Origin of the sequence: Pseudoalteromonas sp. SG43-3, assembly GCF_014164385.1 — a bacterium.
Lineage (GTDB): Bacteria > Pseudomonadota > Gammaproteobacteria > Enterobacterales > Alteromonadaceae > Pseudoalteromonas > Pseudoalteromonas distincta.
In genome coordinates, this window is the sequence record NZ_JACJFC010000001.1 from 57672 (window position 1) to 173014 (window position 115343).

At 39.4% G+C, this 115343-nt stretch carries 116 protein-coding genes, 1 other RNA gene and 1 pseudogene (2 of these 118 cut by a window edge); 67 read left to right on the forward strand and 51 right to left on the reverse strand.

The window, feature by feature from the left end:
- Together H5157_RS00295 and H5157_RS00300 are read left to right on the forward strand one after the other, a co-directional pair.
- Positions 1 to 891: the 3' portion of a DUF2333 family protein gene (locus H5157_RS00295; RefSeq protein WP_024603343.1), read on the forward strand. The gene continues 96 nt to the left of window position 1, outside the view; only the last 891 of its 987 coding nucleotides appear in the window; its start codon lies off the left edge, out of view; the stop codon is at positions 889 to 891.
- Positions 892 to 894: 3 nt separating this feature from the next.
- Positions 895 to 1665, forward strand: coding sequence for a TIGR04219 family outer membrane beta-barrel protein (locus H5157_RS00300; protein WP_002957929.1), 771 nt, complete (start codon positions 895 to 897; stop codon positions 1663 to 1665).
- Positions 1666 to 1698: 33 nt separating this feature from the next.
- Here H5157_RS00300 and H5157_RS00305 read toward each other — a convergent pair whose 3' ends face one another.
- Both H5157_RS00305 and H5157_RS00310 read right to left on the reverse strand, forming a co-directional pair.
- Positions 1699 to 2586 (reverse strand): TIGR03899 family protein, encoded by an 888-nt coding sequence (locus tag H5157_RS00305; RefSeq protein WP_182723909.1) that lies wholly within the window; start codon positions 2584 to 2586, stop codon positions 1699 to 1701.
- Positions 2555 to 3136 (reverse strand): SRPBCC family protein, encoded by a 582-nt coding sequence (locus H5157_RS00310; protein ID WP_182715711.1) that lies wholly within the window; start codon positions 3134 to 3136, stop codon positions 2555 to 2557. Before H5157_RS00310 ends, H5157_RS00305 begins: the two co-directional genes overlap by 32 nt.
- A 111-nt stretch (positions 3137 to 3247) precedes the next feature.
- Here H5157_RS00310 and H5157_RS00315 point away from each other — a divergent pair, with 111 nt between their 5' ends.
- Both H5157_RS00315 and H5157_RS00320 read left to right on the forward strand, forming a co-directional pair.
- On the forward strand, positions 3248 to 5437 hold the full coding sequence (locus H5157_RS00315) for an EAL domain-containing protein (RefSeq protein WP_182723910.1): 2190 nt from the start codon (positions 3248 to 3250) through the stop codon (positions 5435 to 5437).
- 131 nt (positions 5438 to 5568) lie between these two features.
- Positions 5569 to 7746 carry a YgiQ family radical SAM protein gene (locus tag H5157_RS00320; RefSeq protein ID WP_182694728.1) on the forward strand — a complete coding sequence of 726 codons (2178 nt, stop codon included), beginning with the start codon at positions 5569 to 5571 and terminating at the stop codon, positions 7744 to 7746.
- A 170-nt stretch (positions 7747 to 7916) separates the two neighbouring features.
- On the opposite strand, the gene H5157_RS00325 is transcribed toward H5157_RS00320, so the two are convergent.
- The 13 genes from H5157_RS00325 to H5157_RS00385 form a co-directional block, all read right to left on the reverse strand.
- Entirely contained in the window at positions 7917 to 8324 is a 408-nt protein-coding gene (locus H5157_RS00325; RefSeq protein ID WP_220488593.1) for a protein disulfide oxidoreductase, read from the reverse strand.
- 202 nt (positions 8325 to 8526) lie between these two features.
- Positions 8527 to 9885 (reverse strand): magnesium transporter, encoded by a 1359-nt coding sequence (gene mgtE, locus H5157_RS00330; protein ID WP_002957935.1) that lies wholly within the window; start codon positions 9883 to 9885, stop codon positions 8527 to 8529.
- A 131-nt stretch (positions 9886 to 10016) separates the two neighbouring features.
- Complete coding sequence (locus H5157_RS00335) at positions 10017 to 10289, reverse strand: HPr family phosphocarrier protein (RefSeq protein ID WP_002957937.1); 273 nt, start codon at positions 10287 to 10289, stop codon at positions 10017 to 10019.
- Positions 10290 to 10331: 42 nt separating this feature from the next.
- The gene (gene rapZ / locus H5157_RS00340) at positions 10332 to 11177 is read right to left on the reverse strand and encodes an RNase adapter RapZ (protein ID WP_002957938.1); all 846 of its coding nucleotides are present in this window, start codon (positions 11175 to 11177) and stop codon (positions 10332 to 10334) included.
- Positions 11178 to 11195: 18 nt separating this feature from the next.
- Entirely contained in the window at positions 11196 to 11648 is a 453-nt protein-coding gene (ptsN, locus tag H5157_RS00345) for a PTS IIA-like nitrogen regulatory protein PtsN (RefSeq protein ID WP_024595797.1), read from the reverse strand.
- Positions 11649 to 11652: 4 nt separating this feature from the next.
- Complete coding sequence (hpf, locus tag H5157_RS00350) at positions 11653 to 11940, reverse strand: ribosome hibernation promoting factor (RefSeq protein WP_007580301.1); 288 nt, start codon at positions 11938 to 11940, stop codon at positions 11653 to 11655.
- Between the two features lie 26 nt (positions 11941 to 11966).
- Positions 11967 to 13466 (reverse strand): RNA polymerase factor sigma-54, encoded by a 1500-nt coding sequence (locus tag H5157_RS00355; protein ID WP_002957941.1) that lies wholly within the window; start codon positions 13464 to 13466, stop codon positions 11967 to 11969.
- Between the two features lie 69 nt (positions 13467 to 13535).
- Complete coding sequence (lptB, locus tag H5157_RS00360; protein WP_002957942.1) at positions 13536 to 14261, reverse strand: LPS export ABC transporter ATP-binding protein; 726 nt, start codon at positions 14259 to 14261, stop codon at positions 13536 to 13538.
- On the reverse strand, positions 14258 to 14803 hold the full coding sequence (gene lptA / locus H5157_RS00365) for a lipopolysaccharide transport periplasmic protein LptA (RefSeq protein ID WP_002957943.1): 546 nt from the start codon (positions 14801 to 14803) through the stop codon (positions 14258 to 14260). The genes lptB and lptA overlap by 4 nt, the downstream gene beginning before the upstream one ends.
- On the reverse strand, positions 14793 to 15347 hold the full coding sequence (gene lptC, locus H5157_RS00370) for an LPS export ABC transporter periplasmic protein LptC (RefSeq protein WP_002957944.1): 555 nt from the start codon (positions 15345 to 15347) through the stop codon (positions 14793 to 14795). Before lptC ends, lptA begins: the two co-directional genes overlap by 11 nt.
- On the reverse strand, positions 15344 to 15895 hold the full coding sequence (kdsC, locus tag H5157_RS00375; protein WP_007580311.1) for a 3-deoxy-manno-octulosonate-8-phosphatase KdsC: 552 nt from the start codon (positions 15893 to 15895) through the stop codon (positions 15344 to 15346). The genes lptC and kdsC overlap by 4 nt, the downstream gene beginning before the upstream one ends.
- On the reverse strand, positions 15896 to 16867 hold the full coding sequence (locus H5157_RS00380) for a KpsF/GutQ family sugar-phosphate isomerase (protein ID WP_182724002.1): 972 nt from the start codon (positions 16865 to 16867) through the stop codon (positions 15896 to 15898). It lies immediately after the preceding gene.
- 3 nt (positions 16868 to 16870) lie between these two features.
- On the reverse strand, positions 16871 to 17839 hold the full coding sequence (locus H5157_RS00385) for a calcium/sodium antiporter (RefSeq protein ID WP_002957947.1): 969 nt from the start codon (positions 17837 to 17839) through the stop codon (positions 16871 to 16873).
- A 255-nt stretch (positions 17840 to 18094) separates the two neighbouring features.
- Between H5157_RS00385 and H5157_RS00390 the strand changes: the two genes are divergently transcribed.
- Genes H5157_RS00390 through murA form a run of 7 tightly spaced genes read left to right on the forward strand, consistent with a single transcriptional unit; the run spans position 18095 to position 22759 of the window.
- Positions 18095 to 18910, forward strand: a complete 816-nt coding sequence (locus tag H5157_RS00390; RefSeq protein WP_080945050.1) for an ATP-binding cassette domain-containing protein — start codon at positions 18095 to 18097, stop codon at positions 18908 to 18910.
- On the forward strand, positions 18910 to 19689 hold the full coding sequence (gene mlaE / locus H5157_RS00395) for a lipid asymmetry maintenance ABC transporter permease subunit MlaE (protein ID WP_002957949.1): 780 nt from the start codon (positions 18910 to 18912) through the stop codon (positions 19687 to 19689). The genes H5157_RS00390 and mlaE overlap by 1 nt, the downstream gene beginning before the upstream one ends.
- A gap of 13 nt (positions 19690 to 19702) precedes the next feature.
- Positions 19703 to 20251 (forward strand): outer membrane lipid asymmetry maintenance protein MlaD, encoded by a 549-nt coding sequence (gene mlaD, locus H5157_RS00400; RefSeq protein ID WP_002957950.1) that lies wholly within the window; start codon positions 19703 to 19705, stop codon positions 20249 to 20251.
- A gap of 5 nt (positions 20252 to 20256) precedes the next feature.
- Entirely contained in the window at positions 20257 to 20937 is a 681-nt protein-coding gene (locus H5157_RS00405; protein ID WP_039485391.1) for a phospholipid-binding protein MlaC, read from the forward strand.
- Positions 20930 to 21223: a lipid asymmetry maintenance protein MlaB gene (locus H5157_RS00410; protein WP_002957952.1), complete on the forward strand. Its 294-nt coding sequence runs from the start codon at positions 20930 to 20932 to the stop codon at positions 21221 to 21223. The genes H5157_RS00405 and H5157_RS00410 overlap by 8 nt, the downstream gene beginning before the upstream one ends.
- Positions 21224 to 21228: 5 nt before the next feature.
- Positions 21229 to 21486 carry a BolA family protein gene (locus H5157_RS00415; protein WP_002957953.1) on the forward strand — a complete coding sequence of 86 codons (258 nt, stop codon included), beginning with the start codon at positions 21229 to 21231 and terminating at the stop codon, positions 21484 to 21486.
- 13 nt (positions 21487 to 21499) lie between these two features.
- Positions 21500 to 22759, forward strand: a complete 1260-nt coding sequence (gene murA / locus H5157_RS00420) for a UDP-N-acetylglucosamine 1-carboxyvinyltransferase (RefSeq protein WP_002957954.1) — start codon at positions 21500 to 21502, stop codon at positions 22757 to 22759.
- A gap of 86 nt (positions 22760 to 22845) precedes the next feature.
- Here murA and H5157_RS00425 read toward each other — a convergent pair whose 3' ends face one another.
- The 3 genes from H5157_RS00425 to H5157_RS00435 all read right to left on the reverse strand — a co-directional run bounded on the left by H5157_RS00425 (position 22846) and on the right by H5157_RS00435 (position 25956).
- On the reverse strand, positions 22846 to 23928 hold the full coding sequence (locus H5157_RS00425) for a trypsin-like peptidase domain-containing protein (protein ID WP_024595792.1): 1083 nt from the start codon (positions 23926 to 23928) through the stop codon (positions 22846 to 22848).
- 102 nt (positions 23929 to 24030) lie between these two features.
- Complete coding sequence (locus H5157_RS00430; RefSeq protein WP_024606350.1) at positions 24031 to 25383, reverse strand: Do family serine endopeptidase; 1353 nt, start codon at positions 25381 to 25383, stop codon at positions 24031 to 24033.
- A 129-nt stretch (positions 25384 to 25512) separates the two neighbouring features.
- A complete protein-coding gene (locus H5157_RS00435) occupies positions 25513 to 25956 on the reverse strand; it encodes a YhcB family protein (RefSeq protein ID WP_076923715.1) in 444 nt (147 codons plus the stop codon).
- Between the two features lie 135 nt (positions 25957 to 26091).
- On the opposite strand from H5157_RS00435, the gene zapE reads away from it, so the two are divergent.
- The 8 genes from zapE to H5157_RS00475 all read left to right on the forward strand — a co-directional run bounded on the left by zapE (position 26092) and on the right by H5157_RS00475 (position 32620).
- Complete coding sequence (gene zapE / locus H5157_RS00440) at positions 26092 to 27180, forward strand: cell division protein ZapE (protein ID WP_002957958.1); 1089 nt, start codon at positions 26092 to 26094, stop codon at positions 27178 to 27180.
- A 283-nt stretch (positions 27181 to 27463) separates the two neighbouring features.
- On the forward strand, positions 27464 to 27892 hold the full coding sequence (gene rplM, locus H5157_RS00445) for a 50S ribosomal protein L13 (protein WP_002957960.1): 429 nt from the start codon (positions 27464 to 27466) through the stop codon (positions 27890 to 27892).
- An 8-nt stretch (positions 27893 to 27900) separates the two neighbouring features.
- Positions 27901 to 28293: a 30S ribosomal protein S9 gene (gene rpsI / locus H5157_RS00450; protein WP_024595789.1), complete on the forward strand. Its 393-nt coding sequence runs from the start codon at positions 27901 to 27903 to the stop codon at positions 28291 to 28293.
- A gap of 581 nt (positions 28294 to 28874) precedes the next feature.
- Entirely contained in the window at positions 28875 to 29465 is a 591-nt protein-coding gene (gene petA, locus H5157_RS00455) for a ubiquinol-cytochrome c reductase iron-sulfur subunit (RefSeq protein ID WP_002957962.1), read from the forward strand.
- Complete coding sequence (locus tag H5157_RS00460; RefSeq protein ID WP_002957963.1) at positions 29465 to 30730, forward strand: cytochrome b N-terminal domain-containing protein; 1266 nt, start codon at positions 29465 to 29467, stop codon at positions 30728 to 30730. The genes petA and H5157_RS00460 overlap by 1 nt, the downstream gene beginning before the upstream one ends.
- Positions 30727 to 31476, forward strand: coding sequence for a cytochrome c1 (locus tag H5157_RS00465; RefSeq protein WP_002957964.1), 750 nt, complete (start codon positions 30727 to 30729; stop codon positions 31474 to 31476). The genes H5157_RS00460 and H5157_RS00465 overlap by 4 nt, the downstream gene beginning before the upstream one ends.
- 80 nt (positions 31477 to 31556) lie before the next feature.
- Positions 31557 to 32183, forward strand: coding sequence for a stringent starvation protein SspA (gene sspA, locus H5157_RS00470; protein WP_002957965.1), 627 nt, complete (start codon positions 31557 to 31559; stop codon positions 32181 to 32183).
- Positions 32183 to 32620: a ClpXP protease specificity-enhancing factor gene (locus H5157_RS00475; protein ID WP_002957966.1), complete on the forward strand. Its 438-nt coding sequence runs from the start codon at positions 32183 to 32185 to the stop codon at positions 32618 to 32620. The genes sspA and H5157_RS00475 overlap by 1 nt, the downstream gene beginning before the upstream one ends.
- A 57-nt stretch (positions 32621 to 32677) precedes the next feature.
- Here the strand turns inward: H5157_RS00475 and dolP are convergent, their stop codons facing one another.
- From dolP to H5157_RS00495, 4 genes are read right to left on the reverse strand one after another with little or no spacing between them, the layout of a single operon-like run.
- Complete coding sequence (gene dolP / locus H5157_RS00480) at positions 32678 to 33244, reverse strand: division/outer membrane stress-associated lipid-binding lipoprotein (RefSeq protein ID WP_039485369.1); 567 nt, start codon at positions 33242 to 33244, stop codon at positions 32678 to 32680.
- The gene (locus H5157_RS00485) at positions 33237 to 33830 is read right to left on the reverse strand and encodes an SIS domain-containing protein (protein WP_002957968.1); all 594 of its coding nucleotides are present in this window, start codon (positions 33828 to 33830) and stop codon (positions 33237 to 33239) included. The genes dolP and H5157_RS00485 overlap by 8 nt, the downstream gene beginning before the upstream one ends.
- Positions 33831 to 33862: 32 nt before the next feature.
- The gene (locus H5157_RS00490) at positions 33863 to 34234 is read right to left on the reverse strand and encodes a YraN family protein (RefSeq protein WP_182694726.1); all 372 of its coding nucleotides are present in this window, start codon (positions 34232 to 34234) and stop codon (positions 33863 to 33865) included.
- Between the two features lie 24 nt (positions 34235 to 34258).
- On the reverse strand, positions 34259 to 36136 hold the full coding sequence (locus H5157_RS00495) for a penicillin-binding protein activator (protein WP_002957971.1): 1878 nt from the start codon (positions 36134 to 36136) through the stop codon (positions 34259 to 34261).
- Between the two features lie 61 nt (positions 36137 to 36197).
- Between H5157_RS00495 and rsmI the strand changes: the two genes are divergently transcribed.
- Positions 36198 to 37055: a 16S rRNA (cytidine(1402)-2'-O)-methyltransferase gene (gene rsmI / locus H5157_RS00500; protein WP_024595588.1), complete on the forward strand. Its 858-nt coding sequence runs from the start codon at positions 36198 to 36200 to the stop codon at positions 37053 to 37055.
- A gap of 41 nt (positions 37056 to 37096) precedes the next feature.
- An RNA gene (gene rnpB, locus H5157_RS00505) (RNase P RNA component class A) lies at positions 37097 to 37474 on the forward strand.
- Positions 37475 to 37741: 267 nt separating this feature from the next.
- On the opposite strand, the gene H5157_RS00510 is transcribed toward rnpB, so the two are convergent.
- Together H5157_RS00510 and H5157_RS00515 are read right to left on the reverse strand one after the other, a co-directional pair.
- Positions 37742 to 38890: a lipase family protein gene (locus tag H5157_RS00510; protein WP_154903852.1), complete on the reverse strand. Its 1149-nt coding sequence runs from the start codon at positions 38888 to 38890 to the stop codon at positions 37742 to 37744.
- Between the two features lie 32 nt (positions 38891 to 38922).
- A complete protein-coding gene (locus tag H5157_RS00515; protein WP_154903853.1) occupies positions 38923 to 39453 on the reverse strand; it encodes a DUF6795 domain-containing protein in 531 nt (176 codons plus the stop codon).
- A gap of 320 nt (positions 39454 to 39773) precedes the next feature.
- Between H5157_RS00515 and H5157_RS00520 the strand changes: the two genes are divergently transcribed.
- Positions 39774 to 40001, forward strand: coding sequence for a transposase (locus tag H5157_RS00520; RefSeq protein WP_259399333.1), 228 nt, complete (start codon positions 39774 to 39776; stop codon positions 39999 to 40001).
- A 390-nt stretch (positions 40002 to 40391) separates the two neighbouring features.
- Here H5157_RS00520 and H5157_RS00525 read toward each other — a convergent pair whose 3' ends face one another.
- A complete protein-coding gene (locus tag H5157_RS00525; protein ID WP_182723912.1) occupies positions 40392 to 41471 on the reverse strand; it encodes a mechanosensitive ion channel family protein in 1080 nt (359 codons plus the stop codon).
- 127 nt (positions 41472 to 41598) lie between these two features.
- On the opposite strand from H5157_RS00525, the gene H5157_RS00530 reads away from it, so the two are divergent.
- Positions 41599 to 42552, forward strand: a complete 954-nt coding sequence (locus H5157_RS00530; RefSeq protein ID WP_182670939.1) for a YihY/virulence factor BrkB family protein — start codon at positions 41599 to 41601, stop codon at positions 42550 to 42552.
- Between the two features lie 3 nt (positions 42553 to 42555).
- On the opposite strand, the gene H5157_RS00535 is transcribed toward H5157_RS00530, so the two are convergent.
- Complete coding sequence (locus H5157_RS00535; RefSeq protein WP_182723913.1) at positions 42556 to 43443, reverse strand: LysR family transcriptional regulator; 888 nt, start codon at positions 43441 to 43443, stop codon at positions 42556 to 42558.
- An 88-nt stretch (positions 43444 to 43531) separates the two neighbouring features.
- Positions 43532 to 46636 carry an EAL domain-containing protein gene (locus tag H5157_RS00540; protein ID WP_182715716.1) on the reverse strand — a complete coding sequence of 1035 codons (3105 nt, stop codon included), beginning with the start codon at positions 46634 to 46636 and terminating at the stop codon, positions 43532 to 43534.
- 201 nt (positions 46637 to 46837) lie between these two features.
- Between H5157_RS00540 and H5157_RS00545 the strand changes: the two genes are divergently transcribed.
- Both H5157_RS00545 and H5157_RS00550 read left to right on the forward strand, forming a co-directional pair.
- Positions 46838 to 47680 (forward strand): pirin family protein, encoded by an 843-nt coding sequence (locus H5157_RS00545; RefSeq protein ID WP_182723914.1) that lies wholly within the window; start codon positions 46838 to 46840, stop codon positions 47678 to 47680.
- 21 nt (positions 47681 to 47701) lie between these two features.
- On the forward strand, positions 47702 to 48676 hold the full coding sequence (locus H5157_RS00550) for a glutathione S-transferase family protein (RefSeq protein ID WP_182723915.1): 975 nt from the start codon (positions 47702 to 47704) through the stop codon (positions 48674 to 48676).
- Between the two features lie 3 nt (positions 48677 to 48679).
- Here the strand turns inward: H5157_RS00550 and H5157_RS00555 are convergent, their stop codons facing one another.
- The 3 genes from H5157_RS00555 to H5157_RS00565 are packed head-to-tail and all read right to left on the reverse strand — an operon-like array spanning position 48680 to position 49724.
- A complete protein-coding gene (locus H5157_RS00555) occupies positions 48680 to 48922 on the reverse strand; it encodes a hypothetical protein (protein ID WP_024596383.1) in 243 nt (80 codons plus the stop codon).
- Between the two features lies 1 nt (position 48923).
- Positions 48924 to 49379: a hypothetical protein gene (locus H5157_RS00560; protein WP_182711433.1), complete on the reverse strand. Its 456-nt coding sequence runs from the start codon at positions 49377 to 49379 to the stop codon at positions 48924 to 48926.
- 6 nt (positions 49380 to 49385) lie between these two features.
- Positions 49386 to 49724, reverse strand: a complete 339-nt coding sequence (locus tag H5157_RS00565) for a hypothetical protein (RefSeq protein WP_002957982.1) — start codon at positions 49722 to 49724, stop codon at positions 49386 to 49388.
- A gap of 496 nt (positions 49725 to 50220) precedes the next feature.
- Here H5157_RS00565 and mraZ point away from each other — a divergent pair, with 496 nt between their 5' ends.
- The 16 genes from mraZ (at position 50221) to lpxC (ending at position 67955) form a co-directional block, all read left to right on the forward strand.
- Positions 50221 to 50679 carry a division/cell wall cluster transcriptional repressor MraZ gene (mraZ, locus tag H5157_RS00570; protein WP_007582904.1) on the forward strand — a complete coding sequence of 153 codons (459 nt, stop codon included), beginning with the start codon at positions 50221 to 50223 and terminating at the stop codon, positions 50677 to 50679.
- A 28-nt stretch (positions 50680 to 50707) separates the two neighbouring features.
- The gene (gene rsmH / locus H5157_RS00575; RefSeq protein WP_024606338.1) at positions 50708 to 51646 is read left to right on the forward strand and encodes a 16S rRNA (cytosine(1402)-N(4))-methyltransferase RsmH; all 939 of its coding nucleotides are present in this window, start codon (positions 50708 to 50710) and stop codon (positions 51644 to 51646) included.
- On the forward strand, positions 51643 to 51969 hold the full coding sequence (ftsL, locus tag H5157_RS00580) for a cell division protein FtsL (protein ID WP_002957986.1): 327 nt from the start codon (positions 51643 to 51645) through the stop codon (positions 51967 to 51969). The genes rsmH and ftsL overlap by 4 nt, the downstream gene beginning before the upstream one ends.
- Positions 51966 to 53783 carry a penicillin-binding transpeptidase domain-containing protein gene (locus H5157_RS00585; protein ID WP_182723916.1) on the forward strand — a complete coding sequence of 606 codons (1818 nt, stop codon included), beginning with the start codon at positions 51966 to 51968 and terminating at the stop codon, positions 53781 to 53783. The genes ftsL and H5157_RS00585 overlap by 4 nt, the downstream gene beginning before the upstream one ends.
- Entirely contained in the window at positions 53776 to 55254 is a 1479-nt protein-coding gene (gene murE / locus H5157_RS00590; protein WP_182723917.1) for a UDP-N-acetylmuramoyl-L-alanyl-D-glutamate--2,6-diaminopimelate ligase, read from the forward strand. Before H5157_RS00585 ends, murE begins: the two co-directional genes overlap by 8 nt.
- On the forward strand, positions 55251 to 56633 hold the full coding sequence (murF, locus tag H5157_RS00595) for a UDP-N-acetylmuramoyl-tripeptide--D-alanyl-D-alanine ligase (protein ID WP_165743106.1): 1383 nt from the start codon (positions 55251 to 55253) through the stop codon (positions 56631 to 56633). Before murE ends, murF begins: the two co-directional genes overlap by 4 nt.
- A complete protein-coding gene (mraY, locus tag H5157_RS00600; protein ID WP_002957990.1) occupies positions 56633 to 57715 on the forward strand; it encodes a phospho-N-acetylmuramoyl-pentapeptide-transferase in 1083 nt (360 codons plus the stop codon). The genes murF and mraY overlap by 1 nt, the downstream gene beginning before the upstream one ends.
- Positions 57716 to 59050 carry a UDP-N-acetylmuramoyl-L-alanine--D-glutamate ligase gene (gene murD / locus H5157_RS00605; protein ID WP_154903863.1) on the forward strand — a complete coding sequence of 445 codons (1335 nt, stop codon included), beginning with the start codon at positions 57716 to 57718 and terminating at the stop codon, positions 59048 to 59050.
- The gene (ftsW, locus tag H5157_RS00610; protein WP_024606332.1) at positions 59047 to 60222 is read left to right on the forward strand and encodes a cell division protein FtsW; all 1176 of its coding nucleotides are present in this window, start codon (positions 59047 to 59049) and stop codon (positions 60220 to 60222) included. The genes murD and ftsW overlap by 4 nt, the downstream gene beginning before the upstream one ends.
- Complete coding sequence (murG, locus tag H5157_RS00615) at positions 60219 to 61295, forward strand: undecaprenyldiphospho-muramoylpentapeptide beta-N-acetylglucosaminyltransferase (RefSeq protein ID WP_182723918.1); 1077 nt, start codon at positions 60219 to 60221, stop codon at positions 61293 to 61295. The genes ftsW and murG overlap by 4 nt, the downstream gene beginning before the upstream one ends.
- Positions 61296 to 62747, forward strand: a complete 1452-nt coding sequence (gene murC / locus H5157_RS00620) for a UDP-N-acetylmuramate--L-alanine ligase (RefSeq protein ID WP_039485322.1) — start codon at positions 61296 to 61298, stop codon at positions 62745 to 62747.
- The gene (locus H5157_RS00625; protein ID WP_182723919.1) at positions 62744 to 63664 is read left to right on the forward strand and encodes a D-alanine--D-alanine ligase; all 921 of its coding nucleotides are present in this window, start codon (positions 62744 to 62746) and stop codon (positions 63662 to 63664) included. The genes murC and H5157_RS00625 overlap by 4 nt, the downstream gene beginning before the upstream one ends.
- Before the next feature lies 1 nt (position 63665).
- Positions 63666 to 64451: a cell division protein FtsQ/DivIB gene (locus H5157_RS00630; protein WP_182723920.1), complete on the forward strand. Its 786-nt coding sequence runs from the start codon at positions 63666 to 63668 to the stop codon at positions 64449 to 64451.
- Positions 64448 to 65680, forward strand: coding sequence for a cell division protein FtsA (gene ftsA / locus H5157_RS00635; protein WP_007582937.1), 1233 nt, complete (start codon positions 64448 to 64450; stop codon positions 65678 to 65680). Before H5157_RS00630 ends, ftsA begins: the two co-directional genes overlap by 4 nt.
- Before the next feature lie 21 nt (positions 65681 to 65701).
- On the forward strand, positions 65702 to 66937 hold the full coding sequence (gene ftsZ, locus H5157_RS00640) for a cell division protein FtsZ (protein WP_154903867.1): 1236 nt from the start codon (positions 65702 to 65704) through the stop codon (positions 66935 to 66937).
- Positions 66938 to 67043: 106 nt separating this feature from the next.
- On the forward strand, positions 67044 to 67955 hold the full coding sequence (gene lpxC, locus H5157_RS00645) for a UDP-3-O-acyl-N-acetylglucosamine deacetylase (protein WP_002957999.1): 912 nt from the start codon (positions 67044 to 67046) through the stop codon (positions 67953 to 67955).
- An 81-nt stretch (positions 67956 to 68036) separates the two neighbouring features.
- On the opposite strand, the gene yjjG is transcribed toward lpxC, so the two are convergent.
- The 3 genes from yjjG to H5157_RS00660 form a co-directional block, all read right to left on the reverse strand.
- Positions 68037 to 68711, reverse strand: coding sequence for a pyrimidine 5'-nucleotidase (yjjG, locus tag H5157_RS00650; RefSeq protein ID WP_182723921.1), 675 nt, complete (start codon positions 68709 to 68711; stop codon positions 68037 to 68039).
- 13 nt (positions 68712 to 68724) lie between these two features.
- Complete coding sequence (gene yjjX / locus H5157_RS00655; RefSeq protein WP_182723922.1) at positions 68725 to 69270, reverse strand: inosine/xanthosine triphosphatase; 546 nt, start codon at positions 69268 to 69270, stop codon at positions 68725 to 68727.
- A 63-nt stretch (positions 69271 to 69333) separates the two neighbouring features.
- Positions 69334 to 70233, reverse strand: coding sequence for a phosphoribulokinase (locus H5157_RS00660; protein WP_002958002.1), 900 nt, complete (start codon positions 70231 to 70233; stop codon positions 69334 to 69336).
- Positions 70234 to 70390: 157 nt separating this feature from the next.
- Here H5157_RS00660 and H5157_RS00665 point away from each other — a divergent pair, with 157 nt between their 5' ends.
- Together H5157_RS00665 and H5157_RS00670 are read left to right on the forward strand one after the other, a co-directional pair.
- Positions 70391 to 71266 (forward strand): hypothetical protein, encoded by an 876-nt coding sequence (locus H5157_RS00665; RefSeq protein ID WP_182719879.1) that lies wholly within the window; start codon positions 70391 to 70393, stop codon positions 71264 to 71266.
- A gap of 75 nt (positions 71267 to 71341) precedes the next feature.
- A complete protein-coding gene (locus H5157_RS00670) occupies positions 71342 to 71707 on the forward strand; it encodes a hypothetical protein (protein WP_182723923.1) in 366 nt (121 codons plus the stop codon).
- 82 nt (positions 71708 to 71789) lie between these two features.
- Here H5157_RS00670 and H5157_RS00675 read toward each other — a convergent pair whose 3' ends face one another.
- The 6 genes from H5157_RS00675 to H5157_RS00700 form a co-directional block, all read right to left on the reverse strand.
- Positions 71790 to 74363 carry a M1 family metallopeptidase gene (locus H5157_RS00675; protein ID WP_182723924.1) on the reverse strand — a complete coding sequence of 858 codons (2574 nt, stop codon included), beginning with the start codon at positions 74361 to 74363 and terminating at the stop codon, positions 71790 to 71792.
- A gap of 148 nt (positions 74364 to 74511) precedes the next feature.
- The gene (locus tag H5157_RS00680) at positions 74512 to 75192 is read right to left on the reverse strand and encodes a hypothetical protein (protein WP_138488564.1); all 681 of its coding nucleotides are present in this window, start codon (positions 75190 to 75192) and stop codon (positions 74512 to 74514) included.
- Between the two features lie 99 nt (positions 75193 to 75291).
- Positions 75292 to 75642, reverse strand: coding sequence for a DUF2750 domain-containing protein (locus H5157_RS00685; protein ID WP_002958007.1), 351 nt, complete (start codon positions 75640 to 75642; stop codon positions 75292 to 75294).
- A 17-nt stretch (positions 75643 to 75659) separates the two neighbouring features.
- Positions 75660 to 76238, reverse strand: a complete 579-nt coding sequence (locus H5157_RS00690) for a glutathione S-transferase family protein (RefSeq protein WP_024605976.1) — start codon at positions 76236 to 76238, stop codon at positions 75660 to 75662.
- Positions 76239 to 76302: 64 nt separating this feature from the next.
- Positions 76303 to 76584, reverse strand: a complete 282-nt coding sequence (locus H5157_RS00695; protein WP_002958009.1) for a peptidylprolyl isomerase — start codon at positions 76582 to 76584, stop codon at positions 76303 to 76305.
- An 86-nt stretch (positions 76585 to 76670) separates the two neighbouring features.
- On the reverse strand, positions 76671 to 77246 hold the full coding sequence (locus H5157_RS00700) for a glutathione peroxidase (RefSeq protein WP_182694709.1): 576 nt from the start codon (positions 77244 to 77246) through the stop codon (positions 76671 to 76673).
- 81 nt (positions 77247 to 77327) lie between these two features.
- Here H5157_RS00700 and H5157_RS00705 point away from each other — a divergent pair, with 81 nt between their 5' ends.
- From H5157_RS00705 to H5157_RS00715, 3 genes are all read left to right on the forward strand, one after another.
- Positions 77328 to 77816: a GNAT family N-acetyltransferase gene (locus H5157_RS00705; RefSeq protein WP_039485299.1), complete on the forward strand. Its 489-nt coding sequence runs from the start codon at positions 77328 to 77330 to the stop codon at positions 77814 to 77816.
- 119 nt (positions 77817 to 77935) lie between these two features.
- Positions 77936 to 79930: an ATP-binding protein gene (locus H5157_RS00710; protein ID WP_182711443.1), complete on the forward strand. Its 1995-nt coding sequence runs from the start codon at positions 77936 to 77938 to the stop codon at positions 79928 to 79930.
- Between the two features lie 54 nt (positions 79931 to 79984).
- The gene (locus H5157_RS00715; protein ID WP_182693580.1) at positions 79985 to 81112 is read left to right on the forward strand and encodes a PleD family two-component system response regulator; all 1128 of its coding nucleotides are present in this window, start codon (positions 79985 to 79987) and stop codon (positions 81110 to 81112) included.
- Positions 81113 to 81146: 34 nt separating this feature from the next.
- Here the strand turns inward: H5157_RS00715 and queG are convergent, their stop codons facing one another.
- The 4 genes from queG to H5157_RS00735 all read right to left on the reverse strand — a co-directional run bounded on the left by queG (position 81147) and on the right by H5157_RS00735 (position 85180).
- A complete protein-coding gene (queG, locus tag H5157_RS00720; RefSeq protein WP_058154164.1) occupies positions 81147 to 82280 on the reverse strand; it encodes a tRNA epoxyqueuosine(34) reductase QueG in 1134 nt (377 codons plus the stop codon).
- Positions 82281 to 82346: 66 nt separating this feature from the next.
- Positions 82347 to 83567: a methyl-accepting chemotaxis protein gene (locus tag H5157_RS00725; protein WP_182715725.1), complete on the reverse strand. Its 1221-nt coding sequence runs from the start codon at positions 83565 to 83567 to the stop codon at positions 82347 to 82349.
- A 45-nt stretch (positions 83568 to 83612) separates the two neighbouring features.
- Entirely contained in the window at positions 83613 to 84317 is a 705-nt protein-coding gene (locus H5157_RS00730) for a glycerophosphodiester phosphodiesterase family protein (RefSeq protein ID WP_024599309.1), read from the reverse strand.
- On the reverse strand, positions 84314 to 85180 hold the full coding sequence (locus H5157_RS00735; protein ID WP_024594632.1) for a DMT family transporter: 867 nt from the start codon (positions 85178 to 85180) through the stop codon (positions 84314 to 84316). Before H5157_RS00735 ends, H5157_RS00730 begins: the two co-directional genes overlap by 4 nt.
- A gap of 159 nt (positions 85181 to 85339) precedes the next feature.
- On the opposite strand from H5157_RS00735, the gene H5157_RS00740 reads away from it, so the two are divergent.
- From H5157_RS00740 to rlmB, 6 genes are all read left to right on the forward strand, one after another.
- Positions 85340 to 85510, forward strand: coding sequence for a hypothetical protein (locus H5157_RS00740; protein WP_164487629.1), 171 nt, complete (start codon positions 85340 to 85342; stop codon positions 85508 to 85510).
- Positions 85507 to 86607, forward strand: a complete 1101-nt coding sequence (locus H5157_RS00745) for a sensor histidine kinase (protein WP_182723925.1) — start codon at positions 85507 to 85509, stop codon at positions 86605 to 86607. The genes H5157_RS00740 and H5157_RS00745 overlap by 4 nt, the downstream gene beginning before the upstream one ends.
- On the forward strand, positions 86607 to 87221 hold the full coding sequence (locus H5157_RS00750; protein WP_138488568.1) for a DNA-binding response regulator: 615 nt from the start codon (positions 86607 to 86609) through the stop codon (positions 87219 to 87221). The genes H5157_RS00745 and H5157_RS00750 overlap by 1 nt, the downstream gene beginning before the upstream one ends.
- Positions 87222 to 87319: 98 nt before the next feature.
- Positions 87320 to 88054 carry an enoyl-CoA hydratase/isomerase family protein gene (locus H5157_RS00755; protein WP_002958021.1) on the forward strand — a complete coding sequence of 245 codons (735 nt, stop codon included), beginning with the start codon at positions 87320 to 87322 and terminating at the stop codon, positions 88052 to 88054.
- A gap of 189 nt (positions 88055 to 88243) precedes the next feature.
- On the forward strand, positions 88244 to 90739 hold the full coding sequence (gene rnr, locus H5157_RS00760) for a ribonuclease R (RefSeq protein WP_058154169.1): 2496 nt from the start codon (positions 88244 to 88246) through the stop codon (positions 90737 to 90739).
- The gene (gene rlmB, locus H5157_RS00765) at positions 90736 to 91479 is read left to right on the forward strand and encodes a 23S rRNA (guanosine(2251)-2'-O)-methyltransferase RlmB (protein ID WP_002958023.1); all 744 of its coding nucleotides are present in this window, start codon (positions 90736 to 90738) and stop codon (positions 91477 to 91479) included. Before rnr ends, rlmB begins: the two co-directional genes overlap by 4 nt.
- 249 nt (positions 91480 to 91728) lie before the next feature.
- On the opposite strand, the gene H5157_RS00770 is transcribed toward rlmB, so the two are convergent.
- Positions 91729 to 93885, reverse strand: coding sequence for a TonB-dependent receptor domain-containing protein (locus H5157_RS00770; RefSeq protein WP_182723926.1), 2157 nt, complete (start codon positions 93883 to 93885; stop codon positions 91729 to 91731).
- Between the two features lie 212 nt (positions 93886 to 94097).
- Positions 94098 to 94943 (reverse strand): LysR family transcriptional regulator, encoded by an 846-nt coding sequence (locus H5157_RS00775; RefSeq protein ID WP_002958025.1) that lies wholly within the window; start codon positions 94941 to 94943, stop codon positions 94098 to 94100.
- Positions 94944 to 95069: 126 nt separating this feature from the next.
- On the opposite strand from H5157_RS00775, the gene H5157_RS00780 reads away from it, so the two are divergent.
- From H5157_RS00780 to gcvP, 4 genes are all read left to right on the forward strand, one after another.
- Positions 95070 to 95669: a hypothetical protein gene (locus H5157_RS00780; RefSeq protein ID WP_182723927.1), complete on the forward strand. Its 600-nt coding sequence runs from the start codon at positions 95070 to 95072 to the stop codon at positions 95667 to 95669.
- Between the two features lie 98 nt (positions 95670 to 95767).
- Positions 95768 to 96850, forward strand: a complete 1083-nt coding sequence (gene gcvT, locus H5157_RS00785) for a glycine cleavage system aminomethyltransferase GcvT (protein ID WP_024590230.1) — start codon at positions 95768 to 95770, stop codon at positions 96848 to 96850.
- A gap of 73 nt (positions 96851 to 96923) precedes the next feature.
- Positions 96924 to 97313 (forward strand): glycine cleavage system protein GcvH, encoded by a 390-nt coding sequence (gene gcvH / locus H5157_RS00790; RefSeq protein WP_002958029.1) that lies wholly within the window; start codon positions 96924 to 96926, stop codon positions 97311 to 97313.
- 175 nt (positions 97314 to 97488) lie between these two features.
- Positions 97489 to 100380 carry an aminomethyl-transferring glycine dehydrogenase gene (gcvP, locus tag H5157_RS00795; protein ID WP_182719871.1) on the forward strand — a complete coding sequence of 964 codons (2892 nt, stop codon included), beginning with the start codon at positions 97489 to 97491 and terminating at the stop codon, positions 100378 to 100380.
- Between the two features lie 984 nt (positions 100381 to 101364).
- On the opposite strand, the pseudogene H5157_RS21035 reads toward gcvP, so the two are convergent.
- Positions 101365 to 101610, reverse strand: a pseudogene (locus H5157_RS21035) (hypothetical protein); the annotation flags it as partial.
- 305 nt (positions 101611 to 101915) lie between these two features.
- Here H5157_RS21035 and H5157_RS00800 point away from each other — a divergent pair.
- The 3 genes from H5157_RS00800 to H5157_RS00810 are packed head-to-tail and all read left to right on the forward strand — an operon-like array spanning position 101916 to position 103651.
- Entirely contained in the window at positions 101916 to 102938 is a 1023-nt protein-coding gene (locus H5157_RS00800) for a hypothetical protein (protein ID WP_182723928.1), read from the forward strand.
- Positions 102938 to 103297: a hypothetical protein gene (locus H5157_RS00805; RefSeq protein ID WP_182723929.1), complete on the forward strand. Its 360-nt coding sequence runs from the start codon at positions 102938 to 102940 to the stop codon at positions 103295 to 103297. Before H5157_RS00800 ends, H5157_RS00805 begins: the two co-directional genes overlap by 1 nt.
- A 27-nt stretch (positions 103298 to 103324) precedes the next feature.
- Complete coding sequence (locus H5157_RS00810; RefSeq protein WP_182723930.1) at positions 103325 to 103651, forward strand: hypothetical protein; 327 nt, start codon at positions 103325 to 103327, stop codon at positions 103649 to 103651.
- 408 nt (positions 103652 to 104059) lie between these two features.
- Here the strand turns inward: H5157_RS00810 and H5157_RS00815 are convergent, their stop codons facing one another.
- From H5157_RS00815 to H5157_RS00825, 3 genes are all read right to left on the reverse strand, one after another.
- On the reverse strand, positions 104060 to 105208 hold the full coding sequence (locus H5157_RS00815; protein ID WP_182723931.1) for a hypothetical protein: 1149 nt from the start codon (positions 105206 to 105208) through the stop codon (positions 104060 to 104062).
- 302 nt (positions 105209 to 105510) lie between these two features.
- Positions 105511 to 105819, reverse strand: coding sequence for a hypothetical protein (locus H5157_RS00820; protein WP_182711453.1), 309 nt, complete (start codon positions 105817 to 105819; stop codon positions 105511 to 105513).
- 384 nt (positions 105820 to 106203) lie between these two features.
- Positions 106204 to 106449 carry a DUF4235 domain-containing protein gene (locus H5157_RS00825; RefSeq protein ID WP_002958040.1) on the reverse strand — a complete coding sequence of 82 codons (246 nt, stop codon included), beginning with the start codon at positions 106447 to 106449 and terminating at the stop codon, positions 106204 to 106206.
- A gap of 339 nt (positions 106450 to 106788) precedes the next feature.
- On the opposite strand from H5157_RS00825, the gene H5157_RS00830 reads away from it, so the two are divergent.
- From H5157_RS00830 to H5157_RS00860, 7 genes are all read left to right on the forward strand, one after another.
- The gene (locus tag H5157_RS00830) at positions 106789 to 108021 is read left to right on the forward strand and encodes a cytochrome C (protein WP_182723932.1); all 1233 of its coding nucleotides are present in this window, start codon (positions 106789 to 106791) and stop codon (positions 108019 to 108021) included.
- 211 nt (positions 108022 to 108232) lie between these two features.
- Complete coding sequence (locus tag H5157_RS00835; RefSeq protein WP_002958042.1) at positions 108233 to 108727, forward strand: general stress protein; 495 nt, start codon at positions 108233 to 108235, stop codon at positions 108725 to 108727.
- 589 nt (positions 108728 to 109316) lie between these two features.
- Positions 109317 to 109886, forward strand: a complete 570-nt coding sequence (gene sodC, locus H5157_RS00840) for a superoxide dismutase family protein (RefSeq protein WP_182721471.1) — start codon at positions 109317 to 109319, stop codon at positions 109884 to 109886.
- 16 nt (positions 109887 to 109902) lie between these two features.
- Positions 109903 to 110136 (forward strand): ChaB family protein, encoded by a 234-nt coding sequence (locus H5157_RS00845; RefSeq protein ID WP_182723933.1) that lies wholly within the window; start codon positions 109903 to 109905, stop codon positions 110134 to 110136.
- A gap of 213 nt (positions 110137 to 110349) precedes the next feature.
- A complete protein-coding gene (locus tag H5157_RS00850) occupies positions 110350 to 110964 on the forward strand; it encodes an ACP phosphodiesterase (RefSeq protein WP_182723934.1) in 615 nt (204 codons plus the stop codon).
- Between the two features lie 85 nt (positions 110965 to 111049).
- A complete protein-coding gene (locus H5157_RS00855) occupies positions 111050 to 111985 on the forward strand; it encodes a hypothetical protein (RefSeq protein WP_182723935.1) in 936 nt (311 codons plus the stop codon).
- A 37-nt stretch (positions 111986 to 112022) separates the two neighbouring features.
- Complete coding sequence (locus H5157_RS00860; protein WP_024604747.1) at positions 112023 to 112364, forward strand: YajD family HNH nuclease; 342 nt, start codon at positions 112023 to 112025, stop codon at positions 112362 to 112364.
- Between the two features lie 58 nt (positions 112365 to 112422).
- On the opposite strand, the gene H5157_RS00865 is transcribed toward H5157_RS00860, so the two are convergent.
- Positions 112423 to 113781 carry a serine hydrolase gene (locus tag H5157_RS00865; RefSeq protein WP_182715735.1) on the reverse strand — a complete coding sequence of 453 codons (1359 nt, stop codon included), beginning with the start codon at positions 113779 to 113781 and terminating at the stop codon, positions 112423 to 112425.
- A 146-nt stretch (positions 113782 to 113927) separates the two neighbouring features.
- Between H5157_RS00865 and H5157_RS00870 the strand changes: the two genes are divergently transcribed.
- Positions 113928 to 114272: a hypothetical protein gene (locus H5157_RS00870; RefSeq protein ID WP_259398785.1), complete on the forward strand. Its 345-nt coding sequence runs from the start codon at positions 113928 to 113930 to the stop codon at positions 114270 to 114272.
- A 100-nt stretch (positions 114273 to 114372) separates the two neighbouring features.
- On the opposite strand, the gene H5157_RS00875 is transcribed toward H5157_RS00870, so the two are convergent.
- Positions 114373 to 115343 carry the end of a VCBS repeat-containing protein gene (locus H5157_RS00875; RefSeq protein ID WP_182723936.1) on the reverse strand. The gene runs 1732 nt beyond the window's last position, so only the last 971 of its 2703 coding nucleotides appear in the window; its start codon lies beyond the right edge, outside the window; the stop codon is at positions 114373 to 114375.

Sequence of the window (115343 nt, forward strand, 5' to 3'; positions counted from 1 at the left end):
TTTGACGTTGTTGCAAACGCGAAAGAGCAAGCGCAGCTTCGTAATGAAAAAATAGTAACGGGTTATGTAACTACTTCTACATTAATTACGGTAGCCAATACCTTACTAGATAAACCGGGTGGCTACTTATCAAATGATGTAATACCACCAAGTATTATTATGGATGATATGCCAGCGTGGGAATATGGCGCACTAGAAATGGTACGTGATTTATCGCTTTCTATGCGAAAAGATTTTAGCCGTTCTCAATCACAATCAACGGAACATGAAGCCCTTAAAAAGGCGCAGCCGCAGTTTAATATAAGCTCTGAGGCATGGGCATGGCCAAGTGCCGAAGGTGAGTACCAAAAAGGTATTGACTACTTAATGGTATATCGTGGACAAATTGCTAATGAGCATGAGCGCGATAGCCAATTTTACGCACGAGCAGATAACTTACGTAGTTGGCTTAAAGAAGCTGAGAAACGTTTAGGTAGCTTAAGCCAACGTTTAAGTGCCAGTGTAGGCCAAGAAAAAGTGAACACCGATTTAGCGGGTAATTCATCTAATAAACAAGCAACTCTTGCGCCACTGCAGCAGCAAGTAAGAACACCGTGGTTAGAAATTGACGATGTGTTTTACGAGTCGCGCGGTGCTACTTGGGCGTTACTGCATTTTTTACAAGCGATAGAGTATGACTTTAATGACGTACTTGAAAAGAAAAATGCACGTGTAAGCTTACAACAAATCATACGTGAACTTGAGGCGACTCAAGAAACAGTATGGAGCCCACTTATTTTAAACGGCAATGGTTTTGGCTATGTGGCAAACCATTCTTTAGTTATGGCAAATTATATTTCTAGAGCCAATGCGGCTTTAATCGAACTCAGCGAACTACTAGCTCAAGGATAAAAAATGAAAAAGTATTGTTTAGCAGCAGCCCTTTCAATGGCATGTTTAGCACCAGCAGCGCAAGCTGACACTCTACTAGGTTTATACGTAGGTGTTGATGGGTGGAAGTCAGATAACGATGGTCAATTTTCTTATAAAAATAATGCATCTCAAGATTTTAATTTTGAAGATGAGACTTTTGTAAGTTACTACGCGGCACTTGAGCACCCTGTACCATTAGTTCCAAATATTAAATTAAAGTATACCGAGCTTGAGTTAAATGGTTCTGCGCTACTTACAGATACATTTAGCTTTAATGGCTCTGATTATGTTGTAGGCTCTACGGTAAATACTGTAAGTGATTTAACACACATCGATTACATTTTTTATTATGAGATTTTTGATAACGATTTAATCTCAATTGACTTAGGTTTAAATGCTAAGCAGTTTGATGGTGATATTGTTGTAAATGGTACTACTCAAAATGGTGGTACTAACTTTACCGAAACAAAAGACTTCTCTGGTTTTGTTCCTCTTGCATATGGCCGTGCCGAAGCAGGCTTACCATTTACTGGTTTAAGTGTATTTTTTGAAGGTAGCTTTTTGGCTATTGACGATAGCAAAGTACAAGATTACCAAGTAGGCGTAGCGTGGGAACTTATTGATAACCTAGCAGTAGATGTTGCTGTTAAAGCAGGTTACCGCTCTATGGTATTAGAACTTGATGATGTAGATGATATTACTACTGATATTGATGCATCAGGCCCATTTGCGGGTATTCAGGTTCACTTTTAATTAGTATTTTCTAATTAAACAAAGCGTGGCATATTATTTTATTGCGTGCCACGCTAAATCAAACTCTCCCTCCAGCGCATTATTAATTAACTGCTTATAAATTTTATTTACAGGAAAATTAATGAGTTTAGATAACTCATCACCTGTTTGCGTGAATTTATAATAGCTCAATACCAAATCACTACTTTTTGCTTTTAACGTTACTTTTTGCGATAAAAATGAAAGGGTAAGTTCTTGTCCCGCTTTAAGCACTGCAGATTCAATTTCTTTTCTATACAGTAAATTAAGATCCATGAGCGTTAAAATATCAGGAAAACTAATACCTGTTTTTCCTAAATTTAGAGACACTTTATTGCCTTTTCGTAGCAAATCAAACAATGACGGTTTTTTGTAAAAGCCGAGTAAAATAAAGTGGCTGTCGTCTTTTTCGTTATAGCCTGAGAGCGATACACATTTTTGCAAAGAGTCAGCTTCTCGCTGTGTCATATGCTTTAACGTTTGCAGGCTTTTAATTGAAAACGTACCAGGGTTGAGTGTTTCTCCCGTTAAAATTTTGGCCCATAAAGTTTGCATTGACGCATTTGAAGTATCTTCGCACAGTGCGATAAAATGCTCTACCCAGTCAGCATCGGGTTGTTTAGTACTTGCTACATCGGGGCAAAACCCCATAGCCATTGCTAAAATTGACTCTATATTTTGTTGTTGTTTTATTAGTAGTAAATCTTGGCGCTTTTGGGCACGAGCTAAAACAGAGTTTTCACTGTTGATATGATAAAGCGGCTTAACTTGGCCTTTAGTATCGTAATTTTGTTCGGGGGTAGGCAGTATTCCGTTACTGCCTATTTTTGTTATAGGGTAACCAAGTAAGGATTCGATAATGTTAGCAAGGTTAATTCTCGCTTGTGCTGTCTTGACTGGCATGACTGTGCATTGTCCTTTGTGAATGACTAAGCTGAGCAACAGTTTTAAGGTTATTTAACCCCATTGAAACTGTATTACGGAGCACATATTCGCTCAAAATTGCGGTGTAACCCGATATTAAAGGGGCGGTTGTTTGTCCGTTAATCTTACATATTAAAGTGACGATACCGTTTTGCTCACTAAAATTAAAAGTCCCCCTAATAATATGCTCAGCATTTAAAAGTATATTAAAGCTGACCTTATTTTGATTCACCGAAGTTATGATCATTTCACCATACCCCCATTTTCCTTTCCAAGACTGATGAGCACCTAGGCCAGAGCTTGGTTCGCCCAAGGTAAAACGTATACTGGGGTCTACTTTTTCCCATGGAGACCATTTTTGCCATTGATTAAAGTCAGTAATTAGCGGTTTTACTGCGTCAATATTTGCATTGATTTCTATTGTTTTATTTACATTATAACTTTGGGGAAGTATCAGCCCTACCAGTACTAATACCAATAGCAATAACAGTACGCCTTTGATCAATATTTTTAATGGTTTAATAAGCACACCTTTTATTAGTTTTTTGAGTTGAAATACAACAACTTTTTATTAATCGACTATAGTATGAATTAGATTATAAACCAAAAATAATTTATAAATTGCTACCTAGGAGAGCGAATGTCGTCAGATCAAAACGATTTTTTATTTTTTGAACAAGACTATGAAGATGATGCAGTAATTGAGCCGACTAAGTTTTGGGATATTTTAATTGTTGATGACGAACCTGAGATCCACTCTGTGACAAAGTTAGCTTTGTCTGGGGTTGAGTTTTTGGGGGCAGGCTTGCGATTTCATGATGCCTATTCGGGAGCTGAAGCAATAGAGATTTTAGCTGAAAATAACGATATTTCAGTTGTTTTTTTAGACGTTATTATGGAAACTGACGATGCTGGCTTGCAGGTTGTAAAAAGGGTGCGTGACGAATTAAATAATCAACATGTGAGAATTATTTTAAGAACAGGGCAAGCTGGTAATATACCAGAAGAAAAAGTAATACGTGAGTACGATATAAATGATTATAAAACTAAAACAGAACTCACTCGCTCTAAATTAGTAACATCGCTCATAACCGCTATTCGCTCTTACGAGCAGGTATGCCAGCTTGAATATCAAAGTGATGCAATGAACACGATTGTTTCTGCATCAAAGTCTATTTTAGGGCTTACTGATATTAAGCAACTATGCAAAGAAATCATCAAGCACATGAGTATTATTTTAAAGTGTTCACCTCGAGGGCTTGTGTGCAGCAAATTAGACGGCGATGACTTTATTCAAGTATTAGGTGGTTGTGGGCATTACGAAGACTACTTTGGTGAAAAATTAATTAATGTTGATAGCAAAGTATTTAAACAAGTTGAGTTGTGTTTTGATTTATCAAAGCATCAACATACAGACTCAAGTGCAACATTTGTATTAAAAAGTAAGCATAGAAAAGCGGCTTTATATATAGAATGTGACCATGTTCCTTTGCAAGCACAATTGCAGTTTGCTGAAATCTTCTTAACAAATGTGAGTGTTGCCCTGGATAATATAAGGCTGTTTGTAAAGTTAAGAGATGCAGCTTATAAAGATGTGCTTACAGGTATTTCAAATCGTACCAATTTTATTGAACGGGTAGAGCGTTATCAAAAGCCGCACGTGAATGATTATGTATTTGTACTACTTGATATAGTTAATTTTGCAGATATTAATAATGGCTTAGGGCAAGAGGTCGGCAATAAAGTATTAATTGGCATTGTGCAAAGGTTAAAAGAAAACTACCCAACAGCTAAGTTACTATCTCGTATTGGTGCTGATGTTTTTGGTTTTATTATTCGCCGTGATGAACTCGACTTAAAAAAATTGAATGAGCAGTTAGGTGTTCCATTTTGCGCAGAAGAGCATACATTGCCTATCGATTTTAGATTGGGTTTATGCCAACAGCAAGACTTTCAAAGTAGCGGGATTGATACACTTAAAGTTGCTTATATTGCACTTGACCAAGCTAAAAAAGCAAAGCATAAAGAAGGCGTTTATTACAATATCGACATGCAAGATAAAATGGCTTGGCGCATAGGAATTATTAGACAATTACGCCATGATTTTGCTCGAAACAAGTTAGAGGTATGGTATCAACCTCAACTTTCATTAGGAGACTTGTCTTTAATTGGGTGTGAGGCATTACTTAGGTGGCCCACCGGTAATGGGTCGTATATATCGCCAGCGGTATTTGTTCCACTTGCAGAAGATGCGGGCTTGATTGTTGATATAGGGCAGTGGGTTTTAGAGCAAGCTTGCCAACAACAAAAGCGCCTAGAAAATATGGGTACCGAAATTTGTATTGCGGTTAATGTGTCTGTTCCGCAGTTTAAAGTAAAAGGTTATGCTCAAAACGTTAAAAATACATTATTAAAATATGGTGTTAAGCCAAAAAACATAGAGTTAGAAGTCACAGAAAGCGTAGTAATGGATGAACTCGAAACTGTTATTAATACACTTAGAGAGCTTCAAGAGTTAGGGATTGAGGTTGCTATTGATGACTTTGGGACTGGCTTTTCATCGCTTAGTTATATACAAAGTTTACCCTTGGATAGGTTGAAAATAGATCGTGCATTTATTAAGGATCTGCCAAATGATGACACTGGCGCTATTGCTGCCTTAGTTATTTCTCTTGGTGCTAAGTTGGGTTTAAAAACGATTGCTGAAGGCGTTGAAACACAAGAACAAGCTCAGTTCTTAAAAAACTTAGGCTGTGATGAGGTACAAGGTTTTATGTATGCTAAACCCATGCCTGAGCATGAATTGATAGAATTTATAAATAAACGCTAAAAAAGATTAACTTATTATTTAAGCTAATGAACGATTTAGAATTTAAAGCGCGATATGCTTTGACTACTTTGTATATATAAAGAATTTAGTAGGGTATAATTCGCGCCTTTTGTTATTCTACGGCCACAATTATGAGCACACTCAAAGCTAAGCGCGCCTTATTTTCATACCCGAAATACTGGGCTGAATGTTATGGCACCGCGCCATTTTTACCAACTACACGTGAAGAAATGGATGCACTTGGCTGGGATAGCTGCGACATAATAATAATTAGTGGCGATGCGTATGTTGACCATCCTAGTTTTGGTATGGCTGTAATTGGCCGTGTACTTGAAGCGCAAGGCTTTAGAGTGGGGATTATTGCCCAACCTGCATGGGACTCTAAAGATGCATTTATGGAGCTCGGCAGACCGAATTTATTTTTTGGTGTAACAGCCGGCAACATGGATTCGATGATCAACCGCTATACAGCGGAAAAACGCATGCGCCACGATGATGCTTACACGCCTAATAACGTTGGCGGTAAGCGCCCAGATCGCGCCGTGATGATTTACTCGCAAAAATGCCGTGAAGCATACAAAGGTATCCCAATTGTTATTGGCGGTATTGAAGCCAGCCTTCGCCGTATTGCTCATTACGACTATTGGCAGGAAAAAGTACGTCGTAGTATTTTATTTGATGCAAAAGCCGATATTTTAATTTACGGTAACGCAGAGCGCCCGCTAGTTGAAGTTGCACACCGTATTGCGGCGGGTGAAACGATGGATACGATTCAGGATATTCGCGGCACGGCTGTTATTCGAAAAGAGCCTCTACCTGGTTGGCGTGGCAGTGATTCTACCGCTATTGATAAAATTGGTAAAATCGACCCTATTCCAAACCCATATGGCGCGGATGATGTTGGCTGTAGTAAATCAGAATTTAAACAAGCGGGTATTGATTTAAAAGCAGAAGCGGCAAAACCAATCATGGTTCAGCCTGCACGTCCTAAGCCGTGGGAAAAAACCTATGTTAAGTTACCTGCTTATGAGCAAGTAAGTGTTAACAAACCTTTATACGCCCATGCCTCGCGAATTTTACATCAAGAAACAAACCCTGGTTGTGCAAGAGCGCTTTACCAACGACATGGCGATCGCTCTATTTGGGTAAACCCGCCAGCATATCCATTAGAAACACATGAAATGGATGCTGTATTTGGTTTGCCGTATCAGCGTATTCCTCACCCAAGTTATGGTGATGCTAAAATACCTGCTTACGATATGATTAAAACGTCAGTTAATATTATGCGTGGCTGTTTTGGTGGTTGTTCGTTTTGCTCAATTACAGAGCATGAAGGGCGCATTATTCAAAGTCGTTCGCAAGAATCTATTATTGAAGAAATTGAACAAATTAGAGATAAAGTTCCCGGCTTTACTGGTGTTATTTCTGATTTAGGTGGCCCAACGGCGAATATGTATAAGCTGCGTTGTACTAGTAAAAAAGCCGAGAGTACCTGTAGACGCTTATCATGTGTGTATCCAGATATTTGTAAACACATGGATACAGATCATACGCCAACAATAGATTTGTATAAAAAAGCACGTGAAGTTAAGGGTATTAAAAAGGTATTGATTGCTTCAGGTGTGCGTTACGATTTAGCCGTACGTGACCCGCGTTACGTTAAAGAATTAGTAACGCATCATGTAGGCGGTTACTTAAAAATAGCGCCAGAGCATACAGAGGATGGTCCATTATCAAAAATGATGAAACCAGGTATGGGCGCATATGATCAATTTAAAGAACTATTTGATAAATACTCTAAAGAAGCCGGTAAAAAACAGTACTTAATTCCTTACTTTATATCTGCTCACCCAGGTACAAAAGATGAAGACATGGTAAACATGGCTTTATGGCTTAAATCAAACGACTTTAAGCTTGATCAGGTACAAAATTTTTACCCATCACCTATGGCTAATGCGACGACTATTTACCATACAGAGATGAACTCTTTGCGTAATATAAAAAACAACTCAGAAGTTGTTCCAGTACCTAAAGGCGCACGCCAACGTAGATTACATAAAGCTATTTTACGCTACCACGATGCAGCTGGTTGGCCAATGATACGTGAAGCTCTACGTAAAATGGGTAAAGCTAATTTAATTGGTAAAGGGCCTAACTGTTTAGTGCCAGAAGAAGGGCGCGATGAAAAATCAGGTAAAGGTGGTAAAAAAGGTGGGCGTCCGGCACTAACGCGACATACTGGTTTTAGCCAATTTAAAAAGGCAAACACTAAGCCAAAAGTGGGCGGTAATCGTCAAAGCACACGTTAGTAATTTTATTCGCTAATAGATAAGGCTAATTGCGGTACGCGTTTTTTAGCTTTTGTATACGTAAATTAAGTCAGCTTTGCTCTTTATTATCTATATTATTGTAGGTGATAAAGAGTGAGGTTTTAGAGCCTCCCTCTCTTTAGATATCCTGTGCTAAGTTTAGCTTTTTTTTAAAGCATTGATGATAACCACAAACGCAATTTAAGTGACCATAACGGCTGAATGCCGGTGAGTCCTTGCGTCATTTTATTATCTTTTAAGATTATATAAGATGGCGTGACTTGTCCCTGCCAATCGGAAAATATCTCCCCGTGTTGATCGTTAACAGTACTGAAGCTGTAGCCTTGCTCATTTAAATAATCATGCAGCTCTTGATCAGAGCCTGATTTTATCGCGATGCTCACAACAGGGTATTTATTCTCGTTTGCGAGTTCGTTTATGGCAGGGGAGGTAATACTACAAATAGGACACCAAGTTCCCCAAAAATACACAAGCGTGGGTTTATCTTGGCTCATTGCTGCTAAATTAATGTTTTGCCCTTTATAGTCGATTAATTGTAATTGAGGATTTGCTGGCATGACAGGTTGCCGCCACCAATTGACGGCGGTATAAATGACGAAAAATATAGAGCCATATACCAGTACACTTTTTAATATGGATACGCTTTTTTGTTTTAGCGTTTTTTTAGGTATGTCATTTTTATGTTTGGTATCCGTTGCCATAGCTACTGATTTACCCTAAGTATTTTTGCTGTAGTTTTTTACATTTAAAGCGTTTAATTTATATCAGCAACCATGTAGCAGTACCTAAAAAGGCGAATATACCAACAATATCAGTCACCGTGGTTAGCACCACACTCCCTGCAAGAGCAGGGTCTATATTCATTCTTTTAAGAATTATTGGAATACTTGCACCAGCAACACCTGCCACCACTAAGTTCATAAACATAGCGAAGGCGAGTACGCCACCAAGCATAAAGTCCCACTGCCATAGCGCAATAACACCCGCAATTAATAGTGACCACAAAATACCGTTTAGCGCGCCAATGGCCAGTTCTTTCATCATCAAGAAACGTTGGTTTGTTTGGTTTATATGACCTACTGCAATACCACGGATAACAAGCGTTAATGATTGGCTACCAGCAACACCACCCATAGAAGGGACAATACCGTTAAGCACAGCCAAAATAGGGAGCACATCTAAAGTGCCTTCAAAAAAGCTAGCTACAAAAGCAGCTGCAAGTGCGGTTAGTAAGTTAACTCCTAGCCAAACTGAGCGTTTTTTAGAGCTTTTTAGTACTGGCGCGAATGTATCCTCTTCATCATCAAGACCGGCTAGGCTTAATAAGCTATGCTCGGCATCTTCTCGGATTACATCAACGATGTCATCGATAGTAACACGACCGAGGAGTTGGTCGTTATCGTCCACCACTGGGGCCGATATCCAATTATGACGCTCAAATAATTGCGCTACTTCACTTTCATCCATTGAGATTGGGATAGACTCACAATCTTCATCCATTAAATCGCGGACAATTTTTTCTGGCGGATTAGTTAATAATGTACTCAGCGATAAAGCGCCTATAAAGCAGTTATGTTTATCAACAACATATAAATCATCTGTACCCTCTGGTAACTCACCACGCAGTCTAATATAACGAAGTACAACATCGAGTGTTACATCAGGGCGAATGGTCACCGTATCGGTGTTCATTAGCGCACCTGCTGAACGCTCTTGATATGACAGTGCTTGCGTGGCACGTTCACGGTCTTGAATGTCCATCGCGCTAACAACGTCTTTATAGACGGTATCTGGCAGGCTACGTAATACTTCACCTAAGTCATCGTGGCCCATGTCTTCAGTTGCGGCGGCAATGTGCTTAGGTTCCATTTGGGCAATAATGCCTAAACGAACATCTTCAGATAATTCTTCAAGAACATCACCCTGCACATCAGGATCGACCAATTGCCAAAGCAGTCGGCGAATTTTATGCGGTGATGATTCTAATAATAATGCGGTATCACAAGGAGCCGTTTTTGCGAGCATGCGCCTAACTTGAACAAATTGACCACTATTGAGTGACTTCGTCACCTGCTTTAGTTGCTGTAGTGGATAATCTTGTTCAAAAGCTTCTGGCATTGGCGTCCTTTATAAATTGTTATATTACTTTATGGGGGGAGGTGAGTTAACTGGCGTTACTAACCTATTTATTTTATATATCTGTTTTAATTGAAGCACTAGTAATGCGAATATTGTTTTTATAAAACAGATTATTCTTGTTCATTAAAGCGTTGTGCTATTAATTCTCCAACAGCGTGTAAAGCTTGCTCAGAATCAGGGCCTTTACAAACAACTTTAACTTCTTTTCCTTGGCTACTTTCAAGTAACATTAATGCAAGTACGCTATCGCCTGCTGCTTCTTTGTCATCTTGGAATAATGTGATTGTAGCATCAAATTGTACTGCTAATTGCGCAAGCACAGTAGCTGCTCTGGCGTGTAAGCCTAATTTGTTTTTTATTAAAAAGGTATCTTCACAATGCATAACTTACTCTACCTAAGCTGAACAGGTGATTATTCAGCTATATTATTTTTCTTGTTCGCGATGGCGAATTTTTACATTGGGATGTGTCATTGCAAAACTTTCACCGATAGTTTGCGCTAAATACACAGAGCGATGTTGCCCACCTGTACAGCCAATAGCAATGGTTAAATAACTGCGGTTATTTCGTTCTAAATGCGGTAACCACGTTTGTACAAATGTTTGAATTTGCCATGTGAATTTTTGCACTATGCTGTGATTAGCTAAATAGTCTTTAACCGGTTGATCTAACCCATTTAAAGGCTTCAACTCTGGTTCCCAGTGTGGATTTGGTAAAAAGCGTGCATCAAATACGTAGTCTGCTTCTTTTGGTATACCGTGTTTAAAACCAAATGATTCAAATGTGACAATCAGTTGCTTATCTTTTTTACCTAAAATCTTTTCACGAATAGATTCAGCGAGTTGATGAACACTTAAATCAGTCGTATCTATCATAAAGTCGGCGCGAGTGGTTAATACATCAAGTAATTCTTTTTCTTTTTTGATGGCTAAATCAAGAGGCAACGAGTCTATTGATAGTGGGTGTAATCTGCGTGTTTCAGAAAAGCGTTTGATCAATGTCTGATCGTCACTATCTAAATAAAATAACGTAGGGTTTGCAAAGCCTGGTAAGTATTCAAGAATATCGTTAAATTCATCTTGTTCTTTAGGTATGTTGCGCACATCTATGCTAACAGCAATTTTATCGTAGCTATCAGACACACTGCGAACTAATGAAGGTAGTAGGTTTACTGGAATATTATCTACGCAATAATAACCTAAATCTTCTACAACGCGCAAAGCAACCGACTTTCCAGAACCAGAACGGCCGCTTATGATAATTAACTCCATTTAACACCCTTTATAAAACTATGATTGATCGACAATAACTTGGTAAAGCTCAGTATCAGATTTTGCACTGCGTAACTGTTTACAAAAATCTTTGTTGTTTAGTTTATCAGCAATGGTTGCTAGAGTCTTTAAGTGCTGCTGGTTATCGCCATCTGGTACGATGAGTGCGACAAAAATATCAACAGGGCGATTATCGATTGCATCAAAGTTTATTGGAGTTTCGCTAACGAGCACTAAAGCCAAAGGCTCTTCTGCACCGCTCATTCTTCCATGAGGAATAGCAATGCCACGTCCTATACCTGTACTACCTAATTTCTCTCTGCTCATTAAAGCATTAAGAATATCTTGTTGCGGTAAATACGGAAGTTTGTCGTGAGCAAGTTCGCTAATGAACTCTAAAATTCTTTTTTTGCTATTAAAAAGGACCGCAGCTTTGCTGCAGTCCTGGCATATAAGTGAACTTAATTTCATCATATTAGTGTCGAGCAAGCTTCTCTTTGTGTTTGATTACTTGGCGATCGAGCTTGTCGATCAACGAGTCAATAGCGGCATACATATCTTGATGTTCTGTAGAGGCAAATAGCTCAGCACCGCTTACGTGTATTGTGGCTTCTGCTTTTTGATTTAATTTTTCTACATCGAGAATGACATGAACATTATTAATATGATCAGAGTGTCTTTCAAGCTTCGCAAATTTAGTATTAATATAGTCTCTTAGTGAATCGGTTAATTCTACGTGACGACCAGTTAAGTTTAGTTGCATAAGCATTACCCTCTTAGTTTAGCGTCTTAAATCAGACTTTTACGCTGATTTGACGGTGGAATAGCAAGAGATTCGCGGTATTTTGCGATTGTACGTCTCGCTACTTTAATTCCTTGCTCAGCCAATATATCCGCTATTTTGCTATCACTCAATGGTTTTGCTGAGTTTTCTGCTGCGATTAATTTTCGGATAAGCGCACGTATTGCTGTAGATGAACATTCACCACCGTTTTCAGTACTTACATGGCTTGAGAAAAAATATTTAAGCTCAAATATACCACGGGGTGTATGCATGTACTTTTGAGTAGTTACGCGAGAAATTGTCGATTCGTGCATTTCTACCATTTCAGCAACATCATTTAAAACCATTGGTTTCATGGCTTCAGGGCCATGTTCAAAAAAGCCTTGTTGTTGCTTAACAATACAATTAGTAACTTTTAATAGCGTGTCGTTTCTACTTTCTAAGCTTTTAATAAACCATTTAGCTTCTTGTAAATGTGAGCGAATAAACTGGCTGTCGCCACTTGATTTTACAGTGCGAGACATTGCTGCGTATTGGCTATTAACACGAATTTTAGGCATGCTATCTGGGTTTAATTCGACAACCCAGCGGCCTTTAATTTTTTTAACTGACACATCAGGAATAACATACTCAGATTCTTCCCTTACAATAGTATCTGCAGGTTTTGGGTTGAGAGTATGTATTAGTGTCATTACTTCTTTAAGCTCTTCTTCTTTGAGCTTAGTTTTTTTCATTAATGTACGATAGTCGCGAGCTGCTAATAGATCAATATGCTCGGTTAAAATCATTTTCGTTTCATTAATATAAGGTGTTTCTTTATCAAATTGATTAAGCTGAATACACAAACACTCTTGTAAACTACGTGCAGCAATACCAACAGGATCAAACAGTTGGATGCGTTTTAATACCGCTTCAATTTCATCAAGTTCGACTTCGTTATCATCTTCGTTTTCTTGATTAAAGCTTTCTAAAATCTCTTCGCAGCTTAGTGTTAAAATACCTGAATCATCGACAGCTTCTACAATAGCAATAGCAATAGCTTCGTCTGTAGGGCTAAATGGCGTTAGTTGTAATTGCCACATTAAATACTCATGCAGCGTTTCAGTAGAGGCGCCTTGGTATATTGATTCGTCTTCAGGCATTGGACCTGATGAGGCTGCAGGAGCGGCACTCATGTACTCATCCCAACTGACATCCATAGCCATGTCGTCACTTAGCGTGTCTTTTGCAAGTGCTTCACCAGTATCTTGTTCGTATTCGCTCGGAGCATCATCAGCAGATGCGCTAACAGTTATGTCATCGGTATCAGCTTTTTGCTCGTTTTTACCAGCAGCGTCTTCGGAATAGTCTGCCTCTTCAACCTCTAATAGTGGATTACTGTCGAGAGCTTCTTGTATTTCTTGCTGGAGATCCAATGTACTGAGTTGCAACAAACGAATAGCTTGTTGCAACTGTGGAGTCATTGTAAGTTGCTGGCCCATGCGCAGCTGTAGTGATTGCCTCATGTATCTCTAACAATCCTTTTATGTTGTTATAATTAATACTAGCAGATGCTTAAAGACATGGCGTAAATGTTACAGCCTAAATTGCTCGCCTAAGTAAACATCGCGTACTGTTTTATCATTTAATACGTGTTCTGGAGTACCTGATGCAATCAGCTCCCCATGAGAAACAATGTAGGCTTTTTCACAAACATCAAGGGTCTCTCTTACGTTATGGTCGGTAATTAATACACCAATCCCACGATTTTTAAGATGTTCTATTATTTTCTTTATATCTAATACCGAAATAGGGTCAACACCGGCAAACGGTTCATCCAGTAATATAAATTTAGGATCTGCTGCCAGCGCTCGTGCTATTTCTACACGACGACGTTCTCCCCCCGATAATGCCATACCTTGGCTATCACGAATGTGTTGTATGCTAAATTCATCTAATAAGTTATTGAGCGTGTCTTCTCTGGCTTGTTTATTTAGTTCTTTGCGCGTTTCTAAAATGGCCATTAAGTTTTGATAAACAGTCAGCTTTCTAAAAATCGATGACTCTTGTGGTAAGTAGCCTATGCCTAATCTAGCACGACTATGCATAGGTAAAAGAGTAATATCGTTATCATCAATAGATATTTTACCTTTGTCGCTAGGAACAAGCCCTACAATCATATAAAAAGTCGTTGTTTTACCAGCACCGTTAGGGCCAAGTAAGCCAACTATACTGCCAGCTTGTACTTCAAGGCCGACGTTTTTTACAACTTCACGACCTTTATAGCTTTTTGCTAATAGTTCTGCTTTTAATGTGCTCATGGTTGACCTTTATCGCCTTTTTTACTTTTTTTAGTTTCGATCGGTACTAAAATTGTGTGAACGCGGTCAGTTGAGTTTTCATCTTTTTCGGCACTGATGAGCTGCTGCTCTATGTCGTAGGTAATGCTTTTAGCATTTATTTTTTGTCCGGCTTGCGATACTTGTGCATTACCAACAAGCGTTAAAAAACGCTTAGATACATCATAACGTACTTCGTCAGCACTGGCGCTCATAGTCGTGCCGTCTGATTGCTTTTCTTCAAAGTGCGCAGGGCTACCTGTGGCAATTAATAATTGTTTATTATCACCAAGTTCATCACGTTTGTGTACTTCGAGGCGATCGGCTGTAATGCGGCGATTACCGTGAATAATCTCAACGTTTTTCTCAAAAATACCCACATTAGCTTTCAATTGACCTTCTTGCTTGTCGGCACTTATTGAAATTTGATTGGCAGCAGGTTGCGTGTTTTGCTCTGCAGCACTACTATTAAACGCTAGTATAAGTGTAGGAATTATAAGTGATTTTAATATTTTATTGGTCATAATATATGGTTCGCGTATGGTTAATTAGTTTTATCACTTCGGTTTTCAAGTCGGCTTCTAGGCCTTTACCGGTGATTTTTAAATTGGGTCCAGTGATAATGACGGGTTGCTCCGAACGCATTGTTAATAACTTTATATCAACCTGAATATTATCAGCATTGATTTTGTCTATCATGGCGTTATCGGTTAAATTTTTGGCAACCACATTACCTTCTAAAATTAATTGTTTATCTTCATATAATGTTGCTTCGTCTGCATTTATTTGCCACGTTTGTTGCTCGTTATATAAAGTAAAAATGGGTTTTTCAAAAAACGTGAAACCTAATTGCTGGTATAGCTCCATTTTAGCCGCAGTGACTTTGTGGCTAATTTTACCTTGCTCATCATAGGCTGTCTGTTTGAGCTCAATAGCTATGTAATCAGGCTTAGCAACAACTTCAGGCTCAGCCTGAGGCACAATATTTGTTTGTGTAAAATAAGGGTACCAAAGCCAAACCATACAGCTAATGAATAAAACGCTTAATATTATGCGCGCTGCATTCATGAACTAGTGCCTTGTGTAGTCAATGCTTTACCATTTTCAAGCATGAGCAAATCGGTGAGTTCTCTCACAGCGCCAAAACCACCAGGCATTTGCGTTACATAATGTGACAAACGCTTAATAAGAGGGTGGGCATCATTTACTGCAACGGCAAAGCCTACTAACTCCATAACAGGCATGTCAGGACCGTCATCACCAATATAAGCAATTTGTTCATCGCTAAGGTTGAGTTTATCTTTTAATTCTTGATAGGCAATGAGCTTATTTTCTTGGCCTTGATAAATATGCTGTACGGTTAAGCTGCTCATACGTTGTTGTACTATCTGTGAATGACGACCAGTAATAACAGCTACTTCAAAGCCACTGTTTATAAGTGCTTTAATGCCAAAACCATCTTTTGTATTAAATGCTTTTAGCTCTTCACCTTGATTGCCAAGGTAAATACGGCCATCAGAAAATACACCATCAATATCGCATATAAGTAGTTTTACTTTTTTAGCGCGTGCTTTTGCATCATCGCTCAGCGGTTGATAGAGTTCTTCAAATTGCATTTATAACACTCCTGCTTTTAATAGGTCTTGCATATTTAATGCGCCAATAGGTTGGTTTTTCTCATTGACGACGATTAGGCCATTTATACGTTTACGTTCCATAATATTGAGCGCTTCAGCGGCTAAAATATCTTGCGTAGCTGTAGTGCATGACTTAGTCATAACAACATCTATTTGTGTTGTATGAATATCAATTCTTTGTTCTAAAATGCGACGTAAGTCACCATCGGTAAATAACCCTACGAGTTGCTGATTTTCATCAACAATGGCTGACATACCTAATCCTTTAGCTGACATTTCTATTAGAGCATCTTTAACTGTTTGTGAAACATCAATAATAGGTGTATTTGCGCCGCTGTGCATAACATCTTTTAAAGTAAGTAATAAGCGCTTGCCTAAACTACCACCTGGGTGAGATAGCGCGAAGTCATCAGCTGTAAAGCCGCGAGCTTCTAATAATGCAACTGCCATGGCATCGCCCATCGCAAGCGTTGCAGTGGTACTTGATGTAGGGGCTAGACCCAATGAACAAGCTTCTTTTTCTACTTTAATGCATACATGTACATTAGCAAGGGTTGCCATGGTTGATTGTGTATTGCCAGTCATCGCTATCATTTTGGCACCAAGTCGTTTTAAAACCGGAATGATATTTAAAACTTCGCTGGTTTCCCCTGAATTAGAAATAAGCATAACCACGTCATTTTTAGTGATCATACCTAAATCACCATGACTTGCTTCACCAGGGTGAACAAAAAACGCAGGGCTGCCAGTGCTTGCAAGGGTTGCCGCTATTTTATTGCCAATATGGCCTGATTTTCCCATGCCAATAACAATAATACGGCCTTCACAGTCGTACATTAATTGGCACGCGTTATGAAAATTTTCATCTACATATTGTGCAATATCACTAAGTGCTTGGCGCTCAACATCTAAAACGCGAAGGCCTTGTTCAATAAAGTTTAGCGTTGCCATCATTTACCCTACTTGACTAAAAATATACCCTTGGTAACCCAAAAACGCTATTAGCAATAAGCCGCCTTCTACCCTATTGATACGCTGGGTGCCTCTAAAGTTCAATGACATAATAATAAGAGCAAGTGTTGCACCAATCATAATTAATATATCTCGGCTTACTAACGATGGATCAATTGCTGAAGGATTAATAATACCTGCTAGAGGTAATACAGCTAAAATATTAAATATGTTTGATCCAACAATATTACCTAGTGCTAAATCATCTTCATTTTTAAGTACACCTGCAACCGAGGCGGCAAGTTCCGGTAAGCTAGTACCAATGGCAATAATTGTTAAACCAATGACTAAGTCGCTTAAGCCGAAGTATTTAGCAATATCAACAGCTGAGCCGATTAAAAAATGAGAACTAACCGGCAGGAGTATCATGCCAACAATTAACCAAAATACCGCTTTTTTAGTAGGTACGTCGTTTGGTACATCGTCGCAGGCTTCTGAGACAAATGGGTCATCTTGGTTTTTTGCACGCATAGATACAATGATTAACCCACCGATGAATACGATAAAGCCAACTAAAAGCGCAACACCTTCACTAAATGAAAAGTAGTTATCTGAGAACACATACCAAGTAGCTAAAGATACGAGCATCACTAATGGCATTTCACGTTTTAACGTACTAGATGAAACTGAAAGAGGGCGAAATAGAGCAGTGATACCTAACACAAGTAAAATGTTTGTAATATTAGAGCCAACAGCATTGCCAACGGCTGTGTCGGTTTTGTTAGCTAAAGCGGCAGAGGCTGAAACCATCATTTCAGGGGCTGAAGAGCCCATGGCTACAACGGTCAAACCAACAATAAGTGTAGGTACACCAAAGTTTTTAGCAAGAGCCGCAGCCCCATAAACAAACCTATCGGCACTCCAAACAAGAGCTGCAAAACCAAGAATTAAAATAACAAACGAGGTAACCATTGTGTTAAGCCAGTTATACAAAATACGGATGGCGCGAATAGTAACAAAAGCCAAGATGAAAGTATAAATAAAAGAGTAAGGTCAACTAGGTAACAATGTTGCTTTTAAACAGCTAATTTAAAAATTTAAGCCGGGGTTAAGCTGTTTTGAGCGAGTCTTATAATCCTTTTCATGGGTGTATTACAAAATCTTACGAATTGTTTTTTCCATCTTTGACAAAAAAGCTTTAAAATAGGGGCACTAGTGAACATTTTTATGGAGAGCGACTTGTCGCAATCAATAGTAGAAGTCAAGGATGTTAGCTTTTCGAGAGGCAATAGAACCATATATAAAAATATGAGTTTTAGCGTTCCTAAAGGTAAAATTACTGCGATTATGGGGCCAAGCGGAATTGGCAAAACCACTATGTTGCGTTTAATTGGTGGTCAGCTTAAACCAGATTCAGGTGATATTTTATTTGAAGGTGGCAGCATTCCTAAAATGTCTCGTAAAGAGTTATACGAAGCACGTACTAAAATGAGTATGCTTTTTCAAAGTGGTGCGTTGTTTACTGATATGTCGGTATTTGACAATATCGCGTTTCCTATAAGAGAGCACACAAAGCTAAGTGAAGACCTGATTCGATTAGTTGTGTTAATGAAACTGCAAGCGGTTGGACTACGTGGCGCTAAAGATTTAATGCCATCTGAGTTATCCGGCGGTATGGCAAGGCGTGCTGCACTTGCACGCGCTATAGCACTTGATCCAGAGCTAATCATGTACGATGAACCATTTGCAGGGCAAGATCCTATTTCGATGGGCGTATTGGTTAAGCTAATTAAGTCGCTCAACGAAGTATTAGGTTTATCGTCTTTAATCGTGACGCACGATGTAACAGAGGTAATGAGTATTGCCGAACACGTTATAATTATCGCCGATCAAGGGGTAATTGGTTCTGGTACTCCAGATGAAATGCGTAATCATGAATCTCCTTTAGTTCAACAGTTTTTAAAAGGCTTGTCGGATGGTCCTGTACCATTTCATTTTCCGGCTCAGGCTTATGCAGACGAACTACTTGGAGAAAAAGCATAATGTTGGATTTATTTCAAAAGCTAGGACATAAAACGCTAGGACGCTTTGCGGCCCTTGGTCGTTCTGCTTATATGCTGTTTAGTGCATTAGCGCATGTTCCTAATTTTAAAAAAGGCACACCGTTACTTGTTCGCCAGCTCTATATGGTTGGTTCGCAATCGTTACTCATTATTATGGTGTCGGGTTTGTTTATCGGTATGGTGTTGGCTTTACAAGGTTACACCGTATTGGTTGGTTATGGCGCTGAGGATAGTTTAGGGCCGTTAGTGGCACTGAGCTTATTGCGAGAACTAGGCCCGGTTGTTACTGCATTATTATTTGCAGGACGCGCAGGTAGCGCTTTGACAGCTGAAATTGGCTTAATGAAAGCAACAGAGCAACTTTCATCACTTGAGATGATGGCAATCGATCCGCTAAAACGTATTATTGCACCGCGCTTTTGGGCGGGTTTTATAAGCATGCCATTGCTTGCATTGATATTTTCAGCTGTAGCAATTATAGGCGCTCATTTAGTGGGGGTAGATTGGCTGGGGGTTGATACAGGTAGTTTTTGGTCAATCATGCAATCGCAAGTGTCGTTTCAGCAAGACATACTAAACGGTATTATTAAAAGCTTTGTATTTGCCATAGTGGTGACCTGGATTGCGCTTTATAAAGGATATGACTGTGTGCCGACCTCAGAAGGGATCAGCAAAGCAACCACCGAAACGGTTGTTCATTCGTCATTAGCAGTTTTAGGTTTTGACTTTATTTTGACAGCGGTAATGTTTACCAGCTAATAGGGTATAGATAATGAATTCACGGAAATTAGAAATTTTAGTTGGTTTTTTTGTAGCACTTGGCATTTTAGCTTTTGCGATGCTTGCACTTAAAGTTGCCAATTCAGGTATTAGTGGCTCTGGCGAAACATATACGCTTAATGCCAAGTTTGAAAACATCGGCTCGTTAAAAGCGCGTGCGCCAGTAAAAGTAGGTGGTGTTGTAATTGGCCGTGTTGAATCAATTTATGTTCACCCACAAGAGTTTTTACCAGTCGTTAATATGACCATTGACGCACAGTACTTATGTCGTTTTTCAGACACAAGCTCAATCTCTATTTTAACGTCGGGTATTTTAGGTGAGCAGTACTTAGGTATTCACCCTGTAATTTCTCCAGATTCTGCTAAGCAACGTTGTTTAGGCGAAACAGTGACAGAAAACAAGCAAGATGAAGCAATTGACGATTTATTTGGTGTGGAAAGTAAAGCACTAGGTGATGGCGATTCAATCACTGATACTAAGTCTGCCATTGTACTTGAAGAATTAATCGGGCAGTTTTTATTCAACCAAGGTAGTGAGTAATTATTATGTTGAAAAAGTTTTTAGCTATTGTAGCAATTGGCACAATGACGCTAACTCAAAGCGTAAGTGCAGCAGATGTGAAATTAGTCGATCCTAATAAAATGGTACGCCAAGTTGCCGATAATACATTTGCGCGCATTAAAAAAGATCAGCCATTAATTGTTAAAGATCAGGAATACCTTCGCGTAATAGTCGAAGAAGAATTAATGCCTTATATCGACTATAAATATGCAGCACTTCGTGTACTTGGCAGTGAAGTATCTAAAGTTCGTGCAATTACCGACGAGGCTGAAAAGGCCAAAGCAATTAAAGAAATTCAACGCTTTATTGGTGTATTTAGAGAGTACTTAGTTGCTACTTATGCAGGTGTATTTACTCAATACACAAATCAGAAAGTTGAGTTTGGTGCAGAGCAAGCGTTTAAAGGTAAAGACGTCGTTGTTGTTAAGACTAAAATTATTGAAGACGGTAAACCTGATATCAGAATCGATTTTAAAGTACGCGAAGACCGCGACGGTGAATGGCGCGCGTACGATATGATTGCCGAAGGTATTAGTTTACTGGATGCAAAGCAAAGCGAGCTGCAAGGTATTTTGCGTCAGCAAGGTATTGATAATGTAAGTAACCTTTTAGAGCAAAAGAGTCAGCTACCAGTTCAGTTTAGAGGCAGTAACTCGAATGACTAAATTGGCAATAAGCCAAGTTGATGGACAACATTTTGGAGTAAGCGGTGAGCTTACTCGAAATTCAATTGGCGATGAACAGCTTCTGAACAATAAGTTATTAACTAAGCATAAAATCATCTATTTCGACCTAAGTGGAGTATCAAGGGTTGACACAGCTGGCTTAGCTTGGTTAATTCACTCTTTTGCAGAATTAAAGCAGCAAGGCATTCGCCTTGAATTGCAAAACCTACCTGAGCAATTGCAAAATTTAATGCAATTGGGTCAGGTTACAACCCTATTTGAGTGAGAGTTATGGAAACTAGCCAAGTCGAAACATTATTACGCGAAGAACTTCAATTAGCTGAAGTACATGTAAAAGCCAATGGTAGTCATTATGAAGTTGTTGCAGTAGGCGAATGCTTTGACGGTTTAAGCCGAGTTAAAAAGCAGCAGCTAGTTTATGGTCCATTAATGAATACAATTTCAGATGGGACAATTCACGCAGTATCTATTCGTGCATTTACTCCTGTAGAGTGGAAGCGTGAACAAAAATTCATTTTACCGCAATAACTAGGGCCTCCTAATGGATCAATTTGTAATTCAAGGTGGCACTTCACTTGCTGGTGAAGTGACTATTTCGGGCGCTAAAAATGCCGCACTTCCTATCTTATTTGCTTCACTATTAGCTGATGGTAAAAGTATATTTACTAATGTACCGCGTCTTCGCGACATAGTGACCACTGAAGCCTTATTAAAAACTTTAGGTGCAGATGTTAATTGGCAGGGCGATACGCTAGTAATTGACGGTGCAACGGTTAATAAAACATTAGCGCCTTACGACTTAGTAAAGCAAATGCGCGCCTCTGTGCTTGCATTAGGCCCTCTAGTTGCACGTTTTGGTGAGGCTCAAGTGTCTTTACCTGGTGGGTGCGCTATTGGTGCTCGCCCTGTTGATATCCATATTCAAGGTTTGGAGCGCATGGGCGCACAAATAAACGTTGAAAATGGTTATATTAATGCCAAGGTTAATGGTCGCTTAAAAGGCGCTGAAATTTTTATGGAAATGGTAAGTGTAGGCGCTACCGAAAACCTATTAATGGCAGCGGCCCTCGCTGATGGTAAAACCATACTTGATAATGCGGCACGCGAGCCTGAAATAATTGATTTAGCTAACTGCCTAATTGCTATGGGCGCTAAAATCACAGGTGCAGGTACTAGCCGCATTGAAGTTGAAGGCGTTGAGCGTTTAGCTGGCTGTGAACACAGTATTTTACCTGACCGAATTGAAACTGGGACGTTTTTAGTCGCAGCAGCAATGGCTGGCGGTGAAGTACTTTGTAAAAATACAGACTTTCATTCTCTTGAGCCTGTGATTGAAAAGCTACGTGCTACGAATGCGCACCTAGAAGTACATAACGATAGTATTTATCTTGATATGCGCGGCCGAGAACTTAAAGCCGTGAATATTAAAACAGCTCCACACCCAGGTTTTCCTACGGATATGCAAGCTCAGTTTACAGCATTGAATGTAGTAGCAAATGGTAGTGCAACGATCACAGAAACGATTTTTGAAAACCGTTTTATGCATGTACCAGAGTTGCAGCGTATGGGCGCTAATATTCGTTTAGAAGGGCATACCGCAATTTGTGGTGAGACTGAAAGCTTAACGGGTGCGCAAGTGATGGCAACCGATTTACGCGCTTCAGCTAGCTTAATTTTAACGGGTATAGTGGCACAGGGTGAAACGGTTGTTGACCGTATTTATCACGTTGATAGAGGCTATCAGCGCATTGAAGATAAGCTAAGTGCGTTGGGTGCAAACATTAAACGTAGAAGTAGCTAAGTAGATAACTAGTTAAGCTATTTAAAAAAGGTCGGATACGCAAATTGCTATCCGACCTTTTTATTGACGATTGGTATTACTCTTTTTTAAAGCTTTGTTTCAAGCTCAGCTACCACCACCATGATTTTTTCTATTTTGCCATCTCTGTATAGCTCAAATTCTATTTCTTTACCGGGCTCCGTATTACCTATTTTTTCAAGCACTTTTTGTGGGTTTGCTACCGAAAGCCCTGCAATTTTAATGACGATATCTTGCTCTTCAATGCCTGCTTGCCATGCTGGCCCCAAAGGGTCTAAATTAGTAATACGCATGCCGGTAACCGGCGTTAGGCTGTCGTTTACTTCTTTACCCGTACTATCTACTGCTGTGCCTTCAAAGCCTAAATAGCCGCGCACAACCCGACCGTGACGAATGAGTTTACCCATCACTTTTTTAGCAAGTGAGTAAGGAACCGCGAAAAATATTCCTTGAATATTCAAGTTCTCACGCGTTTTAAATTGTGCAGAAGTAATGCCGACTAAATCACCATTGGAGTTAACTAATGCGCCGCCGGAGTTGCCCACGTTAATAGCTGCATCCATTTGCAATAAGTTATTGTAAGGGCTATCTGTAATTTTTTGCTTACCCGTTGCACTAATAATGCCTTGAGTGATTGTTTGCCCTAAGTTAAGCGGGTTGCCTATAGCAAGTACAACATCGCCTACATTTGATACATAGCTATCGTTTACGGGAATCACTGGGAGGTGATCTGCATTGATTTTAAGTAAGGCTAAATCAGTAATAGTATCAAAACCAATGAGTTGCACATCAAAAAAGCGTCGGCCATCGGTTAAGATAACCATAATTTGGTCTGCATTATTAACAACATGATAGTTAGTAAGAATATAACCGTCTTGCGACATAATGACGCCAGAGCCTAGCTCTTGTACCGTGTTTTTTCTTTTATAACGAGGTTCTTTGGAAATGCTTTCTGAAAAAATAGTAACTACAGAAGGAGCTGCTCGTTTAACTGCATCAGAAAAACTTAGGTGACTCGCACTCATCGCGCTTGGAAGGGGAACATTAGGAAGTAAGGCGGCTCGCATATTAGGGCTGAAAAAAACCACTAAAAAAGCAATACTTAGACCTGCAAATAAAGGGGGAAGAATAAATTTTATTAATTTCAGCACAGTTTTCTTATTATGTAAGTGAGCAATCTCTTTATGATGACATAAAAAAAATAACAGCGGCAAGTGCCACTGTTATTTTTATTACATTAATAGTGCTATTTATTACTGAATTAAAATAAATATAGACTCACGACCACGTTGCACGCCAAGTACGATATTACCTTTAGTGTTTTCGATAATCTTATTCATATCACGGATAGTCTCTACTCTTTGGCGATTCACTTGCATAATAATATCACCTTCTTCAAGGCCAACACGGGCAGAAGGTGAGCGAGGGTCTACAGACGTAACCTCAACACCTTTATTACTATTTTTTTGCACGTTTTCAAGTGTCGCGCCTTGGAACGCAGGATGCAGCTCTTCGCCAGTCGCTGTAACACCTGATGCACCATCAAGAGTTACTTTTACCGTTTTAATTTTACCATCGCGGTAAATACCAAGTTTTATTTCGCGGCCTTCACCTAGCGTAGCAATTTTGCTGCGTAGTTCATGGAAACCACTAATATCACCGCCATTAATGCTAACAATTACGTCACCTGCTTTTATACCTGCTTTACTTGCAGCAGTGTCGTCCATTACTTGCATTACATAAGCACCTTGTTTAACGTCAAGTTGCTGCGCTTTAGCAAGGCCTGCATCAAGTGGGCGGCCAGAAATACCCAGCGAACCTCGGCGTACTTCACCGTGTTCAACAATTTGATCAACTAAGTTTTTCATCATGTTTGATGGAATGGCAAAACCAATACCCACGTTACCGCCAGAAGCACCTAAAATCGCAGTGTTAATACCAATCAATTCACCGTTTAAGTTAACTAATGCACCACCAGAGTTGCCTTGGTTAATAGCAGCATCGGTTTGAATGAAATCTTCGTAGCCCTCAATATTTAAACCACTACGACCAAGAGCACTAACAATACCAGATGTAACTGTGTGGCTAAGTCCAAATGGGTTACCAATAGCAACAGCAAAGTCGCCCACTCGTAAACTGTCTGAATTTGCGAGTTTTATTTCAGTTAAGTCATCAGCGTCTATTTGTAAAAGAGCGATGTCTGATTCTGTATCAGTACCAATTTTAGTTGCTTCAAATTCACGGCCATCTTCGAGGGTTACTACCATTTTTTCGGCATCTTGGATTACGTGATTATTAGTGACTACATAACCCTCATCAGCATCAATAATCACCCCAGAGCCTAATCCACTAAATTGACGCTTTTGACTGCGAGGCTGTTGCTGTCCAAAAAAGTATTCAAGCGGATCTGCACGGCGGCGTACTTCTTTTGAGCCTGAAACTTGGATACTTACAACACCTGGAGATATTTTCTCTAGCATGGGGGCAAGAGTTGGTAGTTGTTGACCATTTACTGCAATTGGCATTTTTGCATAAGACGCTACTGGGCTCATTAACAAGCTTGTAGATAAAATAGCTGCGCTGATAAGTGATAATTTCATTTTCATAGTCAGGGGTAACTCCACTTAAGATAAAGCAAAACAAAAAGGGCTACTTTACAGCAGCCCTTTTCGGTTTATTAAGATAAAACAACAAAGCTGTTATATCTAAAGACTATGGGGTCTAAAAAAAGTTCATCAAGATGCTTTAGAATGTTCTGAAACTTTATTTTGACCAGCAAATAAACCAGATTCACCTGATACATAATCAGCGGGTTGCGCTGCAGCAGATGAGCGATCTGAACTACGTTCTTTCAAAGACGCCTGCAATTGCTCTGTGGTTTCTTTAGAAAAGAATGGTTCCGCTGGTACTTTATTTCTATCTTCTAGAAGAAGCTGGTTTGTTTCTTCAACGTGACTAAGCAGTTGATCATAGTTTTCTTTCATTTTATTTACGAGCTTACCCGTATTTGCTAAATGATCAGCGACATCTTGGCGATACTGCTCTAATGCGTTTTCAGCTTGCTCTGCTTGCTCTTTTAATTCATCTTGTTTGAACTGTTTTTTAGTAACAAATGCACCAATAAAAAATGCTACTACAGCAACAATAACAACCAAACCTACCCACATAACTGTGCCCATAAAAACTACCCCTTTGGGAAAATAACTAACGAATGCTTGATTCAATTATAAATCATACTAAGTGTAATATACCCCGAGTTATGATGCGTGTTAATATACTTTGCAAATTAAACTGTGTTTTAACTGTAAATAGATATGACTCCTTGGCAAACATACCAACAAGACTTGAAGCGAGATGACTTTGTACACGACGCAGCACAAGAAAATGCTGTGCGCCATTTACAACGTCTATACGATGACCTAACTCAGACAAAGCCAAAACAAAAAGGCTTTTTTGCTAAGCTATTTAGTAAAGAAGAACCTGCGCCTGTAAAAGGTTTGTACTTTTGGGGGGGAGTAGGGCGTGGTAAAACTTATTTAGTTGACACTTTTTACGAATCATTACCGGGCACACGTAAAATGCGTGTGCACTTTCATCGATTTATGCACCGAGTGCATAACGAGCTTAAAAAGCTAAATAATACGGCTAATCCATTAGAAAAAATTGCTGACACTTTTAAAGCAGAAACAGACATTATTTGCTTTGATGAGTTTTTTGTACAAGACATTACTGATGCCATGCTATTAGGTGGCTTAATGGAAGCGCTATTTGCACGGGGCATAGTACTTGTAGCAACCTCTAATATAGTGCCAGATGAACTTTACAGAAATGGCTTACAGCGAGCTCGTTTTATGCCAGCTATTGAGCTTGTTAAAAAAAATACCGAGATAGTTAATGTAGATTCAGGTATTGATTACCGCTTACGTACTTTAGAGCAAGCTGAAATTTTTCATAGTCCGTTAGATGAAGATGCGGATAAAAACCTATTTGAGTACTTCGATAAGTTATCGCCAGAGCCAGGGCAATTAGATGAGCCGATAGAGATAGAAGGGCGAAAAATCAAAACGCGTAAAGTAGCTAAATGCGTTGTGATGTTTGAGTTTAGTGAATTGTGCGAAACAGCACGTAGCCAGGTCGATTACATGGAGATTAGCCGCTTATACAATACGGTGATTATTTCTAACGTAAAACAGCTAGGTCAAACTAATGATGATGCTGCTAGACGTTTTATTGCTTTAGTGGATGAATTTTACGAGCGCCATGTAACTTTAATTATATCGGCTGAAAAACCTATTACCGAACTTTATACCCAAGGTAATTTAAATTTTGAATTTAAGCGTTGTATTAGTCGTTTACAAGAAATGCAATCCTTAGAATATTTAGCTAGAGAGCATTTAGTTTAAATAAGTAAGTAAATGTGTAATAGGGCAACTATAAAAAAAGAGGTATATATATAGTACTTCTTATTTCTGAAATTTCTTGTGGAAAAAACAACCGGCGAGTAGCAATGTGTTTTAAGTGCTGGTATACTCCCGCGTCTGCCACGTTGCGTTCTATGTCCTCATATAGTCTAGCCACTTGTGAGCGGCGCAAAAGTCTAAAACTCGAAGGGGTTATAGCAAACTTAGAGCAGTAGTTAATATTAACTACTTGTGGTTTTAATTGAAAAACATTGGATTTTTATAAATGAAAACGTTTGTTGCTAAACCAGAAACAGTAAAACGTGACTGGTACGTAGTTGACGCTGAAGGTAAAACTTTAGGTCGCATCGCTACTGAAATCGCTCACCGCCTACGCGGTAAGCATAAAGCTGAATACACTCCTCACGTAGATACTGGTGATTACATCATCGTTATCAACGCTGAAAAAGTTACTGTAACTGGTAACAAATTCAAAGATAAAGTGTACTACGCTCACTCTGGTTTTCCAGGTGGCCTTAAGTCTACTACTTTTGATAAACTTCAAGCTGCAAAGCCTGAAATGATCATCGAGAAAGCTGTAAAAGGCATGTTGCCACGTGGTCCTTTAGGCCGCGCTATGTACCGTAAACTTAAAGTTTACGCAGGTACTGAGCATAACCATGCTGCACAACAGCCTCAGGTTCTAGACATTTAAGGAGCACCATCATGGCAAATCAATACTACGGTACAGGTCGTCGTAAAAGTTCAAGTGCTCGCGTATTCTTACGCCCAGGCACTGGTAACATCGTAATCAACAAACGCTCTCTAGAAGAGTATTTTGGTCGCGAAACAGCACGCATGGTTGTTCATCAAGCTCTTGAGCTAGTTGATATGACTGAAAAATTTGACCTTTACATCACCGTTTCTGGTGGTGGTACAACTGGTCAAGCTGGTGCTATCCGTCACGGTATCACTCGTGCACTTATGGAGTTTGACGAGTCACTACGTCCACAACTTCGTAAAGCAGGTTTTGTTACACGTGATGCACGTAAAGTTGAACGTAAGAAAGTGGGTCTTAAGAAAGCGCGTAAGCGTCCACAGTTCTCAAAACGTTAATCTATACGTTATCAAGAATTCAAAAACCCAGCTTATGCTGGGTTTTTTGTTTTCAAATCAAAAAGTTTACATTTGCTACTTAATTTAAATTTGTTTATAGCGGTCGCCATACTTGGTATTGCTGTAATTAATGATGATCAAATTTATTAATAACTGCGTATTAATCGAACGAAAGTTAAAAAACACTCAGATAGCTGCAAAAAAGTTAAATAATTATCGTAATTAGTTTAAATCCATCAGTTAATTGGTGGAATTTTTTGCTACAATTGGCGTGGAAGTAAAATGAGTGAGTTTAACGACACTATGTACAGTTTTTACTGTTTCCTCTTAGTGGTGTTGATCTCGGTCAGTATATTGTTTTTACAGAAGCGTTATTATAGTCGTTCGGCTTTATTCTCGAGCTAGCTTAATCAAATTTTTGATCAAGTCAGGTTTATTCGAGCATGGGGCTTTGAATAACCTTGTTTTAATCAAGGGTTTTAATTATGATCGCTTCTATTTTAAAAATTTCGAATAATTAACCTGCTGTAACTGATGTTCTCAATATAGCAAGTGTTGAGAATCATAGTGGAGATAAGTGGATGAGCAATGCGCCTGTAGACAATGGCCGACGTCGCTTTTTAACCATAGCTACCTCTGTTGTAGGTGGTGTTGGTGCGGCTGGGGCTGCTGTTCCTTTTATTGCGTCTTGGAATCCAAGTGAGCGAGCTAAATCTGCGGGTGCGCCTGTAGAAGTAGATATCAGCAAACTTGAGCCTGGACAATTAATACGTGTCGAGTGGCGTGGTAAACCTGTATGGGTTGTATCACGTACCCCAAAAATGCTTGAGCAGATGAAAGAACATGAAGGTCAACTTCGTGATCCGCAATCGCAAGAGCCACAACAATTAGAATCATCAACAAATGATTACCGTTCATTACGTCCAGAAATATTTTTGGCTGTAGGTATTTGTACGCATTTAGGATGTTCACCAGGCTTTTTACAAGGTAATTTTGGTGAGAAAGTAGAAGGGACTGATGACGGTTTCTACTGCCCGTGCCACGGTTCTAAATTTGATATGGCTGGTCGAGTATTTCAATCGGTACCTGCACCATTAAACTTAGAAATACCACCTTATACTTTTCTAGATGACACCACTATTTTAGTGGGCGAAGAAAGAGGGGTAGCCTAATGTTTGGTAAGATTATTGGTTGGATAGACGACCGAATCCCAATGACACGTGTTTGGAACATGCACATTGCACAGTATCCAGCACCTAAAAACTTTAACTTCTGGTACTTTTTTGGCTCACTAGCCATGTTAGTACTAGTAAACCAAATCCTAACAGGTATTTGGTTAACGATGAACTTTGTTCCGTCTGCTGAAGGTGCTTTTGCTTCGGTAGAGTACATCATGCGTGATGTAGAATATGGCTGGTTACTACGTTACTTGCACTCAACAGGTGCATCAGCGTTTTTCATCGTTGTATATATGCATATGTTCCGTGGCATGATCTACGGTTCTTACCAAAAACCGCGTGAATTACTGTGGTTATTTGGTATGTTCATTTTCTTAGCGCTAATGGCTGAAGCATTCATGGGATATTTATTACCATGGGGCCAAATGTCGTTCTGGGGCGCACAAGTAATCATTTCATTATTCGGTGCTATTCCGGTTATTGGTGATGACTTAACACTTTGGATCCGTGGTGACTACGTAATATCAGGTGCAACACTTAATCGCTTCTTTGCATTACATGTAATTGCACTACCACTGGTTATTGTAATCTTAGTTTTCTTACACATTGTTGCTCTACACGAAGTGGGTTCAAATAACCCTGAAGGTATTGAGATTAAACGTAAGAAAGGCTCAGTAGCTGAAGAAGATAAGCCTAAATTTAAATTCCACGAGTATTACACTAACAAAAAAGACATTGTTGATGCGATACCGTTCCACCCTTACTACACAGTTAAAGATATTGTGGGTGTGGTTGGTTTCTTAATACTGTTTTGTTGGGTTGTGTTCTTTATGCCGGCGATGAATGGCTTCTTTTTAGAAGGTCCAAACTTCGAGGCAGCTAACCCACTTAAAACACCTGAGCATATTTTCCCGGTTTGGTACTTTACGCCATTCTATGCAATCTTACGTGCAATCCCTGATAAGTTAATCGGTGTTGCGGCGATGGGTGCATCGATTGTAGTACTTGCATTACTACCTTGGATAGACCGTGGTAGAGTTAAATCGGTTCGTTACCGTTGTGGTTTCCATAAATGGAACATTGCAGGCTTTGTTGTAACTTTCGTTCTTCTTGGTTGGGTGGGTGCAACTCCACAAACTGATATGAAAACGATTATTTCTCAAATCTGTACTGTGACTTACTTTATGTTCTTCGTACTGTTGTTTGTATACAGTAAGAACGAAAAAACTAAGCCATTGCCAGAGAGGTTAACGAAATGATGAAGAAGCTTATTATTGGTTTATTTGCTTTATCAGTAAACTTGTTGCCTAACATGGTTATGGCAGCAGGTCCGTCGGTTCCTTTAATGGAAGCGAATAACGACCTTACTGATCAACCATCTTTACAACGCGGTGCAAAGTTGTTCATGAACTACTGTCTTGGTTGTCACCAAATGCAGTATCAACGTTATGAGCGTACTTTTCGTGATATCGGTATCCCAACAGAAGTTGGTTTAGAGCAGTTAATTTTTGACGGCTCTAAAGTCGGTAGCCATATCACAAACGCAATTACAAAAGACGATGCAGCAAAATGGTTTGGTGCGGCTCCGCCGGATTTAACTCTTATTGCACGTGTAAAATCACCAGATTATATTTACACGTACCTAAAATCGTTTTATAAAGATGAATCTCGCCCGTTTGGAGTTAACAATATTGTTTTTCCATCGGTAGGTATGCCTCATGTTCTTCAAGAACTACAAGGTTTACCAACGCCTATCACTAAAGAAGTAGAAGAACATGGCCACACTGTGACCAAAGTTATTGCTACTGAAACTGATGGTACGGGTGAATTAAGCGTAGATGAATACGACCAAGCGGCTCGTGATTTAACAAACTTCCTTGAGTACGTGGGTGAACCTTCACGTCTTGAATCGGAAGCGCTAGGTATTAAGGTAATAGGATTCTTAATAATTCTATTTATCTTGGCATTTATGCTTAAGAAAGAATACTGGAGAGATGTTCATTAAGTTGAACATTTTTAAAGGTAATTTTGCAATAGGGGCTTAAGCCCCTTTTGCTGTTTTAGTTATTTAATGGAGGTATAGGCATGGCCGTAGCTGCCAATAAGCGCCCTGTAATGACCCTTTTTTCTGGTGCTAACTGTATGTATAGCCACCAAGTACGTATTGTACTTGCGGAAAAAGGTGTAAGTGTAGATATTCATTTGGCTGAAAAAGATAACTTGCCAGAAGCACTTCACGAAATTAACCCTTACGGCACAGTGCCAACACTGATTGACCGTGAGCTTGGTTTATACCAGGCAAACATCATCATGGAATACCTTGATGAGCGTTTTCCTCATCCTCCACTAATGCCTGTTTACCCGGTAATGCGTGGTCGTAGCCGCTTAATGATGCATCGTATTGATACTGACTGGTACAGCCTAGCTGACAAAATCAGTAACAACACGTCAGATGCTGCTCAAGCTCGTAAAGAGCTAACAGAAGCATTACTTGCTGTAGCACCTATTTTTAGCGAAGCACCTTACTTTATGAGTGAAGAGTTTAGCTTAGTAGATTGTTATTTAGCTCCACTATTATGGCGTTTACCAGAGTTTGGTATTGAGCTTAATGGTGCAGGTTCTAAAGAGCTTAAAGAGTACATGATCCGTTTATTTGAACGTGAGTCATTCCAAGCCTCTTTAACTGAAGCTGAGCGTGAGATCCGTTTATAATGACGCCTAATCGTCCTTATTTATTACGTGCTTTTTTTGATTGGATAGTCGATAACGAGTGTACACCGCATTTAGTGGTAGACGCTGGGTTTGCAAATGTACAAGTGCCAACACAGTTTGTTCAAGACGGACAAATTGTTTTAAACATAAGTCCATCAGCGGTCACACAGTTTTCGTTAGACTTAACCCAACTTAGCTTCAATGCGCGCTTTGGTGGTCAGCCAATGCAAGTGTATGTGCCTCTAGGTGCTGTGCTTGCAATATACGCGCGTGAAAATGGCGAAGGAACAGTCTTTACTGCAGATGAGTTTTTAGAGGACGAAGACGATTTTGTGCCTGAGCTTGAAAGTGTTGATTCATCAGCTGAATTTATTGATGAAACACCACCAGAAAAGCCACAGAAGAAAAAAGGCTCTCATTTACGCGTTATTAAATAATAAGTAAATGCAAAAAAAACCGCTTAATAAGCGGTTTTTTTATGTCTGTATTTTACTTTACATATATTCGAATACTTTAATTACACGCTCTACGCCAGATACATTTCGGGCAATGTTTACAGCTTGAGTAGACTCAGAGTCAGATACTAAACCCATTAAAAATACTTCAGCGTTTTCAGTAACTACTTTAATGTTATTACTGCTAATGTCTTTTGCTGTTAGTAGCTGAGCTTTTACTTTAGATGTTAACCAAGAGTCATGCGTTTGTGTAGTAATGCCAATATTTGAGCCAATACGAATTTGGTTATGTATCTTACGAATACCTGAAACGCCCTCAATGGTACGCTGTGCTTCGTTTCTCATTTCTTCATTAGATACTTGGCCTACAAGTAAAACAATACCGTTAACGCTTACAGCGCTTATATTGGCAAACTTTTCAAGGCGTTCTACTTCGCTAAGTGCAATACTGGCTTTTATTTCAATATTGTTATCGTCAATTTGAGAGCCAATGGTACGGCGATCGTTCGCTGCAGTTACTGCACTGGCTGTACCTGCAACAACAGCAGCTGCGCAGCCTTGTAGTAATACAACAGTACCTAAAACAATAAGAGAGCGTTTAAACATAATTTTCATCCTGAGGGAAAAGCGTTAAATCAACAAGTTCGCTTAAACAATGTAAGTTAACTAAATGGGATTCGATAATGCGGCTAGGGCGTTTAGATGGCGATCTAATTTCAACATCGTTAGGGCCAAGTAGGCCAACCAACTCGCCACCATCATCACCAACCATAACTATGACCTTCATATCTTTAGTTAGTGCTGCTTCAACGGCAGAAATAACATGCTTTTCGTTACCGTTAATAGCCAGTACGAGCAATAAGTCGCCTTGCTGGGCAAAAGCGCGGACTTGACGAGCAAATGTATCGTGATCGTCTACCTGGGTACTTTGCCCAAGATTAACGTTTTCTTGCGATAGAGCGATTGCCGGCAAACAAGGACGCTCGGTTTCATAGTGATTAACCAATACACCCGCCATATGCTGAGCGAGCATGTGGCAATTTGCAGTACCGCAGCAAATGAGTTTATTTCCGTTGATCAGACTTTGTGCAATAGTAAATGCAGCTGACTCAAGCGCACTAGGTAGCACTTCACCAGCAGCGATTTGAACTTGAATGCTTTCTGTAAAAATTTCTTTAATTGTGTCTTGCATAGCCTACCAATAATTTATCTTTGTATTTGCGTTCAAAATACATTTTTAAGCCAATTAATATTAGGAGATGCTTCTCCTGTAATGGCTACATAATCAATTCTTAGTGCTTGGTTAGTTAAATTTTTAGCTGCTAAGTAATGATAAATACTACGTTTTAATCGAGCTTGTTTTTGTGGGCTAAGTGCATAGTTGGCACCGCCACGGGCATTATTTTTGCGAAACTTGACCTCAATGAATACAAGGGTGTCGCCTTCTTTCATAATGACATCAAGCTCGCCAAAGGGGCAGTAATAATTACGTTCAATGGGTGTTAAGCCCTGAGTAACTAAGTATTTTTGCGCTTCAAGCTCATAATACTGGCCTTTTTCGCGACTATTTTGCCACAGCTCTTTAAACCACGACATGCCGCCCCCTTAACTTAATAAAGTTTAATTTATAGTTTGTATATCACCCGCTGATTGCATAAACAATGGTACCGGGCGTTGTGTTTCTAATTGCACAGGCTTAATGCGACGGTTTGTATATTGAGCCCAGTCGAGCATGCGTTCTATATGGCCGCTGGTATTAACAGACAACTTACCACTTAAACCACTATATTGATTGCCTGGCATTACGCTTAACTGTCTAATGTCATGTAATATTGATACTGCATCGTACGCCATTGCAAATAAGCGTTGGCTAATATCAATTTGCTCAGGCCATAGAGAGTTGTACTGCTGGCGTAAATTATGTTGTTTAATTTGCGAATCGAGCATCCACGGTAATTCTGTGAAGTATAGGCCGTCTAAGTCGCCTTTGTCTGTACTGTCAATTTGTTTACTATGACTTTTAGAGCTTGCATAAAGTGGGATACGATCAGCAAATGTACTGACGTTTACATCAAGGTAAGGTTTAATTAAGCGAGTTTCTATGGCATCACCCAAAATATAAATAACGTCTATATCACTGCGTGAACGCGTTTCGTTTTCTACTTCTTGCTTAAATAATGCTTTAACTGTTTGTATGCGATCTTTTGACTTATCAACTTCTAATAAGCTGGTAATTGTGTTTGGCATATCTTTTTTATCGTTATAAAAACCGATTTGTGGCTTGGTTTCGCTGTAGCGTTGCCACTGTAGGTTAAAATAATCAACTAAACGTTGGCCATTTGCATTATTTGGCGCAAGCAGCATAGGCTTTTGATAGCCCTTAGTTAAAAAGTGTTCCAGAGCTTGTTGTACTTCGTGCTCAGGGTTCAATGCAAAGTAATAATGCTGAAGCGAAATGCGCTCACCATCAAAGGTGTTTAAATGCAGTACCGGAGTATCAATAAGAGTTTGTGCATTGGCTAGTTTATCAATATTTGCTTTAAGTAGAGGACCAATTACAAAATCAGGCTTTATTTCTTCAAGTTGCGCTGCGATTTCCTCAGTGCTTAGGTTTTCATCAATAAAAATAGTGTCGTTGATAGTTTGCGTATCAAGTGCAGCTAACACACCCGCTTTAAGCGCATCACCTAAGCGTTCGTTAGGGCCTGATTGTGGAAACAACACAACTAAACGCTCTATATTAATAGGGGCGAGCTCAGTAAGCATTTCGTCTTGTTCAGGTAATACAGAAAAAGCTGGATGCCCAATATAGCGCCTGCGCCAATTATTAATTGCTTGGTCTAGCTCCACGCCACTACTTGCATATACTTGATAGTATAGACCAAGGTTTACCCAGCCTTGCTGGATAACCGAACCACGGTTAAAACGTTCAAGCGCATATGAAGAGAGCTGTTTTAAGTTATCCCACAAATTTTGATTGAGCTGAGGGATTTCTATATTGTTTTTTGTGGCTGTTTCAGAAGCTCTAAAGAAATAGGGGGCAGCTTTTTTTGGAAAATTTTGCGATGCATAAATACTGGCTGTTAAAAACTGATGCCAAGCAAAATGCTCAGGTTGAGTAAGTTGTCCGTCTAGCGATTGTAAAATCACCAAAGCTTGATCATTCTTATTCTGTTGTTTTTGTGCAAATGCAATATAAAGACGGTTTTGGATTTGATCAACACTTGCGGTTAATTCAAGCTCATTACCGATTTTCTCTAACAAAGGCCAGTTTTGCTCACTAATTGCGGCATCACGGGCGCTATACAATAACTGTATTTTATCGGCACCTTGGCGGTTTTGCGCCAATTGGTAGATAGATTGCGCACTGGTTGCCTGATTTTGCAGTGCATTAGTGCGGTTACTTACGTTATCGCTGTTTTTAGTTGGTTTTTCGGTTGTGCTACACGCCGATAACCCTGACAATATAATTAATAGACTAACTAGTTTAAGTCGCACAATGATTTCCCAATACGTTAACGCGATTTGCTTATATTACTGACTGACGCAGGAGACCTCAATGTTAAATGAGGAGAATTCACAGAAAATTGGCACTCTTTACATTGTTGCCACCCCAATTGGCAATTATGACGACTTAAGTCACCGTGCCATTGCGACATTATCGCAAGTTGACTTAATAGCTGCTGAAGACACTCGCCACACCGGCAAGCTACTTAGCCACTTTGGAATTAAGGCAAAAACGTTTGCATTACACGACCACAACGAAAAGCAAAAAGCACAACAAATTATTGATCAACTTAATCAAGGTTTAAATATTGCTTTAGTATCTGACGCTGGTACGCCACTAATTAGTGATCCAGGCTACGCTGTGGTAAATCTATGTCGCGAACAAGGTGCTCATGTTACACCTGTTCCAGGTGCATGTGCTGCAATTACAGCCGTATGTTGTTCAGGCTTACCAACCGACCGTTTTCAGTTTATTGGTTTTACGCCAGCTAAAAGCAAAGCTCGCCAAGACTTTTTTACCGAAGCTGTTAACTCAGGTATCACCAGTATAATGTACGAAAGTACGCACCGTATTATGGCAAGCCTTGATGATTTAGCACTAGCCCTTGGTGATGAGCAGCAAGTTGTATTTGCTAAAGAGCTAACCAAAACCTTTGAAACATTTTTTAATGGTAGTGTAAGTGAGCTTAAACAGTTTTTAACTGATGATCCTACCAAGCAGCGCGGCGAAATAGTGCTTATGCTTGCGGGCAAACCAAAGCAAATAGACGATGTTCCACCTGAAGCGCGCAAAATGCTGGCACTGCTTGAAAGTGAAATGCCAATGAAAAAAGCCTGTGGCGTTGTTGCTGAATACTTTGGAATGAAGAAAAACGCTTTATACAAAACAATTATTGAAGAAAAAGAGTAAATTTTACTGCGCTTGGTATTAGCCTCATGTATACTGCGCGCCGAGTCAGCCAAGATGATCGCTGCCTGTGACGAAAATGATCAGGGGGAGGAAAGTCCGGGCTCCATAGGGCAGAGTGCCAGCTAACGGCTGGGGGGCGTGAGCCCACGACAAGTGCAGCAGAGAGGAGACCGCCAATCTCGATTGGTAAGGGTGAAAGGGTGCGGTAAGAGCGCACCGGGCCGCTAGTAATAGTCGGTTGCAAGGTAAACTCCACTCGGAGCAAGACCAAATAGGGTTCTATCATTTTAAATAATGAACGCGTGGCCCACGTGAGAACCGGGTAGGTTGCTTGAGCCATAGAGCGATTTATGGCCTAGACGAATGATTATCACTTTCTTCGGAAAGGACAAAACCCGGCTTACCGGCTGACTCACTCATTCAATAAAAAGCCCGCAGTTAACGCTGCGGGCTTTTTTGTGCTTAAAAATTAAGGCAAGTAATTAGTTTTTGGCTATCTGTTTGCAGTACTCGTTAGAATTTCAACAAAGAGTGATAACCGGGCAGTGAGAAATTATGATGTATGAAGTCAAGATTTGGCCCCGTTGGCTTTTGCACATTGGCTTTTGTTAAATTTCACATAACACTAACAGCTTTACTTGTTAATAAAAAACCGCCATTTGGCGGTTTTTTTGTATAATTTCATTTTAGGAAGGTTTTGCTAATGCTATCGCTTCACCCGCAAGTGCGAAAATATTTTTAAGCATTAATTGTAAAATATGTCTAATCGAAGCGTAAGTAAAAGAAATTACCTTAAATGGATAGCCACAAAATGTTAGTATGTGCCCTAAAATCCCTTTTATATCTTTGGTACAGTTTTTAGAGAAGTCAATGCTATCAGCTAATGCTTTAGCTATCTGATCGTACACTGTGAGAGCGTTCGATAAATGATTTTGTATCGCATATAGCTTACCAGTATCACGTAAATGAGTTATTAAAGCTGCACCAATTTTCCTAGCCCATTTAGACGTGCGGCTACATTCGAGCCGTCTATCATAATCAAGCCTTACCTCTTCTTGAATTCGTTTTTCCATTCCTTTGTTGATAGCAGAGTAACTTTTGAAGTTGCTTGCTGTATGTAAATATCCTGGCGTCTCATTAGTCATACTATGTGCTTTTGGAGTAATAGTGGCAGCACCGTGTAAAATATATTCTTGTTCAGTATGCATAAATGGCCACACAGGCACTAAAGGAACTGGATCTGCGGCATGTACGCAACGATAGATGTTGTTATCTGTTGCGGACTCTGTTTTTACAGCAAAGCTATTATAACCAACGCGCGGCGCACCAAAAGTATATAATTTTACATTGGCACCGAAACGTTGCTTTAGCCAGTTAGCAGCTAAGTTTGCTAAAGCCCCACCTAAACTATGACCTACAACATGAATGTTTAACTTTTTCTTAGTGCTTTTTTTAAAGTATAGTTCTAACTGATTTTTGAAAGAGTTAAATGTATGGTTAAAGCCTGCATGTACAGGTTGATTATTACTACAAGTACTTAAACCACAATGTAAATCAGTGACAACATCACGAACTTTAGCCGTGCCTCGTAAAGCTAAAACATAATCATCTTCATATGCTCCTTTCTTACCCTTTGCAATGCAGCCAAAATTGGTCGAGTGGTTAAAAACTCGTTCGAGAATAGAACCACTTACACCTTTTATAGATTCTGATTCGAATGAAAATAAAGAGCTAATTCTTTCAAAATATGGATTAGCTCTCAAGCCTCTTTTGTCAAGGCTTTCGTATGAGATAGCTGCAAAATTAGCAGCTATTGCAGGGCTTAAAACATTCATTAATATTTCCTTATAATTTAGTTTTTGATTTATTAATTATTATCCGTTTCAATTTCTGAAAGGTCAAAATAAGCATTTTGTTCCACTACTTCAAAATCATCAGACCAACGACAAATACTTAAAGCCTCAAATTTATAGCCTTCAGTTTTCTTATTCTGAAATTTAAAAAGAACCTTTCCATTAGAGATGTCGGCTATTAATTGCCTTAACTTTCTTGCATATTCCTCTCGATATTTAACGCCTGATAATCTAGAACCCCAAAGGCAATATTCTTCATTATTGTAGGATAGATAAATAGCTTGAGAAGTGAAAATCTCAGCAAGTGGGACTGCTGGTTGATTAGAACGGATATTAATTTCAGGTAATGAGAAGCCCCCATTATTATCCGTGTAAGTGAAATCTTCAACACTTTTACCATCAGAAAAATTCAATACTCTCTCTATTTTTACATTCGATAAAGGTTTGCCTTTTTCACTAGCTTGGCCTTTTACCTCAGGGCACAAGTGCACTTTGTAAGCACCAATATGATTACCAAACTTTTTAAGTGTTGTTAAAAATGACATAAACAAGAAGCCTTAAAAATAGGCTGTGAATTTTTTGTGGGGAGGCTACATGATTCCCTTGCAAACTTTAATATTCACATGCCCTTGTAAATAGATCTCATATGATAAACAAGCTTATATAAAATACAATAGTTAAAACTTAAGATGTATAGATAAAGCGAAAGATGAAGCTGGGCGCGAAGAAAATGACTTTGAGCTAAGGTCATTAATATAAAGGTAGGAGGGTGTTAACTGCTTTTTAGCGATTCGGCAGGGTCAAATCTTACCTTCATACATCAATGATCTAGATTTATAGTTTATTGCTCATTGAGTTTATTATTATGGCTAGACCACTACGAATAGAGTATGAAAATGTGTTTTATCATGTGATGAATCGCGGAAGAGGGCGTGAAAACACCTTTTTGAGTGATGACGATTCTAAGCATTTTTTATACTGCATTGAGGAAGCCAGTTTTCGTTTTAATATTGAAGTGCATTCGTATTATTTAATGACCGATCATTACCACCTACTAATAAAATCCCTGATGCAAACATGGGCAGAGCCATGAAACATATTAATGGTCTCTATACGCAATATTCTAATAGAACACATAATACAGATGGTGAACTGTTTAGAGGTCGATACAAGGCGGTGTTGGTGGATTGTAGTAGTAACTAGACCAGACTAGCTGTGGGCATCTGACCAATGAAGTAAATTTAAATCCAGAGAAAAAAGAAGCAATGCGGGCGGCATAAAATTTTATTTGATGCGACAACTAACTTGAAAAACTCCGCAAACAAAGGGCAAAAGTCGATTAATATCCTATAAAGCCTTTTGCCTTTTCATAAGATACTTCCTAACCAGCGTTAATATATATTAGCGTTGATTACTTATTTTGCTTATTGGGTCGAGAGTATTAATATTGAGCTAAATACTAATATATACAACTTCAGCATTATTAAATAATATTTTTACCTTGTTCTGGGTCTCTTGATTGCTCTGCTTGTTCACGTATTTCGTCGGTATCACTGCTCACATCATCAAGTGTTTTAGTTTGATCAACTGTTTCACTTTTTTCGCTTTGCACTTGCGATGGTTGTTTTTCCTCTAAATTAGAAACATTTTCACTAGGGTCGGTGAGTATAATTCTTTCTCGTGCATCATCAGGCATGCTGATGTTTTGTTTTGTGAACTCATTGACTAATTCGCGCATAAGCTGGGAAGCTACTTTTAATGGACTGTGTTGCTCGCTATTAACCCAAAAATACAAAACGAAGTTAATAGTAGATGAGCCTAAGTTTTTTATTAAAACCTGCGCAGGTGGATCGCTAAGCACCGCATTTTGTTGATTGGCAATAGCTAGGGCAAGAGTTTGTGCGCTGCGTATATCATTATCATAGCCAATACCAATTTCTACTTTTCCGCGCATTTTTGGATTGGCAGTCAGGTTTTTAATAGTATTTTTATATACCGTCGCATTGGGTATTTGAATATGATTGCCATCGTAATCAACAAGTGTGGTTGCTCTTGCGGTTACTTTTTTAACAACGCCTAAACGATTGTCTACTTCAATTACATCGTCGATTTTGAAAGGCCTCTGTATGCTCAGTAATAAACTAGCGATAAAGTTCTCAGCTATGTCTCTAAAGGCAAAACCTAATATAAGTCCTATTAGTCCCGTTCCACTCATAATGGCGACAGCAAACTCGGTAAGCCCTGCTAAACGCAGGAATAAGTACACGCCAAATAAAATAATTAAAGTGCTTATACTGCGCCTTACAACTAGATGAACTAGTTTACTGTCAGTCATGTAGTCAACAGGCTTTATAAGCAATCGAGAAAGTGGCCCTGCAATTAAATAGCTTAATGCTAAAAGTATTATACCGAGTAATAGTGTGGGTAATATTTGCGCTGTTGCATGAATTAATTGCACAGCTTGTTCATGAAAAAACTGCCACGTAAACACATCGCCTTGAAAACTTTGCGTGCTGGGAGGCGTATTGTTTAAAGCTATAATGTTTGATTGGCTACTAGGCATGGCTTATCGTCCGTGTTTGGTTTTTATAATCGCTAATATTAGGTAACAGCAAGTTTAGTACCAAATACTTTATTTAACTTGGCAAACATTTTGCTGTAGCAATGTAATACAAATATTGAGGTTTAGAATGAAAGAAGCTAAACGAGGACAGCAAGCTGAGCAGCCTGGTCATATTCCTTTTATAGGTTGGTGGGATATTGTTAAGCGCATTTTTAAGCAAATGAGTGAAGATAACTTATCTATAGTGGCAGCGGGTGTGGCATTTTATGCGTTACTTGCTATTTTTCCGGCCATTGCGGCGATGGTTTCTGTGTATGCGTACTTTTCATCCCCTGCAGATATTAGTGATCATTTAAGTAAAATAGTTACTTTGCTCCCACCAAGTACCAGTGAACTAATTTTATCTCAGGTTTCTAGCCTTGCAAAAACATCAAGTGCAAGCTTGAGCTTAAGTGCAATTGGTACGCTTATACTTACTATTTGGAGTAGTTCTAAGGGCAGCCAAGCACTTATTACTGCGTGTAATATTAGTTATCGTGAATATGAAAAGCGTTCATTTTTTAAAGCTCAATTAGTACGCTTTTTATTTTCGGTAGGGGCGATTGTTGTCGCAATTTTTGCGTTATTAATTATTGGTATTTTGCCTATTGTGCTTAATTTAGTGGGGCTAAAAGAAAGTATAGATTTATTAATTAAACTCATCTCTTGGCCATTATTAGCTTTTACCTTTAATTTTGCATTGGTACTTTTATATCGTTATGCCCCACATCGTAAACCGGCCAAATGGCGTTGGATCACGATGGGTTCGTCTATTGCTACTGTGCTTTGGATTTTGGCATCTATAGGTTTTTCATTTTATGTGTCTCGTTTTTCTAGTTACAACGAAACTTACGGCTCACTAGGTGGTGTAGTGATCATGTTGATGTGGTTGTATATCAGCGCTTATATAATCACATTAGGTGCGGTTATTAATGCTGCAACTGAACAGCAAACAGGTAAAGACAGTACTATAGGCCCAGCTAAAGAGCGTGGGCAGCGAGGCGCCTATGTAGCAGATCACCTCGATGTAAAAAATGAATAGCTATTAGCTAGCTAAGTTAGTGAGAGCCGTAAGCTGCTCTTTAAACTCTTGTGCTGCAGGACCAAGCCTGTCGTTGTCGTTGCACATTAAATATAAATTAAGGGTACGGGTTGTACCTTGGTCTAAATTAAGTGGGATGAGCGTTTTATTTTCAATTAAATGTGCTATTTGTGTTTTTGGCAGCCAAGCGTAACCCAAATTTTGACTAACCATATCAATAGAGTTGCGTAAATGGCTGACTGTCCAGCGCATATCAGCACCTAACCAGCCATCATTGTGACTGGTGTGGGTTGCTGAGTCGCGAACTACTATTTGCCGGTGTAGCTTTAAATCGCGAAAGTTGAGTTGTTCAGTTTGTTGGTGTAATACATGGTCTTTATGCGCAACGGCTATAAACTCTATATCGCATAACGTACTGCAACTAATTCCATAGATAGGAATTGATGAAATGGCTAAATCAACCACTGAGTTATGTAGTAATTCGTTTGCACCGGTTAGCACGCTTTCTACTAAATCAATCTTTAAAAGCGGGTAAAGTTCACTCGTGTTAGCAAGTGCCTGGTATAAAATGGTGTGTGGAAAAACCTCATCAACAGCTATTTTTAACGTGCTTTCTACGCCATCGCTTAGTGTACTTGCTACCGATTCTATTTTAGTTGCTTCTTCAATTAAAAATTCAGCTCTGCGTAAAATTAGTTTACCGCTATCGGTTAAAAATGCTTTACGACCTTTTACTTCAAGCAACTTAATTTGCAAGGCGGCTTCAAGTTTTTGAACAGCATGGTGTACGGTTGACTGACTTTTATGTACAGCTGCACTTGCGCCTGCAAATCCGCCGTGATCCACAACCGCCTTAAACATTCGCCATTGCTCTAATGTTGCTTTTGCCATTTTTAAATCCTGTTACTACTTATATCTGATTGCTTAACTTGACCGCGCAGACGCATTATTTATTGCGTAACAGTGATTTTTTGTTTATTTATTTTAATAAAGCGACTTTTTTATCAGCTAGAAGTGCCATAAAACTGCTTTTATTTAAAGGTCTTGAAAATAAATAACCTTGTCCGTAATCACATCCGGCTTCAAGTAATAGCTGCATTTGTAATTTAGTTTCAATTCCTTCGGCGATTACTTTTAAGCCCAGTTGATGCGCCATAACAATTATTGCTTCACACAGTGCAAGTTCTTGACTGCCTACTTGGATATTATCAACAAAACGTTTATCTATTTTTAAATAGTCGGTATCCATTTCTTGTAAGTAAGCGAGTGACGAATATCCTGTACCAAAATCATCAAGGGCAAGCTGCATACCTGATTTTACTATTTCTTTTAAGCGACGTTGCGTTAATGCTTCGGGGTTAATCATTAGGCCTTCAGTTATTTCTGCCACAATTGAGGATGCAGGTAATTTTGCAGCTTTTAGCATATCGTACCATTCATCTATACCACTCTCTGGCGTGGATAACTGCACTGGCGACACGTTTACACTTATTTGAAAAGTGTCATCGGTTAGGGTTTTTATATCGTTAAGCGTTTGCAAGGTTTGAGCAAATACAAATTGGCCAATTGCATTTATTTGCCTAGTTTCTTCAGCAAGAGGAATAAATGCGACAGGGCTAATTAGGCCTTTTTCGGGATGTTGCCAACGAATAAGTGCTTCAGCTTTATGAATATGTAAATCATTCAAAGCAACAATGGGCTGATAAAACAACTCAAACTGTTCAAGTTCAATGGCACTTCGTAAGTCTTTTAATAGCACCATGCGCGCGTGTGCATATTCGCGCATGTCAGCAGAGAAAAATTCAAAACAGTTACGACCATTACTTTTTGCTTTATACATAGCCTGATCGGCTGCTTTTAAAAGCTGTTCAGTATTTTCACCATCATTAGGGGCGCATGCTATGCCCATGCTGGCGCTAATAAATAATTCTTCGTTTTCAAGATGCAAAGCCGACGATAGGCTAAGCAAAATATTACTGGCAATTTGATTAATATGACGCGTACTTTTTATACGATTAAACACAATAACAAACTCATCACCACCAATACGTGCCACAAACTCAGCATTTTTTGCCGACTGGACTATACGCTGAGATACGAGTTTTAATAAGTTATCACCATAGTGATGGCCTAATGTGTCATTAATATCTTTAAAGTGATCTATATCTAAAAGCATGACAACCAATTGATTGTCGGGAGTAACAACGTTTGAAAATCGTTGATTTAATCGCTCCTTTAACTCTAAACGATTTGGTAAGTCAGTTAGGTGATCATAGTGAGCTTGTCGCCAAATTGTTTCATCGGCTTGTTTTTTCTCAGTGAGGTCTGTGAATATCGCGATTCGACGAATAGGTGCTTTGTTTGTATCATAAACCGTATCGATTGTGAGCCACTCAGAGTAAAGCTGCCCGTTCTTTTTACGGTTAATAACCTCGCCTTGCCAGCGGCCTGTTTGCTGTAATTCAGACCACATTTTATTGTAAAAATTCTTATCATGTTTTCCTGATGAAAGAATTGAAGAGGATCGCCCAATAACTTCTTCTTTATTATATAAAGTCGTTTTGCAAAACGCAGGGTTTACATCAAATATTATACCCGCTGGATCGGTGATTGCCATGCCTTCACTACTGTTGTTATACACTAGCGAGGCAAGGTGGAGTGCTTCTTCATTTATTTTTCGTTGTGTTATATCTCTTAGCACAACAACGTATTCATTTTTACTTTGCATTGCACTAATACGCGCTTCAAAGCTGCGTTTAGGATCTGATTTTTCGAGTGTAAATTCTAAATTACTCGAAACATCAAGCTTAGATAACTGCGATAACAAAAGCTGCACATTGTTGTGAGAAAGTATTGATGACAAATGAGGTACTGCAGTGCTGTTTGTGTTTACTTGAGGCTTAAATTGCCCCGTTATGTTGAGAATATCGCCATGGATGTTAATTCTAACGTAACTGTCGGGTAGAGTATTAAGCAAGCTGGTAAGCTCATCGTGCTTGTTTTTTAAATTAGCTTCAGCTGTTAACCTAGTTTGCGCCATTGATTTAAAGCGCTGATAGAGAGTATTTAGCTCTGGATTATTTGGCTGTGTTTTTTGTGACGGCATTTCGCCCTTAGCCAACACGTTTGTTGCATTTGTTAGATTATTAATTGGGTCGATAATGCTGGTTTTAAGCAGCTTACGTGCAATTAAACATAGCACTAGCAGTGATAAAATAAATACACCAATCGCTATAAAAAAATTATTATTTATTTGCTTTAAAGCATGCGTAATAGGAAGTGCAATATGTATATTTAAGCTGTTATTACTCGGATCTTTATAAATAATAGAGTGATGAAGCATTCGATCTTCACCCTCAATAGATTTTATTTTTGTTGATGCCTCATTATCAATCGAAGAATCAGTTGCTAATAAAGTCTTTGCAATATTATCGCCAAGGGCTGCAGTTGTTGGTGGGTAACGCGCTAAAATTTTTCCATTAGAATCAGCGATTGCAGCAATAGAGCCAGGTGGCAGTTCAATATTATTAAAAGCATTGTTCCACCAGTCAAGCGCAACAACGATAACTACAACGCCCTGAATTACATTTTTTTTATTAATGATAGGTAACGCAAAGTTAAGGGTGTTTTTTTGCAAGTTTCTATCGTGCTGAAAATAACCTACTGACAATTGGTTACTTTTTAAGGCATTTTGAAAATACGCACGATCTGCAATACTTATTGTTTTGGCTAATCCGCTTGTTGTACACATGACAATGCCATTTGGATCTATAATCCCGATATTGGCAACATGGGCATAAATAGCTCTAAATTGATTAAAATAATTAGGGCAGGACGTTGCTAGATTTTCTTTCTTACTTTCCTCTTTAGACAAATAACGCGCTAAACGGTCAATATCATCGACTAAGTGCTTTTGCTGTAAAATTAATTGCTTAGCAATGTTTTCTACTTTTTTTTCACTTTGCTCAATAGAGTGGTGGCGTTCAAGCAGCAGAGTAAAAATAATTACAGCGGTGCCCGGAATACTTAGCAATATAAGCAAACGATAAAGCTGATGTTTGAGAGAATAAGTAAAAATAACCATTCCTTAGTTTCGTATTTTGCAATAACAATTGTAGCCAAATTCACTCCAAATAACCATAGTAATTATAAGGTTGAAAATGTAACCAATGAATCAATGTCGTTCTATTTTTTAGAACCTTAAGCTCGATTTAAAGACATAGTTGTTTTGTTTAATGAATGATTTAATAGCCTCATAAACTTATTCTTTAGAGTGAATTAAAAAATGAAAATATCAAAAATACTTACAGCTTATGCAACTCAAGATGGCGATGGCGTGAGCATTAGCCGTATACCTGGGTTTGATGGTAAATATTTAGATCCGTTTTTGATGATTGATGAACTTAAGTCAGACGACAAAAAAGATTATATGGGAGGCTTTCCAGAGCATCCGCACCGAGGAATTGAAACGTTTACTTATATTCTAAAAGGTGGCTTTGAGCATCGTGACCAAATGGGTAACAAAGAAGCAATTAAAGCAGGCGATGTGCAATGGATGAGCACAGGGCGCGGCGTCATGCACAGTGAAATGCCACTCGCTGATGCTATAGATGGTCTGCATGGCTTTCAAATTTGGATAAACATGCCAAGCGCAGAAAAAATGCGTGATTCACGTTATCAAGATACGACTAAAAACCCAGCTCCTAGTTTTACAAATACGCAAGGCGTGACGTTAAAAGCACTTGCGGGATCGTGGCAGTTCGAAAGTGAAACGCTTGCAAGCGAGCTGCAAAGTTTAGCTGCTAATGCGGCGCTCGCTGATATTACATTACCTGCTGGTAAAAGCATTTATTTAGAGCCTCTTAGCCAACAAAAAGTAATGCTTTATATTCATAGCGGCTCACTAATAATGAGCGACTATCAAACAATACCAGCGGGTAAGTTACTTATTTTAGAACCAGGCAGTGATATTAATATTAGCTCTGAACAAGGCGCTGGCGTTTTGGTTTTTGCAGGCGATCCACTTAATCAGCCAATTGCTCATATGGGTCCGTTTGTAATGACGACGCAAGCTGAAGTACAGCAAGCAGTGCGTGATTATCAAAACGGCGAGTTTGGCAAAATATAACGGTATTTTTAGGAGAGTTTCATGGGATTATTAGTTAACGGCCAATGGCAAGATAAATGGTACGACACAGATTCAAGTAACGGTAAGTTTGAACGCGAAACGGCGCAGTTACGTCACTGGGTAACTGTTGATGGTAGCGCTGGAATAACGGGCGAGGCTGGTTTTAAAGCACAAGCGAACAGGTACCATTTATATGTATCACTTGCGTGTCCTTGGGCGCATCGAACGCTTATATTTAGAGCGTTAAAAGGGTTGCAAGATTTAATTACGGTGTCGGTTGTTAGCCCTGATATGCTTGATAGTGGTTGGGCTTTTGATACGCAAAACTACAGTACTGGTGATGCTTTATTTAATAGTAACTACTTACATCAAGTGTATACAAAAAATAATCCTAAGTATTCCGGGCGAGTTACCGTACCCGTATTGTGGGATAAAAAGCTAAATAAAATTGTCAGTAATGAGTCTGCCGATATTATACGTATGTTCAATAGTGCATTTAATGAATTAACAGGTAATAACGATGATTACTACCCAGAGGCACTACGACCAAAAATTGATGAATTAAATGCGTTGATTTATCCAAATATAAATAATGGTGTTTATCGTACGGGATTCGCAACAACTCAAGATGCATACGAAGAGGCGTTTAACGATTTATTCAAAGCACTCGATAAAGTAGAAGGGATACTGAGCAAGCAGCGTTATTTAACAGGTAATAGGCTCACCGAGGCAGATTGGCGATTATTCACTACACTCATTCGGTTTGATAGTGTGTACGTTGGCCATTTTAAATGTAATTTACGCACAATTGAAAGCTATCCTGCATTAAGTGGATACCTTAGGGAGCTATATCAAGTTAAAGGAGTGGCTGAAACAGTTGATTTTTATCATATTAAGCGTCACTACTATTTTAGTCACACAATGATCAACCCAACACAAGTTGTGCCAAGTGGTCCAAGTATTGATTACTTATCTGATCACGGTAGAAATGTTTAGCGCTTAAGCTATCAAGTTCACTAGCCAGCCGTATTTTCTTACGAAGCTGGTTTCGCTTTTACCCGCTTGTACTGCTGCACCTGCGATAAAGGCACTTGAAAGCCCAACTTTGGTTACGGCAAAACGCTTTAGTCTATATTGGAACGCTGCATGATGTTGGCGTTTCAATTCACTGCGCGTATCCATTTGCTTACTTAGAGCATCAACGTTTTCATTAGGTGCTTTAATTAAGTAGTTAACTAACATACTAATGTCCTTGTAAGTTAAATAGCTGCTTTAAACTTTTAAGTGTTTTACTAAAGCCAATTTTATTGCTTAAGTAAACTGTATTTTTCCAAAGCCATATTAAACAAGCAACTTGTAGTAAAGTAGCTGTTGCTATACTTAGCCATACCGACCCAAAAACATCGTATACACCGTATCCAACAGCACCTAGAAATCCTGCCCACAACAAAACCAAACCACTGGCAAAGCATCCTAAAAATATAGTGATCAATGCAAGCGATCTAAGCGATAACCGCCATTCAGCTTTAGCAAGCTGGTGGGTGATCTTTCCTTGAGTTTGGTAATCATCCTTGAGCTGCTTAGAATACTCTAAAAGCATTGCAACATGATCTTGCCAATCGTCCTTTTGGCTATGTTGCTCAGTAGTTTGGTCTTGCGCATTACCATCCTTGGTTGCTGTTGTTTGTGGGTTATTCATCACTAATTACTTACGACGAAGTAGTGATGTGATTAACATACCCGCAGCAAAAGCAATACCCGCAGTTGCTAATGGATTTTCAGAAGCAAAAGCACGAGTTTTTGCAGTACATTCGCTTAGTTTTTCACGTGCAATAAGTTGTTTTTCGCTCAATGCATCTGCTGAGCTAGAAGCTCCTTTACGCACACTGCTTTCAGCTGTTGCAGCTTTGCTAGAAAGTGCATCTACAGCATCGTGCGCCGCTGATGTTGCTTTCTCTGTAAGAGGAGACTCAGTATTTGTTAGTTTAACGTCAGGCTTAACATCTGAAGTTGTATTTGGTTTCGTATTCGTTGCAGTAGCCATAATCAATCCTTAATAAGTTAAAAATTTAAATAGTGATTTAGATGATGCAATGATTAAACCAAACTTGTTATTTATTTTAAATGCCTGAATTTTAAGGTTTTGTTTGTGTTTTTTTAATTTTTGATAATTAGTATTTTAAAATAAATAGTAACTATTACTACACGGCTAGGTAAATTTTACAAAGAGGATAAAAACGCCTTAAAAATTGTAAATATTCATTGGTTATTCAGTAAGCAATGCATGTAAACAGAAAGTTATAAAAGCAAAGCTGATATTTTTCTTTACCTCAATCCCACTTTTTCCCACGTAATTCAAACGCTTCGCTTGAGCCCTTATTTTTTCTAGCTTTGAGACTCACTAAAGCTGGTCAGCTTACTTGACAAAATGGCTTGTCAAGCCCTAAACTGGAGCACTGTGGTAAAAAGTGGTTTTTAGTGGATCTCATTGGATAAAATAAACAAAAAATTGAATAAAACAATTTCAAAGTAGGTTTTTTATGTTTCGTGGCGCGAGTTCACTGAGTTTGGATGATAAGGGGCGTTTTGCGGTACCGACAAAGTACCGAGAATCTCTGTTGTCTGAAGATCAGGGGACAGTTATTTGTACCGTCGCATTAAATGAACCGTGTTTATGGTTATATCCATTGGCTGAGTGGCTCGAAATAGAAAGCCGTTTAGCGAAAATATCTAATATGAATCCACGAGCTCGACGAATGCAACGTATGTTGCTAGGTAACGCTACAGAGTATCAACTTGATAAAAATGGTCGAATTTTGCTTGCGCCGTCATTACGTGCCCATGCATCTCTTGGCAAAAAAATCATGCTGGTTGGTTTGATGAATAAGTTTGAAATTTGGGACGAGGCGCGTTGGCACGAGCAAATGCAGCAAGATACTGAGCTTGAAAGGCTTGGTGATTTTGAACCTAACCAAGATTTAGATAATTTTACACTCTAACGGCACAAAAAAAGGCACACAATAGCTAATGACAGCGCAATTTGAACACGTATCCGTATTAATGGATGAGACCATCGATGCCCTTGCAATTAAGCCAGACGGTATATACATGGATGGTACATTTGGACGTGGTGGCCACTCTGGGCAAATTTTAGCACGCCTTGGTGATGAAGGTCGCCTGCAAGCAATTGACCAAGATCCACAAGCAATACAATCAGCTGAAAAATTTGCTGATGACCCACGTTTTGCAATTGCACATACTCGCTTTTCAAACCTATACGAAGTAGCACAGCAAAACGATCTAATTGGTAAAGTCGATGGCATTTTATTAGACATTGGTGTTTCGTCACCACAATTAGATGACGCTGAGCGTGGCTTTAGTTTTATGAAAGACGGCCCACTCGATATGCGTATGGACCCTACAACAGGTCGCAGTGCAGCACAGTGGTTAGCAGAGGCTGAGTTGGATGATATTACCCACGTAATTAAAAAATTGGGCGAAGAAAAGTTTGGTAAACGCATTGCACACAAAGTACTTGAAGTTCGTGAGCACACGCCAATCACAACTACCAAGCAGCTTGCTGACCTTGTTGATGAAGCTGTACCGGTAAAAGATAAGTTTAAACACCCAGCTACCCGTACTTTTCAGGCTATTCGTATTTACATTAATAGTGAGCTTGAAGAGATTCAAACTGCGCTACAGTCTGCAGTTAAAGTGCTAAAGCCAGGCGGACGTTTAGTAGTGATTTCGTTTCATTCTTTAGAAGACCGTATTGTAAAACAGTTTATTAGAAAACAGAGTAAGGGAGAAGCATTACCCAGAGGTTTGCCTTTAACTGATGCACAAATAAATAAAAATCTGACGTTAAAAGCAGTGGGTAAAGCTATTAAGCCAAGTGCTGCAGAAGTAGAGCGTAATCCACGTTCTCGTAGTTCTGTACTTAGGATTGCACAGAGGTTGGGATGAGTAAAAAAGCGAGCTATCGGCAACCTAATTTATTCTTTGAAATATTAAAAGGCCTAGGAGCTAATAAGCTAACCTCGGCCTTGTTGGTTGTGATATTCGCTTCTAGTTTAGCTGTTGTGCAAACAACCCACTTAGCTCGTGGCCAACTTATACAGCAAGATCAATTATTACAAGAACGCGATGAGCTCGATTTAGAGTGGCGCTACTTACTTGTTGAAGAAGAATTTTATTCGCAACATGCACGCATTGAAGAAGTAGCTACATCACAATTGAAAATGAAAAGACCTACGAGTCAAGATGAGCAGGTAATAATAGTACAATGAGAAATAGAGGCAAAAAACCAGTCACTAATTTAATCACATGGCGCTTTATGCTGGTGTGTGCAGTTGTGTTTATGGTGTTTGTAACACTCGTATCTCGCGCTGCTTATTTACAAGTAATAGAACCTGATAAAGCACGTTCAGAAAGTGACAAACGTACCGTGCGCGTTGAAAAACTACATGTGCAACGCGGGATGATTTTTGACCGTAATGGTAAAGAGTTAGCGGTAAGTGTGCCTGTTGTAAGTGTATATGCTGATCCTAAAGCATTGCACAAATCGCTTGTCTCTAAAGTAATTAAACAAGCACGTAAAAGCGGCGAAGATCATTTATCTTTAGCTGAAAATACCACTGAGCTTGATAAGCGTACTGCACTTTATTATAAAAACGATTTACGCTGGCGTGAGCTTGCAGATGTATTGCGCATTGATCCCAAGAAGATTAACTCTCGACTTTTAAACGATCCCTCGCGTCGCTTTGTTTATTTAAAGCGCCAAGTTACTCCTGCTGTAGCAAATTATATTGGCGATTTACGCCTACCAGGTATTCATTTACTAGATGAATCTAAACGCTATTACCCCGCCGGTGAGGTTACCGCGCATGTTATTGGTTTTACTAATATAGACGGTAAAGGCATTGAAGGCATTGAAAAGCTATACGAAAACGCTTTAACGGGCGAGGAAGGCCGCCGCACTATACGTAAAGACGCACAAGGGCGTGAAGTAGAAGTGCTTGACGAGCGTGAGCGCGTAGAGCCAGAAAGTATAGAACTAAGTATTGACCAGCGAATTCAAGCTATTGCCTACAAAGCTGTAAAATCAGCTGTACTGACTTACAAAGCCACATCGGGCTCAGCTATGGTAGTTGATGTTAAAACCGGTGAAGTGCTGGCAATGGTAAATAGTCCTTCATTTAATCCAAATAACTTAAGCGATGCTGCACCTCATAAGCGTCGTAATCGCGCAATTACAGATTTGTTTGAACCAGGCTCAACTGTTAAGCCTCTAGCCATTTTAGCTGGGCTAGACTACGGCGCCATTCAGGCAGATGACACGATTGATACCTACCCAGGTTGGATGCGTTTAGGTGGTAGTTTAGTTAGAGATACTCGTAATCACGGCGAACTAACATTGCGCGAAATACTAAAGTACTCCTCAAATATGGGGGTTGCGAAGGTTACTCAGTTAGTGCCTAAAGATTACCTTGTTGGCTTATATCAAAAAGTAGGCTTTGGCAGTGACACCGGTACTGGAATGGTAGGTGAAAGCAGCGGTTTGTTTTATCCAAATCGTCGTTGGTCTGACTTTGAAATTGCCACTTTATCATTTGGTTATGCAATTTCGGTAAGTACTGCGCAAATGGCGCGCTTTTATACCATGTTAGGCGCTGGTGGAGTTAATCGACCACTGACTATTTTAAAGCAAGATAATATACCTGAAGGCGAACGTATTTTTAAACAAAAAGACGTAGAAGCCGTAGTCCACATGATGGAAAGTGTATTTGAAAAAGACGGTACTGCTCGCAACATAAAAGTTGATGGGTATCGTGCTGCCGGTAAAACAGGTACATCTAAAAAAGCCGTAGCAGGTGGTTATGGTGATGAATATGTAGGTTACTTTGCAGGTGTAGCACCGGCAAGTAATCCTCGTTTAGCCGTGGTAGTTATGATTAATGAACCAGGTGGTGATGTGTACTATGGAGGTGCCACCGCTGGCCCTGCATTTGCAGAAATCATCTCTAACGCATTAAGAATATTAAACGTAGCGCCTGACAAGGAAGAGGTTGCGTACGTACAAGGTAAAGATAACGATGCGTGATTTAAAGGATATTTTAAAATACATCGAAATAGATGCGCCCTCGCAACTGGTAAAGCATTTACGCCTTGATAGCCGTGAAGTAACGCCAGGTGATGTATTTGTTGCTATTAAAGGCCATACACTTGATGGCGGACAATTTATTAATAAAGCAATTGAAAATGGCGCAATAGCTATCATTGCTGACAGATTATGTGAATTTGAAAGCAGTTTTGAGCCACTGTATTTAGTCTCAGAGCTTGATAAAAAGCTTCCAGAATTAGCTAGTCGCTTTTATAGCCAACCAAGTCAGACTCTTGATTTAATTGGTGTAACAGGTACAAATGGTAAATCGACTACCACAGCAATGATTGCCCACTTAGCACAATTTTGTAGTACTGATTCGGCTATTATAGGCACTTTAGGTTATGGCCATCCTGATAACTTAATTCCACTGATAAACACTACGCCTTCAACAGTTGATTTACAGCATATTTTGAGCGATTTAAATTCGCAGCATAAAAAGCTGATAGCCATGGAAGTATCATCTCATGGGTTAGTGCAACAACGCGTTGCTAAATGTCAGTTTAAAGCGGCTGTGTTTACTAATCTTTCGCGCGATCACTTAGATTACCATGGTGATATGGCAAGTTACGGTGATGCGAAATTAATGCTTTTCCGTGACTTTGAGCCGCAAGTTGTAGTGCTCAATCAAGATGACTTTCAAGCTGAGCAATGGCTTGAAAAGTATGATTTTAATAACCTAATTTGTTATGGCCGCAAAAACTTAGCTCCTAAGAATGCCCGATACGTTTATTTTTCTGATGTTGAATATTCAAGTGAAGGTATTTCGGCGCAGTTGTCGACAAGTTGGGGTGATATTTCAATTAAATCGCCTCTGTTTGGCGAATTCAACTTATATAACTTAACGGCAGCGCTCGCTACATTACTAGGGCTAGGTTATCCGCTTGAACAACTAGTTGCTGGTTGTGCGCAGTTACAGCCAGTCGCTGGTCGAATGCAAGCTTTTAGTCAAGCTGGCATGCCAACGTGTGTTGTTGATTACGCCCATACACCCGATGCACTTGCACTTGCATTACAAGCATTGCAGTTGCATGTGCCAGGTGGTGTAAGTTGTGTATTTGGTTGCGGTGGCGACAGAGACAAAGGTAAGCGCGCATTAATGGCGCAAGCTGCAGAGCAAAACGCTAATAAAGTGATTATTACCAGCGATAACCCTCGAACAGAAAATCCTGATGACATTATTGCAGATGTAGCAGGCGGTCTAACCCATCCTCAAAATGCACATTTAGAGGCTGATAGAGCAACTGCAATTCGTTTTGCTATAGAAAATGCTACAGCTGATGATGTTATTTTGATTGCAGGTAAAGGCCACGAAGATTATCAAATTATAGGCGATAAGCGCATCGACTTTTGCGATCGCCGCTATGTACAAGAACAACTAAAAAAAGCAGTAAGAGGGATAACACAATGATCCCAATGGATTTTGATTGGTTAGCTAATGTGCTAACAACTGATTATCAAGGTGATAATCAACACGTGCTAAATATAAATACTGATACTCGCACAGTGTGCGATGGCGAAGTGTTTTTAGCACTTAAAGGGCCAAATTTTGATGGCCATAAATTTATAGCTGAGGCTAAACAAAAAGGCGCTATAGGCGTTATTGTTCAGCACAAAGTTGATGTAGATATTCCACAATTTATAGTAAGCGATACACGTATTGCACTAGGTACAATTGGCACCGCTGTTATGGCCCAAGTGGCGCCTAAAACAATTGCAATTACAGGGAGTGTAGGCAAAACCACCGTAAAAGAAATGTGTGCAGCAATTTTGTCGGTTCACGGTGATGTATTAGCTACTAAAGGTAATTTTAACAACGATATTGGCGTCCCTCTTACGTTATTGCGCTTAGAGCCTCAACATCGTTTTGCTGTTATTGAGCTAGGTGCAAATCACTTAGGTGAAATTGCTTACACAACGGCAATGACAAAACCAGATGTGGCCGTTGTATGTAATGTTGCAGCAGCTCACTTGGAAGGTTTTGGTAGCTTAATGGGCGTTGCAAAAGCTAAAGGTGAGATTTTTGATGGCCTAAAAGATGACGGCGTTGCCATTGTTAATTGCGATAGTGAATTTAGCCAGTATTGGTTAGATAAACTTGAAGGGCGTAATGTTAAGCGCTTTTCTACAACCGAAAAACTCGATATTTGGGCAGAGAACATCACGCTTGATGCCAATGCACGTGCAAGCTTTACGCTTTGCACTAAAAACAAGCAAGTGCCTGTTACTTTGGCACTACCTGGTAAGCATAATATTAGTAATGCACTTATCGCTGCGGCGCTGACCAGTGAATTTGATGTAACCCTTGAAGAAATAGCCAATGCACTTGCCACAATGGGTGATGTAAAAGGGCGCGTTAATTTAATTGAAGTGTCTGATTTACTTACCGTGGTTGATGACACCTATAATGCCAATGTTAAGTCGGTAAAGGCTGCGATTGACTTGTTAAGTGATATGCAAGGTCACCGCATTTTAGCACTCGGAGATATGGGTGAGCTTGGTGAAGATGCACGTAAGTACCATCAAGAAGTTGGCGAGTATGCACTTGAACAAGGGATTGATGAGTTATTTACATTAGGCGTGTTAAGTAAATACGCAAGTGATGTGTTTGAACTCCCTAATCGTCACTTTTCGAGCCGCGAACAGATGCAGCAAAAAATTCAAGAAAGTATTAATAAAGTGAATAAAAAAACAACAATAGTAGTGAAAGGATCGCGCAGTTCTCGCATGGAATTATTAGTAACCGATTTAGTTAATGGCCAGCAACAAGCCATCAATGGAGTATCATAATGTTAGTTTGGCTGGCAGAGTATTTAACACAGTATTTTAGTGGTTTTCATGTTTTTTCGTATTTAACGCTACGTGCCATTTTAGGTATTTTAACTGCGCTAATTATGTCTCTTTATTTAGGGCCTAAGTTAATTCGTGGTTTGCAACGTATGCAAATAGGTCAAACAGTTCGCGACGATGGTCCGCAATCGCATTTGTCTAAGTCGGGTACACCGACAATGGGTGGCTTACTTATTTTAGCGGCTATTTTTACAAGCACGCTACTTTGGGCCGATTTATCAAATAAATATGTGTGGGCAACACTGTTTGTAATTGGCTCATTAGGTATTGTTGGCTTTGTTGATGATTACCGTAAAGTTATTCGTAAAGACCCAAAAGGTTTAATTGCTAAGTGGAAGTACTTTTGGCAATCGGTCATTGCATTAGTCGTAGCTACTGCTTTGTACTTTACCAGTGCACAAGCATCTGAGACATCACTTGTTGTTCCATTTTTTAAAGACGTATTACCGCAATTAGGTTTGTTTTATATTGTGCTTACGTACTTTGCGATAGTAGGTACATCAAACGCAGTAAACCTGACCGATGGTTTAGATGGCTTGGCGATTGTGCCAATTATTTTGGTGGCTGCAGCATTGGCAATTATTGCTTACTTAACAGGTAATATTAACTTTTCGGCTTACTTACATATTCCACATTTACCGCTAGCGAGTGAGCTTGTAGTTGTGTGTACTGCCATTGTGGGCGCAGGGCTTGGCTTTTTATGGTTTAACACTTACCCAGCACAAGTATTTATGGGTGATGTTGGCTCATTAGCACTTGGTGGCGCATTAGGTATTATTGCTGTTTTAGTACGCCAAGAGTTACTACTTATTATTATGGGCGGTGTATTTGTAATGGAAGCACTATCGGTAATATTACAAGTGGGGTCGTATAAATTGCGCGGACAACGCATTTTTAGAATGGCGCCGATTCATCATCATTATGAATTAAAAGGTTGGCCAGAGCCTCGCGTTATTGTGCGCTTTTGGATTATTTCTGTTGTGCTAGTGCTTGCTGGCTTAGCTACTTTAAAGATTCGATAAATGCAGTATTTAAACGAGATAAAAAACAAACAAATAACAGTGCTCGGACTCGGTGTAACCGGTCTGGGCATTGTGCGTTTTCTATTATCTCATGGCCTCGCCCCCAAGGTCGTTGATAGCCGAGCAACCCCGCCGGGGATTGATTGGTTAAAAGAGCATGCGCCAAATCTAGATACCCACTTTGGTAATTTAGATGACGCTGAGCTTTGTTCAAGCAATATGATTATTATAAGCCCTGGGCTTAGCTTAAAAATACCAGCTGTTGCAAATGCAATTAACGCAGGTGTTGAAGTGATTGGCGACGTTGAGTTATTTGCTCGTATTAATACAAAACCAGTTGTTGCTGTTACGGGCTCTAACGGTAAATCAACCGTGGTTACGCTCGCTTATGAAGTATTAAAAGAAGCCGGCTATAAAGTTGCTTTGGGTGGGAATATTGGCACAGCGGTACTTGATTTACTCAACGATGATTTTGATGTGTATGTACTTGAGTTATCTAGTTTTCAGTTAGATACCACAACGAGTTTAAAACCTGTGAGTGCAACGGTATTAAATGTGTCAGAAGATCACCTTGACCGATACGACAGTTACCAAGCTTATATAGACTCAAAGCTAAGTATTTATGGCGGTGCAGAGCTTATTGTTGTCAATGCAGACGATATTCAAACACATCCAGTTGAGCGCGGTACAACCCCCCTAATCAGCTTTGGTGCTCAACAAGGTGATTACCATTTAGCGCAGCATAATGGCGAAACTCATTTTATGCTTAAAGGCGATGCCTTTTTACCTGTTGATACGCTTGCGGTAGTGGGTAAACACAATTATTTAAATACGCTTGCAGTAATGGCGCTTTTAAGTCCGTTTGAAGTAAGTAAAGATCAATATAAGAACGCGTTAGGTCAATTTAATGGGTTGGCTCATCGCTGCCAATTTGTAGCTGAGCTTAACGGTGTAAAGTATTTTAACGATTCAAAGGCAACGAATGTTGGAGCGACCATTGCTGCAATAGATAGTTTGGCTAGTAATGGTGAAAACCTGATTGTTATTGCAGGTGGCGATGCTAAAGGCGCTGATTTAAACGCACTTAAACCCTACATAGAACAGCATGTAAAAGCATTAATTTGTTTTGGTAAAGATGCAAGTGACTTAGCTGCGATTACCAATAAGAGCTATTTAACTAACAACATGGAAGAAGCCGTTGCTTTGGCCAACGTACTTAGTAGTACAGGCAATATTGTTTTGTTAGCACCTGCATGTGCCAGCATTGATATGTATAACAACTATATGCAACGTGGTGATGACTTTATTCAATGTGTTATGGCAGGGCAACTATGATTGCTTTTGCCGATATAAGAGATGCATTAACACCAAAACCTTCAGGTCAGTTGTATGATGTACCGCTGTTGTACTGCGTAATTATGTTAATTGGTGTTGGTTTTATCATGGTAACTAGCGCTTCAATGCCGACCGCTGAGCGGTTATTTGATGACCCATACCATATTACTATTCGCCACAGCATGTTTTTGGCAATGTCTTTTGTGCTTTTTTGGATAAGTGTTTGTGTGCCAATGGATTGGTGGAAACGATCCAACCCTTATTTATTAATACTAGGTATGGTGCTGTTAATAGCGGTATTAATTGTTGGGCGTGAAGTGAATGGTGCTAAACGATGGATACCTATTGGTCCTGTTGGTTTTCAGGTTGCTGAGGCCGCTAAATTATACTTTTTTAGTTATATTGCGGGTTATTTGGTAAGAAAACGCGAAGAAGTACAAGAAAATATTAAAGGCTTTGCAAAGCCAATAGCTGTATTTGCAGTGTATGCGCTACTTATTTTGCTGCAACCTGATTTAGGCACAGTGGTTGTTATGTTTGTAACAACGGTTGGTTTACTGTTTTTAGCTGGCGCTAAATTATGGCAGTTCTTTGTACTTATTCTAACTGGCGTCGGTTTAGTTGTATTACTGATTATTGTTGAACCATATCGAATGGCGCGTGTTGTCGGCTTTTTGGACCCTTGGGATGATCCTTTTGGTAAAGGTTATCAGTTAGTTCAATCGCTAATGGCTTATAGCCAAGGTGGTTGGTTTGGCCAAGGCTTAGGTAACAGTGTACAAAAACTGCAATATTTACCTGAAGCGCATAACGATTTTATTTTTGCTGTAATAGGTGAAGAACTTGGTTTAATAGGCGTTGTAAGTATTTTAATGGTATTAGCTACTTTAGTATTTAGAGCGTTATTAATAGGCCAACAAGCGCTTAAATGTGGCAAAGAATACGAAGGCTATTTTTCGTTTGCCATTGGTATTTGGTTTGCATTTCAAACCATGGTGAATGTGGGTGCGAGCGCGGGTATTTTGCCAACTAAGGGTTTAACCCTGCCATTTATTTCTTATGGTGGTTCAAGCTTGTTAATTATGACCATTGCCACAGGCATTTTATTGCGCGTAGATTTTGAAACCAAAATGGCAACCAAACAAGCCACCTCACGTGGAGGCAAGCGATGAGTAAAAAATTAGTAGTAGTGGCTGGTGGAACTGGCGGACACATTTTTCCTGGTATTGCAGTGGCTGATTATTTAAAACAGCAGGGCTGGCAAGTTAGCTGGATTGGCACACCAGATCGAATGGAAGCAAGCGTTGTACCTAAGCATAATATAGATATTGATTTTATTAATGTAAAAGGTGTTCGTGGTAACGGATTAAAACGTCTTATTAAAGCCCCATTCATGGTAGTTAATGCAGTATTGCAAGCGCGTAAGGTATTGAAAGAACAGCGTCCTGATGTAGTACTCGCAATGGGCGGTTATGTTACGGGACCCACGGGAATTGCCGCAAAGAGTTTAGGTATTCCGTTAGTTATTCACGAGCAAAACGCTGTAGCGGGTATGAGCAATAAACTGCTAGCTAAGGTGGCTACACGTGTATTAGCAGCATTTCCAAGTGCTTTTGCACAGGGTCAAGCCGAGCTAGTAGGTAACCCAGTTCGCCAAAGCGTTATGAATATAGCCAAACGCGATGTATCAAGCCCTATTAATATTTTAGTAGTGGGCGGCTCGCTTGGTGCACAAGTGCTTAATCAAACATTACCAGAAGCATTTAAAGTACTAAATAACACAGCTCCTATAAGCGTATGGCATCAAACAGGTAAAGGTCATTTATCTACTGTAGAAACAGCTTATAAAATGCATGGCTTTGCGGATGGTAGTACAAAAATAGCTGAATTTATTGATGATATGGACGCGGCGTATAGCTGGGCTGATATTGTTGTTTGCCGCGCTGGTGCATTAACTGTTAGCGAAATTGCAGCAGCAGGTAAAATGGCTGTTTTTGTTCCTTTTCCACATGCCGTGGATGACCATCAAACAGCAAACGCACAATATTTAGTGATGGCTAATGGCGCATTATTAATGCCACAAGGGCAGTTTAATAAACAATCAATTGTTGAACTATTAAGCCCATATTTAGCCCAACCTTCATTAATTACTGAAATGGCTACAAATGCAAAAAAACAAGCCATTTTAGATGCCACAGCAAGCGTAGCAACGCACTGTGAGCAAGTAACAAATAAGAGAAAATAAGTGAAAGAAACGTCAGTACAAGAAAAACACACGCGCCCAGCAATGCGCCGAATAGAAACCATTCACTTTATTGGTATTGGTGGAGCCGGTATGGGCGGTATTGCTGAAGTACTCGCTTTTGAAGGCTACCGTATTACAGGTTCTGACATTGCTCATAGCGCTATGACAGATCGCTTAATTAAAGCCGGTGCTGAGGTATTTATTGGCCATCATGAAAATAACGTGAAAGATGCCAATGTAGTGGTTGTTTCAAGCGCGATTGATGAAACAAATCCTGAAATTATTGCAGCTAAAGCCGCAAGAATCCCTGTTGTGCGCCGCGCAGAAATGCTCGCAGAACTAATGCGTTTTCGCCACGGTATAGCGATTGCGGGAACGCATGGTAAAACAACGACAACAAGCCTAATTGCAAGTATTTATGGACAAGCAGGGCTAGATCCAACTTTTATTATTGGTGGCTTGTTAAATAGCGCAGGTAGTAACGCAAAAGTAGGTAAAAGTGATTTTTTAATAGCAGAAGCTGATGAAAGCGATGCGTCGTTTTTACACTTACAGCCAATGGTATCGGTGATCACAAATATTGAAGAAGATCACATGGATACTTATGGCGGCAGTCTTGAAAAAATGAAAGACACGTATGTCGATTTCATTCATAACTTGCCGTTTTATGGTTTAGCCGTTGTATGTATTGACTCTGAAGTTGCAGCAGAGCTTATTCCGCGTTTTGGTCGCCCAGTTATCACGTATGGTGAATCGAAGGATGCTGATTACCGTATGAGCGACTTTAGCCAATCAGCTAATACATGTACATTTACAGTAACTAACAAGCAAGGTGAGTGTTTAACTGCCACGTTGAATATGCCAGGTAGACACAACGCACTTAATGCAACCGCTGCGATTGCTGTGGCAAAAGATCAAAATATTGCGAATCATGCAATTTTAGAAGCGCTGCAGAAGTTTGAAGGTATTGGTCGTCGTTTTCAGCACTATGGTGAATTTGAAAACGAGCGTGGCAATGTGATGTTAGTTGATGATTACGGGCATCACCCTTCAGAAGTTGCAGCAACAATTGCAGCAGTACGTGAAGGTTGGCCTGATAAGCGTTTAGTAATGGTTTATCAACCTCATAGGTTTTCTCGTACACGCGACTTATACGAAGATTTTGTAAAAGTACTTGCTGATGTAGATCAGTTGCTATTACTTGATGTGTATAGCGCTGGTGAAGATCCTATTGTGGGGGCAGACAGCAAAAGCTTATGTCGTAGCCTTCGCCAACGTGGCAAAGAGCCGCTGCACGTAGCAACAAATGCTGAGCTTGCAGGTGTTTTGGCCGCAAATTTACAAAACAATGATTTAGTATTAACCCAAGGCGCTGGTAATATAGGTCAGTTAGTTAAAACATTAGCTGCAACGGGTATGTCGATAGAAAAACTTAAGCAAGGTGAAGTATGACTCAGGTAAACACACAATTTGGTAAAGTAGCGGTACTGCTAGGTGGTAACTCAGCAGAGCGTGAAGTGTCTTTACGATCGGGTCAGGCTGTTTTAAATGCGCTGCAAAATAGTGGTATTGATGCAATTGCATTTGACCCACAAAGTCGTTCTTTGTGGGAGTTAAAAGAATTAAATGTAGATCGCGTTTTTATCGCTTTGCATGGCCGTGGTGGCGAAGACGGCACAGTGCAGGGAGCACTTGAATTTATGAACTTGCCTTACACGGGCAGTAATGTACTAGGTTCAGCACTTGCTATGGATAAAGTACGTTGTAAGCACTTATTTAAATCAGCGGGTTTAAGCACTGCACCTTATACCGTAGTTGATGCTAAAAAAGGCTTTGATGCTGCAGCCATTATGGATGAATTTAAAAAGGTCATGGTTAAGCCATCGCATGAAGGTTCAAGCATAGGTATGGCGCAAGCAAGTACAACACAAGAGCTTGAAGATGCACTAGCTAATGCATTTAAGTTTGATAACCAAGTACTTGTAGAGCAGTGGATCACTGGTCGTGAATTTACAATCACGGTGCTTGGCGACGATGTACAACCAGTCATTGAGATGACGACACCTAATGGCTTTTACGATTACCAAGCTAAGTATCAATCAAATACAACCCAGTATCATTGCCCTGCAGATTTATCAGAGCCAGATACTAAGTACTTACAAGCCATATCGCTAGATGCGTTTGATTTAGTGGGTGCAAGTGGTTGGGGTCGTGTTGATGCTATGCAAGACGAGCAAGGGAATTTTTACCTGCTTGAAGTAAATACAGTACCAGGCATGACTGAAAAGTCACTAGTACCGATGGCTGCAAAAGCGAACGGGGCAACTTTTGAACAATTAGTTGTTCGCATTTTAGAGCAAACGCTTTAATATGCATCCCCTTTTAGAAAAAGCTCAACAACTAAAACAGCAACTTAACTTTAATTGGTCGCTGATTTTTGGAGTGAGTTTTTTTCTGATTGTGGTTATAGGCTTAGTACAAATAACCACAGGTGTATCTGATTGGTTAGTTGAAAATAAAGATGCTCAAATTAAGCACCTTACAGTGCAAGGGCATCCCAAATACACAGATGAAACGGCAATTATAAAAGCAATTAAAAAAGCCGATTTAAGTAGTTTTTTTGAACTTGATGTTAAGCACGTGCAGCAGCTAGTTCAAGACTTGCCTTGGGTTGCTACCGCTTCGGTACGTAAACAATGGCCTGATACTATACAGGTGTATGTAGTTGAACATGAAGTAGTTGCTCACTGGAATAGCGACTTGTTGCTCAACCAAAGTGGACAAGCATTTCAAGCCAGCAGCGATAAGTTAGATGATAACTTACCGCAGTTATATGGCCCAGAAGGTAGCGAAGAAGAGGCGTGGGTTGCTTTTAAGCAATTTGATGAAATGCTCAGAGTTAATGGTTTAACATTAACAAGTTTGGCATTATCGGAGCGTTTTTCGTGGCAACTTTGGTTAGATAACGGAATTCGCTTAAATTTAGGGCGTAAAGATAAAGCCAAGCGTGTACAACGTTTTATAGACGTTTATCCACGAATGGAACAACGTGCAGATGCACAAGTAGATACAATCGATTTACGGTATGATACCGGCCTTGCAGTAAGCTTTAAGCCAATGCAAGAAGAACAATTACAAAATAAGAGTAAGGCATGACTAAGTCAGCAGAAAGAAACCTAGTAATAGGATTAGACGTTGGCACCTCGAAAGTGGTTGCCACGGTAGGTGAAATCACCGCAGATAACAAGCTCAGCATTGTTGGTGTGGGCAGCCAAGTATCTCATGGTATGGATAAAGGCGGCGTTAACGATTTAAACTTAGTGTCTGAGTCTATTCGACGAGCAATAGACGAGGCCGAGTTAATGGCTGATTGTCGTATAAGCTCTGTGTATTTGGGTATTTCTGGCAAACATATACAGTGTCAAAACGAAAGTGGTGTGGTGGCAATTAATAACACCGAAGTCACTGACGAAGACATTGAAAACGTAATACATATTGCGCGTTCTGTGCCTATTTCAGCAGAGCGTAAAATGCTACATGCATTGCCGCAAGAATACAGCATCGATATGCAAGAGGGCATTAAAAACCCACTAGGCATGAGCGGCGTTCGTATGGAAGCGCGTGCACATATCATTACGTGCTCAAACGACATGGCAAAAAATATCGAAAAATGTGTAGAACGCTGTGGTCTTGAAGTCGATCAACTTATCTTTACTGCCCTTGCGTCTTGCTATTCTGTACTAACAGATGACGAAAAAGAGCTAGGTGTTGCAGTACTTGATATTGGTGGCGGTACTATGGATATCACCATTTATATTAATGGCGCACTTCGTCACTCTGCCGTTATACCTGTAGCGGGTAACCAAGTTACTGGTGATATTGCAAAAATATTTCGCACACCTATATCACATGCAGAGTCACTCAAAGTACAATACGCATGTGCTAGTAGCCAAATGGCAAGTAGCGAAGACACAATTGAAGTACCAAGTGTAGGCGGGCGACCAGCAAGGTTGATGTCGCGCCATACATTATCTGAGGTGGTAGAGCCTCGTTTTAGAGAATTATTTGAGCTTGCGATGGAAGAAATTCGTCGTTCAGGCTTAGAAGACCAAATTGCGGCAGGTCTCGTTATAACAGGCGGAACTGCTAAAATGACTGGCGCTATGGAAGTGGCAGAAGACATCTTCCAAATGCCAGTAAGAATAGGCAAACCAATCGGGATGGTTGGTTTGACAGACTATGTAGATGATCCTTCGTACGCAACCGCTGTTGGTTTGTTACAATACGGGCGTACCATGCAATCGATGAATGCACAAAAGTCGAAAGCAGAGGATAACAATAATTGGTGGAACCGCATTACTAAATGGTTCCAAGGCGAGTTTTAAGACTCAAGTCGGAGAGTAAACATGTTTGATATAATGGAACAACACAGCGAAGAAGCTGTAATAAAAGTAATCGGCGTGGGCGGTGGTGGCGGTAACGCTGTTGAGCACATGGTAAAACAACAAATAGAAGGCGTGCGTTTTATAGCCGCTAATACGGATGCGCAAGCATTACGTAACTCTGCTGCCGATATTACAGTTCAACTAGGCACGCAAATAACCTCTGGGTTAGGTGCGGGCGCAAACCCTGAAGTAGGCCGTAAGTCGGCTGAAGAAGATGCAGATACAATTCGTGCCAGCCTTGAAGGCGCCGATATGGTATTTATTGCAGCCGGTATGGGCGGTGGTACAGGTACTGGTGCTGCACCGGTAGTTGCTAAAATTGCTAAAGAACTCGGTATTTTAACCGTTGCAGTTGTAACACGTCCTTTTGATTTTGAAGGTAAAAAACGTGCAGCAGCCGCTGAACAAGGCATTAATGAATTGTCAGAAATTGTAGATTCACTTATTACAATTCCTAACAATAAATTGCTTAAAGTTTTAGGGAAAGGGACTACACTTCTAGATGCCTTCGCTAAAGCTAATGACGTATTATTTGGTGCGGTACAAGGTATAGCAGAGCTAATTACACGTTCTGGTTTAATTAACGTGGATTTCGCCGATGTTAGAACAGTAATGTCTGCAATGGGTACTGCAATGATGGGAACGGCGTCTGCGTCAGGTCCTGATCGTGCACAAGAAGCTGCAGAAGCAGCTATCTCAAGCCCACTACTAGAAGACGTTGATTTAACAGGTGCTAAAGGTATCTTAGTTAATATTACCGCTGGTATGGACATTGCGATTGAAGAATTTGAAATTGTTGGTAATCACGTTAAAGCACTTGCGTCAGAAAACGCAACGGTTGTTGTTGGTGCGGTAATCGATCCAGAAATGACTGATGAGCTACGTGTAACGGTTGTTGCAACTGGTTTAGGCGGCGATCGTCGTCCACAGTTTGGTATTGTTGATAACGGCTTTAAAAAAGCATCAGGTTCTGATGTTGCAAGCACATCAAACCAAACGAGCAGCATGTACGTACCAAGTTTTGCAAGCCAAGATACAAACGCTGAAGAAAATACGACTAAAGAGCAAGCGCAAAGCAAAGAAAAAGCGCCTTCAACGAGTTCAAGTTCTTCAGCGCAAAATAGTAAAAAAGCAGATAAATCAGAAGGTGGTGATTATTTTGATATTCCCGCTTTTTTACGTAAGCAGGCAGATTAACATTTAATAATACTTTTGTTTGAAATATGTACAAATATTGAAAGGCAAAAGGATTTATGTTAAAATCCGCCGTCTAACTGTAACTGATTTAAAAGTGAGCATACCTATGATTAAACAGCGTACGATTGCACAAGTAGTCAAAGCCATAGGAATTGGACTTCATAAAGGTGAGAAGGTCACAATAACTCTCCGACCTGCGAGCGCAAATACTGGGATTGTATTTCGTCGTGTCGACCTTGATCCGGTTGTTGATTTTGAAACAACACCTGAAGCCGTTGGTGATACGCAGTTGTGTACCTGTTTAATTAACAAAGATGGTGTTCGCTTATCAACTACTGAGCATCTTATTGCAGCTGTTGCTGCAATGGGCATTGATAATCTAATTGTAGAATTAGACAGCTCAGAAGTGCCGATTATGGATGGTAGTGCATTACCATTCATATATCTGTTACAAAAGGGCGGAATTGAAGAACAAAATGTTGCTAAACGCTTTATCCGTATTAAAGAAAAAGTACGCATTGAAGAAGATGGTAAGTGGGCTGAAGTTGAACCATATGATGGTTTTCATATCGACTTTGAGATTGCATTTAACCACCCAGCTATCAATGAAAGTCGCCAACGTATTGGGTTGGATATAACAACGCAAAGCTTTATTGAAGAAATTAGCCGTGCGCGTACTTTTGGATTTATGAAAGATATTGAATACATGCATGCGAACAACCTAGCGCTAGGTGGTAGCATGGATAGTGCTGTGGTACTTGATGAATTCAAAGTTTTAAATCCTAATGGCTTACGTTATAGCGATGAGTTTGTTAAGCACAAGATATTAGACTGTGTTGGTGACATGTTTATGACAGGCCATAATCTTTTAGGTAAAGTAACAGCATTTAAATCGGGTCATGATTTAAATAATAAATTACTACGTAAAATTATGGCTACAGAGTCAGCATGGGAGTGGGCAACATTTGAAACGCCTGTGACGATGCCTGCACCCGGTCTTGAGTTAGCTCCAGCCTAAAAGCAGTAAAAGAACAGCTCGCAAACAGTTATAAAAAATGACGCTAATTAGCGTCATTTTTTTTGCGTAAAATTTACTCTATTATAACTCTAAAAGATCTTGTAACTGATTTAAATGAGTTACTGTATAGGTTGGTTTTATTCCATCGGCTAATTGCTCACCAGGGTGTTGTAACCAGCAAGTATCAATACCTGCATTGTTGCCGCCAAGTATGTCGCTTGCAGCAGTATCACCCACCATAAGTATCTCGCTTTTATCAGGGTTACCCATTAGCTCAAATGTGTGCTCAAAAATCGCTTTATTTGGTTTTGCTATACCCACAAGTTCAGATATTACTAACCATTCAAACATATCTTTTAAGCCAGTATACTCAAGGCGTACGGTTTGTAAGCGGGCAAATCCGTTAGTAATAATACCTAATCGAGCATTTGGCTTAAGTTTATTTAAAAGCTCAATAGCTCCAGGTAATGGCTCGCAAATTTGCGCCATAGCATCTAAAAAAGCATCGTTTAGCTCTTTTGCGGGCACATTAAGTTTTGAAGCCCACTCATTAAAGCGTGTTACTTGTAAGTAATCTGCGCTAATAGTGCCATTTTGATAATCAACCCACAGCTGCTTATTGGTTTTTTGATAATGAACATAATCGTCTTGGCTAAAATCTACGTTGTAAGCTTTAAACATGCGAGTCATGCCCGCTAAAATATCAAACCTAAATAAGGTTTCGTCTGCATCAAACAATACATAGTTGTATTTCATTAAACTTCCTAAATTAATTTTTTTGGCTGTAGAGATCTACGTGTAGAAAGGGCGCCATAGCTAAAGTGAGTGCTTGTGTATAGGTGCTTTCGCGCGTGGCATGATTGTTTGTAAGTAACCCAATAGCGCCCCCTTTTTGTTTAACGTTGGTGGTATTAAATGCTTTGTCCATTACATCGCCAAGCTCTTCGCCATTAAGTAATGCGTTATAAAGCACTTGAGGCAAGGGGAGGTTGCTGCTGCGCCCTACAACCTGATTTAAGGCATTATCAATAACTACGTAAGCAAAGGTTGCTGCACCATAGCTAAATTGCTCTGCACCGCCTTCCATTGCCACGTAGTAGTGAGCTTGGTAATGCTCTTTGCAATAATTAACACGGTTTTGTGCGCCAACACGTGTTTCTTCTTCGCCAATAGGTTGATCTGGCACATTGGATGGAGCATCAACACCTTGGCAATCAATTTCATGTTCAGGGAAATACATTGCAAAAATATGTTTAGCAGCGTTAATTTTTACAGGGTTTTTAGAACCCACAATAATTTTTAATGAGTACAACACAATGTCCCTTATTGTTACTAAAATCAGCAGTGTACGTGAGAGAGCTCAATCTTAGAAGAAGAGTTAAATAGGTATATCCAAAGGTGCTAAGTTTTCCAGTGCACGCTTTTTCAAAATAATATCTTTAATAAGTGGAGTAAGAACCAGCTCCATAGCTAAGCCCATTTTGCCCCCTGGTACTACAAGCGTATTAATACGAGACATAAAACTGCCTTCGATCATCCGTAAATAATAAGGAAAATCAACATCATCAATACCCCTAAAGCGAATAACTACAAAGCTTTCATCAAGAGATGGAATATCTTTGGCGCTAAATGGGTTTGATGTATCAACGGTCGGCACGCGTTGAAAATTAATATGGGTACGAGAAAACTGCGGGGTAATATGATTTATATAGTCATCCATACTGCGCACAATAGAGCCCATAACCGCTTCGCGAGAATGGCCTCGTTCGGATGTATCGCGTATTAATTTTTGAATCCATTCAAGGTTAATAATTGGAACCATGCCTATTAATAAATCGACATGCTTTGCAACGTCTACATCTTGATCAACTACACCACCGTGTAACCCTTCATAAAACAAAATGTCAGTATTATGGTCAAGATCTTGCCAAGGTGTAAATGTACCTGGTAATTGATTGTACGGAACGGCTTCATCAAAGGTATGTAAGTAGCGGCGTAACTTTCCTTGACCTGTTTCGCTATAGTTTTCAAACAGCGTTTTTAAAGCGCCAAAGTCATTGGCCTCTCTGCCAAAGTAACTAATATGTTTACCTTCTTGTTGTGCTTCTCGAACTTTTTTATCCATTTCGGGGCGAGTGTAACGATGAAAGCTATCTCCTTCGACAAAAGCCGCTTGAATATTAAGGCTACGGAAAATATGTTTAATTGCATTCGTTGTGGTGGTTGTACCCGCACCAGATGAACCCGTAATCGCAATAATAGGATTTTTAGCTGACATGTTAATTCTCTTTTTTAGGACCAGGTTTTATAACCAGACTAAACTTAACATTATTTTAAGTCGTTTGGGTATCTTAAGAGTTGACTGACTTAGCTCAAGTGACGCCATCAGCAAATAACGTTATCATGAGGTGCTTAAAATTAAAACGAGAGAAAGCATGAAACTTATTAAACCATTACTTGGATTATTTTCTATAGCAGCGCTGAACCCAATAGTGGTGCAGGCTAGCATGCCAAAAAGCCAAGTATTACTTGCTGATTTAAATACACCTTTCGGGGTACAAGTTAGTATTGTGAGCGATAAAAATAGTTATAACAACCAACCGCACTTAACAAGTACAGGTTTATACTTTACTCATGAAGTAATTAATAAAGGGCAAAGCCAAACTGATATTGCTTATTATGATTTCACGTCAAAAAAAGTTACCAATATAACTAACTCTCCCGTAAGCGAATACTCACCAACAGTTATGCCAAGTGGTGATGCGATATCAGCGATTGTTGTAGAAGCTGACGGTAAGCAAAAATTGTGGCAATACCCACTCAAAAATGAAGATGCGCCACGTCGTATTTTTGATTGGATTGAACCTGTTGGATACCATGCATGGGGTGTCCAAAATGATTTAGTGATGTTTATTTTAGGAAAGCCTCACACGCTTCAATATACTTCTGTTGCACAAGCGAAGGGGGAAATAGCTGCCAGTAATATTGGCCGAACGCTTATTTATAACAACTCAATGGCTGCATTTTTATTTAGTTACACTAAAAACGAGCAACACATTTTAGCGAGTTTTAATCCACAAGATAAACAAGTTGAAGACCTATTAAGGTTACCGGCTCAAGTTCAAGATTTTATTTTAAAAGATAATGCGACCATTGCTTATGCTATTAAAAACCGCGTTTATCAGCGTAAACTTGATGGAAGTGATGAAGTATCGCAATGGCTTAATTTAAGCACCTACTGCGAAACAAATATAACAAGAATGAGTTACAACAATGAAAAACTCGCTTTTGTATGTGATATAACAAAGTGAAGCAGACAAATAAATTCAGATTTTATTGTGTGTATGCGTTAATCTAATACGCAAATTAACTAATAGGGATTACACGTGGCTTATAGTGCAGACGAGCTGACAGAACAGCTCATTAAATTACAGTGCAGAAGTAATTTTAAGATTAAAAATATTGCAGAGTACATGTTAGTAAACTCTAAAGAAGCATTTTATACCCACAGCGAAAGCGGCAAGGGTAAAATAGTAATTCGCCCAGCATTTGAAGTGTTTAGCGATGATTTTTATGATATCGATGGCGTGACGCGTGCGCAAGGGTACTTCCATAGCAGTGAGATGACACGCTTTCCTACGCGCATTTTTAAAAGCGCTCAACCTATTCACTACGGTGTTGCGTTTAAAATAAATTCTGAGCAAGCAGCCAAAGATTTTATAGCCAAGCTAACTATGATTATTGGTAATTAATAAAGCAAAAATATAAACGTAAAAAGCCGCTGAATTTATTTTCAGCGGCTTTTGTATTTTTATAGCTCAATAAACCTAATAATTACTTACTTTTTAAAAAGCTATTAACCGATTCAAGTTCACGTGTTTTAAGCGCGATACAATCGTTTGTGCTTTCTTCAAGCTTACTTAATGTACGAGCGTAACCAGCTACATCAGCTACTTTTTCGTTAAAGAAGGTTTTTGTTGTCGCTAAACTTTCTGCATCACAGCTTGCAGTTGTAAAGTACGGCAAGTTAGGTATAAAGAACGGCGGTAAGCTTGCTGTTACTTTATCGTAGTTACTGTAAACCCAATCAATAAATAATGCTTGGCGCTCATCTGTGTAACTTTGACCTGACAAAATAGTACGCATGTCAGATGCCGTTACTTCATCCGTTAAGCTATAAGCTAATACCGCTTTTTGTAACTCAGGTTTACCAAAAAAGCCCATAGCTGCAAGCATGTTTGTGCGTACTTGCGGATCTTTAGTCGTTTTAAACGTTGTCATGAATTGATCAAGCAGCGCTTTGTCACCATGAAAAGCAGCAAGAGTTAAGTACGTACCCGCTAAGTATGGGTCTACCTTTTGTGGATCATTTAAATAAACCTGCGTTTGTTCTTTGGCTTTATTGATGACGTTTTGATCTTCACCATCAAAACCTAAGCGTGATACAACGGCTGCACGAAGTTGTGCAATAGCACCATCTTCACCCGCTTTTGCTTCTAAACCATATTTTTTAGCAGCAGGCGTTACTGCACCGCGAATAAATTCAGGCCATAGGTCTTTATTGCTATCGTCTTTAAAAGTGCGCTGTTGCGACACTAAGTAACCTAGTGCGGTATTTGCTACGCGAGGGTGGCTATCGCTTACGAACACTTCAAGTGTTTGCATTAACTTAGCAGCAGATATAACACCAGCATCAAGTAGCGCATCAGTAGCAGATAGTAACGCTAAGCGTTCACGGTCACTCAGTACGCTTGGCGCCTTTTTAACAAGTGCGCTAAATTGTGCATCATCCATTACCCAGCGGTAGTAGCCTAATGCACCTTGGTCGGGATAAATCCACTCTGGTTCAAAGTCTAAATCTAGTGTTTGGCTTTGTTTATTAAGTAATACGTTTGCTGTTTTCACTTTATCGCCAGCACCATATTTAATTGCCACCGGTACATTCCATAACTGCTCTGGCGCATCAACGCCTGCGTTTACAAAGCGGCTTTGTGAAATAGTTACTTTGCTACCTTGTTGAGTTACTTTAACTAGTGGGAAAGAAGATTGCTCAATAAACGATTTTAAAACACTCGCTACGTCTTTATTTGACGCTTTACCAAGTGCTTCCCATAAGTCGGCCGCTTCAGCATTTTTATATGAAAACTCTTTTAAGTAGCTTTGAATACCTTTTTGAAATGCATCTTCGCCAATCCAGTTTTCAACCATAGCAAGTACTGAACTACCTTTACTGTAAGCAAGACCTAAACCGTCCATAATGTCGGCTTCGGTTTTAATTGGCTTACGAATAGGCTTGGTGCTTAGGCGTGCATCAAGTGCCATTACGTTGTTTTGTGGCAGGTCTAAGTGCGATTCAAACTCAGGGTTAAGCTGCTTAGTAATTTTTGCAGCCATCCAGCTAGCAAATGCTTCGTTTAACCATAAGTCGTTCCACCATTTCATGGTTACTAAATTACCGTACCATTGGTGAGCAAGTTCATGAGCAATAATTGATACATTACGCTGTTTTTTACTGCGTGTTGCTGCAGCTAAATCAACTAATAAAATATCTTCTCGGTAGGTTACTAAGCCTGAGTTTTCCATTGCGCCAAATGGAAACTCTGGTACCGCTACTGAGTCTAATTTTTTGTAAACGTAAGGAATACCAAAATACGCTTCAAGTGCGCCCAGTACTTTTGGCATGTTTTCTTTTGCGTATTGGGCTAAGTGAATTTTACCTTGAGGGGTAATTACACGACCAGGAATTGGCATGCCTTTAATATCTAATTCTTCAAATGGGCCAACAGCCATCGCGACTAAGTATGAAGGAATTGGCGGCGTTTTATCAAAAAAGTGTGTGGTCATATCGCCATCAACCGTTGTTTTTAGTTCTGGCGTATTTGAATATACTTTTTGTGATGTAGGCGCGGTAATCGTTAACTGAAATGGAATTTTGTAACTTGGCTCATCAAAAACAGGAAATGCACGGCGTGCATCACTCATTTCAAATTGAGTAAATAAGTAAGGTGTGCCTTGGTCTAACGTTTTGTATAAACCAACACTTTGACGGTTATATGGCGCTGAAAAATCAACTTTAAGGGTGTATTTACCTGGTTGAATTTGCTCATCACAGCTAAATTTAACTTTACCTGTTTTAAGCATTTCGTTGTTTAAGTGACAGTTTTCGTCGCCAAGCAGTTGCGCCATTTTAACAGCGTAAGCTACGCCATTTAATTCAATGTATTTTGTTGGTTTTAGTACTTCTAGGGAAATCTCAGTCATCCCTGTGAATGTATCTTGGCTCGGATCGAGTGTTAACGATACCTGTTGTGAACTTGGTTTTGCGAGTTTTTCAATAACGAATTCGTTAGCGTTTGCAGCACCCATTGCCAAAGCAACGCTCACTGTTAAGAGGCTTTTAAGAAACATAGTGATCCCTAGATTGTTGTTGTTAGAAACTACCCTAAATAGGCTTTTTTATGCTCATATTATTAGGGGGTTAGATATCCTAACAGTTTTTTTTAATAGAGTAATTGATTATAACGATGACTTTAAGGGGAAATAGTAACAAAGTTTGTCAGTGGCTTTCGCGTGTTATAAAACGCTGCCAATGCAGGTGTGAGTTAATAATACGTATTTTTTGGATCACGTTATTTAATAAAAGCACGTCCTTAAATTCATTATGTGGGTATTCGTTAAATCCCATGAGATAATTAAAGGCGTCTTTAGAGTTGGCTTGCAGAGCATGTATACGCACTTGTTGCTCAAAGTTAAGACGAAGGCTGCTTATGGCTGTTTTCATACCGAGTTGATCAACGTTTGGTATATCACACTTTTGTAAATAGCCGGCTCGCTCACCTTCACCTGAAAACCAAATACGGACTTTTTCACTGTATCTGCCAGTTTTAGCGGGTAAGTCGAACATTAATCGTTGTTGATTTTGTGATTTTATGAATGCTAAATATTCATTAAACCCGGCATCTATAAGTGCCTGATGCACTGGAACTAAGCGAGGTTTTATCTTACCGTGAGTATGAAAATTAAAACATAAGACATCTTTTTCAAGGGACAGATCATCAAGCGTTAGATAGCCAATTTCATCGCTATATGCACCACTGTAGTATGCAATTAGAGGAAGCCAAAAATGCCAGTGTTTTGGTTGCTCACGTGCAACTTTAAAATCACCGTATATATATCCATTATAAAGAGTGTGCAGTTCCATGGCTGAAAAGGGCCGGCGACCAAGATGGGTTTTCAACGTAATACCTTGAAAATAATGATGTGTTTTATTTTATACCCAACTAGCAGTAGATGCTAGTCGGGTTTTATCCGCTCTTAAAATAAAGCGTATAAAGTATTATTCACTTAATGCGCGAGCTAAACCAGTAGGTTCAATCTCTGTACATACTTGGTCATCATTCCAGTTAATGCCAACAAGTGCGTTATCTTCATTTAAATCTTCAACCCATGCATCTAAAAATTCATCAAGATTTATTTCTACAGGGCTGTAGTCTTTCCACTCTTCTTTACATTGCGCTTTAGCTGCTTCTTCACTTTCCCAAAGCAGTAGTACGTCAGTTTCGTCAAATTGGTTAGAATCGCACACTACAAAGCCATTATCTTCTGCACCAAGTGCCCAAATTACTTCGCTAACACGTACTTTTTCTACAAAGTTAACTAGTTGTGATTCAATTTCGATATCGCTCATGTGTTTACCTTTTTAAATTAGTGACGAGGATTAGTATCTATTGCTGCTTGACGCTTGCCATATTGCTTATGAAAAGCAACAAGCTCTGAATACTGACTAAAGTCAGTTAATTCACGAAAGCAAATCCAATCAAGCAGGCAGTATAAACTGATGTTGAGGTATTCACAGCTTTTAAATTCTTCATCGCTTAAATGGGTATTTAAAAAGCTTAATGTTTGTTCAATTCGTTCGTTTTGCAAATTAAAAAAGAGTTTATCGCTTTTGGTGTCAAATCCAGAGCGTTCACATAGCAACATTTCTACTAGCGAATCGTTACAGGCATTTATAGTCGTAAGTAAGTGCTCTTGCGGCCACGTTAGTTTTGGTTGACCTGTTTTTTCAAGTAAATAGCGCAATATAGAATTAGAGTCACTAAGTGTTAAGTCGCCATCTACCAGAATAGGAATCTTTCGAGCTGGATTTTTACTGGCCATAGTAGGGCGATCTTGCTCAGAAAATATATCAAGACTCACAAGCTCTAGTTTACAGTTGTTTTGTTGTGCCCAAATTCTAATTCGGCGCACGTAAGGTGAAGGTACAGAACCAATTAATTGCATAATTACTCCATAAAAAAGCCGCATAAGCGGCTTTTATAAAACGTTACTTACGATACAGTTAAATTTATTCTGAACGGCTAGTAACTTCAAGTAAATGATAACCAAATTGAGTTTGCACAGGGCCTTGTACTTGGTTAATTGGAGCTGAAAACACAACTTTATCAAACTCTGGAACCATCATACCAGGACCAAACTCACCAAGAGCACCGCCATCTTGACCTGATGGGCAGTTTGAATGCGCTTTGGCTAATTCAGCAAAGTCTTCGCCTTGCTCAATTTTTGTTTTTAAGTCTAAGCATTGTGCTTCACTGTCTACAAGTATATGTCGTGCGCTTGCTACTGTCATAAAATCTCCCGAGTATAGTGTGGTGTTTTTTTAACCGAATTAAAATATCATTCTAGTTAGTTTCAACTAATTGTACCAGTATAAACTTATTTATCAGAAAGCACAGTTTCAATTGCAGCAATCATTTGTTCTGAATCAGGTGCTGCTTTGCTGTTAAACCGTAAAACCGTCTCACGATCAGCAGACACTAAGTACTTATAAAAGTTCCAATTTGGAGAGCTAGTTTGCTCATTCAAATATTTAAAAATTGGATTCGCTTTACTACCACGCACTTCGCTTGTAGCAAACATAGGAAAGGTTACACCATAATTTACAAAGCATACTTTTGCAGTTTCTTTTTCACTATCCTCTTCTTGAAAAAAATCATCAGAAGGGAACCCTAATACGACTAAACCTTGTTCTTTGTATCGTTGATATAGCGCTTCAAGGCCTTTAAATTGGGGTGTAAAACCACAGTTGCTTGCCGTGTTTACTATTAATAAAGGCTTATTTTTAAATTGGCATAAATTAATAGATTCTTTTGAGCGAAGCTTTCGAACATCGACATTGGTAAAATCTTGACAGTCTTGGGTAGAGGTTTGGTTAATAGTTGATGATGTTTCAGCGTGGAGTGGGGCATTAATAAATAAAGCCATTAATCCTATTATAATTTTTTTTAGCATTACATTACCTAAACTTTTCAATTGTTTGATTGGTTAATCATACGCTAATATGAAACAAATTGATCAACCTTTGAATGACCTATGACAACCCGTTTAGCAACTATTGATGATCTTAATGAAATTGTAGCCATTTATAACGAAACCATTGCAGGGCGAATGGTAACTGCAGATACCGAAGAAGTTACTGTTGACGAAAAGCGTGACTGGTTTAATAGCCATAACGATAAAAGGCCTATTTATGTTTACTGCGAAAATAACCAAGTACTTGCTTGGGTAAGTTATAAATCGTTTTATGGGCGTCCTGCTTACGATGGCACAGTAGAGATGAGCATTTACATTACCCGTAAAGCACAAGGTAAAGGGCTTGGTAAAAAGCTAATGATATTTGCTCAAACACAAGCTAAGCAATTAAATATTAAAGTATTGCTTGGTTTTATTTTTAGTCATAATTTACCCAGTGTTAAATTATTTAAGCATTTTGATTTTGAAATATGGGGCGAGTTACCAAGCGTTGCCATAATGGATAACAAGCCCTACAGCCTGACTATTTTTGGAAAGCATCTTAAATAAACTGTTTTTTGAAAGCTTGTAATATTTTTTTACAAAATAACGATAGGGCTTTATGCCAATTAAATAAAAATAGACTACGCTATTAGGATATTAAGTTTATTAATTTGAAGTGTGGCTTGATGATTCGAAAAATATTAATTATTGATAGTAGTAGTGTCATCGCGATGCGTGTGAAAGTGCTTTTAGAATTAATAGGGTGTGAGGTCGAATTAATTCATTTCAGCATGCTAGATATGTATACCAATATAGGCGATTACGACTTAGTTGTTGTTGCCCATGGTGTGCCTGTTGATTCTATAAAACCGCTTGTAAGCGAAGTAGCGCAAGAGCGCTTTATGCTGCTTGCGCCAAAAGCACAAAGCGGTGAACAACTAACTGCGTTTAGCGAGCTAAATCATATTGCGCCTGACGCAACCGTGGTCTACCCATTTTTTTCTAATAAAGAAATTACTTCTCTTTTAGAGAGCCTATTAGAATTAGGCTCTAACCATATTTTGCAATTACCTACTATTTTACTCGTCGACCATGTTCCTGAACGTCTCGAAAAAATGAAAAATAGCTTAATCGGTGCTCATATCGAGACTCATACTGCAACAACCTCCGCAGAAGCTTTAGAAATTAGTAAAGAAAAGCAAATAGATATACTGATAAGCGATTTTATTTTAGATGACGGAACAGGTTTAGGAATTTTTTCAAATTTAAAAGTAACCCAACCGCATTGTCGTTGTTTGTTATTTACCTCACGCCCTGATCAAGTTTCAATGATCGACGCAATTCGTCAAGGTGTAGAAGACGTACTTATTAAACCTTTAAACGATAGCTCACTATTACAATCAATACATAAATTATGGCAAACAGAGTTATTAAAACGTCATAACGCAGAGCTTGTAGAAAGGCTACAAGATACGGTTGATGCCCTAATTGAAAAAGACAGCCTACTTCAGGTTATTTATAAACATACGCCCGATGCAATTATGTTATTTGAAAAGTGCGGTAGAGTGATAGAAGCTAATGATGCTTGCTTGAGACTATTTAACTTACCGTTTAATGAACTCGAAGGTAAATCAGTATTTGATTTTTTAGATGATGATTCAATTTTAGGTATTAAAGATAAGATTTCGACATTAAATAGTAATCGACAATTTAGCTGCGATTTACGTTTATCTAAAACAGCAGGAGGTTATATACCCTTAGTTGGCTCTTTTAATGAGATAGATCACCATGGCGAAATAGCACTTGCGGTCATATTTAAAAATGTAACCCATCTTAAGCAAAAAGAGGATTTATTACTTGAAGCAAAAGATGTTCTTGAAGAGCAAGTAAGAGCACGTACTTCACAACTCGAGCATGCTAAAAATGTGGCTGAGGCTGCAAACTTAAGTAAATCAGAATTTTTAGCAAACATGTCGCATGAACTTCGAACACCTATGCACTCTATTTTAAGCTTTTCTCGTTTTGGTTTAAGTAAATTAGAAGCTGGAGATTTTGCAAAAGAAAAACTCATTAAGTATTTATCGCGAATAGAGAGTAGTGGTGAGCGTTTACTGTCGTTACTAAATAATTTACTCGACCTATCTAAGCTAGATGTAGGCAAGTTTCCATTTAACCCTCGTCCCTATAATTTAGCGAATATTATTAAAACAAGTATTGATGATGTGTCTGGTACGGCAATGGAAAAAGAAATTGAGATTATATTTACCGCACAGCCATTACCTGTAATTGCACAATGTGATGAAGAGCAAATAAACCAGTTACTTCGAAACGTACTAGGTAACGCACTTAAATTTAGCGAACCTAAAAGTAAAATACGGGTAAATTTAGAGTCAGATAATAAGCTTGCTACTATAGAGGTTACCGATAATGGGGTCGGTATACCAGAAGATGAGTTGGAGCATATTTTTACTAAGTTTGTGCAAAGCAGTAAAACAAATAGTGGTGCTGGTGGCACAGGGTTAGGCCTTGCATTGTGTAGAGAGTTTGTATCTTTACACCAAGGTGAAATCACTGCACGTAACAACGAAAATGGTGGTGCAACTATATCTATACAAGTGCCATTAGAAATAAACTTAGACGAGCATTTAGCTGAAGATCAGTTAATACAACACACTAATTAATTGTTTTTTGGCATACCAAGTAACTTTTTAAAGAATTTGAATGGATGATAAATTATGGCCTTAACTAAAATACTTGCCGTTGATGACGAACCCTTTAACCTTGAAATTATTGAGGAAATTTTAGAGGAGCTTGATTTTGAATTACAAGTAGCAACAAATGGTCCTGAGTGTTTAAACATGGTTGAAGGTTATATGCCTCAGGTTATATTACTCGACGTAAGTATGCCGCAAATGAACGGCTATGAAGTATGTAAAGCACTTAAAGCAAATCCAAATACCGCACACATTATTGTTATGTTTGTTTCTGCTCGCGGCACTGTTGAAGAACGCATGGAAGGCTATTCTGTTGGCGCAGAAGATTATATTGTAAAACCTTTTGGCCATGACGAACTTAAATCTAAGCTTAAAAATTTAAATCAAGTACTCGTTGAAAAGCAAAGCCTAGAAAAGCAAGTTGAAGATGCAACATCAACTGCATTTAATGCAATGGCCAATAGCAGTGAAATGGGGCAAATAGTTAACTACGTTGAAAACATAGGCTTTATTAACGATCCTCAAGAGCTAGGTAAAGCGCTTGTAGATTGCCTTCAGTCTTTTGATTTACAAAGCAATGTAGAATTTAGAGAAAATAATGAAATTAGCCACTTTGCGCTAAACGGCGTGTGTTCACCTATTGTGGTGGAGCTATTTGAAATGCTGAAAAACAAAGGGCGCTTACATGAGTTTTCGCACCGAATTTTAGTTAACTATGAATTGATTAGCTTACTCATTTTAAATATGCCCGATCATGACCCTGATAAGCATGGTCGTATACGCGACCACGTATGTTTTATTGTAAGTGTTACCGAGCAGCAGCTACGCGCCATCATGACCAAGAAAATGCTTGAATCACAACGAGCGAAACTTAATGCCGTAGCAAGTACTGTTCATAGTAAGTTTCATAGCTTAATTAGCTTGTTGAATGAAAACCGTCAAAACAACGAAAAAGTGTTTAAACAGTTACAAGAAGAGCTCGAAGAACGTATCCCATCAATGGGACTGGATGAAGATCAGGAGGTGTTTATTTATAAAAAAGTAGATGAAACTATCCAAAACTCAGTAGCAAGAGAAGAGTCTGTTAAACAAGTCAAAGCAGCCTTTACAGAGATAGAACAAGATCTATCGTTACTTTTGAAAAACTAGTTACTTCGCAATATAAAGGTTTACTTAAGCGGTGCTATGCATCCCTTGGTAAGCCTTTTTCTACAATTCTAATTAACCTAGCTGTTTTACGAATTTGTAATCGTTGTTTATCGTTTTGCTGAGCAAGTGCCCATTCAATATGCTCTAAAACAAGTTCGCTGCATATTTGGCTTTTATCTTGTAGGGCATTAATAATAGCGGGGCTGAACTCTGCATTACCTAAACCAACTGCTAAATTACGTAACCAACGTTCGTGACCAATGCGACGAATAGGGCTGCCTTCGGTATTTTTTAAAAATGTAGGCTCATCCCAGGCAAACAGCTCAAGTAAATCTTTATCTTTTAATTGAGTGCGAGGATGAAAATCATTTTCGTCAGTTATTTGTCCATAACGATTCCAAGGACATACCAACTGACAATCATCACAACCATAAACACGATTACCTAATAAAGAACGGTACTGCTCTGGTATTGGCCCTTGGTGTTCTATGGTTAAATACGATATACATTTACGTGCATCAACAACGTAGGGCTCTACAATTGCACCTGTTGGGCAAAGAGTAATACAAGCAACGCATTTTCCGCAGCCTTCAAAGGTGTTTTCTGCATCAATTGGTAGAGGTAAATCAATAAATAGCTCGCCTAAAAAAAACCACGACCCAGCTTCTTGGTTAATTAATAACGAATGCTTACCACGCCACCCTAAGCCGGCTTTTTCGGCAAGTTGACGCTCAAGTACAGGGGCTGAATCTACAAAGGGTCTAAAGCCATACTCGCCAACTTCTTGCTCTATTTTTTGGCCGAGTTTTTTTAAACGATTACGCATTAATTTATGGTAATCACGACCTAATGCATAGCGGCTTATATATGCTTTTTCTTTATTTTTTAAGGTTTTTGCAAAGCCAGCATCGGGAGGGAGATAATTCATTTTTACGGATATAACACGCTGTGTACCAGGCACTAATTCAGCAGGGCGGGCGCGTTTCATACCGTGGGCAGCCATATAATCCATCGAGCCGTGGTAGCCTGCATCAAGCCAACGTTGCAATTGGGCTTCGTGCTTAGATAAGTCAATATCAGTAATGCCCACTTCGCTAAAGCCAAGCTCTTGCCCCCAGGTTTTTATTTGCAGGGCTAATTTTTCATAGTCTGGGGTAGGGTTGCTCACACGCTTTACACACTTAAATTAATAGCTGCGTAATTTACCATATTTCTCTGAGCCCGAAAACGCTTCTTAGTGCACAAAGCGCTTTAACTGTTGTTGGGTTTGTAAGCTAAGCTGTTGAGATTGCTCGCTATCGGCTAATGCCGTATCTATTTGTTGTTTAGCTTGCTCCCCTAAAGCTACGATTTGCTCTACCGATTGGTGAGTCGTACTTTGGGTGCCCTCAAGCAAATGTACAGCACTGGCTATTTGTTGCAGCTGCTGCTGGTTGTGCTCAAACTCACTAAGCATTTTAGTAAAGCCATCACAGGTTGCACTAATTGAGCTTTGTGCGTTATTAGAGTGAGTCATTAATTGCTCTGACTCTTTATTTGTCTCGTTTACCAAATCATTCATCTGATTTATAAAGTCGCTAATCTGCCTAGTTGCGCCACTTACCTTTATTGAAAGCGTGCGTACTTCGTCTGCAACTACGGCAAATCCTCTGCCAGCTTCACCCGCTCTAGCTGCTTCTATTGCGGCGTTGAGGGCTAACAAATTAGTTTGATCAGAAAACTCTTCAACCATTTTTAAAATACTACGAATGTTTTCACTGTTCTCTTTTAGTCCCGCAATTGTATTTGAAAAGCTACCTAGCATATTAGTAATAAGTTTTACCTGCTCTACTAAAGCAGCGAGTTCTGACGCAGATAGTTTTACAAAGTTAAGGTGTTCATTATTAACGTTATGTACGCTATCTGTATTATTTACTATGTCTTGTAAGCTTTGGGTTATTTGCATACTGGCATTAATAATACTGTGGCTTAACTGTATTTGTTGCTCACTTGATTGCTCAGTATTTTTCATTGATTCAGTGACTTGTGTATTGCTGTGTGCACTCGCTTGAGCACTGTTATATGTTGTGCTGAGTAACTCACTTAAATGGGCAGTAAATATATTGTATTGTGAACTTAAATCTTTAAATTCGTCATACGAAAAGTGGGGAAGTTTTGCTGCTAAATTTGCATCTTGTTGGTTTATTTCTATCAAAGTATCGCGCATAGCAGTAACAGGGCGAACAATTAAAAAACGCATATAAAAAAGAGTAAAAATAAAACCAGATATAATCACAAGCGTAAGCAGCCAAAATAGCCCTGTACTTTGCTGTTGTTCGCTTAAACTCTGATGCAGCCAAAATAACGTAATTGCTTGGAACAATAATACAAAACTTAAATTACCGACTATTTTACGGGTTAACGTAAAAAAGAATGTTTGCTCTATATAGTTATAAATTTTCATGAAACCACTCATTATGCTCAAGCCCTACGATTGTTATTTAAGTGAGGGGAATGTAAGTTAGCCTTTTTGTAACGACAACAAGTAAGCTTTGGTTCGCGCTGGGTAATTTGTAAAAATTCCGTCTATGCCATACTCAAGCATTAGCGCTATATCTTCTTCCCTATCGACTGTATAAGCATAAATCTTTAGGCCTCTTTTTTTTGCATCCTCTGCAAAGGCCTTATTTATAAAGGTTTTATCTGCATGTACGCTATAAGCGTTTAAATCACTAGCAAACTTTGCATAGTTAATTGGAATAGAAGAAGTAAGGGCGCCTATTTTAAGCCATGGTAGCTTGTTTTTAAGCCACTGTAGTTGATGATGATCAAACGATGATACTAAAATATTGGTTTTCGATATTTTTTTAGCTTCAATGTTTTGTTCTAATTGAGCCACAAACCTTTCTAGTGCAAACGTGTGTTTAAGCTCAATATTTAATAAAGATTTATTGTTATTCCAATCAAACAGCTGCTGAAGAGTAGGAATTTTTTCACCATTTCCAGCATCAAGCTTAGAGAGCTCATGAGCGGTAAAGTTACTCACCCTGCCTTTACCGCTGGTGGTTCTATCAAGCCATGAATCGTGTATTACCATGTAATCATCGAAGGAACTTTGAATATCTACTTCAATACCATCAACACCTACTTTTAACGCTTCTAAAATAGCGCTTTTGGTGTTTTCAGGAAAATCCCCACTGGCACCACGGTGTGCAAATACTTTCATTGTCGAGCCTTTTTAGTGATTGACCACGTTTCAAAACAAGCGGCACTCACTATGAGTGCTCCACCAACTAACGTCATAACAGTAGGACGTTCATGAATAATTACTATAGCCAGTATGGTGCCATAAAGTGGCTGCAAGCAAGAAATTAACCCCGCAGTTGCCGCTGATAAATGCTTTAAACTTGCTGCAAATAACGAGTGCGGTGTAGCTGTAAATATAACACCCGCTACAGCAATTAAAATCAGGTCATGATTACTAACCTCATACACTGGTACTTCTATAAATGCACACAACATAATGCTTGCCACTAAGGTTTGATAAAACATCGTTTGCGGCCCGCCATATTGGCTAAAGTAGCGCTTATGAGTAATGTTTCTTATTGAAAAAAACAATGCTGATATCACACCTGTTATTACACCTAGGGTTACATCATCGCCCAAGTTTGCACTTGGTACTAATAAGTAAATACCTAAAACAACCACCGCTGCACTTATTATATCTTTTGCTTTTGGCCTGCTTTTATTAAATAAGGGTTCTAAAAACACCGTCATTACGGGGTAGCTAAAAAATGCCAGCATTCCAATAGTTATACCGGCCATTTGCATACCAGCAAAATAGGTAACCCAGTGAATACCCACCGCAACACCTAAAAATAACGCAATAAGATAGTCTTTAGGTTTGTTGAGTTTAATTTGTTTTTTTTGAAAATAAAGCATGGCTAAAATAGCCATTCCTGCAATTGCAGTTCTGTAAACGGTAATATCTAAAGCATTTAAACCAATAAGTTTGGCAAATAGAGCGGTCCCGCCAAAAAGTAATACCGCTATGTGTAAATAAATTAAACTTTGTTGCTGAGGCTGCATTTAGTTTCCTTGTTGTACTTTTTGAATATATTAACATTGCTTAAAAATTCTTAAGATGAATTTTTTACCGCATGACAAAAGTCATTAAAGTTGATGACACTTCACACTCTTATTATTTTTGTACGCGGGCATAGTTACCTTACTCAACAGGAGGTAATTATGAATTCTTTAATTTTAATCAGCTTAACTATTAATGAAGTGCTAGAGGCGTTAAGTTTTACTATTACGTACGCAGATTGCTTTATGCTGGTATGCATTTTTATGTTATTTATATTTATTAATAAAAATAGTGCTATAAGTAAAAATAATATGCCAGAGGTATTAGTATGAGCTCGTTAAGCAGCTTTTCTCAACAAAGCGATAAAGGTTTTTGGAAATATGGACATTTAATTTTTACCGGCTTTTATTTACTCCCGCTAATAATTAATTTTTCGAGCTTTACAGTTAACCAAATTGTTATGTCTTTAGCCTTCTATATTGCTTTTATTCTTTTGTATGTAAAAGCAATAAACTGTAAAAGCGCAGGGGTGACTAAGTTATTTGTAGCCATGCTCTTAATTTGTTTTTGCGCTACTTTTTACACCACAGGTACGCCTACTTTATTTGGTTTCGTAGCCTATATAGCAGGCTACTCTTACAGCTCCCGTCAAAGGATTTATGCTGCGATCGCAATTATATTCACGGTTTTATTAAGCACATATATTGGAGATATAGGTAAGGTTCAATACTTTTTAGGCGTTGCTTTGATTCTATGCGCCACATTATTTAGTTACGGTATTGCAGCAAAAAGAGAAAGCTTATACAAAAAGCGCGAACAAGAAAGCGCTAACCAACTAGAGCAATTAGCAGCTATTGCAGAGCGAGAACGAATAGCTCGCGACTTGCATGATATTTTAGGTCATTCACTTTCATCTATTGCTTTAAAAGCTGAGCTTGCTAATAAATTAAACCAAGGAGAGCGCTACGCTCAAGCAAATAGCGAAATTGCACAAGTGGCCGATTTGGCAAGGCAGTTACTTAGCGATGTAAGAAGCGCCGTAAGTGATTTAAAACAGCTTAATCTTGTCAGCCAAGTAGCACAGTTAAAGCAAAGGTTAATAGAGCAAGGATTTAACGTTTCATTTAATGTGGTTTTAAATGCTCTGCCCGCTAAAGTAGAGGGTATAGCAGGCCTTGTAATTAAAGAGGCAGTTACTAACTTATTACGCCATAGCAATACAAAAAATTGCGAAATAAATATAGAACAAACAGCGCAGCAGTTACTTATAACCGTAATTGACCATGGTCCGTGCAGTACATTGAATTCGGGCAATGGCCTAAATGGTATTAAAGAGCGAGCAGAGCAACTAAATGGCAGTGCAGCATTTACCTGTGGCGATAATTTTACTTTAAAAGTAGTGCTGCCAATTACAGCTAAGGATTTATAATGATCAGAGTATATTTAGTGGAAGATCAGGCGCTTGTGCGCGACGCAGTAGCAGCATTGTTAGGGCTTGATTTTAATATTGAGATTATTGGGCAAGCAAGTAACGGGCAAGATGCACTTAATGCAATTGAGGCGCTTGATAGTGATTTACATCCCGATATAATTTTAACCGATATAGAAATGCCAACCATGAATGGTATAGAGCTTAGCGAAAAAATAGCTGTTAAATTTCCTACTATAAAAATGGTTATTATGACTACATTTTCTCGTGCGGGTTATATTAGGCGAGCGCTTACGACTGGCGTAAAAGGTTTTATTTTAAAAGAAGCACCAAGTGAAGAGTTAATAAATGCGCTTAAAAAAGTAATGCAGGGACAAAAGGTAATTGACCCAGAGCTTGCTATTAATGCATTAGACGACGCAGATCCACTTACGGATAAAGAACGCAAAGCCCTTAAACTTGCAAGCGATGGCCTTAAAACAAGCGACATAGCCAAGCAGTTATTTATTAGCGAAGGGACTACGCGTAACTACCTATCGGATGCCATTGCAAAATTAAACGCCACTAACCGCATAGATGCTGCGCGTATAGCTAAACAAAAAGGGTGGCTTTAATTAGCGGGTTTATAAATTATAAGCAAAGTATTACTATGATATGTAAAAGTAACGAACAGCGCTTAAAATTAGCTTAAAAAGCGCTAAAAGAGGTTTTAATGGCAAATTTAATAGAACTAACAACTAAAAATAATATCGCTATACTCACCATGAATACCGCTGAAAACCGCCACAACCCAGCGTTTTTGGCTGAGTTTAATTTACACCTAGACCACATTGAAGCAGAACAAAATATTAAGTCAGTTATTTTAACGTCTTCAAGTGATAAAAACTGGTCATTGGGTATCGACCTTCAATGGATGTCTAATCCAAGTATTTTACCTGCAGCAATTTCAGACTTTATGATTCAAATAAGTGACTTATTTAAACGTATAGTTACTTTTCCTATGCCTATTATTGCTGCGTTAAACGGGCATACCTATGGTAATGGTTCTGTACTTGCGTGTGCGTGCGACTTTAGATTTATGAAATCAGACAAAGGCTTTTTTTGTTTTCCTGAAGTGGATGTAATGGTGCCGTTTGTTCCATCGATGTTTCCTATAATTAATAAAGCAATTTCGCAAACATTCTTTAATCGCCTAGCTATGTCAGGAGAGCGGGTTGGTGCACAGCAGTTGCTAGAGAACAAAGTAGTTGAAGCTGTGTTTGCAAATAACGACGAACTACAAGCGGGTGTACTTGAGTTTGCCCAGCAGTTTAATAAAAATCGTTGGATTTACGCTCAAAATAAAACACAAATGAATAAGCAGATTTTACTTACGATGAAAGAAGAAGACCCAAGCTTTATTGATAATATAAGTAAACTGCTGTGGAAAAACCTACAAAAAAAATAGTATAGGTTTTAGCATTGCTACGAGATGACTAAACACTTTGCAGTTAAGGGATCGTTAAGCCCCATTGCGCTAGATTTTTAAACTATACAGCAAGGTAAAAGTGCTTTCTTAAAAGTTTAATAGCTTTTACCTGTCTCATTATAACTATATGGGTTAAAATACCTACATAACCAACTAACAAGATAGTGAATGTCAAACCAAGATCCAAATCTCAGTCGAGAACAAGAAAAGTACGAAAACCCAGTCCCTAGTCGTGAGTTTATACTTACTCACCTTCAAGAGCGTTCAAAGCCTGCTAACTACGCGCAATTATGTGAAGAACTAGCAGTAAACGATGACGAACGCCAAATAGCATTTAAACGCCGCCTTCGCGCTATGGAGCGTGACGGACAGCTGTATTTCAATAAATTTAAATGCTACGCCCTAATTGACGAAGCCGGTTTAACCAAAGGCAAAGTAATAGGCCACAGAGACGGTTTCGGCTTTTTAGAAGTTGAAGGCGAGAGTAAAGATTGGTTTATTGCTAAGCACCAAATGAATATGGTGTTACATGGCGACATTGTACTAGCTAAAGGCACTAAACGTGGTTCTGGCTCAAAATGCGATGCACGTATTATAAAAGTGCTTACTAACGAGCGCGCGCCAATTGTTGGCCGTTACTTTGTTGAGCACGGTGTTGCTGTGGTAGTCGCTGAAGACCCGCGCATAACGCAAGATATAATGATTTTACCAGGCAACGAAAACGGTGCCCGCCACAACCAAATGGTGCAGGTTAAAATTACGCAAAACCCAAGCCGTAACATGAACGCGGTAGGTAAAGTTATAGATGTACTTGGTGAGCATTTAGCCCCAGGTATGGAAATTGAAGTTGCACTGCGCAATCACGATATTCCACATGTATGGCCAGAAGAAGTTGAAGCACAAGTTGCTCATCTAGGTGAATTTGTTGAAGAAGCTGACAAACAAGGTCGCGTAGATTTACGTGATTTACCACTTGTAACTATTGATGGCGAAGATGCACGCGACTTTGATGACGCCGTATATTGTGAACCTAAAAAATCAGGTGGCTGGCGCTTATGGGTTGCTATTGCTGATGTATCGCATTACGTAGGAATGAACACGCCGCTTAACAAAGAAGCAATTTTGCGTGGTAACTCAGTGTATTTCCCTGAGCAAGTAATTCCGATGCTACCAAAAGTGCTTTCTAACGGATTATGTTCGCTTAATCCAAAAGTAGATCGCTTATGTATGGTTGCCGAAATGACCGTGTCGAGTGCGGGTAAACTTTCCGGTTATAAGTTTTACGAAGCGATAATGAACTCGCATGCACGTTTAACTTACACCAAAGTAAATGCCATTTTACAAAACGACGAAAAACTACGCGAAGAATACTCAGCCGTTGTGCCACATTTAACTGATTTACAGCAAATGTACATGGCACTTAAAGCTGCACGCCAAGACCGTGGTGCCATAGAGTTTGAAACCCTAGAAACACGTTTTGTATTTAACGCTCAGCGTAAAATAGAATCAATAGTGCCTGTTATTCGTAACGACGCGCACAAACTCATTGAAGAATGTATGATTTTAGCCAACGTATCAGCGGCTAAAATTCTTGAAAAGCACGAAGCAAGCGCGCTTTATCGCGTGCATGACGAACCAGACCAAGAAAAACTAGGTAACTTTACTAAGTTTTTAGGCGAGTTAGGTATTGAAAGTACATTAAGCGACGAGCCAACACCAAAAGAAATAACGCAAGTATTAGCGCGACTAGGTGACCGCCCAGAAGCTGAACTTATTCAAACTATGTTACTGCGTTCAATGAAACAAGCTGTATATCAGCCAGATAACATTGGTCACTTTGGTTTAGCGTTATCGGCTTACGCGCATTTTACATCGCCAATACGTCGTTACCCAGATTTAGTAGTGCATCGTGCTATTAAAGCAGTAATAAAAGCACAAGGTCAGCAAACGTCTGGCGAATACGCTTATACCGACGATGAAGTTGATCAACTAGGTGAGCAGTGTTCTACAACAGAGCGCCGCGCCGATGATGCAACTCGCGAAGTAGCTGATTGGCTTAAATGTGAGTTTATGCAAGACCATGTAGGTGAAGAGTTTGATGGTGTTATTTCATCGGTCACTAACTTTGGTTTGTTTATTCGTTTAGATGATTTACAAATTGATGGGCTTATACACGTTACTAATTTAGGCGACGAGTTTTTTGCGCATGATGCTGCAAAACACACCCTAATAGGTGAGCACTCTCACAAAGTTTATCGCCTTGGCGATAAAGTAACAGTAAAAGTTGCGTCGGTTAGTTTAGACGATCGCCGTATAAACTTAACGCTTAAAGGCGATGTTGCACAAGACAGGTACTCACGTCGTCGTGCACCTAAAAAAGGTTCAGGTAAGTCTGAGCATGCGCCAGCAAGTGTGCGTTCGCAATTAAAAGCAGGCAAAGTACCAGGTAAAAAGTCGCACAGCGATGACAAACCAAAAGGTAAAAAAAAGCCAGCAAATAAAGATAAAGGCAAGCCTGCAAATAAGTCTGCAACAAAACCTGCAGATAAAAAAGCAGCAGACTCTGCCGTAAAGAAAAAACCAAAGAAGAAGGCCGTTAAAAAGCCTAAAAGAGCAGGCAAAAATGCCCGCAAACGTACTAGCCCAGGAGCAGACAATACGTGAGTAATGAATTAATTTTTGGCTTTCATTCTGTTGAAGCAATTTTAGAAAGCGAACCAGAGCGCTTTGTAGAAATTTACGCCCTTAAAGGTCGTGACGACAAACGCTCAACTCCGATTATTGATGAAGCACGTAAATTTGGTATTTCAGTACAGTTTATGCAGCGTAAAGCCCTTGATAGCAAATCAAAAGGTGAGCAGCATCAAGGTATTATTGCTAACGTAAAAGCAGCGCCAACGTTTAATGAAAAAGATCTTGATGCGATAATCGCTCGTGAAGACACACCGTTTTTACTTGTGCTTGATGGTATTACCGATCCGCATAACTTAGGCGCATGCCTACGTAGTGCAGACGCGGCAGGTGTTCACGCTGTGATTGTACCTAAAGATAAATCGGCTAAGCTTAACGGTACTGCACGTAAAGTGGCCTGTGGCGCAGCCGAAACAGTACCGCTTATTCAAGTGACTAACCTTGCACGTACGCTTCGCGAAATTAAAGATGCAGGCGTATGGGTTGTAGGTACCGCTGGCGAAACTGATAACCACGTATTTGATGCAAGCTTAACGGGGCCAATGGCTATTGTTATGGGCGCAGAGGGCGAGGGCATGCGACGCTTAACGCGTGAGCATTGCGATATGCTTGTTAAAATCCCAATGGCGGGTACTGTTTCAAGCTTAAACGTATCGGTAGCCACGGGTATTTGTTTGTTTGAAGTATTACGCCAACGTAACGCAAATAACTAATATATAAAACGATAAGTTTTATGTATTAAAAAGCCGAGATTGAAATTCAATCTCGGCTTTTTTGTGTCTGTAATTTACGCTTTAACTTTGTAAGCTTTGGTAAACGGTTTAAAAACAAGGCAATAATTTAGATGTGTAGTGATCTTACATAAAAAATTATCAACGCTGTTAGTGAAACATTCTCCTATACAAAGCGCAGGTAAACGGTTTAATAACAAGGCAATAATTTAGATGTGTAGTGCTTTAAGCTTAAAAGCTATAAGTGTAGCCCATCTGTACCGTACGCGGCTTACCTGGCTGAATGCCACCGTTTGAACGGTTAGCAACGTATGTTTTATCAAACAAGTTATCAACGCTTAGGTATACTTTTTGATTTTCATCGATTAAGTATTTAGCAGCTAAATCCCATACTACGCGGCTATCAATTGCGTTTAAGCCCGCCTCAGTTAAGTTAGCATGCGCATCAGATACGTAACGTATTTGGCTGTTAACTACAAACGCAGAAAACTCAGCACCTAACGATAACGCTACTTGGTTTTCTGGTACGTAAGGCATTGCATCGCCTTTTTCTACCGCGCCCCAAATTTCTGAATCAAAATCGTTTTTAAACTCAGAGTCTGTGTAGGTGTACGTTAATTTAACTGGGAACATAGCTGTATCAGTTGCAAACGTACGTGCTGCACTAAATTCAAAGCCCGCTACTTCTACTTCACCGTAGTTGTATTGGTCGCCAATGTTGTCGTCGCTACAACCAACCGCTGCAGTACAGTTACCGTGCATGTTGTCGTAGTCTGAGTAAAAGGCAATTACTTCACCGCTAAAGCCATCCATATTAAAGCGAGTGCCAAACTCAATGTTTACACTTTCTTCTTCTTCTTGGTCAGCATTACCAGGTGCTGCTGGTGCATACCCTTTTTGAATGCCCGCAAGTAGCGTTACGCTTTCGTTAAGTGTGTAAGTAGCACCTAGTGACGGCACTAAAATTTCAGTGTCGTTCGACACATCTTTAGTTAAACCGTTGCTGCGTGTTGGATCTGATTTAGACCACTCTTCACGAGTAATGGTAATGTCTTCATAACGAAGACCTGCACTTACTACTAATGCGTCAATTGTCCACTCGTCTTGAATAAACAAGGTGCTTGCTTCTGCACTATCTACGCGGTTGCTATCAGAGCCCGGAACGCCTTGCTCTGTAAGCGTTAAGCTTAGGTCTTGATTAAGTGTGTATTTGTCTTCCCACTGAAAACGATCCATTTCGTCTTCGTGGTAACGTACGCCAACAGTCACATAGTGATCGCCTGCAGGAATATGTAATTCAGACTGAATACCTTTAGCTTGGTAGTCGCGGTTATTAGCTTTAACACCAATACCTTCAATGCCTTCGCTTGTTGGGTTTACTTCAAAATCGCTGTACTGCTCAAGAGTACTTAAACCTACGCTGCTGGCTTTATACCAGTTACGATGAAAATCGTTTAAGTAAGCCGTTGCTAAAAATTCATAGCCATCACCAAAACGGTACGCGTAGTTAAGTTGGTATGCGTTATGGCGAGTATTCATTTCATCGTTTTGCGATGCAGCATAACGACGGTAAGGACTTTCTTGATAGTCTTCGTCAGTTAAGCCCATGTATGTTTCGTCTGATGTTTCGTCAGAGTACTTAATTTTTAGCTCAAGATTATGCGCATCGTTTTGACCAAACGTATGGCCAAACTTTAATAGTAAATCTGTTTTTTCAAAGCCGGTGTTGTCATTGCCTACTGGCAGCTCTTTAAAGCCGTCTGCGCCGTAAGTAAATACTTCAATTAAACCCGCTGTGTTATTTTTTTCTTTACCAAAGTAAGCGTGGCCTTTGTAGTAACCGTCGCTACCGAGGGCTGCATCTACCATACCTTTTGAGCTATTTGGCTCAGTTGGTAAGCTGCGCGAAAGTAAGTTTAAAACACCACCTGTAGTACGCGGGCCGTACTTAACTGAGGCTGCGCCTTTTAATACTTCAATAGATTCCATACGACCCATAGTAGGGAAGTAGTATGCAGAAGGTGCTGAATATGGTGCTGGTGCAACTAATACACCGTCTTCCATTACTGATATTTTATCGTTACGGCCAGTACCTGTACCGCGCATACCAATATTAGGACGAAGGCCATAACCGTCTTCTTCTTGCACGTAAACGCCCGGAACAGACGCTAAAACGCGAGAAATATCGGTAAACTGGAATTTTTGCAGATCTTCTTCAGAAATAAACGTAGCTGAACCAGGAATATCGTTAATTGCCTGCTGAGAGCCAATAACAGTAATTTGTTCAAAGCGTTGTTCTTTATTGCTGGTGTCTTTTGCTATTGCAGTAGCACTAAAAGACAAAGCAACCGCAGTTGCCAAAGTAGATACTAAAAACTTAGGGTTCATTGTGTTCCTAATCATGTCAATTATCTTAATTGGCGTAATTTGAACACGTTAACGAATGCGAATCAATGTTATTAACTATTTAATTATTCAGTTTAATAGAACTAAAAACACCTGCTTATGCAACTTAATTAACTAAATTGTTTCTTTTGTATTGTTTTGTAATTGTTTTACTAACTATAAAGGCTGAACGAATTATATGTGCTACGTAAGCGCTAGCCCAAGCGTAGAGCTATAAATTCAGCGAGTTTATCTACCGCATTTTCCGACTCACCCGAACTTTTAACCAAGCTAATACCAATATTACCAAGAGCTGGTAAATGCTTGGTTTGAACCTGATAGTTAAGCTCACTCGGTACTGTACTTTTGGCAAGTACCGTAATACCTAAGCCTTCTTTTAATGCAGCAATAAGGCCGGTTAAATCGGCGTTGCTATAAACTATTCGGTATTTAATGCCTGCACTTTTTAATGCATCAGTAGCACGGCGACGATAAATACACCCCTCTGGTGCGGTAACTAGGGTAACCACCTCATTATGCGCAAGTGACAGATCGCCCACCCACACTAGTTCGTCTTGCATAAAAATAGGAAACTTATCAGAGTTGAGTCGCTCATTTAGCGCAAGTACTAAATCAAACTGATCTTGGCGAGAAGCCGAAAGCAAATGCTTACTTAAACGCGACTTAACCTCTAACGACACCTCTGGGTAGAGCGCCACAAAGTCGCCAATAATTGAGGGTAAAATACGCGCTGCAAATTCGCTCGGAATACCCAGACGTACTTTACCTGCAATGTTTTCTGAGGTGAACTGCTGCAAAATAGCATCGTTGTGTTGCATCATTTGTTTTGCCATAGGCAATAATAGCTCGCCGTACTGGTTTAATACTTGGCGCTGCCCTTGTTTTTTAAATAGTTTATAGCCAAGCACGTCTTCTAAGCGCTTGATTTGCAAACTTACAGCAGGTTGCGACAGGCCAAGTAAATCGCCTGCTTTAGCAAAGCCGCCTATTTCAACTACCATTACAAAAGTACGTAAACCGTCTGTTGATATGTTTTTCATATTTAAAATTACAATTTATATAGCCATATATATAAGTATTATTTATCAATTGATAAATAATTACAATTTGTTGTTGATAGACGTGGGCAATATACTTTTGTAATCGAAAATACACAGGTGTTTGTTATGACTTTTAACCCAATAATGTTTGCCCGCCACAGCAACGCAAGTAGTGCGGTTACTAACGCTTTGCAAACTAACAACAATCACGTTGTAATGGATTTTAGCGGAACCGAAACCAGTGTATTTTTAAGCACTATTTTAGGCCTTGATTTAACTAAGCTTACCGCCAGCGGTTTAGGCTTAAAAGGCACGCTTGATGGCGACTATAATTCTGACTACAGTTTTGCTGTTTATTACTTTAGCGAAACCGCCTTTAGATTCGTACTACCACACAACGCAAGCCTTCAACTACAAGCGCTTATAAACAAGCAGCAATTACGTTTTGATATTGATTATGTAGTACGCACCGACCTAGCAAGCTTTATTTTAAGTGGCGACAACGCATTTGATACCCTAGTTAATGCTTTTAAATTAACACCAGGTTTGCGCCTTTCTGACGCGCAACTTTGCTACGGTGCACAAAGCGGTGATGTATTTATTACCGCCATTGATAAAAACGACGAACAACACTTTGTATTAGTAGCTAAACAACAAGAATTACAAAAATGGCAAAGCTACATGCAAGCGCAAGGCTTTGCACTTATGCATAGTGAAGCCGCATAACGAATAAAAACAACAGGCGAGCATAACAATGTTTACCTGTTTTTATATCTATTTAAGCCACGCCCTAAACAGGGTTAATTTAAACGTGAAGGAATGTTATGACTTCTAAAACTGTACTACATGCTAAGCACCTAGAAGCGGGCGCAAAAATGGTTGATTTTCATGGCTGGGAAATGCCAATCAACTACGGCTCACAAATAGAAGAACACAATAGCGTACGTACCGACGCAGGTATGTTTGACGTATCACACATGACTATTGTTGATATTGAAGGGCCTCAAGCAAAAGCATTTTTACGTAAGCTAGTAGCTAACGACGTTGCAAAATTAACCGTACCAGGCAAAGCGCTTTACACAGGCATGCTTAACGAGCAAGGCGGTGTAATAGACGACTTAATTATTTATTTCTTTAGTGAAACGTTTTACCGCCTAGTTGTTAACTCAGCGACGCGCGAAAAAGACCTAGCGCATTTGGCTAACGTATCGAGCGACTTTGACGTAACTGTTACAGAGCGCCCAGAGTTTGCAATGATTGCAGTGCAAGGCCCTAACGCAAAAGCAAAAACAGCTACTCTTTTAAATGCTGAGCAACAAGCCGCTGTTGAAGGTATGAAGCCATTTTTTGGTGTTCAAGTAGGTGATTTATTTATTGCCACAACGGGTTATACTGGCGAAGACGGTTACGAAATAGTAGTACCGAACGACCAAGCAGCCGATTTATGGCAACAACTGCTAGACGCAGGTGTTAAACCTGCTGGTTTAGGTGCACGCGACACGCTACGTTTAGAAGCAGGTATGAACCTTTACGGCCTAGATATGGACGAAAGCGTATCACCACTTGCAGCTAACATGGCATGGACCATTGCATGGGAACCAGAAGATCGTGACTTTATTGGTCGTGACGTACTTGTTAAGCAACGCGCAGAAAAAAGCACTGACAAACTAGTTGGCTTAGTGTTTGAAGAAAAAGGCGTTTTGCGTAGCGGTTCTAAAGTAATTGTTGATGGTGGTGAAGGTATTATTACTTCTGGTACTTTTTCACCAACACTTGGTTTTAGTGTAGCCCTTGCACGTGTACCACGTTCAACAGGCGATACAGCTCAAGTAGAAATGCGTAAAAAATTAGTAAACGTTAAAGTAGTAAAGCCTAGCTTTGTACGTAACGGTAAATCAATAATTTAAATAATTTGGTTATATCAATCAGTGTAATTACAGTGATTGATATCCTCCCAATATAAACCAAAGGACAAATAAAATGAGCAACATTCCTAGCGAGTTAAAATACGCACCTTCACACGAGTGGGTTCGTAACGAAGGCGACGGTACATTTACTGTTGGTATTTCTGAGCATGCACAAGAACTTCTTGGCGACATGGTATTTGTTGAATTACCAGAAGTTGGCGACGAAGTAGACGCTGGCGAAGACTGTGCAGTAGCAGAGTCAGTTAAAGCAGCATCAGACATTTACGCACCTATCAGTGGCGAAATTGTTGCTATTAACGAAGAACTTGAAGACTCACCAGAAACAGTAAACAACGACGCTTACGGCGACGGTTGGTTATTCCGTATTAAAGCATCTGACGAGTCTGAGCTAGACAACTTATTAGACGCTGAAGGTTACTCGCACACTATCGACGAAGAATAATTATTCTTTGTAGATAACTAAAAGCCCCGTGTGTTTTATTTAGATATCGGGGCTTTTATGATTTTACAGTTAACTTTTCCATACAAAGTAAGCTGTTAAATTATAAGAATTTTAAGTTATTGCTGTTTACCCATCAGCAGTAGCCACATTTTTTGGATCATAGGAATCTGGACACATGTCAAACGCCAAATCTCTTGAAGAACTAGAGCAAAAGCAAGATTTTATTCGCCGCCATATTGGGCCAAGCCCAGCACAAGTAAGCGATATGCTAAGTGCTTTAGAAGTATCGAGTGTGCAAGAGCTCATTGACCAAACTGTACCGGCTAGCATTCGTCTAGAGCAACCGTTAACAGTTGGACAAAGCCGTACTGAAGTTGAAACACTAAGCTACTTAAAATCAGTAGCAAGCAAAAATAAAGTTTTCAAATCGTACATTGGCCAAGGCTACCACCCAACTAACGTACCGCACGTAATTTTACGTAACGTACTAGAAAATCCAGGTTGGTATACAGCGTACACACCGTATCAGCCAGAGATTGCACAAGGGCGTTTAGAATCATTATTAAACTTCCAAACTATGACCCTAGATTTAACCGGTCTTGATTTAGCAAGTGCGTCACTACTTGACGAATCAACAGCGGCTGCAGAGGCTATGGGCCTTGCAAAACGCGTATCAAAAGCTAAAAAAGCCAATGCCTTTTTTATTGCCGACGACGTACACACACAAACAATCGACGTAGTAACAACGCGTGCCGAGCAGTTTGGATTTGAAATAATTGTAGGTAAAGCAGAAGATGCCGTAAACCACGACATTTTTGGCGCATTGTTCCAATACCCAACTACATCGGGCGAAGTGGTAGACATAACTGACCTAATTGCTGGCGTACAAAGCAAAAAGGCGATTGCCTGTGTTGCTGCCGACATAATGAGTTTATTACTGTTAAAAGCGCCGGGTAAACTAGGTGCAGACGTAGTACTTGGTTCGGCTCAACGTTTTGGCGTACCTATGGGTTACGGCGGTCCACACGCTGCATTTTTTGCAACACGTGACGCATACAAGCGTTCATTACCAGGTCGTATTATTGGTGTATCTAAAGACCGTTTAGGTAACGACGCACTACGTATGGCAATGCAAACGCGCGAACAACACATTCGCCGCGACAAAGCCAATTCAAACATTTGTACAGCACAAGTATTACTTGCCAACATGGCAGCGTTTTACGCGGTGTACCACGGCCCACAAGGCTTAAAAACTATCGCGCAGCGTATACATCGCTTTGCTGATATTTTAGCAAGTGGCCTTAAAGCTAAAGGCATTGCACTTAAGCACAGCACTTGGTTTGATACGCTAACAGTAGTAAGCGATAGCAAAGACGACGTAATAGCGCGTGCAATTGCAAAAGGCGTAAACTTTGCAACAAACCACGAAGGCGAGTACTCAATTTCGGTATCAGAGACTACAACACGTGCCGATATTACTGAGTTATTCGATATTATTTTAGGCGAAGGCCATGGCCTAAGTGTTGACGCTATTGCAGCAGACGTTGAAGCAAATGGCAGCGAGTCTATCCCTGCAAGTTTAGTACGTGACGACGAAGTACTAACGCATCCAAACTTTAACAGCTACCACAGCGAAACAGACATGCTTCGCTACATTAAGCGACTAGAAAGCAAAGACTTATCGCTTAATCACTCAATGATCTCGTTAGGCTCATGTACCATGAAACTAAACGCGACTGCCGAGATGATCCCAATTACGTGGCCTGAGTTTGCAAACCTTCACCCATTCTGCCCGCTAGATCAAGCAGAGGGTTACCAAATAATGATTGGCGAGCTACACGACTGGCTAGTAAACATTACCGGTTACGATGCAGTATCACTTCAGCCAAACTCTGGCGCGCAAGGTGAATACGCAGGCTTAATCGCGATTCGTAAATACCACGAATCACGAGGGGATGCACACCGTAATGTATGTTTAATACCAAGCTCTGCGCACGGTACTAATCCTGCATCAGCGCAAATGGCGAGCATGAAAATTGTAGTAGTTAACTGCGACAAAAACGGTAACGTAGACATGGTTGACCTTAAAGCGAAAGCTGAGGAAGTGTCTGAAAACTTATCGTGTATTATGATCACATACCCGTCTACGCACGGCGTATACGAAGAAACAATTCGCGAAATTTGTGACATTATTCATGAGCACGGCGGCCAAGTTTACATGGATGGCGCAAACATGAACGCGCAAGTTGGCGTAACAAGCCCAGGCTTTATTGGCTCAGACGTATCGCACTTAAACTTGCATAAAACATTTTGTATTCCACACGGTGGCGGTGGTCCAGGTGTTGGCCCAATTGGTGTTAAATCGCATCTTGCGCCGTTTATGCCAAACCACAGCGTAATTAACGTACCAGGTACTAACATCGGTAACGGTGCGGTATCGGCAGCGCCTTACGGCTCAGCCGCTATTTTACCTATTTCATGGGCTTACATCACCATGATGGGGTCAGAGGGCTTAAAACAAGCTACTGAAATGGCAATTGTTAATGCTAACTACTTAACGCATGAGCTAAGCAAGCACTTCCCAATTTTATACCGTGGTCGTAACAACCGTGTTGCTCACGAGTGTATTGTTGACTTACGCCCGCTTAAAGAGCAATCAGGCATTACTGAAATGGACGTAGCTAAGCGCTTGCAAGATTACGGCTTCCATTCACCAACTATGTCGTTCCCAGTAGCTGGCACATTAATGATTGAGCCAACAGAGTCTGAATCAAAAGGTGAGATTGACCGCTTTATCGAAGCAATGGTGTCAATTAAAGGCGAAATTGAAAAAGTAATCTCTGGCGAATGGTCAATCGAAAACAACCCGCTAGTGTTTGCACCGCATACACAAGGCGACGTGTTAGGTAACGAATGGGATCGTGCATACGACCGTTTTTACGCTGCATTCCCAGTACCTGCAGTGGCTAAAAACAAGTTCTGGCCAACCGTTACACGTATAGATGATGTATACGGTGACCGTAACTTAGTATGTTCATGCCCAGCGGTAGAGACTTATCGCGACTAATTTTTGAAAAAAATTCCACTGTAGAGAGGAATTTATCAAAATTATAAAAAGCCGTTGCAGCAATGTAACGGCTTTTTTGCGTGTGTTTAAACATTGTAGATACCATCTCTCATTGATAAATGATAGCTAATCATTTATCAATGAGAGATACAAGACGCACAGCTTGCAGGCGTGTTGGGCGCAGCCCAAAAGATGTTTAATTATTGAAGGCGCATACTTTGTTTCCTTTTGGCTCATTGAGGGATTAGAAACCTTATTCAAGGTTTTGTCGCGCTGGCGACGGCAGCCAAAGAGGGGCTGCCGCTGGTCCCTCTCTGGACACTCTCAGCGCACCCGAGCATCACGCTATTTCCTTCAAACCACAATTGATGTGAATGTAAACGCCATGAAAGCACATCCATGTGCAAGCATGGCTTTCATTTCATCCATGAAATGCATTACTCATCAATTACTTATTTTCAGGGCGTGATGACGGGGGAGGGTGTTAAACGTGAGGTTGGTGTTTGGTCTTGGCAAGAAGCAAGACTGACCCTCTGTATTTCCTCTAGGTAGAGTGAAACGAAACCCAGCGAATCACAAATATACTTACTCGCTTAAAAGCCAAGAGTGTGTGTTATTTATTGTAGGCGTTTAGCTTGCTGACGCGCGGGCGGCAGCCCGAATAAGTATTTGAATAGGTGCTTGAGGTTACTATTACAGATAACGCGAATACGTTTCGTACTTCTAGAAATTAGAAACCTTATTCAAGGTTTTTTGCCAGATTGCTGGCGGCAACCAAGGGGCGGCTGCCGCCGACCGCCCCTTGGAACCCCACGGTGCCCCAAGCATCACGCTTAACCCTTCAAACCACAAAACAAATCAGCAGGGTCAGGTTTTTCTTTTTGCCTTTTGTGATTAAAAAATGCAAAACCTGCCCCTAGTAACCCCATTCAAAAAGGGCAATATTATTGCCCTTTATTATGCGCTTAAACTAGTTGTTATAAACTATAGCGCTACTAAGCTTTGCTCTAGCATTGCCTTTATTTGTTTTACTATTTTAGCTTCTGTTTCAGGTTCGAACTGTTGTATACGTGGGGTATGAATATGCCCTGTAGGTATACTTGAATTAAGCGCATCGCGCAGGCTAATACTCCGGTAAGATATTTCGTTAGACAGGTAACCACCGCCGTCGCTATTTACCGCAATACTATTTTTAAGCTCGCCGTACGAACCGGCTTTATAGGTTTTATCATGCGATGAACATTGGAATAGGGTGTGAAAACACCTTCTTGAGTGATGACGATTTTAGATGTTTTTTATACTGCATTGATCAAGCAAGCCTTTGCTTTAATATTGAAGTGCATTCGTATTGTTTAATGACGTGAACCGCTCTCATCTCCTTTGTACAAATTAATATAATTTTTATAGATTGTATTTCTAAGGATCCTAGGGTGTTTTATTGATTCATTTTTTAATATATGTAAGCATTGAGATATGTAAAAAAACTACATGATGTAGTATGCTTTTTAGAGTAATTAATAACGCAAGGAGCGAATATGACTGATCAGTTCTTAGTACCAAACGACTACGCGATTCATATTGTAGAAAAGCGAATGAGTATCGATGCTTTAATAATTGCACTCTATAACACCCCTTCTGAAAAGACATTCAAACACTTTAAATTTGTAAACTCACATATTGTTGATGGCTATGCAAAGCCAGGTCAGATCGTGTTGATATCGCCAATCAATACAATGGAGTGCACTGAGCTAGAACAGCAATTTCAGGCTTCAGCTCTTGAAGTAGATAAAAAGCTAAGAGAGCTCGATGAGCATGAAAAAGAAATACTTTCTAAGCGTTATGAGCTGCTTAGTAATGTCGCTAAGTATAATGGGTTGTATTTAGGTGTTGCTAACAACTCTTGGAATTCACACGTTGGGCAAGTTAAAGCGATTTTAAAGGAGTTAGAAAAGACATATGTTAATCAATACAATGCGCATGGCAATTTAAATAACCAACAGTTTTTCCATAGGCGCAAACTTCTTTTTACTCGTTTAGATACAGCCCTAAGCCGCTTTGCTCAGCCAGCCTTAGGCGGAAGTTTAGTGGCGGGTGATATAAGACGAAATTTAGGATTAAGCTCTAAAAGCATGATACATCATTGGCAACAACAAGGTGGGATGGCTAAAAGTATTCCTGAATTTGCCCAAAACTATAAAACAGTAGCCAATATGGCCAAAAACCTGAAAAGAGTTGGGTATGTTGGGATTGCGCTGACAGGTGTCGAGGCAAGTGCAAATATTGTAAAAGCATGCACAGAAGGAAATGAGCAAGCTTGTACTAAGGCTAAGTATGTTGAGACAGGCAAAGCTGGAGGTGCAGTTTTAGGAGGTGCAGCGTTAGGCTATCTTGGGTCCTATACATTATGTAGTGTAGTTTTTGGTTTACCATCCGGAGGAACGAGCCTTTTGTGGTGTGGTATCGTAGCGGGTGGAACAGGTGGTGTACTTGGAGGTTTTGGTGGAGGCCATGCTGGAGGGGTTGCTGGCGAGTTAATATATGAGGTTGTTGAAAAGTAATGGAGCCTATTAAATTGTGGTTCTTAACTCTATTTCTTACATCTGCGGGTCTTTTCTTTTTTTTAATATTACCAATATTAATAGCTATAAAAGATAAAAAAACACGTCTGATAGAGGATGCTCTAGATGATGGAAACCGTTTTTATTCATTAAATATCATAACTGCTGGTAGCGGAGCATTACACTATGGTTCTATATTTCTATTCGACTGGTATGCAAGACGTTATAAAGTAATAGAAAAAAGAAAAGAGGTCCCGAAAAATTTACAGGTGTGGTTTAAGCTTTATTATATTTTATTTATAATATTTAGCTCTATGTTTTTATTAGCATGCATTATTGCATATTTGGGTTTAGATTGACTGTTTTTCTTCTTTGTTGATTAAATAATGGATTTGATATTTTTCGGTGTTGGCCTAGGTGTCATTTTTATCATTATTTTACCCTTAGCTTTTTATTTAAAAGGGAAAAAGCTCAGAATTGTTGAAGATATTTTAGATCAAGGAAACCGCTATTACTCCCTAAATATTTTTATGGCGCTCCATGGTTTACTTCATTATGGTAGTGTATTTTTATTTGATTGGTATGCAAAACGTTATAATTTATTAAGTGATAGAAACAATGTACCAGCTCAAGTCTCGAAACTATTTAAAGTGTATTTTGTAATTTTTATGCTTTGCGTACTTTTAATATTTTCATCTACATTATTTTTTTAATAATGACTTTAGTCGATAGAAAAACCAAAGCTGCCCTGTCACCCATTAGAAAGCTTCAGTCAAGCAGGCAGCAGTGTTTTCTTGATTTATTTATTCAAAAACCAAGTGTTTTTATTATTTAAACTCAATTTAAATATGACTATGTACCTAGCAATGACGTCGATTGGTGTGAATATGTACCAGTCACCCATATGAATTTAGGCAGTTTAATTAAGCATTCTCGATGATTAATTAAGGCCCTTGGCTTTCGCCTCAGTCATCGTTTAGTACCAACAAAAATCAGCAGGGTCAGGTCTTTCTTTTTGCCTTTTGTGATTAAGAAAAAGGCAAAACCTTCCCCTAGTAACTCCATTTAAAAAAGGGCAATATTATTGCCCTTTATTACGCGCTTAAATTGGTAGTTATAAACTATAGCGCGACTAAGCTTTGTTCTAGCATTGCCTTTATTTGTTTTACTATTTTAGCTTCTGTTTCAGGTTCGAATTGTTGTATACGTGGAGTATGAATATGCCCTGTAGGTATACTTGAATTAAGCGCATCGCGCAGGCGAATGCTTCGGTACGATATTTCGTTAGAGAGGTAACCACCGCCACCGCCATTTACCGCAATACTATTTTTAAGTTCGCCATACGAAGGCGCTTTATAGGTTTTTTCAAGCGTGGTGACTTCATGATTGTCGATAACTTTATAAGGGCCTTTGGCTTGTTGCATGTAAGTTACAGGCAAGCTAAATTTTACAAACTCGTTGCCTGGGAGTGGTCGGCCATTGAGTTTTGGTATTACTGGGCTTGTTTGCGTTCCACCATACACAATATTGGCATTATCGGGAGCGGTTACACTGCGGCGTTTACCCGGGAAGTGCTCTAAATCAAATTCTGTTCTGCCCATACTTACGGTTACTACCATGTCTACATTATTAAGTGCGTAGTAGGGGGCAAGTAGCGACTCTATTATACCTTGATCAAAGTCTTCGTAGCGTACAGGCACCATAACAGTGTTAATTTCTGCGCTTATGCCGTTGTAATTAATAACTTGGCCGTCGAGTAATAACGCCGCAACACCTGAGGGGTTACTTTGGTTTATGTTTTTATCGAGTAAAAAAGGGTCAAAACCCGTTAGTAATATTTTTTTAGTACTGCCTGATGAAAAAGCAAGGTCGGTACGGCCTCTACTGCCTTCCTCAAGTAGGGTTAGTAAAGTATTTAGTTGAGTCTGCGTAATTGAGAATTTAGGTGAAGTTGTGCGTATTACTTTGCTTGAAAGCAAGCGTGCCCAGTAAAGCTCTCGGTCGTCGTAGTTATTGGTTTTTGCTATGCGTTGTTTTGCGTTTTCCCATAGTTCAAAGCTAAAGTTTTGTACTAATGCTTTTGCACTTTTAAAGTTGTTAAGTTCTTTAAACTGTTGCTCAAAATTTGATACTTGTGAGGTAAATGCATTTAAAACATTTGGCATTGCCGATTGGGCTTTGTTGATACGCTGTTCTTCAACAGTTAAAGGATTACTTAAAGCAGCGAATGAAGAGGCAATTAAGCTGGTCGCTAATAATACTTTGATCATAATATTCCTAATATAAGGCTATTTTTTATGTGTAATTTACTATCCTATTATTACTAACTTAGGGCAACCGATTAACGTTGAATCGACTGAAATTTGCTTTTGCCGTGCATTAGTATTGTTTAACGGCCAATTAGTATCATCGGCTAATAAAAATCCCTGAGTCAAAAATTGATCTTTATAGGTTCTACTTTAAGTTCTAATAAAAGTAAAAAGCCGTTACAGCAATGCAACGGCTTTTCATTATGGTTTTATGCGCTTCGACGATACGAGCGAAAGGCTTTATAGTCCTTTAAAACCCTCTATTAATCATCTGGCCCTTTTAAGGTAAACACTAAATGTTTACGCATATCCTTTAAAATCACGCCTTTTTTAAGCATTGCGCCGCTTAAGCGTTTTTGCCATTTTAATAAATCTGGCTCTGCGGCTGCTAAGGCTTGCTCGTTTTCAAACTGAAAACACAGCAGTAGTGAACTTGGAAATAAGTGATATTCCACATCAAACCAGCATTGCAGCATGTCTGGGAGCTCAGCGCGGCCTTGCTCTTCTAATTTTTCAGCAGTATTAAGTACAAGCGCTTGCTGTTTTATTTGCACTGCAGAGAGTTTTTTCATTATCAAAATCCAAGTTAGCGGCTAAAAAATGCAGCCGGAATTTGGGCATTATACGCAAGCTTATAGGCAGGCAACAACTTTGAAAGGGAGTTAATGTCCAATAGAGTGTATCTGCTTAAAATTTAGGGTCATGTTGCAAGGCACCTCCAGTTTTTCAACCTATGTAGGTCGGATAAGTGGCGCAGCCGCGTCATCCGACTTTTTAAGTTTCATCACTGAACTCCGATTTGGGTATTAATATATTTTTTAGCTCAATAGTTAAGTAACCTTAACCTAGGCTTTTGCCAAGTTGCTTGCGACAACTGGGGAGTGGTTGTCGCAAGGCGCCTTTAGCGCCTCACCACACTACGCTTAATACTTATAAGAGGTATTAATTGGGTAGGTTTATTTGGAGCGGCGTTTGTCTAGTACGTAGCGTACGGCCATTCTTGCAACACCCGCACCAATACCTGAGACTACTGCCCATGTAACGGCCTCTTTAAGATCTGTTTCTTCGCTTGGTCTATCTTTTGGAGCTGGTTCGTTGGTAACCTTTTCCCACGATTTTTGTAAAGTTTTCCTTGTTAACATACCTGCTGATGCAGCGGCGAGACCTATACCTATTGTCGTAATTAGTTGTTTATTACTCATAATGTTCTCCTTTTTATAAATAACGGCAGCGTTATTTATGTATAACTCTTTAAGTAAGAATATTAATAACAGCAATTTATGTACCGATAGGCTGAGGCGCTTTTAAATCATAGCGTTCCTGTTTTATACAAATTAGTCGTTTAAAACCACACTCACATCACACTTTCACACAAGCTAAATAACCACTGTAGAGCGTGCGCAACTCTGCTCAAAATCTTCTTTTTAGATATTAACTCTGCAATTTAACTTACCTTCTAGGCGGCTTATCGCACTCATTGCTGTACAGATAGTAAACACTTTCACCCTATGCTTTAATATTAAAAAACAAGGGAGGGCGTTATGAGTAAAAATCGATTTTTATTTAATAAATACGTTTTGGTAATGGCTGTGTCGGGCACTTTGGCAGTGCCGCTACCAGTGCTGAGCAACGATAAGGGGCCGCTAGTTGAGCAGCTTTGTGCTAGTTGCCATAGTTTAACTAACCTTGAGCGCAGCGCGGGTTATAGCCAGCAGGACTGGCAAACATTAATAAGCTATATGGTTGATACGGGCGCAGATACCGCGCTTAATAAAGATATAAGTGCTTATTTAGCTGAGCATTATCCTGTTAACACTAAGCGCGAGCCTAAGGTTGTTACCGGCGATTTAAAGCTTAGCTTTAAGTACTGGCAAGTGCCAACGCTTGGGCAGCGCGCTCGCGATCCGGTGCAAGGTAAAAACGGACTTATTTGGTGGGTTGGCCAGTGGGGTAATATTTTAGGCAGGTTAGACCCTCAAACCGGCGATATGAAAGAGTACACACTGCCAAGTGGTACCTATGCGCACAGTGTGTCGCTTGATAAAAATCAAACCCCTTGGTTTTTAGGCAATAAAAATGGCACGGTTGGATATTTAGACTTAAAAACCGAAAAATTTAAAGTGTATAAAATGCCAAATAAAAATGCCCGCGACCCGCATACTGGTGTATTTGATGAAGCCGGAATATTTTGGTTTACCCTCCAGCATAGCAATATGATTGGCAAGCTAGACCCTACAACTGGCGATATTCAATTAGCTACTTTACCCACTAAAGGCTCGCGGCCATATGGTATTAAGCTTGATTCAAAAGGTACGCCGTGGGTGTCGTGTAATGGTAGTAACTGTTTGGTTAAAGTTGATAAAAATACCATGGAGCTTAGTGAGATAAAACTCCCAGGCGCTAAAACGCATACTAGGCGATTAGCCATTACGCCTGACGATATGGTTTTTTATGTTAACTCTGGCATGGGTAAACTTGGCCGCTATAACCCCAAAAACGGTAAAATAACGCAGTGGGATAATCCCAGTGGTGAAAACAGTCACCCGTATGCAATTGAATATGCCGATAACGCCATTTGGTTTAACGAGTCAGCCAAGCGTCCTGAAACCTTAGTAAGGTTCGACCTTAATACCGAAACTATGCAGAGCTGGCAAATTCCGAGTAAAGAAGGAGTTTACTCTGGCTTAATTAGGCATATGCGCATGGGGAATAATGGGCTGATCATTCATCAAACAGCGACCAACCAATTAGCTGAAATTACGTGGAGTAAGTAATAATTTATTTTGTGTTAAAGCTGTGTACTGCTTATTAGTAAGTTTTCTTATATTAGGTAGGAGTTTTTTACAAAGCTTAGCAATTTTTACCTTTTAAATAAGTAAATTGATACAATTATTTATGTAAGATATTGATTTTTATTGGTTAAATTTGTGGTTTGGGTTTTGCTTAGTAGTAAGTGTATTTTCTTAAATAAATAAAGGAGTTATTATGAGTACCGTTATTACTGGGTTATTCGAAAGTGCATCACAAGCAACACTCGCAATTTATAGATTAGAAGCTTTAGGTATTAATGAAGCTGACATAAGCATTGTAGCCAACGACTCATACGCAAAGGAAGATTTTGCTGTAGACGAAGGTACAAAAGCGGCTGAAGGCGGCCTTGTAGGCGCGGCTTCAGGTGGTATTCTTGCTGCAATTATTGGCGGTTTTACTGCAGTAGGTACTGTAGCAACAGGTGGTACGGGCTTATTAGTTGCCGGACCATTAGTCGCAGCATTTGCTGCTGGTGGCGCAGGCGCCGCAGTAGGTGGTACTTTAGGTGCTGCAATTGGTGCGTTTATTCCTGAGCACGAAATTAAATATTATGAAGATGCCATTGAAAAGGGCTCTATATTAATTGGTGTTAAGTACGATAGTGACAACAAAAACGCTATTGAAGAAATACTTAACAATGCAGGCGCAAGTAACGTTTCTACGGCTTAATGCTAACTAATTAGTTTCAAAATTAATTAAAAAGGTGAAACTTCGTTTCACCTTTTTTTTCGTTTTTAACGGCGGAGCAATTATAAATATTAACGTAATTTTTTATCATTAAATAAACTCCATATATAAGTAAATTGGTTTTAAACATGCTTTGATTATAGAAAAGACTTATTTAGATAGGCGCTTTTTATTACATGTCGTAAGGCCTCTCTAACAACACCAACTCTCGAAACTACCGCCTATATAATAACGGCCTTTTTAATAGCTACTTTTTAACTTGGCTTGTCTTTTTGGGTTGGATCGTCGGTAATCTTCTTTTATGAGTTTTGTAAAGTTGCCATTCTGTTTGTAAATATGCCTTGGTTTTTGTTTAACTTTTGGGTGAAAGTCAGTTTTTTTAATTAACTAGCTATTTATTTAAAATTAATAAAAATTATAAATTTACCTTTTAATCAATAGATTAAAAATAAATAATACATAAATTCATGTTTACGCGTAGGGCTGGTATATACATTGAAACTACTTGTTTAATAGTCGCTTAATTTAGCGTTATTGCTTTATTAATTTGATACTAAACGAGGAGATGATGATGAATTGTTTGCAGTTTGATTCAAACGCTAAAAGACCTTTAACCCGCGTTTTAAAACCAGCTTTTGCGATACTACTTACCGGTGTGTTACTACAAAATAGTGCACTGGCTAATGTAAAAGTTCAAATGCACCAAGTAACTAAGTCCGGCCAAGGGCAATCACTAGGTACTATTACACTAACAGAAAATGATAACGGTGTTGTTTTTTCACCAAGTTTAAAAGGTTTAACACCGGGGCTGCATGGTTTTCATGTTCACCAATTTGCTAGTTGTGAACCCAAGAAAAAAGGCGAGAAAGTTGTGCCGGGGGGCGCCGCTGGTGGGCATTTCGATCCAAAAGCTAGCGAGCATCATGATGCTCCTTGGGGGGATGGCCATTTAGGCGATTTACCGGCGTTGTATGTAAATGAAAGTGGCCTAGCTAAATCGCCTGTTTTAGCGCCAAGGCTCACGCTTGAAAAACTTAAACAACACGCAGTAATGATTCACGAAGGAAGTGATAACTATGCAGATAAGCCAAAGCCATTAGGTGGCGGTGGCAAACGTGTTGCTTGTGGCGTAATTGAGTAAATCTAAGGAGGAAGTTATGCCATATAAAAATCGTGATGAATTACCTGAGTCGGTAAAAAGTAACTTACCTAAACATGCTCAAGAGATATATCAAGAGGCGTTTAATAGTGCGTGGGATACCTATCAGGACCCTAGCGATAGAAAAAACGATGATGACCGCGAAACAACAGCGCACAAAGTAGCTTGGTCGGCGGTTAAAAATAGTTATAGCAAAAATGATAATGGAAATTGGGTAAAGTCGAGTAACTAAACTAACAACAAAGCTTAAGCATTAAAAAGCCGCCATAGCTGATATAGCGGCTTTTTATATAGACGTTTTATAGTTGCGATGTTTATACAATACTTTGCAGTCTGTTTGAGTAAAAACTGGTAAGCAAAACCATAAGTACTGCTTTAAACACGAATGTGAGTTTGGTTTAAATTTGCGTTATTATTTATTTGTATTAGCCAATCAGAGAACACTTTGAATTATTTAGCTCATCTTTATTTAGCGCAGCCCACAGCCGATTCTCACTTTGGGAACCTGTTGGGTGACTTTGGTGGAAAAAGACATGTAAAGCACTTACCAAACACAGTTAAAAATGGCCTCGATAACCATTATTTAGTTGATAAATTTACCGACTCTCACCGCGAAGTTAAACACGCTAAACAATACTTTTCACCCGAGCGTAAACGCTTTGCTGGTGTGGCTATTGATGTGGTGTTTGATCACTTTTTAATTGTGCATTGGCAACGATTTAGCAAGCAACCTTTAAGTGATTTTAAGTACACCAGCTATCAGCTTTTAAATAACCGTATACCTGTTATGCCAGCGCGAATGCAGCATGTTGTAACAAGTATGACTAAAAACGATTGGTTTAAAGAGTACGAAACCGTTGAGGGAGTAGGGCTTGCGCTTGATAATATAGCCAAACGCATTCGTTTTACGAACACTTTTGCGGGCGCGGCTGATGACATAGCACAGAATTACGATGAATTAGAAGCCGTGTTTCTAGCGTTCTTCCCGGAGCTAATTAAGCATGTAAGTGAGTTTGACCTTGAAAGCACCCCAAAAAATGGCATAAAGCGCATTATTTAAAGTTTTCATCAATTGTTAATCTTTTGTGATAAGTTAAGGTGAAAAAAACGCTACTCTAATACAAATTAATTTTTGAGTGTTTTTAATGAATCGCAATTACTTGGCTATTGTGGGCTTTGCTGTTTTAGCGGCATTTCTATCTGGTTCTGTATTAGCTTTTGACTTCGACTTAAAATCGGTACGCACAACTATTTCAAATCCAAATACTAGCCATGCGTTAATATACGACGACTTGGCTGGGAGTAATCAAAAAACACTGTTTTCGTTAGAGCCCATAAATAACCAGCGTGTGGGTGTGTTTTTTGATATTAACGATATTGAAATTGGCTACTCTGCCGACATTTTTGAAGATGATGTTGAAACAAAAACACAGAATATACTGCTTTCGTATAGAAAATTTAAAAATTCTAAAATCACATTCAACTATCAAACGCTTGAAGGGCTGCAAAGCACGGCTAGCAATTTAAGCGGCAATCAAACGGATCAAATTTTCTCGCAAAATACACGTTCAACCAAGTTTGAGTTATCTGGCCAACACAACTTTTATACCTTCAATAATAAAGCGTCTTTGTTTGAGCATTTTTTTCTTAATAGGCCAAAGCTAAGCAGCAAATTTGATTTGTCGTTAAGTGTTGTTGGCGCGTGGTCTTTCAAGCATGTATCTCTTGAGAACAAAGATAATATTGTGTTTCAGGCTGATTTTTTAAATTCACCTGTGCCACAGGTCACTAAGTTAATTTCTAATTCGTATGGGGCGAGTATTGGCTTGCTTTTATCATTTTCGTTACCGCATAATGTTCACGTATTTGCTGAATACAAAGTAGGTAAAGGGCATATTCAAAACACAAACCCTGGGCTGGGGTTAAAAGATTCGGGCGCCGAAAAAGTCGAGGCATTCGGTGGTGGAATTTCTTGGACTTCCGACAATAAAAAACTTATGGTCGTACTACGTGCGTGGGAGCAAACAGGCCGGCATATAGATACTTCTTTGGGTGATTTGTCAGTAATTAAGTTTTTTTAGTATTGATCACCGAAATAGTAAATTTACCAGGAATACTATGAGTAAGAATAACGCAGTACCTCAGGCTTATGTGAAGCAAGAGGAAGGTTACCGAATTAAAGCCTTAAGATTGTACCCTTGGGTATGCGGGCGTTGTGCTCGTGAGTTTGAGTACTCTAATTTACGAGAGTTAACGGTGCATCATATAGATCATAACCACAGTAATAATCCAGAGGATGGCAGTAACTGGGAGTTATTGTGTATTTATTGCCACGACAATGAGCACAATAAATACCACGAACATATTATGTATGGCGGGTCGACTACAGAGCGAAAAGTTGAGGCTGCAACGCATTCTCCATTTGCCGATTTAAAAGCGATGCTTAATAAATCAAAGTAGCTTTAGAGAGAGCTATTTAGCAAGAGCGAAGCATTTTGTGCCTCGCTCAAACTTGTCGCTAAATTTTAATCGCCTCAGTGGGCGTTGTTGATAATCCACTAAAATACTTCATTACTAATTGGCCTTGGCTGTCTTTTTCTATTACTAAGTAATTGTTTGAATTAGGATAGTAAAAGCTATTTTTAGACATGGTAATTAGTTTTGTTTTATCGCCACCGGTGCGCTTAGAATACAAAACGTCATTTTCAAAAATTAGGCTGCGTAAGGTGTTTTTATCAATACGGTAATCACCCAATACGGGCGCTAACTGCTGCGCTGTTACATCTGCTTTTTTAAACTCGGGGAGCGCAATACCCAGTGCTTTGGCTGTGAGTTTTTCGTTGATAAAAATAGGGTTTATGTGGTTTGAATTAGCCAGTACTGCAACATATAGCTTTTGCTCTGGAATATAGCGTGCATGTGCTAAAAAGCCATTTATTCCGCCAGTGTGTTTAATTACGGTGTATTCATTCAAAGGCTTAATAATTAATCCGTAACCATAGGATGAAAAGCTGCCGTCATTGAGTTTAAAAGGGCTAACCATCTTCTCATAACTTGCTTTACTAATAAGCTTGCCAGACGATAATGCGCTAAACCAAATGTTTAAGTCGGTTGGGGTAGATATAAGCGCACCTGCGGCATAAGGCCAGTCCATATTAATATAACTTGTGTTTATAAAGCCTTGCTCTGTTTGCTCATACCCAGCTGCGCGGTGAGCAACAATTTCTTGCCCTTCATAGCTGCTTTGAGTCATCCCTAGTTTTTTAAATATATTTTGTTCAATAAAGTCTTTGTAAGATTGCCCACTCGCCACTTCAATTATTTTACCTAGCAGTGAATAGCCCGTGTTCGAATAAGCCATCGCTTCGCCGGGTTCAAACACCATTGGGTGTTTGGCAAATCTCTTGAGTGTATCGTCAACGCTGATGGGTACTTGTATTTCTTTATCGAATAAGTCGTCGTCATCTGTGTAGTTGGCTATGCCTGAGGTGTGGGTTAATAAGTTTTCGATTGTGACGAGGTTGCCCTCGGTGGGGAAGCTTGCAACATACTTATGAATATCATCGGTAACCGCTAGCTTACCTTGCTCTTGCAACATCATAATTGCAGCTGCAGTAAATTGTTTTGAAATAGAACCTAAACGTAAAACGCTTTGCTCATTAAGTGCAATGTTATGCTCAAGGTTGGCAAGCCCGCGCGTTCCTTTGAAAAGTACTTTGCCATTTTTGCTTATAATTACCGATACCCCGGGCTCGTTTTCAACTAGGCTCTCGTTAAGAATTTCCTGATATTGCGAGGCTGTCGGATTTGCTATTACAAGGCTGGGTGTTAATAGCAAGAGGGCTAACAAACAGCTAGCGTAAAATGGCTTAATCATATTCATCCTTTTAGTTTTTATACCAAACCTGTAAATAGGTTTAGCGATCCTTGTGCTTATTAATGAATTAATATTGCACAGCTAAAAAGTAAACACAATTATCAGATTTTATAGGGACTCAGTAATAGGTATAATCGCCGCGTTTATTGGTTTTATTATTTTCTTACAAGGAAGTTATTTATATGCCTGATATAACGGCTCTATTTTATATTGCGATTATGGCTTTTTATTTATTACACAAAAACGAAGAGGGCAAAATATTAGTGCCCATAATAGGTTTTGCTGCAATTCCTCTTTTTAGCAACGATTACTGGCTATGGTTTAAGGTAAGCGTAGGGTTAGGAATTTATGTATTGATGGTGGAAAAAGCTAAAGCAGGGTATACCGGTGGCGGGGCTGTTTCAGCATTTGCTATGTTTTTTATGGTGGCTTTTTTAGTTAGTATTATTATAAAAACTATTTTTTCTGTTGCTATTAAATTTAGTTTTTAAACCTCATGTTTATTTAGTCAAAACTAAATTATCTCTACTTTCTCGCGCATACTTGTGGTTTATTATTTTTAATAAACCACAAGTAGCCCTTTAATTTAAATTAATGAGTTAAAAACATTCCAACATTAGTGCCAAAAACTAGTGGCACTGTATCTTTACCTATTTTGCCAAATTTTATTGAGTTACCCATTACTTCTCCCGCTAATGGGTAGCCTTGCCATATAATGTCACCTGTCTTTGTACTAACTTCAGAGATAAGACTTGATTGTGAATAATAATTATTGTCACTTGAGTTTGTGGTAATTAATACATTATCAGAATAAGGTAATTGTATTAGGCCTGTTACTTCACCATTAATTCGAGCTTTTAGTAATAGTTCTAAGTCTAATGAAAAAGTAACTAAATTACCCTGATATGAGTATTCAGGAGAAAAACATAAAACACTATCCGTTTGAGGTTGTGCATAAAGACTCTTACATTCCTCTGAGTTTACTGAACTGGAGCGCATGCTCAGTTTATTATTCTCAAAGGTAAGAGTTGTTAGGCTATCTCGAGTACTTAGTATTACTAATTTTTCCCCTAAAGTACTTGTTGTGGCAGTAATTGAGGTGATGGCACTGCTAGCTGTCCATGTAGCTAGAATATTATTGTTACTAATGTCGTGTACGGTAAGTGTTTCATATGTGGCTATTAATGCATCGTCATAGCCATCGTTATTAATATCAGTAACCTCTAAAGCATTATAATTAGAAGAGTCATCTTCTGTCGTTACTTGCCATTTAGAAATATCAGACTCTAATTCAATTACGTTTAGGGAAGGAGAGTAATTGCGAGTTCCAAATATAAATAATTCATCATAATTGTCTGAATCTATATCACCTATTGCTGCTAGGGCTGCTTCGAGAATATTTGATGAGCTATTATAATTAGGTGTAACTTCACCATCTTCATTCATAGTTAAGTATCGAGGGCGAATATAGCCACTATTTGTACTAGGAATTATATAAACTGCCGCCTCTTTTTCAGGGCTTATATTTGCCCACCCAGCTGCAATATAGGAATCGTATTGTG

Bases quoted from the DNA above. Each gene is read 5' to 3' on its own strand.
- rnr (WP_058154169.1), top strand. From the start codon at position 88,244: ATGTCAAACCAAGATCCAAATCTCAGTCGAGAACAAGAAAAGTACGAA.
- dolP (WP_039485369.1), bottom strand. From the start codon at position 33,244: ATGTTTAAACGCTCTCTTATTGTTTTAGGTACTGTTGTATTACTACAA.
- H5157_RS00730 (WP_024599309.1), bottom strand. From the start codon at position 84,317: ATGAAAGTATTTGCACACCGTGGTGCCAGTGGGGATTTTCCTGAAAAC.
- H5157_RS00460 (WP_002957963.1), top strand. From the start codon at position 29,465: ATGTTTGGTAAGATTATTGGTTGGATAGACGACCGAATCCCAATGACA.
- H5157_RS00705 (WP_039485299.1), top strand. From the start codon at position 77,328: ATGACAACCCGTTTAGCAACTATTGATGATCTTAATGAAATTGTAGCC.
- H5157_RS00405 (WP_039485391.1), top strand. From the start codon at position 20,257: ATGTTGAAAAAGTTTTTAGCTATTGTAGCAATTGGCACAATGACGCTA.
- H5157_RS00810 (WP_182723930.1), top strand. From the start codon at position 103,325: ATGGATTTGATATTTTTCGGTGTTGGCCTAGGTGTCATTTTTATCATT.
- H5157_RS00585 (WP_182723916.1), top strand. From the start codon at position 51,966: ATGAGAAATAGAGGCAAAAAACCAGTCACTAATTTAATCACATGGCGC.
- rplM (WP_002957960.1), top strand. From the start codon at position 27,464: ATGAAAACGTTTGTTGCTAAACCAGAAACAGTAAAACGTGACTGGTAC.
- H5157_RS00545 (WP_182723914.1), top strand. From the start codon at position 46,838: ATGAAAATATCAAAAATACTTACAGCTTATGCAACTCAAGATGGCGAT.
- zapE (WP_002957958.1), top strand. From the start codon at position 26,092: ATGACTCCTTGGCAAACATACCAACAAGACTTGAAGCGAGATGACTTT.
- H5157_RS00675 (WP_182723924.1), bottom strand. From the start codon at position 74,363: ATGTTTCTTAAAAGCCTCTTAACAGTGAGCGTTGCTTTGGCAATGGGT.
- lpxC (WP_002957999.1), top strand. From the start codon at position 67,044: ATGATTAAACAGCGTACGATTGCACAAGTAGTCAAAGCCATAGGAATT.
- H5157_RS00465 (WP_002957964.1), top strand. From the start codon at position 30,727: ATGATGAAGAAGCTTATTATTGGTTTATTTGCTTTATCAGTAAACTTG.
- H5157_RS00315 (WP_182723910.1), top strand. From the start codon at position 3,248: ATGTCGTCAGATCAAAACGATTTTTTATTTTTTGAACAAGACTATGAA.
- H5157_RS00515 (WP_154903853.1), bottom strand. From the start codon at position 39,453: ATGTCATTTTTAACAACACTTAAAAAGTTTGGTAATCATATTGGTGCT.
- petA (WP_002957962.1), top strand. From the start codon at position 28,875: ATGAGCAATGCGCCTGTAGACAATGGCCGACGTCGCTTTTTAACCATA.
- lptC (WP_002957944.1), bottom strand. From the start codon at position 15,347: ATGAATGCAGCGCGCATAATATTAAGCGTTTTATTCATTAGCTGTATG.
- H5157_RS00750 (WP_138488568.1), top strand. From the start codon at position 86,607: ATGATCAGAGTATATTTAGTGGAAGATCAGGCGCTTGTGCGCGACGCA.
- lptB (WP_002957942.1), bottom strand. From the start codon at position 14,261: ATGAGCACATTAAAAGCAGAACTATTAGCAAAAAGCTATAAAGGTCGT.
- H5157_RS00430 (WP_024606350.1), bottom strand. From the start codon at position 25,383: ATGAAAATGAAATTATCACTTATCAGCGCAGCTATTTTATCTACAAGC.
- mraZ (WP_007582904.1), top strand. From the start codon at position 50,221: ATGTTTCGTGGCGCGAGTTCACTGAGTTTGGATGATAAGGGGCGTTTT.
- H5157_RS00745 (WP_182723925.1), top strand. From the start codon at position 85,507: ATGAGCTCGTTAAGCAGCTTTTCTCAACAAAGCGATAAAGGTTTTTGG.
- H5157_RS00380 (WP_182724002.1), bottom strand. From the start codon at position 16,867: ATGGCAACGCTAAACTTTATTGAACAAGGCCTTCGCGTTTTAGATGTT.
- sodC (WP_182721471.1), top strand. From the start codon at position 109,317: ATGAATTGTTTGCAGTTTGATTCAAACGCTAAAAGACCTTTAACCCGC.
- H5157_RS00390 (WP_080945050.1), top strand. From the start codon at position 18,095: ATGGAGAGCGACTTGTCGCAATCAATAGTAGAAGTCAAGGATGTTAGC.
- rsmH (WP_024606338.1), top strand. From the start codon at position 50,708: ATGACAGCGCAATTTGAACACGTATCCGTATTAATGGATGAGACCATC.
- H5157_RS00820 (WP_182711453.1), bottom strand. From the start codon at position 105,819: ATGAAAAAACTCTCTGCAGTGCAAATAAAACAGCAAGCGCTTGTACTT.
- H5157_RS00490 (WP_182694726.1), bottom strand. From the start codon at position 34,234: ATGTCGTGGTTTAAAGAGCTGTGGCAAAATAGTCGCGAAAAAGGCCAG.
- mgtE (WP_002957935.1), bottom strand. From the start codon at position 9,885: ATGCCAGAAGCTTTTGAACAAGATTATCCACTACAGCAACTAAAGCAG.
- H5157_RS00775 (WP_002958025.1), bottom strand. From the start codon at position 94,943: ATGAAAAACATATCAACAGACGGTTTACGTACTTTTGTAATGGTAGTT.
- rsmI (WP_024595588.1), top strand. From the start codon at position 36,198: ATGTTAAATGAGGAGAATTCACAGAAAATTGGCACTCTTTACATTGTT.
- H5157_RS00860 (WP_024604747.1), top strand. From the start codon at position 112,023: ATGAGTAAGAATAACGCAGTACCTCAGGCTTATGTGAAGCAAGAGGAA.
- murE (WP_182723917.1), top strand. From the start codon at position 53,776: ATGCGTGATTTAAAGGATATTTTAAAATACATCGAAATAGATGCGCCC.
- H5157_RS00410 (WP_002957952.1), top strand. From the start codon at position 20,930: ATGACTAAATTGGCAATAAGCCAAGTTGATGGACAACATTTTGGAGTA.
- H5157_RS00555 (WP_024596383.1), bottom strand. From the start codon at position 48,922: ATGTTAGTTAACTACTTAATTAAAGCACCTAATGAAAACGTTGATGCT.
- H5157_RS00665 (WP_182719879.1), top strand. From the start codon at position 70,391: ATGAAACTTATTAAACCATTACTTGGATTATTTTCTATAGCAGCGCTG.
- yjjG (WP_182723921.1), bottom strand. From the start codon at position 68,711: ATGAAATACAACTATGTATTGTTTGATGCAGACGAAACCTTATTTAGG.
- murD (WP_154903863.1), top strand. From the start codon at position 57,716: ATGCAGTATTTAAACGAGATAAAAAACAAACAAATAACAGTGCTCGGA.
- H5157_RS00740 (WP_164487629.1), top strand. From the start codon at position 85,340: ATGAATTCTTTAATTTTAATCAGCTTAACTATTAATGAAGTGCTAGAG.
- ftsL (WP_002957986.1), top strand. From the start codon at position 51,643: ATGAGTAAAAAAGCGAGCTATCGGCAACCTAATTTATTCTTTGAAATA.
- ftsW (WP_024606332.1), top strand. From the start codon at position 59,047: ATGATTGCTTTTGCCGATATAAGAGATGCATTAACACCAAAACCTTCA.
- H5157_RS00800 (WP_182723928.1), top strand. From the start codon at position 101,916: ATGACTGATCAGTTCTTAGTACCAAACGACTACGCGATTCATATTGTA.
- murA (WP_002957954.1), top strand. From the start codon at position 21,500: ATGGATCAATTTGTAATTCAAGGTGGCACTTCACTTGCTGGTGAAGTG.
- hpf (WP_007580301.1), bottom strand. From the start codon at position 11,940: ATGCAACTAAACTTAACTGGTCGTCACGTAGAATTAACCGATTCACTA.
- mlaE (WP_002957949.1), top strand. From the start codon at position 18,910: ATGTTGGATTTATTTCAAAAGCTAGGACATAAAACGCTAGGACGCTTT.
- H5157_RS00865 (WP_182715735.1), bottom strand. From the start codon at position 113,781: ATGATTAAGCCATTTTACGCTAGCTGTTTGTTAGCCCTCTTGCTATTA.
- gcvH (WP_002958029.1), top strand. From the start codon at position 96,924: ATGAGCAACATTCCTAGCGAGTTAAAATACGCACCTTCACACGAGTGG.
- H5157_RS00540 (WP_182715716.1), bottom strand. From the start codon at position 46,636: ATGGTTATTTTTACTTATTCTCTCAAACATCAGCTTTATCGTTTGCTT.
- H5157_RS00435 (WP_076923715.1), bottom strand. From the start codon at position 25,956: ATGGGCACAGTTATGTGGGTAGGTTTGGTTGTTATTGTTGCTGTAGTA.
- H5157_RS00565 (WP_002957982.1), bottom strand. From the start codon at position 49,724: ATGGCTACTGCAACGAATACGAAACCAAATACAACTTCAGATGTTAAG.
- H5157_RS00325 (WP_220488593.1), bottom strand. From the start codon at position 8,324: ATGCCAGCAAATCCTCAATTACAATTAATCGACTATAAAGGGCAAAAC.
- H5157_RS00560 (WP_182711433.1), bottom strand. From the start codon at position 49,379: ATGAATAACCCACAAACAACAGCAACCAAGGATGGTAATGCGCAAGAC.
- H5157_RS00550 (WP_182723915.1), top strand. From the start codon at position 47,702: ATGGGATTATTAGTTAACGGCCAATGGCAAGATAAATGGTACGACACA.
- H5157_RS00660 (WP_002958002.1), bottom strand. From the start codon at position 70,233: ATGTCAGCTAAAAATCCTATTATTGCGATTACGGGTTCATCTGGTGCG.
- H5157_RS00630 (WP_182723920.1), top strand. From the start codon at position 63,666: ATGCATCCCCTTTTAGAAAAAGCTCAACAACTAAAACAGCAACTTAAC.
- H5157_RS00535 (WP_182723913.1), bottom strand. From the start codon at position 43,443: ATGGCAAAAGCAACATTAGAGCAATGGCGAATGTTTAAGGCGGTTGTG.
- H5157_RS00625 (WP_182723919.1), top strand. From the start codon at position 62,744: ATGACTCAGGTAAACACACAATTTGGTAAAGTAGCGGTACTGCTAGGT.
- ftsZ (WP_154903867.1), top strand. From the start codon at position 65,702: ATGTTTGATATAATGGAACAACACAGCGAAGAAGCTGTAATAAAAGTA.
- H5157_RS00725 (WP_182715725.1), bottom strand. From the start codon at position 83,567: ATGAGTGGTTTCATGAAAATTTATAACTATATAGAGCAAACATTCTTT.
- H5157_RS00415 (WP_002957953.1), top strand. From the start codon at position 21,229: ATGGAAACTAGCCAAGTCGAAACATTATTACGCGAAGAACTTCAATTA.
- H5157_RS00695 (WP_002958009.1), bottom strand. From the start codon at position 76,584: ATGACAGTAGCAAGCGCACGACATATACTTGTAGACAGTGAAGCACAA.
- H5157_RS00755 (WP_002958021.1), top strand. From the start codon at position 87,320: ATGGCAAATTTAATAGAACTAACAACTAAAAATAATATCGCTATACTC.
- murF (WP_165743106.1), top strand. From the start codon at position 55,251: ATGATCCCAATGGATTTTGATTGGTTAGCTAATGTGCTAACAACTGAT.
- murG (WP_182723918.1), top strand. From the start codon at position 60,219: ATGAGTAAAAAATTAGTAGTAGTGGCTGGTGGAACTGGCGGACACATT.
- H5157_RS00845 (WP_182723933.1), top strand. From the start codon at position 109,903: ATGCCATATAAAAATCGTGATGAATTACCTGAGTCGGTAAAAAGTAAC.
- rapZ (WP_002957938.1), bottom strand. From the start codon at position 11,177: ATGGAGTTAATTATCATAAGCGGCCGTTCTGGTTCTGGAAAGTCGGTT.
- H5157_RS00700 (WP_182694709.1), bottom strand. From the start codon at position 77,246: ATGCTAAAAAAAATTATAATAGGATTAATGGCTTTATTTATTAATGCC.
- mraY (WP_002957990.1), top strand. From the start codon at position 56,633: ATGTTAGTTTGGCTGGCAGAGTATTTAACACAGTATTTTAGTGGTTTT.
- lptA (WP_002957943.1), bottom strand. From the start codon at position 14,803: ATGACCAATAAAATATTAAAATCACTTATAATTCCTACACTTATACTA.
- H5157_RS00710 (WP_182711443.1), top strand. From the start codon at position 77,936: ATGATTCGAAAAATATTAATTATTGATAGTAGTAGTGTCATCGCGATG.
- H5157_RS00475 (WP_002957966.1), top strand. From the start codon at position 32,183: ATGACGCCTAATCGTCCTTATTTATTACGTGCTTTTTTTGATTGGATA.
- H5157_RS00715 (WP_182693580.1), top strand. From the start codon at position 79,985: ATGGCCTTAACTAAAATACTTGCCGTTGATGACGAACCCTTTAACCTT.
- ftsA (WP_007582937.1), top strand. From the start codon at position 64,448: ATGACTAAGTCAGCAGAAAGAAACCTAGTAATAGGATTAGACGTTGGC.
- gcvP (WP_182719871.1), top strand. From the start codon at position 97,489: ATGTCAAACGCCAAATCTCTTGAAGAACTAGAGCAAAAGCAAGATTTT.
- H5157_RS00770 (WP_182723926.1), bottom strand. From the start codon at position 93,885: ATGAACCCTAAGTTTTTAGTATCTACTTTGGCAACTGCGGTTGCTTTG.
- H5157_RS00830 (WP_182723932.1), top strand. From the start codon at position 106,789: ATGAGTAAAAATCGATTTTTATTTAATAAATACGTTTTGGTAATGGCT.
- H5157_RS00780 (WP_182723927.1), top strand. From the start codon at position 95,070: ATGACTTTTAACCCAATAATGTTTGCCCGCCACAGCAACGCAAGTAGT.
- sspA (WP_002957965.1), top strand. From the start codon at position 31,557: ATGGCCGTAGCTGCCAATAAGCGCCCTGTAATGACCCTTTTTTCTGGT.
- H5157_RS00385 (WP_002957947.1), bottom strand. From the start codon at position 17,839: ATGGTTACCTCGTTTGTTATTTTAATTCTTGGTTTTGCAGCTCTTGTT.
- H5157_RS00525 (WP_182723912.1), bottom strand. From the start codon at position 41,471: ATGCCTAGTAGCCAATCAAACATTATAGCTTTAAACAATACGCCTCCC.
- H5157_RS00735 (WP_024594632.1), bottom strand. From the start codon at position 85,180: ATGCAGCCTCAGCAACAAAGTTTAATTTATTTACACATAGCGGTATTA.
- H5157_RS00855 (WP_182723935.1), top strand. From the start codon at position 111,050: ATGAATCGCAATTACTTGGCTATTGTGGGCTTTGCTGTTTTAGCGGCA.
- H5157_RS00805 (WP_182723929.1), top strand. From the start codon at position 102,938: ATGGAGCCTATTAAATTGTGGTTCTTAACTCTATTTCTTACATCTGCG.
- H5157_RS00510 (WP_154903852.1), bottom strand. From the start codon at position 38,890: ATGAATGTTTTAAGCCCTGCAATAGCTGCTAATTTTGCAGCTATCTCA.
- gcvT (WP_024590230.1), top strand. From the start codon at position 95,768: ATGACTTCTAAAACTGTACTACATGCTAAGCACCTAGAAGCGGGCGCA.
- H5157_RS00685 (WP_002958007.1), bottom strand. From the start codon at position 75,642: ATGAGCGATATCGAAATTGAATCACAACTAGTTAACTTTGTAGAAAAA.
- mlaD (WP_002957950.1), top strand. From the start codon at position 19,703: ATGAATTCACGGAAATTAGAAATTTTAGTTGGTTTTTTTGTAGCACTT.
- kdsC (WP_007580311.1), bottom strand. From the start codon at position 15,895: ATGCAATTTGAAGAACTCTATCAACCGCTGAGCGATGATGCAAAAGCA.
- H5157_RS00305 (WP_182723909.1), bottom strand. From the start codon at position 2,586: ATGCCAGTCAAGACAGCACAAGCGAGAATTAACCTTGCTAACATTATC.
- H5157_RS00485 (WP_002957968.1), bottom strand. From the start codon at position 33,830: ATGCAAGACACAATTAAAGAAATTTTTACAGAAAGCATTCAAGTTCAA.
- H5157_RS00355 (WP_002957941.1), bottom strand. From the start codon at position 13,466: ATGAGGCAATCACTACAGCTGCGCATGGGCCAGCAACTTACAATGACT.
- H5157_RS00520 (WP_259399333.1), top strand. From the start codon at position 39,774: ATGGCTAGACCACTACGAATAGAGTATGAAAATGTGTTTTATCATGTG.
- H5157_RS00825 (WP_002958040.1), bottom strand. From the start codon at position 106,449: ATGAGTAATAAACAACTAATTACGACAATAGGTATAGGTCTCGCCGCT.
- H5157_RS00690 (WP_024605976.1), bottom strand. From the start codon at position 76,238: ATGCAATTAATTGGTTCTGTACCTTCACCTTACGTGCGCCGAATTAGA.
- H5157_RS00300 (WP_002957929.1), top strand. From the start codon at position 895: ATGAAAAAGTATTGTTTAGCAGCAGCCCTTTCAATGGCATGTTTAGCA.
- ptsN (WP_024595797.1), bottom strand. From the start codon at position 11,648: ATGAAATTAAGTTCACTTATATGCCAGGACTGCAGCAAAGCTGCGGTC.
- H5157_RS00320 (WP_182694728.1), top strand. From the start codon at position 5,569: ATGAGCACACTCAAAGCTAAGCGCGCCTTATTTTCATACCCGAAATAC.
- H5157_RS00335 (WP_002957937.1), bottom strand. From the start codon at position 10,289: ATGCATTGTGAAGATACCTTTTTAATAAAAAACAAATTAGGCTTACAC.
- H5157_RS00835 (WP_002958042.1), top strand. From the start codon at position 108,233: ATGAGTACCGTTATTACTGGGTTATTCGAAAGTGCATCACAAGCAACA.
- H5157_RS00815 (WP_182723931.1), bottom strand. From the start codon at position 105,208: ATGATCAAAGTATTATTAGCGACCAGCTTAATTGCCTCTTCATTCGCT.
- H5157_RS00530 (WP_182670939.1), top strand. From the start codon at position 41,599: ATGAAAGAAGCTAAACGAGGACAGCAAGCTGAGCAGCCTGGTCATATT.